At 65.8% G+C, this 112,616-nt stretch carries 100 protein-coding genes, 1 tRNA gene, 1 rRNA gene and 2 pseudogenes (1 of these 104 running past the window's edge); 59 read left to right on the top strand and 45 right to left on the bottom strand.

Annotated features, from left to right (window positions below; genetic code table 11):
• Positions 1-40 carry the end of a hypothetical protein gene (locus E5Z01_RS05610; RefSeq protein WP_135228462.1) on the top strand. It extends 506 nt beyond the left edge of the window, so 40 of the gene's 546 nt are visible here — the last part of the coding sequence; its start codon lies beyond the left edge, outside the window; its stop codon occupies positions 38-40.
• Between the two features lie 57 nt (positions 41-97).
• On the opposite strand, the gene E5Z01_RS05605 is transcribed toward E5Z01_RS05610, so the two are convergent.
• Positions 98-751 (bottom strand): MBL fold metallo-hydrolase, encoded by a 654-nt coding sequence (locus tag E5Z01_RS05605; RefSeq protein ID WP_119766470.1) that lies wholly within the window; start codon positions 749-751, stop codon positions 98-100.
• Positions 752-906: 155 nt separating this feature from the next.
• Here E5Z01_RS05605 and E5Z01_RS05600 point away from each other — a divergent pair, with 155 nt between their 5' ends.
• Positions 907-2,115, top strand: a complete 1,209-nt coding sequence (locus tag E5Z01_RS05600; protein ID WP_135228461.1) for an esterase-like activity of phytase family protein — start codon at positions 907-909, stop codon at positions 2,113-2,115.
• Between the two features lie 60 nt (positions 2,116-2,175).
• Positions 2,176-3,120 (top strand): hypothetical protein, encoded by a 945-nt coding sequence (locus E5Z01_RS05595; protein WP_135228460.1) that lies wholly within the window; start codon positions 2,176-2,178, stop codon positions 3,118-3,120.
• A gap of 43 nt (positions 3,121-3,163) precedes the next feature.
• Here the strand turns inward: E5Z01_RS05595 and E5Z01_RS05590 are convergent, their stop codons facing one another.
• The 4 genes from E5Z01_RS05590 to E5Z01_RS05575 form a co-directional block, all read right to left on the bottom strand.
• A complete protein-coding gene (locus E5Z01_RS05590) occupies positions 3,164-4,792 on the bottom strand; it encodes a protein kinase family protein (RefSeq protein WP_276321238.1) in 1,629 nt (542 codons plus the stop codon).
• Positions 4,793-4,826: 34 nt separating this feature from the next.
• A complete protein-coding gene (locus E5Z01_RS20180) occupies positions 4,827-5,363 on the bottom strand; it encodes a protein kinase domain-containing protein (protein WP_135228458.1) in 537 nt (178 codons plus the stop codon).
• A 46-nt stretch (positions 5,364-5,409) separates the two neighbouring features.
• Entirely contained in the window at positions 5,410-7,227 is a 1,818-nt protein-coding gene (locus tag E5Z01_RS05580) for an ABC transporter ATP-binding protein (RefSeq protein WP_135228457.1), read from the bottom strand.
• Positions 7,228-7,312: 85 nt separating this feature from the next.
• Entirely contained in the window at positions 7,313-9,076 is a 1,764-nt protein-coding gene (locus tag E5Z01_RS05575) for an ABC transporter ATP-binding protein (RefSeq protein ID WP_135228456.1), read from the bottom strand.
• Between the two features lie 106 nt (positions 9,077-9,182).
• Between E5Z01_RS05575 and E5Z01_RS05570 the strand changes: the two genes are divergently transcribed.
• Together E5Z01_RS05570 and E5Z01_RS05565 are read left to right on the top strand one after the other, a co-directional pair.
• Complete coding sequence (locus E5Z01_RS05570; RefSeq protein WP_135228455.1) at positions 9,183-9,932, top strand: DsbA family oxidoreductase; 750 nt, start codon at positions 9,183-9,185, stop codon at positions 9,930-9,932.
• 157 nt (positions 9,933-10,089) lie between these two features.
• A complete protein-coding gene (locus tag E5Z01_RS05565; RefSeq protein WP_135228454.1) occupies positions 10,090-11,628 on the top strand; it encodes a choice-of-anchor I family protein in 1,539 nt (512 codons plus the stop codon).
• 141 nt (positions 11,629-11,769) lie between these two features.
• On the opposite strand, the gene E5Z01_RS05560 is transcribed toward E5Z01_RS05565, so the two are convergent.
• From E5Z01_RS05560 to E5Z01_RS05550, 3 genes are read right to left on the bottom strand one after another with little or no spacing between them, the layout of a single operon-like run.
• The gene (locus E5Z01_RS05560) at positions 11,770-13,002 is read right to left on the bottom strand and encodes a M24 family metallopeptidase (RefSeq protein WP_135228453.1); all 1,233 of its coding nucleotides are present in this window, start codon (positions 13,000-13,002) and stop codon (positions 11,770-11,772) included.
• 34 nt (positions 13,003-13,036) lie between these two features.
• Positions 13,037-13,969 carry a hypothetical protein gene (locus E5Z01_RS05555; protein WP_205750467.1) on the bottom strand — a complete coding sequence of 311 codons (933 nt, stop codon included), beginning with the start codon at positions 13,967-13,969 and terminating at the stop codon, positions 13,037-13,039.
• Positions 13,966-14,799 (bottom strand): MerR family transcriptional regulator, encoded by an 834-nt coding sequence (locus E5Z01_RS05550; RefSeq protein ID WP_135228452.1) that lies wholly within the window; start codon positions 14,797-14,799, stop codon positions 13,966-13,968. Before E5Z01_RS05550 ends, E5Z01_RS05555 begins: the two co-directional genes overlap by 4 nt.
• Before the next feature lie 131 nt (positions 14,800-14,930).
• Between E5Z01_RS05550 and E5Z01_RS05545 the strand changes: the two genes are divergently transcribed.
• The 11 genes from E5Z01_RS05545 (at position 14,931) to E5Z01_RS05495 (ending at position 30,081) form a co-directional block, all read left to right on the top strand.
• On the top strand, positions 14,931-15,572 hold the full coding sequence (locus tag E5Z01_RS05545) for a histidine phosphatase family protein (protein ID WP_240738199.1): 642 nt from the start codon (positions 14,931-14,933) through the stop codon (positions 15,570-15,572).
• Between the two features lie 428 nt (positions 15,573-16,000).
• Positions 16,001-16,867: an ABC transporter substrate-binding protein gene (locus tag E5Z01_RS05540; RefSeq protein ID WP_135228451.1), complete on the top strand. Its 867-nt coding sequence runs from the start codon at positions 16,001-16,003 to the stop codon at positions 16,865-16,867.
• Between the two features lie 8 nt (positions 16,868-16,875).
• Positions 16,876-17,487, top strand: coding sequence for a cob(I)yrinic acid a,c-diamide adenosyltransferase (cobO, locus tag E5Z01_RS05535; protein WP_167757783.1), 612 nt, complete (start codon positions 16,876-16,878; stop codon positions 17,485-17,487).
• A gap of 105 nt (positions 17,488-17,592) precedes the next feature.
• The gene (locus E5Z01_RS05530; RefSeq protein WP_135228449.1) at positions 17,593-18,285 is read left to right on the top strand and encodes a HoxN/HupN/NixA family nickel/cobalt transporter; all 693 of its coding nucleotides are present in this window, start codon (positions 17,593-17,595) and stop codon (positions 18,283-18,285) included.
• Complete coding sequence (cobN, locus tag E5Z01_RS05525) at positions 18,282-22,619, top strand: cobaltochelatase subunit CobN (RefSeq protein WP_135228448.1); 4,338 nt, start codon at positions 18,282-18,284, stop codon at positions 22,617-22,619. Before E5Z01_RS05530 ends, cobN begins: the two co-directional genes overlap by 4 nt.
• Positions 22,616-23,404 carry a class I SAM-dependent methyltransferase gene (locus tag E5Z01_RS05520; RefSeq protein ID WP_135228447.1) on the top strand — a complete coding sequence of 263 codons (789 nt, stop codon included), beginning with the start codon at positions 22,616-22,618 and terminating at the stop codon, positions 23,402-23,404. Before cobN ends, E5Z01_RS05520 begins: the two co-directional genes overlap by 4 nt.
• 37 nt (positions 23,405-23,441) lie before the next feature.
• A complete protein-coding gene (locus E5Z01_RS05515) occupies positions 23,442-25,154 on the top strand; it encodes an SWIM zinc finger family protein (protein WP_135228446.1) in 1,713 nt (570 codons plus the stop codon).
• Positions 25,151-26,854, top strand: a complete 1,704-nt coding sequence (locus E5Z01_RS05510; RefSeq protein ID WP_135228445.1) for a VWA domain-containing protein — start codon at positions 25,151-25,153, stop codon at positions 26,852-26,854. The genes E5Z01_RS05515 and E5Z01_RS05510 overlap by 4 nt, the downstream gene beginning before the upstream one ends.
• On the top strand, positions 26,851-28,224 hold the full coding sequence (locus tag E5Z01_RS05505) for a cobyrinic acid a,c-diamide synthase CobB (RefSeq protein ID WP_135228444.1): 1,374 nt from the start codon (positions 26,851-26,853) through the stop codon (positions 28,222-28,224). The genes E5Z01_RS05510 and E5Z01_RS05505 overlap by 4 nt, the downstream gene beginning before the upstream one ends.
• 4 nt (positions 28,225-28,228) lie before the next feature.
• Entirely contained in the window at positions 28,229-29,203 is a 975-nt protein-coding gene (locus tag E5Z01_RS05500; protein ID WP_135228443.1) for a 1-aminocyclopropane-1-carboxylate deaminase/D-cysteine desulfhydrase, read from the top strand.
• A 14-nt stretch (positions 29,204-29,217) separates the two neighbouring features.
• Complete coding sequence (locus E5Z01_RS05495) at positions 29,218-30,081, top strand: CobD/CbiB family cobalamin biosynthesis protein (RefSeq protein WP_135228442.1); 864 nt, start codon at positions 29,218-29,220, stop codon at positions 30,079-30,081.
• A gap of 88 nt (positions 30,082-30,169) precedes the next feature.
• Here E5Z01_RS05495 and bioB read toward each other — a convergent pair whose 3' ends face one another.
• Positions 30,170-31,213 (bottom strand): biotin synthase BioB, encoded by a 1,044-nt coding sequence (gene bioB / locus E5Z01_RS05490; protein ID WP_170311951.1) that lies wholly within the window; start codon positions 31,211-31,213, stop codon positions 30,170-30,172.
• Positions 31,214-31,268: 55 nt separating this feature from the next.
• On the opposite strand from bioB, the gene E5Z01_RS05485 reads away from it, so the two are divergent.
• The 4 genes from E5Z01_RS05485 to cobT all read left to right on the top strand — a co-directional run bounded on the left by E5Z01_RS05485 (position 31,269) and on the right by cobT (position 35,414).
• Complete coding sequence (locus E5Z01_RS05485; RefSeq protein ID WP_240738198.1) at positions 31,269-32,264, top strand: pyridoxal phosphate-dependent aminotransferase; 996 nt, start codon at positions 31,269-31,271, stop codon at positions 32,262-32,264.
• Between the two features lie 161 nt (positions 32,265-32,425).
• Positions 32,426-33,817: a cobyric acid synthase gene (locus tag E5Z01_RS05480; protein ID WP_135228492.1), complete on the top strand. Its 1,392-nt coding sequence runs from the start codon at positions 32,426-32,428 to the stop codon at positions 33,815-33,817.
• Positions 33,817-34,350, top strand: coding sequence for a bifunctional adenosylcobinamide kinase/adenosylcobinamide-phosphate guanylyltransferase (gene cobU, locus E5Z01_RS05475; protein ID WP_135228439.1), 534 nt, complete (start codon positions 33,817-33,819; stop codon positions 34,348-34,350). The genes E5Z01_RS05480 and cobU overlap by 1 nt, the downstream gene beginning before the upstream one ends.
• The gene (gene cobT, locus E5Z01_RS05470) at positions 34,347-35,414 is read left to right on the top strand and encodes a nicotinate-nucleotide--dimethylbenzimidazole phosphoribosyltransferase (RefSeq protein WP_135228438.1); all 1,068 of its coding nucleotides are present in this window, start codon (positions 34,347-34,349) and stop codon (positions 35,412-35,414) included. The genes cobU and cobT overlap by 4 nt, the downstream gene beginning before the upstream one ends.
• Positions 35,415-35,573: 159 nt before the next feature.
• Here the strand turns inward: cobT and E5Z01_RS20350 are convergent.
• Positions 35,574-36,302 (bottom strand): annotated as a pseudogene (locus tag E5Z01_RS20350) (GNAT family N-acetyltransferase); the annotation flags it as partial.
• Entirely contained in the window at positions 36,299-37,561 is a 1,263-nt protein-coding gene (locus E5Z01_RS05460) for a phosphotransferase (protein WP_135228437.1), read from the bottom strand. The pseudogene E5Z01_RS20350 and the gene E5Z01_RS05460, both read right to left, overlap by 4 nt.
• 118 nt (positions 37,562-37,679) lie before the next feature.
• Here E5Z01_RS05460 and E5Z01_RS05455 point away from each other — a divergent pair, with 118 nt between their 5' ends.
• The gene (locus tag E5Z01_RS05455; protein ID WP_135228436.1) at positions 37,680-37,919 is read left to right on the top strand and encodes a hypothetical protein; all 240 of its coding nucleotides are present in this window, start codon (positions 37,680-37,682) and stop codon (positions 37,917-37,919) included.
• On the top strand, positions 37,912-38,553 hold the full coding sequence (locus tag E5Z01_RS05450) for a phosphoribosylanthranilate isomerase (RefSeq protein ID WP_135228435.1): 642 nt from the start codon (positions 37,912-37,914) through the stop codon (positions 38,551-38,553). Before E5Z01_RS05455 ends, E5Z01_RS05450 begins: the two co-directional genes overlap by 8 nt.
• Before the next feature lie 194 nt (positions 38,554-38,747).
• On the opposite strand, the gene E5Z01_RS05445 is transcribed toward E5Z01_RS05450, so the two are convergent.
• The gene (locus E5Z01_RS05445) at positions 38,748-39,593 is read right to left on the bottom strand and encodes a metalloenzyme domain protein (protein ID WP_135228434.1); all 846 of its coding nucleotides are present in this window, start codon (positions 39,591-39,593) and stop codon (positions 38,748-38,750) included.
• A gap of 92 nt (positions 39,594-39,685) precedes the next feature.
• Here E5Z01_RS05445 and E5Z01_RS05440 point away from each other — a divergent pair, with 92 nt between their 5' ends.
• Entirely contained in the window at positions 39,686-40,804 is a 1,119-nt protein-coding gene (locus E5Z01_RS05440) for a tetratricopeptide repeat protein (RefSeq protein ID WP_135228433.1), read from the top strand.
• Between the two features lie 123 nt (positions 40,805-40,927).
• A tRNA-Arg gene (locus E5Z01_RS05435) sits at positions 40,928-41,004 on the top strand.
• A gap of 46 nt (positions 41,005-41,050) precedes the next feature.
• Here E5Z01_RS05435 and E5Z01_RS05430 read toward each other — a convergent pair.
• Entirely contained in the window at positions 41,051-42,382 is a 1,332-nt protein-coding gene (locus E5Z01_RS05430) for a benzoate/H(+) symporter BenE family transporter (protein WP_135228432.1), read from the bottom strand.
• Positions 42,383-42,667: 285 nt separating this feature from the next.
• Here E5Z01_RS05430 and E5Z01_RS05425 point away from each other — a divergent pair, with 285 nt between their 5' ends.
• A complete protein-coding gene (locus E5Z01_RS05425; RefSeq protein ID WP_135228431.1) occupies positions 42,668-44,083 on the top strand; it encodes an aminotransferase-like domain-containing protein in 1,416 nt (471 codons plus the stop codon).
• Positions 44,084-44,417: 334 nt separating this feature from the next.
• Here the strand turns inward: E5Z01_RS05425 and E5Z01_RS19405 are convergent, their stop codons facing one another.
• Positions 44,418-44,702 (bottom strand): hypothetical protein, encoded by a 285-nt coding sequence (locus E5Z01_RS19405; RefSeq protein ID WP_167757777.1) that lies wholly within the window; start codon positions 44,700-44,702, stop codon positions 44,418-44,420.
• Between E5Z01_RS19405 and E5Z01_RS20345 the strand changes: the two genes are divergently transcribed.
• Positions 44,586-45,011 (top strand): helix-turn-helix transcriptional regulator, encoded by a 426-nt coding sequence (locus tag E5Z01_RS20345; RefSeq protein ID WP_420810831.1) that lies wholly within the window; start codon positions 44,586-44,588, stop codon positions 45,009-45,011. The genes E5Z01_RS19405 and E5Z01_RS20345 overlap by 117 nt on opposite strands.
• Positions 44,896-45,384: pseudogene (locus tag E5Z01_RS05415) on the top strand (dihydrofolate reductase family protein); the annotation flags it as partial. The gene E5Z01_RS20345 and the pseudogene E5Z01_RS05415, both read left to right, overlap by 116 nt.
• A 43-nt stretch (positions 45,385-45,427) precedes the next feature.
• Here the strand turns inward: E5Z01_RS05415 and E5Z01_RS05410 are convergent.
• Positions 45,428-46,762: a hypothetical protein gene (locus E5Z01_RS05410; RefSeq protein WP_338069132.1), complete on the bottom strand. Its 1,335-nt coding sequence runs from the start codon at positions 46,760-46,762 to the stop codon at positions 45,428-45,430.
• Positions 46,763-47,176: 414 nt separating this feature from the next.
• On the opposite strand from E5Z01_RS05410, the gene E5Z01_RS05405 reads away from it, so the two are divergent.
• Positions 47,177-47,578 carry a ketosteroid isomerase-related protein gene (locus E5Z01_RS05405; RefSeq protein ID WP_135228428.1) on the top strand — a complete coding sequence of 134 codons (402 nt, stop codon included), beginning with the start codon at positions 47,177-47,179 and terminating at the stop codon, positions 47,576-47,578.
• A gap of 19 nt (positions 47,579-47,597) precedes the next feature.
• Positions 47,598-48,176 carry a GNAT family N-acetyltransferase gene (locus E5Z01_RS05400; protein ID WP_240738197.1) on the top strand — a complete coding sequence of 193 codons (579 nt, stop codon included), beginning with the start codon at positions 47,598-47,600 and terminating at the stop codon, positions 48,174-48,176.
• A gap of 30 nt (positions 48,177-48,206) precedes the next feature.
• Here the strand turns inward: E5Z01_RS05400 and galE are convergent, their stop codons facing one another.
• The gene (galE, locus tag E5Z01_RS05395) at positions 48,207-49,199 is read right to left on the bottom strand and encodes a UDP-glucose 4-epimerase GalE (protein ID WP_135228427.1); all 993 of its coding nucleotides are present in this window, start codon (positions 49,197-49,199) and stop codon (positions 48,207-48,209) included.
• Between the two features lie 120 nt (positions 49,200-49,319).
• Positions 49,320-50,387 (bottom strand): LacI family DNA-binding transcriptional regulator, encoded by a 1,068-nt coding sequence (locus E5Z01_RS05390; protein WP_135228426.1) that lies wholly within the window; start codon positions 50,385-50,387, stop codon positions 49,320-49,322.
• Positions 50,388-50,731: 344 nt separating this feature from the next.
• On the opposite strand from E5Z01_RS05390, the gene E5Z01_RS05385 reads away from it, so the two are divergent.
• Positions 50,732-51,931, top strand: coding sequence for an MFS transporter (locus E5Z01_RS05385; protein ID WP_135228425.1), 1,200 nt, complete (start codon positions 50,732-50,734; stop codon positions 51,929-51,931).
• 444 nt (positions 51,932-52,375) lie between these two features.
• Here the strand turns inward: E5Z01_RS05385 and E5Z01_RS05380 are convergent, their stop codons facing one another.
• Positions 52,376-52,876 (bottom strand): hypothetical protein, encoded by a 501-nt coding sequence (locus E5Z01_RS05380; RefSeq protein ID WP_135228424.1) that lies wholly within the window; start codon positions 52,874-52,876, stop codon positions 52,376-52,378.
• Positions 52,877-53,038: 162 nt separating this feature from the next.
• Between E5Z01_RS05380 and E5Z01_RS05375 the strand changes: the two genes are divergently transcribed.
• Complete coding sequence (locus E5Z01_RS05375; RefSeq protein ID WP_135228423.1) at positions 53,039-53,803, top strand: CHAD domain-containing protein; 765 nt, start codon at positions 53,039-53,041, stop codon at positions 53,801-53,803.
• An 11-nt stretch (positions 53,804-53,814) separates the two neighbouring features.
• On the opposite strand, the gene E5Z01_RS05370 is transcribed toward E5Z01_RS05375, so the two are convergent.
• From E5Z01_RS05370 to rpoZ, 3 genes are all read right to left on the bottom strand, one after another.
• A complete protein-coding gene (locus tag E5Z01_RS05370; protein ID WP_240738196.1) occupies positions 53,815-55,581 on the bottom strand; it encodes an ABC transporter ATP-binding protein in 1,767 nt (588 codons plus the stop codon).
• A 54-nt stretch (positions 55,582-55,635) separates the two neighbouring features.
• Positions 55,636-56,973 (bottom strand): M17 family metallopeptidase, encoded by a 1,338-nt coding sequence (locus tag E5Z01_RS05365; RefSeq protein ID WP_135228422.1) that lies wholly within the window; start codon positions 56,971-56,973, stop codon positions 55,636-55,638.
• 103 nt (positions 56,974-57,076) lie between these two features.
• Positions 57,077-57,376 (bottom strand): DNA-directed RNA polymerase subunit omega, encoded by a 300-nt coding sequence (gene rpoZ / locus E5Z01_RS05360; protein ID WP_119764033.1) that lies wholly within the window; start codon positions 57,374-57,376, stop codon positions 57,077-57,079.
• Positions 57,377-57,512: 136 nt separating this feature from the next.
• Between rpoZ and hemC the strand changes: the two genes are divergently transcribed.
• Positions 57,513-58,442, top strand: coding sequence for a hydroxymethylbilane synthase (gene hemC / locus E5Z01_RS05355; protein WP_135228421.1), 930 nt, complete (start codon positions 57,513-57,515; stop codon positions 58,440-58,442).
• 75 nt (positions 58,443-58,517) lie between these two features.
• Here hemC and E5Z01_RS05350 read toward each other — a convergent pair whose 3' ends face one another.
• Positions 58,518-58,913 (bottom strand): excalibur calcium-binding domain-containing protein, encoded by a 396-nt coding sequence (locus tag E5Z01_RS05350; protein WP_135228420.1) that lies wholly within the window; start codon positions 58,911-58,913, stop codon positions 58,518-58,520.
• A gap of 70 nt (positions 58,914-58,983) precedes the next feature.
• Here E5Z01_RS05350 and E5Z01_RS05345 point away from each other — a divergent pair, with 70 nt between their 5' ends.
• The 4 genes from E5Z01_RS05345 (at position 58,984) to E5Z01_RS05330 (ending at position 61,669) form a co-directional block, all read left to right on the top strand.
• Positions 58,984-59,637 (top strand): MarC family protein, encoded by a 654-nt coding sequence (locus E5Z01_RS05345; protein WP_135228419.1) that lies wholly within the window; start codon positions 58,984-58,986, stop codon positions 59,635-59,637.
• Positions 59,638-59,790: 153 nt separating this feature from the next.
• The gene (locus E5Z01_RS05340; RefSeq protein WP_119764024.1) at positions 59,791-60,348 is read left to right on the top strand and encodes an HNH endonuclease; all 558 of its coding nucleotides are present in this window, start codon (positions 59,791-59,793) and stop codon (positions 60,346-60,348) included.
• A 158-nt stretch (positions 60,349-60,506) separates the two neighbouring features.
• Complete coding sequence (locus E5Z01_RS05335) at positions 60,507-61,058, top strand: HD domain-containing protein (RefSeq protein ID WP_167757781.1); 552 nt, start codon at positions 60,507-60,509, stop codon at positions 61,056-61,058.
• A 152-nt stretch (positions 61,059-61,210) separates the two neighbouring features.
• Positions 61,211-61,669, top strand: a complete 459-nt coding sequence (locus tag E5Z01_RS05330; protein WP_135228417.1) for a WGxxGxxG-CTERM domain-containing protein — start codon at positions 61,211-61,213, stop codon at positions 61,667-61,669.
• 199 nt (positions 61,670-61,868) lie between these two features.
• Here E5Z01_RS05330 and E5Z01_RS05325 read toward each other — a convergent pair whose 3' ends face one another.
• Both E5Z01_RS05325 and E5Z01_RS05320 read right to left on the bottom strand, forming a co-directional pair.
• Entirely contained in the window at positions 61,869-62,306 is a 438-nt protein-coding gene (locus tag E5Z01_RS05325; RefSeq protein WP_135228416.1) for a response regulator, read from the bottom strand.
• A gap of 333 nt (positions 62,307-62,639) precedes the next feature.
• On the bottom strand, positions 62,640-63,305 hold the full coding sequence (locus tag E5Z01_RS05320) for a response regulator transcription factor (RefSeq protein WP_119764016.1): 666 nt from the start codon (positions 63,303-63,305) through the stop codon (positions 62,640-62,642).
• 321 nt (positions 63,306-63,626) lie between these two features.
• Between E5Z01_RS05320 and E5Z01_RS05315 the strand changes: the two genes are divergently transcribed.
• The gene (locus E5Z01_RS05315) at positions 63,627-65,291 is read left to right on the top strand and encodes a ribonuclease J (protein ID WP_135228415.1); all 1,665 of its coding nucleotides are present in this window, start codon (positions 63,627-63,629) and stop codon (positions 65,289-65,291) included.
• Positions 65,292-65,448: 157 nt separating this feature from the next.
• Here E5Z01_RS05315 and E5Z01_RS05310 read toward each other — a convergent pair whose 3' ends face one another.
• The 6 genes from E5Z01_RS05310 to E5Z01_RS05285 all read right to left on the bottom strand — a co-directional run bounded on the left by E5Z01_RS05310 (position 65,449) and on the right by E5Z01_RS05285 (position 72,466).
• Entirely contained in the window at positions 65,449-67,227 is a 1,779-nt protein-coding gene (locus E5Z01_RS05310) for an ABC transporter substrate-binding protein (protein ID WP_135228414.1), read from the bottom strand.
• 15 nt (positions 67,228-67,242) lie between these two features.
• Positions 67,243-68,202 (bottom strand): PDZ domain-containing protein, encoded by a 960-nt coding sequence (locus E5Z01_RS05305; protein WP_240738204.1) that lies wholly within the window; start codon positions 68,200-68,202, stop codon positions 67,243-67,245.
• A 25-nt stretch (positions 68,203-68,227) separates the two neighbouring features.
• Complete coding sequence (locus tag E5Z01_RS05300; RefSeq protein WP_135228412.1) at positions 68,228-69,157, bottom strand: PDZ domain-containing protein; 930 nt, start codon at positions 69,155-69,157, stop codon at positions 68,228-68,230.
• 12 nt (positions 69,158-69,169) lie between these two features.
• Positions 69,170-70,069 (bottom strand): S41 family peptidase, encoded by a 900-nt coding sequence (locus E5Z01_RS05295; protein ID WP_135228411.1) that lies wholly within the window; start codon positions 70,067-70,069, stop codon positions 69,170-69,172.
• A 29-nt stretch (positions 70,070-70,098) separates the two neighbouring features.
• Entirely contained in the window at positions 70,099-71,022 is a 924-nt protein-coding gene (locus tag E5Z01_RS05290) for a PDZ domain-containing protein (protein ID WP_167757780.1), read from the bottom strand.
• Positions 71,023-71,323: 301 nt separating this feature from the next.
• Positions 71,324-72,466 (bottom strand): helix-turn-helix transcriptional regulator, encoded by a 1,143-nt coding sequence (locus E5Z01_RS05285; protein WP_167757779.1) that lies wholly within the window; start codon positions 72,464-72,466, stop codon positions 71,324-71,326.
• A 158-nt stretch (positions 72,467-72,624) separates the two neighbouring features.
• Here E5Z01_RS05285 and E5Z01_RS05280 point away from each other — a divergent pair, with 158 nt between their 5' ends.
• A complete protein-coding gene (locus E5Z01_RS05280; protein WP_135228408.1) occupies positions 72,625-73,728 on the top strand; it encodes an XdhC family protein in 1,104 nt (367 codons plus the stop codon).
• Between the two features lie 139 nt (positions 73,729-73,867).
• Positions 73,868-75,064, top strand: a complete 1,197-nt coding sequence (locus E5Z01_RS05275; RefSeq protein ID WP_135228407.1) for a transposase — start codon at positions 73,868-73,870, stop codon at positions 75,062-75,064.
• Between the two features lie 207 nt (positions 75,065-75,271).
• On the opposite strand, the gene E5Z01_RS05270 is transcribed toward E5Z01_RS05275, so the two are convergent.
• Positions 75,272-75,748, bottom strand: coding sequence for a YbaY family lipoprotein (locus E5Z01_RS05270; RefSeq protein ID WP_135228406.1), 477 nt, complete (start codon positions 75,746-75,748; stop codon positions 75,272-75,274).
• Positions 75,749-76,121: 373 nt separating this feature from the next.
• Between E5Z01_RS05270 and E5Z01_RS05265 the strand changes: the two genes are divergently transcribed.
• Positions 76,122-77,690 carry a S8 family peptidase gene (locus tag E5Z01_RS05265; RefSeq protein WP_135228405.1) on the top strand — a complete coding sequence of 523 codons (1,569 nt, stop codon included), beginning with the start codon at positions 76,122-76,124 and terminating at the stop codon, positions 77,688-77,690.
• A 198-nt stretch (positions 77,691-77,888) separates the two neighbouring features.
• Positions 77,889-78,509: a DNA-3-methyladenine glycosylase family protein gene (locus E5Z01_RS05260; RefSeq protein ID WP_135228404.1), complete on the top strand. Its 621-nt coding sequence runs from the start codon at positions 77,889-77,891 to the stop codon at positions 78,507-78,509.
• Positions 78,510-78,753: 244 nt separating this feature from the next.
• Here E5Z01_RS05260 and E5Z01_RS05255 read toward each other — a convergent pair whose 3' ends face one another.
• A complete protein-coding gene (locus E5Z01_RS05255) occupies positions 78,754-79,416 on the bottom strand; it encodes a flavin reductase family protein (RefSeq protein WP_420810830.1) in 663 nt (220 codons plus the stop codon).
• Between the two features lie 16 nt (positions 79,417-79,432).
• On the opposite strand from E5Z01_RS05255, the gene xseB reads away from it, so the two are divergent.
• Together xseB and E5Z01_RS05245 are read left to right on the top strand one after the other, a co-directional pair.
• Positions 79,433-79,690 carry an exodeoxyribonuclease VII small subunit gene (gene xseB, locus E5Z01_RS05250; RefSeq protein WP_135228403.1) on the top strand — a complete coding sequence of 86 codons (258 nt, stop codon included), beginning with the start codon at positions 79,433-79,435 and terminating at the stop codon, positions 79,688-79,690.
• Between the two features lie 33 nt (positions 79,691-79,723).
• Complete coding sequence (locus E5Z01_RS05245) at positions 79,724-80,365, top strand: lysophospholipid acyltransferase family protein (RefSeq protein WP_135228402.1); 642 nt, start codon at positions 79,724-79,726, stop codon at positions 80,363-80,365.
• A gap of 83 nt (positions 80,366-80,448) precedes the next feature.
• Here E5Z01_RS05245 and E5Z01_RS05240 read toward each other — a convergent pair whose 3' ends face one another.
• Positions 80,449-80,949 (bottom strand): HIT family protein, encoded by a 501-nt coding sequence (locus E5Z01_RS05240; RefSeq protein ID WP_135228401.1) that lies wholly within the window; start codon positions 80,947-80,949, stop codon positions 80,449-80,451.
• Positions 80,950-81,242: 293 nt separating this feature from the next.
• Here E5Z01_RS05240 and E5Z01_RS05235 point away from each other — a divergent pair, with 293 nt between their 5' ends.
• Genes E5Z01_RS05235 through E5Z01_RS05225 form a run of 3 tightly spaced genes read left to right on the top strand, consistent with a single transcriptional unit; the run spans position 81,243 to position 83,432 of the window.
• On the top strand, positions 81,243-82,238 hold the full coding sequence (locus E5Z01_RS05235) for a FecCD family ABC transporter permease (protein WP_240738195.1): 996 nt from the start codon (positions 81,243-81,245) through the stop codon (positions 82,236-82,238).
• Complete coding sequence (locus tag E5Z01_RS05230) at positions 82,235-83,074, top strand: ABC transporter ATP-binding protein (protein WP_119763984.1); 840 nt, start codon at positions 82,235-82,237, stop codon at positions 83,072-83,074. The genes E5Z01_RS05235 and E5Z01_RS05230 overlap by 4 nt, the downstream gene beginning before the upstream one ends.
• Before the next feature lie 4 nt (positions 83,075-83,078).
• Positions 83,079-83,432 carry a (2Fe-2S) ferredoxin domain-containing protein gene (locus E5Z01_RS05225; protein WP_135228400.1) on the top strand — a complete coding sequence of 118 codons (354 nt, stop codon included), beginning with the start codon at positions 83,079-83,081 and terminating at the stop codon, positions 83,430-83,432.
• A gap of 91 nt (positions 83,433-83,523) precedes the next feature.
• On the opposite strand, the gene E5Z01_RS05220 is transcribed toward E5Z01_RS05225, so the two are convergent.
• The 3 genes from E5Z01_RS05220 to E5Z01_RS05210 form a co-directional block, all read right to left on the bottom strand.
• Positions 83,524-84,204 carry a hypothetical protein gene (locus tag E5Z01_RS05220; protein WP_135228399.1) on the bottom strand — a complete coding sequence of 227 codons (681 nt, stop codon included), beginning with the start codon at positions 84,202-84,204 and terminating at the stop codon, positions 83,524-83,526.
• Between the two features lie 11 nt (positions 84,205-84,215).
• Positions 84,216-85,130, bottom strand: a complete 915-nt coding sequence (locus E5Z01_RS05215; RefSeq protein WP_135228398.1) for a threonine/serine dehydratase family protein — start codon at positions 85,128-85,130, stop codon at positions 84,216-84,218.
• An 88-nt stretch (positions 85,131-85,218) separates the two neighbouring features.
• Entirely contained in the window at positions 85,219-86,967 is a 1,749-nt protein-coding gene (locus E5Z01_RS05210; protein ID WP_135228397.1) for an HRDC domain-containing protein, read from the bottom strand.
• A 69-nt stretch (positions 86,968-87,036) separates the two neighbouring features.
• On the opposite strand from E5Z01_RS05210, the gene E5Z01_RS05205 reads away from it, so the two are divergent.
• Positions 87,037-88,128: a hypothetical protein gene (locus E5Z01_RS05205; RefSeq protein ID WP_135228396.1), complete on the top strand. Its 1,092-nt coding sequence runs from the start codon at positions 87,037-87,039 to the stop codon at positions 88,126-88,128.
• Positions 88,129-88,176: 48 nt separating this feature from the next.
• Here the strand turns inward: E5Z01_RS05205 and E5Z01_RS05200 are convergent, their stop codons facing one another.
• A complete protein-coding gene (locus tag E5Z01_RS05200; protein WP_135228395.1) occupies positions 88,177-89,007 on the bottom strand; it encodes an isoprenyl transferase in 831 nt (276 codons plus the stop codon).
• Positions 89,008-89,124: 117 nt separating this feature from the next.
• Positions 89,125-89,307, bottom strand: a complete 183-nt coding sequence (gene rpmF / locus E5Z01_RS05195; protein WP_119763970.1) for a 50S ribosomal protein L32 — start codon at positions 89,305-89,307, stop codon at positions 89,125-89,127.
• Positions 89,308-89,547: 240 nt separating this feature from the next.
• On the opposite strand from rpmF, the gene E5Z01_RS05190 reads away from it, so the two are divergent.
• Positions 89,548-90,207, top strand: a complete 660-nt coding sequence (locus E5Z01_RS05190) for a trimeric intracellular cation channel family protein (protein ID WP_240738194.1) — start codon at positions 89,548-89,550, stop codon at positions 90,205-90,207.
• Between the two features lie 189 nt (positions 90,208-90,396).
• On the opposite strand, the gene csaB is transcribed toward E5Z01_RS05190, so the two are convergent.
• The 6 genes from csaB to E5Z01_RS05160 form a co-directional block, all read right to left on the bottom strand.
• Positions 90,397-91,365, bottom strand: a complete 969-nt coding sequence (gene csaB, locus E5Z01_RS05185) for a polysaccharide pyruvyl transferase CsaB (RefSeq protein ID WP_135228394.1) — start codon at positions 91,363-91,365, stop codon at positions 90,397-90,399.
• Positions 91,362-93,266, bottom strand: coding sequence for a DUF5693 family protein (locus tag E5Z01_RS05180; protein WP_240738193.1), 1,905 nt, complete (start codon positions 93,264-93,266; stop codon positions 91,362-91,364). Before E5Z01_RS05180 ends, csaB begins: the two co-directional genes overlap by 4 nt.
• Before the next feature lie 135 nt (positions 93,267-93,401).
• Positions 93,402-94,016 carry a uridine kinase gene (gene udk, locus E5Z01_RS05175; RefSeq protein ID WP_135228393.1) on the bottom strand — a complete coding sequence of 205 codons (615 nt, stop codon included), beginning with the start codon at positions 94,014-94,016 and terminating at the stop codon, positions 93,402-93,404.
• A gap of 82 nt (positions 94,017-94,098) precedes the next feature.
• Positions 94,099-95,130 carry a Glu/Leu/Phe/Val dehydrogenase dimerization domain-containing protein gene (locus tag E5Z01_RS05170; RefSeq protein WP_135228392.1) on the bottom strand — a complete coding sequence of 344 codons (1,032 nt, stop codon included), beginning with the start codon at positions 95,128-95,130 and terminating at the stop codon, positions 94,099-94,101.
• A gap of 140 nt (positions 95,131-95,270) precedes the next feature.
• On the bottom strand, positions 95,271-96,098 hold the full coding sequence (locus tag E5Z01_RS05165) for a CAP domain-containing protein (protein ID WP_135228391.1): 828 nt from the start codon (positions 96,096-96,098) through the stop codon (positions 95,271-95,273).
• A 129-nt stretch (positions 96,099-96,227) separates the two neighbouring features.
• Entirely contained in the window at positions 96,228-97,187 is a 960-nt protein-coding gene (locus E5Z01_RS05160; RefSeq protein WP_135228390.1) for a biotin--[acetyl-CoA-carboxylase] ligase, read from the bottom strand.
• Between the two features lie 109 nt (positions 97,188-97,296).
• On the opposite strand from E5Z01_RS05160, the gene E5Z01_RS05155 reads away from it, so the two are divergent.
• From E5Z01_RS05155 to E5Z01_RS05120, 7 genes are all read left to right on the top strand, one after another.
• Positions 97,297-97,686: a Fur family transcriptional regulator gene (locus tag E5Z01_RS05155; protein ID WP_119763956.1), complete on the top strand. Its 390-nt coding sequence runs from the start codon at positions 97,297-97,299 to the stop codon at positions 97,684-97,686.
• A gap of 75 nt (positions 97,687-97,761) precedes the next feature.
• The gene (locus E5Z01_RS05145) at positions 97,762-100,608 is read left to right on the top strand and encodes a hypothetical protein (protein WP_167757778.1); all 2,847 of its coding nucleotides are present in this window, start codon (positions 97,762-97,764) and stop codon (positions 100,606-100,608) included.
• A 115-nt stretch (positions 100,609-100,723) separates the two neighbouring features.
• Positions 100,724-101,395, top strand: coding sequence for a hypothetical protein (locus E5Z01_RS05140; RefSeq protein ID WP_135228389.1), 672 nt, complete (start codon positions 100,724-100,726; stop codon positions 101,393-101,395).
• Positions 101,396-101,565: 170 nt separating this feature from the next.
• Positions 101,566-103,926, top strand: a complete 2,361-nt coding sequence (gene dnaX, locus E5Z01_RS05135) for a DNA polymerase III subunit gamma/tau (RefSeq protein WP_135228388.1) — start codon at positions 101,566-101,568, stop codon at positions 103,924-103,926.
• Positions 103,927-104,017: 91 nt separating this feature from the next.
• Positions 104,018-105,760, top strand: a complete 1,743-nt coding sequence (locus tag E5Z01_RS05130; protein WP_135228387.1) for a glycoside hydrolase family 10-like protein — start codon at positions 104,018-104,020, stop codon at positions 105,758-105,760.
• 33 nt (positions 105,761-105,793) lie between these two features.
• Positions 105,794-106,288: a flavin reductase family protein gene (locus E5Z01_RS05125; protein ID WP_135228386.1), complete on the top strand. Its 495-nt coding sequence runs from the start codon at positions 105,794-105,796 to the stop codon at positions 106,286-106,288.
• Between the two features lie 169 nt (positions 106,289-106,457).
• A complete protein-coding gene (locus E5Z01_RS05120; protein ID WP_135228385.1) occupies positions 106,458-106,727 on the top strand; it encodes a hypothetical protein in 270 nt (89 codons plus the stop codon).
• Between the two features lie 84 nt (positions 106,728-106,811).
• Here E5Z01_RS05120 and E5Z01_RS05115 read toward each other — a convergent pair whose 3' ends face one another.
• Positions 106,812-107,747 (bottom strand): endonuclease/exonuclease/phosphatase family protein, encoded by a 936-nt coding sequence (locus E5Z01_RS05115; protein ID WP_233554572.1) that lies wholly within the window; start codon positions 107,745-107,747, stop codon positions 106,812-106,814.
• A gap of 379 nt (positions 107,748-108,126) precedes the next feature.
• Between E5Z01_RS05115 and E5Z01_RS05110 the strand changes: the two genes are divergently transcribed.
• From E5Z01_RS05110 to E5Z01_RS05095, 4 genes are all read left to right on the top strand, one after another.
• Complete coding sequence (locus tag E5Z01_RS05110; RefSeq protein ID WP_135228384.1) at positions 108,127-109,197, top strand: branched-chain amino acid ABC transporter permease; 1,071 nt, start codon at positions 108,127-108,129, stop codon at positions 109,195-109,197.
• 43 nt (positions 109,198-109,240) lie between these two features.
• On the top strand, positions 109,241-111,070 hold the full coding sequence (locus E5Z01_RS05105) for a branched-chain amino acid ABC transporter ATP-binding protein/permease (protein WP_119763943.1): 1,830 nt from the start codon (positions 109,241-109,243) through the stop codon (positions 111,068-111,070).
• Positions 111,067-111,777, top strand: coding sequence for an ABC transporter ATP-binding protein (locus E5Z01_RS05100; RefSeq protein WP_135228383.1), 711 nt, complete (start codon positions 111,067-111,069; stop codon positions 111,775-111,777). The genes E5Z01_RS05105 and E5Z01_RS05100 overlap by 4 nt, the downstream gene beginning before the upstream one ends.
• 280 nt (positions 111,778-112,057) lie before the next feature.
• Positions 112,058-112,616, top strand: a 23S ribosomal RNA gene (locus E5Z01_RS05095); the annotation flags it as partial.

The raw sequence follows: 112,616 nt of genomic DNA, 5'->3' as shown, positions 1-112,616 counted from the left end.
CCCCGCAGGCAAGATCACCGGCTACGACATCTACCGCTGAAGATTTCCCATTCCCATTGAAGGCGGAAGGCATTGGGGCTTTCCGCTTTCGCTTCGTTTATTGCAGAAACGGGTTGCTGCGCTTCTCGCGCGCGATGGTCGTGTGACCGCCGTGGCCGGGGTACACGTAGGTCTCGCCGGGCAGGGTGAACAACTCCTGCTGAATCCCGTGGATGAGTTGCGGGTGGTTTCCGCCGGGCAAGTCGGTGCGCCCTATGCCTCCGGCGAACAGCGTGTCCCCGGCAATCACGAACCCGTCCCCGACGAACACCACGTGGCCCGGCGCGTGACCCGGAAGTTCGCGGGCGGTTAGTTTCAGGTCGCCCGCCGTGAATTCCTGCCCCTGGGCAATGGGATGTTCCGGGTCGCCCGGTTGCGTGAACGGCAACCCCCAGCGTCCGGCCGAAGCGGCTCCCATACGGTACAGGGGCAGGTCGCTGGGGTGCAGGTACACCGGGAGGTTGAGGGCCTCACGGATAGGCTGCACCGCGCCGATGTGGTCGAAGTGCGCGTGCGTCAGCAAAATGGCCTGTACGTTCACGCCCGTCGCCCTCACCAGGGCCAGAATCCGGCTGGCGTCGTCGCCAGGGTCGAACAGGAAGCCCTGGTTGTCCTTGCCCGCCACCAGTAGGGCGTTCTCCTGCAAGGGGCCAGTGGGCAGCGACCAGATCTTCACGTCTCCATGCGTGCGGGTGGGGGCCGGGGCAGTCATGACCGGCAGCATACCCCGGCCGTGTGTATTGGCTGCTGCGCACTCCGTTCGGGAGATATCGCTAGAAACAGAGCGATCTTTCCGCCGTTGATATGACTCCCGGCTGACCGTACCGACACATCCCCCTGACGGGCCGGCCTCACCTTCATGAGGTGATGAAAAAACTATTACTGACCCTGGCTTTAACCGTCACTCCCGCGACGGCGGCCACCCTCGTCGGTTTTGCCGAGTTGCCCGCCGACACCTTCGCCACCGGGCCGGACAGCGGCGCGTGGAACAACGGCGTGCGCGGCGAAACCCGTTTCAAAGGCCAGCCGGTGCAGGGGTTCAGCGGCGTGCAGTTCGGCAAGGACGGTTCCTTCTGGTTTCTGAGTGACAACGGGTTCGGGGCAAAGAACAACAGCGCCGATTACCTGCTGCGAATCTACAACCTGACCCCCACCCCCGGCCAGAAAGGTGCCCAGCGCGGCAACGTGAAAGTCGGTTCCTTCATTGGGCTGAGTGACCCGAACCGGAAGGTGCCGTGGCTGATCGTGAACGAGGCCAGCCGCGAACGCCTGCTGACGGGCGCGGACTTCGACGTGGAAGGATTCGCCTTCGCCCCGGACGGTACGCTGTGGGTCGGCGACGAATTCGGCCCCTACCTGCTGCACTTCAGCGCCGACGGAAAACTGCTGGAAGCACCCATGGTCACCCCGGACTTGAGCGCCCCCGCTGACAAACCCGCAGAAGTCCGTAGCCCCCAGAACCCTGCCTTCTCGCAGGGTGTGGCCAGCAGCGGCGCGAACCTGCCCGCCAGCGGTGGCTTCGAGGGCTTTACCCTCACCCCCGACGGCAAAACCGCCTTTGCCCTGCTGGAGAAAACCGTCACGGGCGACCCCACCGGGCAGATTCGCCTGCACGCCATCAACCTGGCCGATAAGAAATGGAGCCTGGCGGGCCGTTACGCGCTGGATCAGGGCGGCGAGGCCATCGGCGACCTCACGCCCGTGAACGACACCGAACTGCTGGTCATCGAACGCGACAACAAGCAGGGCACCGAGGCGAAAGTCAAACGCATCTACAAAATTAACGTGACCGAAAAGAACGCCGACGGGACGTTCAAGAAAGTGCTGGTCGCCGACCTGATGGACATCAAAGACCCGCAGGGCCTCGCGCCGGACAGCCAGAACGGCGTGCTGACCTTCCCTTACTTCACCATCGAGAACGTGATCGTGCTGGACAAAGACACCATCCTGGTCGCCAACGACAACAACTACCCTGCCACCGGCGGGCGCGGCAAGGACATGAAAGACCAGAACCAGTTCATCTGGCTGAAACTCGACCAGCCGCTGAACGTGGTCGCCGGCGTCGGACGGCCCTGAGGCTGCTCGACGCAAAACATCGGCCTGAAGCTGCCCATTCCTATCCTGACAGGAGACCCCATGAAAAAACTGTTCCTGACCGCCCTGTTTGCCCTGGCCGCTTCTGCTGCCGCCGCACCGTTCAAGTTCGTGGCGCTGGGCGACATGCCGTACAAACTTCCCGACGATTACGCCCGTTTCGAGGCGCTGATCGCTGACGTGAACAAACTGAATCCTGCCTTCACCATCCACGTGGGCGACATCAAGAGCGGCAGCACCCCCTGCTCCGACGAGAACTTCCAGAAAGTGAAAGACGAGTTCGGGCTGTTCCAGAACCCCCTGATCTACACGCCCGGCGACAATGAGTGGACGGACTGCCACCGCGAGAAGGCCGGGAAGTTCGACCCGCTGGAACGCCTGGGGAAAATCCGTGAGATGTTCTTCAAAGAGCAAGGGGACAGGAGCTTCGGGCAGAAGCCCATCACCCTGACGCGCCAGCCCAGCCTGATCGAGAACAGCCGCTGGGCGCAGGGCGGCGTGATCTTCAGCACCATTCACGTGGTCGGCAGCAACAACGGCATGGAACGCAACATCGCCAGCGTCGGCGAGTACTTCGCCCGCAACGCCGCCAACCTGGAGTGGATCAAGGCCACCTTCACCGAAGCGAAGGAAAAGAACGCCCCCGCCGTCGTCATCGCCTTCCAGGCCGACCTGTTCTACGGCTCGCCTGTCCTGCTGACCGACGTGGGTCTGCGCGACACCGTGACCACCCTCGCTACCGAGGCCAAAGCCTACGGCAAACCCGTCCTGCTGATCCAGGGCGACTCGCACACCCTGGTCATCGACCACCCGCTTACCGAGGCCGGCGCAAACACCTTCCTGGGGCAGACCGCCGCCAGCCCGGCGCTACGCAACGTCACCCGCCTGCAAGTCATGGGCGAAGCCGATGTGGGCGCAGTCGAAGTCACCGTGGACACCAGCACCCCCAGCGTGTTCAGCTTCAAACCCGTGTACACTGGCAAGTAAACTGGCGATGAGCCACTCAATTGGAAAACTTTAAATCTATCTCTTATATTTTCTCGGATTGAAGCCGCTTGAGTAATCCCTCCCGCTCACCCAATAACGCTTGGATGTCGGCTTCTGCCTGCTTGTAATTATTGATCCCTTCGGTAGTGGCGACCTGAAGAAGTTGTGGCCCGTCGGCCAACATGGCACGCAGGTTCCACAATTCGCGGGCGACTTCTGCGTGAAGTTGCTGACCTCCAGAAAATGGCTTGACGCTGGTCTGGGCCGACCGCTCGATACTGGATCGCCAGGCCATTAGATCGTTGATGATCTTTTCACCAATGCCGGAGATTCTTGCCAAAGGTTTTCTATCGAGGTCAAACGCGGTATGGATACCGTACTGATTGAGCGTTTTGATCCGCTGTACTCCAACTCCGGGAACAAGGCCCGGTTCCAGACGGTGACGCCGCAACTCGGCTTCAATCACCTGCTGGGTGTATTTCTGCCGAGCTGCTTGTTCACGCTCTGTCAGGAGTGCGGTGGGGTTGAGGAGCTGGGTTTTGATCTGTTCCAGTTCACGTATCTTGGCTTCAAAGCGCGTTAGTGGGCTTCCGCCTTCGTATGACATTTGCCTCGCCTTAAGTTGCTGGTCAATACCTTCAATCTGGGACAGGATTTTTTGGTCGCCTTTATCCAAAAAAGGGTAAAGTGCTCCACCTATCGCAAAGAAAACCCAAATGCCACTGAAGAGTCCAGAGCCAATCTGCGAGGCAGCCCACCCACCCCAACTCCAAAACAGACCATAAAGAGCTGCGCGGAGGAAAGTTCTATACGTGATTTTCTTTCTTGCTGGATTCAGAATAGATACTTTCAAAGTTAGGTGGTCAGGTTTTGGAACTTTGCAAATAGCCAACCAAAGCTGATTCACGTCTGCTACGTCCGGGAAGGCAACGAGAGGTGGAGAAGGCGTTGGTGTGGGTGGTAAAGGTGCAGGTTGGGGGTGGTGAGGTGTCCATATGGGTTGCCTAGGCTGAGCAGGAGAAGTTGGCTTTTTTGATGTTGACGACGGTATAGGTGACGCTATCGGCTTGGGCGGTTGCTGGCGCGGCTGGTTTCCCCAGGCATATCTGAAGGTAAGTTGGCCCTGAGCATTGATCCACTTTGTGCGAATCAACTCGGCTCGAACCTCTGGAGGAAGTTCACTCACCTGTATAGTGCCTTCTTCGAGTCTGTCCAGAAAAGTATCTGGGCTGATCCCCAAGTACTTTAGATAGTCCAGTAGTGGCTTCGGCCCTGCGAAACGCGGCTTAGACTGCTGTGCATCTGTAACTGAGGTGAGCATCCTTAGAAACTCATCCACTGTCTGCGGACGATCCTGCATTCTGATCTGCATGGCTGTTTCAATGCCTGTGATCAGACCGCCCGGTGTACCGGTTGGCAAGGGGGGGAGGGCCACACCATTGAAGAGGTCGGAGGCAGAAGGCGGCATTTGCCCACTGAGGGCGTGGTAAAGGGTTGCACCCAGGGCATACAGATCTGTCGGTGGCCCGACTCTGCCCGATGCAGCGTACTGTTCCAGCGGCGCGTAGCCAGGCGTAACCAACCGGGTCATGTGGGTGGTCTTTCCAGCCTGAAACTGGCGCGCAGAGCCGAAATCGATCAGCACCGCCCGTCCCCCTTTCTCCAGAATGATGTTGTCGGGCTTGATGTCGCGGTGCAGGTGGCCTCTATCGTGCAGCAGGCGCAGAGCCTGACCGGGTCAAGGTGAGCAGTTCCTCCGCCGAGATGATGTGCTCCCGCGTTAGGCGTTCCGCCAGCGATTCGCCCTGGAGGTACTCCATCACCAGATAAGCAGTGTTGTTTTCGCTGAACTGGTCGTAGACCTGCACGATGCTGGGGTCGCTGAAGCCCGCCAGCACTCTCCCTTCTTGAAGGAACTTATCCTTGATTTCCTGAAATTCACTGGCCGTGAGCTTAATGGGAGTTTGTACCATTTTCCCCTGGCGTTTCCAGTCACTTTGAAAAAGCTCCTTGATAGCTATGGTGCGTGCAAGAGCGAGATCAGTAGCAAGGTAAGTGATACCAAAGCCACCTTGCCCTAATTTCCGTTCTATGCGGAACTGACCATTTTTCAGAAGTGTGCCAATAGGAAGCGAATCATCCAGCGTATTTGTTAGTGTCAGCGTATTTGTTAGTGTCCAGCCACAGGCAGGACAAATAGTGCGTCCTTCTGGCACAACCAACTGACATATTGGGCAGTTCATGTCCGACCTCGGCTACTGACCCTATAACCCATACGTCGTCATGCTATTAAATCGGCAACCTGGTGTCAGGATACTCCTCCTCCTCGGCCCACAGCGCCCGCATTTCCGCGCTGGTTTCAAGGAGGTGTTCCAGCGCGCCTTCCGCGACCAGTTTTCCGTTTTCCATGACCAGGATGCGGTCGGCGCGGCTCAGGGCGGCGTGGCGGTGAGAGATGACGAGGCAGGTGGCGTCCAGTTCGGTGAAGAGGCCGTCCCAGAGTTGCGCCTCGGTGCGGGCGTCGAGCGCACTGGACACGTCGTCGAACACCAGCAGGTCGGCGTGCTGGGCCAGCATACGGGCCACCGCCGCGCGCTGGAGCTGCCCGCCGGAGAGTTTGACGCCCCTGGCACCGACCTCGGTCGAGAGGCCGTTGCCGAGCTGCTGGAGATCGGGTTCCAGCACCGCCAGCCGCACGGCGCGGCCCAGACGGGCCTCCTCGGCCCCGGTCAGGATGTTCTCCTGCAAGGAGTCGCTGAACAGGTTGGGGAGCTGCGCGGTGTAGGCGCAGTGGGGCGGCACCAGGAAGGTGGCGGGGTCTGTGACCTCCTGCCCGTTCCAGTAAATCTGGCCGCTCTGGCGCGGCATCAGGCCCAGCAGGGCGCGAACCAGGGTGGTCTTGCCACTGCCGATGCGCCCGGTGACCACCACGAACTCGCCGCGCCGGAGGGTGAAACTCACGTCCTGAATCCCGGCCCCGCCGGGGTGACGGGCGCTCAGGTGCTCGACCCGCAATTCCTGCAAGGGGTGCGCCTCCTGAACGTTCGCCACCACGGGCGCTTCGCTGTTCAGGTAGATGGGGTGGTGCTGCACGGTCTGGTCTTCTGGCGCATCCTGCAAGAGGCGGTTCATGCGGTCGTAGCTGACCCCGGTGCGGCGGTGGCGGGCGATGGCGTCCCCGAAGAAGGCCATGCTGCCAGTCAGGCGCGGCAGCAGGCCGATGAACAGCACGAAATCGCCCACGCTCATCTGCCCGCCGCGAATGCGGTCGGCGCCCAGCAACAGCACCAGGCCCACCGCGATGTTGACCATGTTGGTGTTCACGCCGCGAATCAACTCGGTGAGCAGCACGTCGCGCAGGGCGGCATGACGCCGCGTTTCCCCCAGCGACCGCAGGTGCCCCACCATCTGCTCCTCGCGGCCCGCCAGTTTCACGGCGCTGACCGCCCCGAAGGTTTCACCGATAAAGTCAGTCACGCGGGCGGTGGCCTCGCGCATGCGGCGGCGGTAGGCGCGAATGGTGGGGGTGAGGCGCTGTACGAAGAACACCATTAGCAGCAGCGGAGCACACACCAGCAGCGTGATGAGGGGATCGACGCGGGACATCAGGAACACCGCGATCAGGCTGAACAGCACGATGCCCAGGCCGTCCACCCAGATTTCCACGTACGCGGCCACGTCGTCCACGTCGTCCCGGAAACGGCTGACCACCTCGGCGGGCGTGTCGGGCAAAATCCGCGAGCCTCTGGCGGTCAGCAGGTAAGCTAGCAGGTTGCGGCGCACCAGGGCATTCAGGGTGTACCACAGCGTGATCCACGAGCGCAGCGCCCAGTAGAACAGGCCCCAGCGGAACATGCGGGCCAGCGCGAAGAACCCCACGGCCACCCACGCCGCCCCGATGGCCGGGGTCATGGGCTGCCCGCCCAGGTTCAGTTTGTCGGCCTCACCCAGGCGCGTGAACACCTGACTGACCGCCAGGGTCAGCAGCGCGGGCGAGGCGTGAAAAGTGCCCCACAGCAGCATGTTCCGGACGAACAGAGCCCGGTCGTACGTGAACAGCTTGCGCGAGAGGGGCAGCGTCAGGTCTTTGGCGGGTGCGGTGGTCATGCGGGGGCTCCAGTCGGGATCGGGTGGTCGGCGGGCAGTAGGGAAAAGACGGCTGGGACGAGGTTCTCCGTTGAGATAAGCTGCCTCACGCCAGCACCTCTTCCAGTTCTTCCTTCCCGGCACTGAGAAGCTGCGCGTAGTGGCTGCGGGGGTCGCGGGCCAGCGCTGCGCGTTCGCCGTCCTCCAGGATTTTTCCTGCGCCCAGCACCAGAATCCGGTCGGCGCGGGCTACCGTTTCCAGGCGGTGGGCGATGACGATGGCGGTGCGGCCTTGCAGCAGGCGTTGCATGGCCTGGGTGAGTTGCGCTTCGGTGGCCGGGTCGAGGCGGCTGCTGGGTTCGTCGAGGATGATGACACTGGGGTCTTGCAGCATCACGCGGGCGAAGGCCAGCAGTTGGGATTGCCCGGCGCTGAGGCTGCCGGCGGCCAGCGGGGTCTTCACGCCGTCCGGGAGCGAGTCGAGCCAGCCGCCCAGCCCGACTTCCAGCAGCGCCGCCTCGACGCGGTGGTCGGGGACGCTGTGATCGAAGAAGGTGAGGTTGTCGCGCACGGTCGCCTGGAACAGTTGCACGTCCTGGGTGACCACGGCGACGCGCTGACGCAGGCTTTTCAGGGTCACGTCGCGGGTGTCCACGCCGCCCAGGGTCACGCTGCCGGAGGTGGGGTCGTACAGCCGCGACACCAGCCGCGTGAGGGTGGTTTTGCCGCTCCCGGTGCGGCCCAGCAGACCCACCGTCTGCCTGGCGGGGAGGTGAAAGGTGATGTCCTGCAAGACGCCGCGTGCGTTCGGGTCTTCCGGTTCGTAGCTGAAGTTCACGTCCTGGAAGCGCAAGTCCAGGCCGCCCGCCGGGAGTTCGCGCGCGCCCTCCGGCAGCCCGGTTTTCAGGGCCAGCAGTTCGCCCACGCGCACCAGGCTGGCTCCGGCCTTCTGCAAGTCCTGAAGCTGCTGGGTGAGCTGGTCGATGGGTTCCTCGATCATGCTCATGTACTGGAACAGCAGAAAAGCCGTGCCCAACGTAATGGCTCCCGCCGCGTACAGGCCCACCGAGGCGCTGAGAATCCCCACGTACCCGGCCACGAAGAGGCCCATGCTGAACTGCCACACCAGGCTGCGTTTCTTCCACGATTCGATGCTGCGCCGGAAGAACTCGCGCTGCACGGTCAGGAAGCCGCGCAGGTGGTGCTGCCCGGCTCCCAGGGCGCGAACGTCGTCCAGTCCGGCCAGGCGTTCTTCCACGTACCCGAACAGGCGGGCGCTGGCCTCGCGTTCCAGGCGGGTGGGTTCCACGCCCGCTTCGCGCACCCGGTTCATCATGCTGAGCGTAATGACCACGAAGGCGGTAACGCCCAGGCCCACCCACACGTTGATCCGGTAGAACATGAACACAGCGCCCAGCAGCAGCAGCGCCGCCCCGAACACCCGCACCGCGAACTGCGAGAAGAAGTTGCTGAGGGCCGTCACGTCCCCGTCGATGCGTTCGATCATCTCGCCGGGGGTGCGTTCCTTGTGTTCGCGCATGTCCAGCGACAGCAGGTGCGCGGTCAGGTCGGCCCGCAGGCGGTTGGTGGCCGTCCAGCCGACCCTCGCGCCCACGTAGGTGGCGGCGGCCATCAGCAGTTGCACGCCCACCGCCAGCGCGATGTATAGAAAGGCCAGGCGCGACAGCAGCGCGATGTCCGCCCCCGCGCCCAGTTTGGCGTTGTCCACGAAACGGCCCAGAATCTGCGGCAGGTACAGGTTCAGGCCCGTGCCCGTGAGCAGCAGCAGGGCCAGCGTCAGCACCGCCCATTTGAGCGGCCCCAGGTAAGAACGCAGGACGAGCAGTGGGGAAGAGGAAGGGGCCGGCATCCTACCAGCGTATGAAAAACAGGGCCAATCCGCATACGCCAAGTGGCTCAGGAAAAGGTGCCCGCCTTCTCTTGATTTATTTTATAAAGTGCTTTATGATATTAAGATGACTACCTTCGCTTCCAGTCCTGAGAAAATCCGCGTGGACATCTGGTCGGACATCGCCTGCCCGTGGTGTTACATCGGCAAACGGCGCTTCGAGCAGGCGCTGGACAGCTTCGCCCAGCGCGACAACGTAGAAATCGTGTACCACAGCTTCGAGCTTGACCCAGGCGCGGCAAAGCACAACTCCCAATCTGTTGCCCAGCACCTCGCGCACAAATACGGCCGAACGCTGGCGCAGGCGCAGCAGATGGTGGACGGCGTGGCCCAGGCCGCCGCCGGCGAGGGACTCCAGTACGACTTCGGCGCCCTGCAGCAGGTGAACACCTTCCTGAGCCATCAACTGATTCACTTTGCCGCCGCACGGGGCCACGGGCCGCAGATGAAAGAACGCCTGCTCCACGCCCACTTCACGCAGGGCCTGAACCTCTCGGAAGTGGATGTCCTGGCAGAACTGGCCGCCGGCATCGGCCTGAACGCCGATGAAGCCCGCGCCGCGCTGGAGTCAGGTCAGTATGCCCAGGCGGTGCGCGCCGACGAGCAGCAGGCGCAGGCCTACGGCATCACGGGCGTGCCGTTCTTCGTGCTGGGCGGCAAGTACGGTGTCAGCGGCGCCCAGAACCCCGAGGTGTTCACGCAGGCGCTCACGCAGGTGTGGGCCGAAACCAACCCCAGTCCCCTGAGCATGCTGGGTGCAGACGACGCCGAGGGCTGCCAGGACGGAAGCTGCGCCGTTCCGGACAAGACCAGCTGAGCGTCAGCACACCAGCTTAGCGTCATCACGTTGAAACGCCGGAGAAGCTTCGGGGCCTCTGCGGCGTTTTTGCCTGTTCCCGGCCTGACCTTCCGTTGACGAAAGCGCCACACCGCCTTGACGTGATGACGGCACAGTGTCACGGATGAGAAAATGGATGCCTGCCGCACTCGTAATTTCCGCCGCTCTCGCTGCCTGTCAGCCCGCCCCTGCGCCCGAACTGCCGAAAGTCACGACGCTGGACTTCAAGGCGTTCGACGGCAAGGTGACCACCCGCCCCGGCAAGAGCAAGCAGTTCTCACTGGATGCCGAGCCGGAGTACATCACCGTCAGCAGTGACAGCAAGGCGGCCTACGTGACCTTGCAGGAAAGCAACGCCATCGCCACCATCGACCTGACGAAAGGCGAAATCACGGGCGTGAAGCCGCTGGGCCTGAAAGACCACAGCAGGGCCGGGAACGCCCTGGACGCCAGCGACAAGGACACGAAGATCAACATCCAGAACTGGCCCGTGTACGGCGCTTACATGCCCGACGCCATTGCCAGCATCGACATTGGCGGCAAAACGTACCTGCTGACCGCCAACGAGGGCGACAGCCGCGACTACGACGGCTTCAGTGACGAGGTGCGCGTGGCGAAACTGAAACTGGACGCCACGAAATTCCCCAACGCCGCTGACTTGCAGAAAGACACCGCTTTAGGCCGCCTGACCGTCAGCAGCGTAGACGCCGACACCGACGGCGACGGAGATGCCGACCAGCTGGTGGCGTTCGGCGCCCGCAGCCTCAGCGTGTGGGACGCCGGCGGTACCCTGGTGGCCGACACGGGCGACCTGATCGAGAAGAAAATGGCCGAACTGGCCCCCACCACCTTCAACAGCGAGGGAACCACCAGCACCTTCGACGGACGCAGCGACAACAAAGGCCCCGAGCCCGAAGGCGTGACCGTCGGCACCGTGAACGGCAAGACCCTAGCTTTTGTCGGCCTGGAGCGCATGGGCGGCATTATGGTCATGGATGTCAGCACACCCGACAAACCGGCCTTTGTCGATTACGCGCACCACATCACGCCCACTGCCGACGCCAAGAGCGGCAGCGCCGGCGACCTCGCGCCCGAAGGGGTGCTGTTCATTCCCGCCAGTGACAGCCCCAGCGGGAAGCCGCTGCTGGTCGCCAGCCATGAGGTCAGCGGCAGCGTCACCATCTACACCGTGCAGGACAGCGGTAAACTGGCCCTCACCGGGCGCTGGCAGGCCGAACCGTTCGCATTCGACAAGGGCATTGCCGAAATCAGCGCCTTCGACAAGACCAGCCGGCAACTGTTCACCGTGAATGGCAACACCGGCAGCCTCGACGTGCTGAACCTGGCGGACGTGACCAAACCTGTATTCGTGAAAAGTATTTCCCTTGCCGCCTACGGCAAAGCCGCCAACAGCGTCGCCGTGAAAAATGGCGTGGTCGCCGTAGCGGTGGAAGCCCCCGTGAAAACCGACCCCGGCAAGGTCGCCCTCCTGAACCCCGACGGCACCGAGAAAGCCCCCGCCATCACGGTGGGCGCCCTGCCCGACATGCTGACCTTCACGCCCGACGGCAAGTACCTGCTGGTGGCCAACGAAGGCGAACCGAGCGACGACTACAGCATCGACCCGGCCGGCAGCGTCAGCATCATCAACGTCAGCGAAGCCCTGAAGAAGTAAGCGTCAGAGACATCGCCGCGCCGTCATGTGGACGGGCGCGGCGATCTTTTTTGCAGTGCCATTGAAAGGGGCTGAAAAGTCAGGCGATCAGAATGCCGGGGGCCGGAGCATTCCTGAATCCTGACTTGCCGACACGAGGTGTCACTGCCCGTACCCCTTCGCCCGCACTTCGTCCCAGCTTTCGGGGCCGCCGAGGATGAAGGGTTCGCGTTGAATGTGCGGGGTGATGCGGGGGCCTTCTGCGGACAGGTACACGTCCACTTCGCTGCGAATCCCGAACCCCTTCTCGGCGGGGTAGGTGCCGGGTTCCACGGTGACGCACAGCCCTTCGGTCAGGACGCGGGTGTCGCGGGTTTCGTAATCGTCGAGGTTGGCGCCGGCACCGTGAATCCTGACGCCGAGGTCGTGTCCGGTGCGGTGCAGAAAGAACGTGGCCCACGGCTCGCCCATGCTGTCGCGCACTTTACGGTCGACTTCCCAGCCTTGCAGGTGGCCCCAGCCGTCGGCATCGAAACGGTCTTGCAGCAGCGTCAGGGCGGCGTCCCGTCCAGCGCGCACGGCCGTCCACGCCGACTGGTACTCGTCGCTGGGCGACCCGGCGTACCCGACCCAGGTCACGTCCGCGAAGGGGCGGCCCGGTTCCTGCGCCCACAGGTCGATCAGGACGCACTGGCCCGCCTCTAGCGTGGCGTTCCTGTCGCCGCCGGGTTCATAGTGGCTGTCGGCGGCATTCACGCCGAAACTGACGTTCACGGGGTGCCCGGCCTGCATGCCCGCCGCCTCGATCTGCCCCATGATGACCGCCTGCGCGTCCAGTTCCGTGACGGGCTGCCCGCTTTGCAGGCGTTCGTGAATGAGTTTGAAGGCGTCGTCCTTGGCCTGCATCAGCACCTTCACGGCCCGTTCGTGGGCGGCCAGGTCGTCAGGCGTCCACTTCAGGAAGCCTTGCAGCAGGTTGGCGCTGCTCACGATGTCTTTTGCCCCGGCGCGGCGCACTCGCTCCAGCGTGCCGGCGTCCACCCGGCTCACGTAAGGAACCGCGCCGTCGGGGCTGTACTCCATCGCCACGCGCTGTCCCCGCACCACGTCCCCCAGCGCCGCATCCAGTTCGGCGTGACTGCCGAAAGGCCGCAGCGCCGCGCCCCAGTCCGCCGTGATCGTGCGCCAGTTACCGCCCTCGATGTGGTTGTGCAGCACCACCGGCTGACCCTCACGCGGCACGTACACGAAAAAGCGCCGGGTCAGGAACACGCTCTCGGGGATGCCCAGTACCGTCCGGGCGTGCGGGTTCAGGCCCTGGAAGTCGTAGACGAGCCAGCCGTCCAGGTCAGTGTGCGCCAGGGCCTGTTGCATCTGCAAGGTGGGATTGGTCATGCGTACAGGGTAAAGCGTCCCCGGTCACCCCTGCTCACGAACGCAAAGCGGCAAGCTGGCGGGCCAGGTGGCCGTGCAGCTCGGCCAGTTCGCGCAGCCCCGCCGCGAGGGTCGAGGTGTCGCGCTGCACGGCGGGGTACTGCAAGCCTCCCAGGATGCGGGCCTGCGTTTGCAGCACCTTCGCGGTTTCCGTCTCGCCGATCAGGGCCAGGGCGGCGGCGGCGTCCGTTTTGCGCCTGGCTCCCACGCGAATGCTGAAATGGATGAACATGCCGCGCAGACCGTCGTTGAAGTCCTGCTCCACCATCTGGGCAAGGCGTTCCAGACCCGCCCGTCCGCCCAGTGTGCCGGGCGGCACGGGCAGGTCACGGCCCGCCGCCCACTTCGCCGCTTCCGGCAACAGCGCCCGCAGTGCGTCGGGCACCTTCACCTCGCGCACCCTGCGAAAATCGGTGCGCATGGCGTAGGGCTGACCATACCCGATCTGTTCGGCCTTCCAGGCCTCCAGAAAAACCTCTTCGGGAAGGGCGGCCCAGGGGTGACCCTGCGGGTCGTGCAGGTGAACCCGTCCGCCTTTCACGTCCAGCACAGCCACAAAGTGATCTGCGCCGCTGGCCCGGTCGCTTTCCGGCTGGTGCTTCAACAGGCCCATGTCCAGCGGCCCGACAAACACGGGAGAGGAGGCGCTGACCTGTTCTTTCAGGGCGTTCAGGGCGTCTTTTTCATTCTGAAAGGTGTGGGCCTGCCAGGTGTAGCCCAGCAGCGTCAGGGCCTGATCCAGCCCCAGGTCGGGGTCCCAGCCGTAAGCATCGAAAAGGGGCAACCCACCGAACAGCAGTTGAAACCCGAAGGCTGATCCGGTCAGCGTTTCCACCAGACCGGGCGTCAGGGCAGGGTCATCCAGCACCATCAGGAGTGAATTCGTGTAGCAGTAAGGCCCGGAGCCGATGTAGGGAAGCATCTTCACGCCCCTTTCGGCGTGTAAGGCCACGCGACCTCGCCCACGGGTTCGCCGGGCGCGGCGTTGTCCCAGTCGTAGGGGTAGACCTCGCGGCAGGGCAGCGGGCTGCCGGTGCCGTGGGCGCTGGCGTAGGCGCAGGTGGCGTCGTAGGCGCTCAGGATGGCCGGGAACTCGAACTGTTCGCGGGTCAGGGCCACGAAGGCTTCGGTATGCGCGGGTTCCACGCGCAGGGCCACGTCGCCAGATGGGGTGAGGATCCCGCTGTAGGGCCAGCACACCTCGATGGGGCCGTCGCTGTCGGCGTTCACCTCGCCGTGATAGATGACCAGGGGCGGCCCGGCAAAGGTGGCCCCCTGCTCCCGGATAAGGACGTGCAATTGCCGGAAGCTGTCCTGAATGGTGCGCGGCAGGTCCTGCACCAGGACGTGCCAGGTCAGCGTGGCGAGGTGCTGGGCCGGCACCTGGCGGGTCTGGAGTTCAAATTCGGGCATGGGGGCATCTCCTTGCAGCTTGTGCTGCACGTAACGGGCCAGGGCGTCGCGGCGGGCGTGCTCGGCTTTTGCTCTGGCCCAGTGTTCGCGCAGGCGTTCCGGGCGGCGGGGCGGCGGGGCATCCAGGACGTCCTGAATATCCTTCAGCGACAGGTCGAGTTGCCGCAGCAGGCCGATCAGTTGCGCCTGGGGCAGTTGCGCGGGCGAGTAGTAGCGGTAACCGTTGTGGCGGTCCACCTGTGCAGGCGGCAGCAGGCCCAGGTCGTCGTACAGGCGCAGGGCCTTGACGCTCAGGCGCGAGGCGTCGGCAAAGGCGCGGATGGTCAGGCGGGCGGGGTCGGTCATGGTGGGCGGCCTCCGGAGGCTTCTTCAGCTTGAAGGCTGCCCCAGGGGCCGGGTCAAGCAGAAGCCAGATCGAGCCGGTACTGGGTCAAAGAGGGACTGTGTCAAAGAAGGACTGGGTCGGCGGGGGATAGGTGAAGGGGAACCGAGCGGGTAGACTACCGGCACCTCACCCCATCTCACGCTGGAGCGCCGCCCTGACTGACCAGACCCTGACCCTTCACCTCGTGCGGCACGCGCCCAGTGCCCCGAACGCCGAGCGGCGCTACCCCCGCGCCGACGAGGACGCGCCCCTGACCCCCAGAGGGGAGGCGCTGGCCCGCACCCTGAAACTGCCCATGCACGCCCTGGCGTACACGTCCCCCAGCGTCCGGGCGCAGCGCACGGCGCAGCTCGCCGGCTTCATCTCGCCGGAACTGACGCCCGCACTGGCGGAAGCCAATTTCGGCGTGATGGCCGGGCGCACCTGGGCGGAGCTGGAGCGCGTCTACGCCAACCTCCCCTGGCACTGGACGCGGGCGCTGAGTGACCCCACCCTCGCCTTCGGCCCACCCCAGGGCGAAACCGGACGCGACTTCCACGCCCGCATCCAGGCCTGGCTGAGCCGCCTGCCCGGCACAGGCGAGGTCGTCGCCTTCACGCACGCCGGCCCCATTCACGCCGCCCTGCGCCTGACCGTCGGCATCAAGGCCGTCGAAACGCCCCCCTGCACCGTGGTGACCCTCAAATGCGGCAGCGGCGAGTGGTGGCTGGCGGGTATGAAAACACCGAACTGAGGCAGAGGAGAGAGGGGAGAAAAGGAAGAGTCGCGTCCTGTTCATGTTTTTTCCCTTCTTACCAACCACCTCTTCTTGCCTGCCTCTCTCTGCGCGCCACCAACCACGCGCCACTCACCCGTCATCTGGCCCGTCATCTGCTACCCTGCTTTCACCTGAGTTGGGGGAAGTCCGGTGACTGCTTTCAGGGCACATTCCGGCACTGTCGCGCAGCGGTAATCCAGGGTTTTGGTGAGTCCGAATGCCCCTCAGGGACGCGGTCTCCGTGCCTCCCGGCGCGGCCGCACCTCTCGCCGTTGGAGGGCCACCTGACCGAGTATTGCCCGCGTGTTCACGTCTGCAATCCTGCTCTGGCCCCGGCTGGAGCAGGGTTTTTCTCTGTGCGCCTGCTCCCGGCTGAACCGCAACCTGCACGCTGGAGCCGACCCATGCGCCGAACCATTCTTGCCGCTTTCCTGCTGGCCTCAAGTGCCGCCGCCACCAGGTACCCCCTGACCGTCACCGATGACCTGGGCCGCACGGTCACCCTCAGAAGCGAACCCAAACGCATCGTGGCCATGATGCCCAGCCACACCGAAATCCTCTTTGCCATCGGCGCGGGCGACAAACTGGTGGGCATAGACGAGTACAGTAACTATCCCAGGGCGGCCACCGACAAGCTCCCGAAAGTGGGCAGCGGCTACAAGCCCGACATCGAGGCGATTGTGGCCCTGAAGCCGGACCTGGTGCTGGCCGATGAATCCGCGAGCAGCCGCCTGACCGAGAAACTGGCGGCGGCGGGCCTCACGGTATATGGCGGCACGGCCCAGACCTACAACGAGACCTTCGAGAAGATCGCCGTGATGGGCAAGATCACCAACCGCGAAGTGAACGCCACGAAACTCGTCACGAAGATGCGCGGCGACCTGAACGCCCTGCAGCAGAACGTGCTGAAACTCCCGAAAGTCAGCACCTACTACGAGGTCGACCCCGCGCCCTACAGCGTCGGGCCTAACTCGTTCATCGGCGCCCTGATCAGCAAGGCCGGCGGGCAGACCATCGTTCCCGCGAAACTGGGCAACTTCCCGAAACTCGACCCGGAACTGATCGTGAAAGCCAACCCGAAAGTCATGATCGGCCTGACGCTCGACGACGCGAAAAAGCGCCCCGGCTGGCCGACCCTGCAGGCCGTGAAAGCGGGCCGCGTGTACCAGCCCAGCGCCGAGGAACGTGACGCCCTGGTGCGCCCTGGCCCGCGCCTGGCCGTGGCCCTCAGAACGCTGATCAAGCTCATTCACCCGGAAGCCGTGAAATAGGAGCCCCCATGGACGAAACGACGAAGCAGCGCCGCGAGGCCGCCATGCGCGAACTGACCGAGCAGCGCGACAACTACCGCAAGAAAGAGGGCATTTCCAAGGGTCGGCGCGGGCTGGTGATCGTGAACACCGGCAAGGGGAAAGGCAAGACCACCGCCGCGCTGGGCCTGATGATGCGGGCGCACGGGCGCGGGCTGAAGGTCAAGATGTTCCAGTTCCTGAAGCACGACACCGCCAAGTTCGGAGAGCACCGCACCCTGGACGCCCTGGAAGTCCCCTATCAGGGGCTGGGCGACGGGTGGACGTGGCGCTCGCGCGACCTGGAGAACAGCGCCGAGATGGCCGCGCACGGCTGGGAACTGGCGCGCGAGGCGATTCTGAGCGGCGAGTACGATCTGATCGTGCTGGACGAGTTCACCTACCCCCTCAAATACGGCTGGGTGGCCTGGGCGGGCGTCGAGGAAACCCTCCGGGCGCGCGATCCCAACCTGCACGTGGTCATTACCGGGCGAGGCGCCATTCCCGAACTGGTGGACTTCGCCGATACCGTCAGTGAAATCAGTCCGGTGAAGCACGCCTACAACCAGGGGATCGGCGGGCAGCAGGGCATCGAGTACTGACACGGCTGACGGCGAGGCGCTGAGCATGGCAGGAACAGTGATCGGCGCCCTGTTCCCCAGGCCACGAATGACGCGCGGCAGGCCTGCTTTCTGGAAGGAGAACGGATGGTATTGACTCTGGCAGTGGTGTTCGCGCTGGGCATGCGGCACGGGGTGGATGCGGATCACCTGGCCGCCATCGACGGATTCTCGCGCCTGCGGCCCAGCCGCTGGAACGGGGTGCTGTTCGGCCTGGGTCACGGGCTGGTGGTGAGCGTGCTGGCGGTGCTGGTGGGCCGCCTGGCCGGGGAGGTCGACCTGGGGTGGCTGTCGCCTTACCTGTTTCTGGGGGTGGCGGGCCTGAACCTGTGGCGGCTTCTGAAGCCTGGCCATTCCGTTTTACACGCGCACGCCGGAAGAAAGGCGGCCCTGGCGGCCAGTCCTTTCCTGATGGGGCTGCTGCTGGCGATGGGGATGGAAACCAGCACCCAGCTTTCGGCGCTGGCCCTGGCGCAGAGCGTTCCGCCGCTGCTGCTGGGCGTGGCCTTCACGCTGGGCATGATTCTCACCGACGGTATAGACGGCCTGTTTGCCGCCGCCCTGCAACGCGGCCAGCACGCCGACCCTGGCCGGGCGGCCCTGGCCAGCCGCGTCATGGGGTGGATGGTGGTGGCGCTCTCGGCGGGGTTTGCCGCTGCCGGGTTCCTGGATCTTGACACAGAACATGTGGCCGGGCCGCTGGGGGTGGGCACCTTCATTGCCCTGATCGCGCTGCGCCTGTGGAGCCGCATGGGCCGCGCTCCGGTGGCCCCAGCATGACCAGATCCACCTCACGTCAGCGCGTCACCCGCGCCGATGGCCGAACCATCAACGTCGTGCGCAAGCGCGGTCACCTGAGCTACTGCTTTCACGGGTGCTGCTGCGGCCGCACCGACCGGGGCTACGCGCCCGCGCCGGTGGACGCCTACAAGGAAGAGTGGACGCGCCGCAAAATGCGCAACCACGTGCACCTGACCAAGTCGGGGTGCCTGGGGCCGTGCGCCCTGAACAACGTGGCCCACCTGGTGTTCGACGGGCATGACGTGTGGTTCCATTCCGTCAACGACGCCTGGCTGGTGGTCGAGGTGTTCGACTACATCGAGGCGATGCTGGAGGCTGGCGGTTTTCTGCCGGTTCCGCCGGAACTCATCGAGTACACCTTCAACTACTACACCTGGGACGCCGCCACGGGCGCGGGTGCAGGTCAGCAGCAGGCAGCGGAGGTTGCCCTGCCGGACGCCCTGCACGGGTTCGCGCTGCTGAGTCATGCCGACACGGACCTGCTGAACCTGCGTGCCGCGCGTGAAACGCTGCCCGACGACTTCGGCCCGGTGACGGGCGCGCTGCTGGGCGGCATTCGCAGCGAGGCGCAGATGACCACGCTGCTGAACGGGGCCGTGGGCCGCGCCGAGGTGGTCATTGCCCGCATTCACGGCAACTTCAGCGCCGTGCCCGGCGGGGAGTTGCTGCGCGCCCACGCCCGCCAGGCCGGGCAGACCCTGCTGCTGCTCAGCGGCACCAACGAACCCGACACCGAACTGGCCCGCCTGAGCTTCGCGCCGCCGCACGCGCTCGACACCGCGCTGGCGTACCTGGCCGCCAGCGGCTGGCAGAACACCCGCGAACTGCTGCTCTCGCTGTCCGATACGCTGCGTATGAGCGGCTACGGGGCCGCGCCGCCGCTGGCCCTGCCTCAGCACGGCATTTATCACCCCGGCCTGCCCGAACACGCCACGCTGGCCGACTGGCAGCGCCTGAGCGACCCGCAGCGGCCCGCCGTGGGTGTCCTGTTCTACCGGGCGCACGCGCTGAGCGGCAACACCGCCTTCATCGATACCCTCATCGAAACGCTGGACGACGCTGGCGCGGACGCGCTGCCGGTGTTCACCACGTCGCTCAAGGACGTGGACGCGCAGGGGAACCCCAAGGCGTTTCAGTTCTTCACGGTGGCCGAAGGTGCCGCTGCCGCTCCCCGAATCTCGGCCCTGATCTCCACGCTGTCTTTTGCGATGGCGGACGTGAATGCCGGCGGCATCACGGCGGCGGGGGAAAACGTGTCGGCCCTGTCGCGGCTGGGCGTGCCGGTGGTGCAGGGAATCTCTCTGGGTGGGGCGCGCGGGCCGTGGGAGACGAGTGCGCGGGGCCTCAACCCGCTGGACACCGCCATGAACGTGGCCCTGCCGGAGTTCGATGGCCGGGTGATCGGCGTTCCGTTCGCCTTCAAGGAACAGGACGGTGAGGCGCGGCGGCTGACGGCCGACCCGGAGCGCACGGCCCGGCTGGCGGGCATCACCCTGCGGCTGGCGCGGCTGCGGCACAAACCGAACGCCGATAAACGGCTGGCCTTCGTGTTCACCAACTCGACCGGCAAGGCGTCACAGGTGGGCAACGCGGTGGGCCTGGATTCGGCCGCGTCCCTGCTGCACGTGCTGCGGGCCCTGCAGGCGGAAGGGTACGACGTGGGCGAATTGCCGTTTTCGTCCGATGAACTGATGCACGCGCTGATCGAGGGCAGCAATTACGACCAGACGGTCATGACGCCGGGGCAGCTGGCCCGCGCGGCGGTGCGGCTTCCGGCGGCGCAGTACGGCGCGTGGTTCGCGGAGTTGCCCGCCTCCCAGCAGCGCCGCATGCAGGAACAGTGGGGGCCGCCCCCCGGCGGGGCGTTCGTGCATGACGGGCAACTGTGCCTGGCCGGCATGACCTTCGGCAAGATGTTCGTGGCGTTGCAACCCCCGCGCGGGTACGGCATGGACGCCGACGCGATCTACCACACGCCCGACCTGCCGCCTACGCACCACTACTTCGCGCTGTACCGCTGGCTGCGCGAACCGCAGGTGCTGGGGGGCTTCGGCGCGGACGCCATGATTCACGTCGGCAAGCACGGCACGCTGGAGTGGCTGCCCGGCAAGGGCGTGGGCCTGAGCGCACAGTGTTTCCCCGACAGCCTGCTGGGTGACCTGCCGCTGCTCTACCCCTTCGTGATCAACGACCCCGGCGAGGGTACGCAGGCCAAACGCCGCGCCCACGCGACCATCCTCGATCACCTGTCGCCGCCGCTGACCCGCGCCGACACCTACGGCCCGCTGGCCGAACTGGCCGCGCTGGTCGACGAGTATTACCAGCTGGAACTCCTCGACCCGGGCAAACTGCCGCTGCTCCAGGGGCAAATCTGGGAACTGGTGCAAAAGGCCGACCTGGGCACGGATCTGGGCACCATGCTCCGGCGCGACCACGGCGACCACGTTCACGAGTGGGACGAAACCGAGACCGAGGACGGCGTGCCCACCACCATCGCCGAGATGAGCGGCCCGGACGTGGCGCACCTGCTCGAGGACATCGACGGTTACCTGTGCGAGCTGGGCGCGGCGCAGATCAGAGGTGGCCTGCACACGCTGGGCCAGGCCCCGCAGGGCGAGCAGTTGCCGGAAATGCTGCGGGCGCTGACCCGGCTGGCGAACGCCGACGTGCCGGGCCTGCACGCCGGGCTGGCGGACGTGCTGGGCCTGAACCTGCCCGCTTTGCTCGACAGGCCGGGGGAACGGTTGAAGGTGGAGGAAGCGCTGAACGACCTGGCGGGCCGCGCCCTTCAGACGAACGGGGACGCGCTGGAACTGCTCGACGAACTGGCGCTGCACCTCTACCAGCTGCTGCAAGACCGGGCCTTCGATCCGGCGACCCTTCCCGAGGTGCTGGCCCTGACGCTGGGGGTGCGTGACCAGTACGGTTCGCTGCCGCGCACGCTGGAGTACGCCTGCCGCGTGCTGAAACCCAACCTGGACGCCACGGAGGCCGAGATCGTGAACCTGCTCGCGGGCCTCTCCGGGCGCTACGTTCCCGCCGGGCCGAGCGGCGCGCCCTCACGCGGACAGGCGCACATCCTGCCCACCGGACGCAACTTCTACGCCGTCGACCCGCGCGCCGTGCCGTCGCAGGCGGCGTGGCAGGTCGGGCAGAACCTGGCGCGCGAAGTCCTCGCGCGTCACCAGAAGGAAACCGGAACGTACCCGGAGCACGTCGCCATCAGCGTGTGGGGCACCTCCAACATGCGCACGCAGGGCGACGACCTGGCGGAAATCTTCGCGCTGCTGGGCGTGAAGCCCGTGTGGCACCCGCAGAGCCGCCGGCTGGAAGGCATCGAAGTCGTGCCGCTGGCCGAACTGGGCCGCCCGCGCATCGACGTGACCGTGCGCATCAGCGGCTTTTTCCGGGACGCCTTCCCGCACCTGATCTCGGTGCTGGACGAGGCGTTCCAGACCGTCATGCACGCCGACGAAGACCCGGAACTGAACTTTCCGCGCAAGCATTACCTGGCCGAACTCGCGGGCCGCCTGAGCGACCTGCCGCCCGAGGAAGCCGAGGCCCGCGCCGCCTACCGCGTATTCGGCAGTGCGCCGGGCACGTATGGCGCGGGCATCCTCGACCTGATTCACGAGGGCAACTGGAAGGGTGACGCCGACTTCGCGCAGGTGTTCGTGAACTGGGGCGGGTACGCCTACACCGCCGCCGAGGCGGGCACCGACGCCCGCGACGACTTCCGCGCCCGGCTCTCGCAGACGCAACTGGTGCTGCACAACCAGGACAACCGCGAACACGACATCTTCGACAGTGACGATTACCTTCAGTTCTTCGGCGGCATGATGGCCAGCGTGCGCCACCTCAGCGGCACGCAGCCGCGCGGCTACTTCGGGGACAGCGCCAACCCCGAGCGGGCGCGGGTGCGCGACCTGAAGGAGGAGGCCCTGCGCGTGTACCGCTCGCGCGTGGTGAACCCCAAGTGGCTCGCGGGCATTCGCCAGCACGGCTACAAGGGCGGCCTGGAGCAGACCGCCACTGTGGACTACCTGTTCGGGTTCGACGCCACCGCCGACCTGGCCCACGACTTCATGTACGAGGGCGTGGCGCAGGCCTACGCGCTGGACGCCGAGAACCAGGCGTTCCTGAAGGGGAGCAACCCCTGGGCCCTGAACGCCATTGCCACGCGCTTGCTGGAAGCCGAGGGGCGCGGCCTGTGGGACGCCCAGCCTGGCACGCTGGCGGCCCTGCAAGGTCTGCTGGTGGAAAGCGAGGGTCTGCTGGAGGAACGCGGCGAGGCGGGCCGGGTGGGCGGATGACCACCTTCCCCCCGGACATCTTCGAGAGATGGCGCACCCTTGTGCTCTCGGCGCGCTCGGAGCGGTTCAGGGCCGAACGTGACCTGACCTTCTGGCAGGGCAAGGCCGCCGAGTACGACCAGTCCCAGCCCGCCCTGCCGAACACGCTGGATTGGCTGCACGGGCAGCTGAAGGGATCGCGCAGCCTGCTGGAAGTTGGTGCGGGCACGGGCCGCCTGCTGCTCTCGCTCGCGGCGGCCGTGCCACACGTGACCGCGCTGGATTACTCGCCGGACATGCTGGCGCAGCTCAGGGCCAAGAACCCGCCTGAGCATGTGCAGACCGTCTGCTGCGCCCTGGAACACGCCCTTAAGCACGCCCCGCCGCATGACACGGTGCTGGCGGCGTGGTCGCTGGCCTACCAGCCCGACCTGCACGCGGCGCTGCACACCCTGCACGCCCTCAGCCGCCGCGACCTGTACCTGCTCGAAGACGACGGTGTGGGCAGCCCACACGTCCAGCTCCGCCGTGCGCTGGCCGGAACCCCCAAACCGGCGCGGGCCAGCCTGCTGCGGGAAGCGGTGCAGGCGCTCGGGTGGACATTCGCTGCCCACACCATTACCGAGGAGCGCGAGCTGAGCTTCGCCTCCACCACTGAATTGCTGGCTTACTGCCGCCTGCCGCTGCCGGAACAGGAAGTCCTGGCACACCTCCAGCCTCATCTGACCCGCGCCGGGAACGGCTGGGGGTACCGCTGGACGTTCGACGTGCATGTCATCCAGGTCAGGCAACAGGGAAAGGCATGAAGGCCACCCCTGCACCGAAACGGAGAAGAATAACCGGATGAGCCACGTCCTTTCCGAACAGGCGGCCCGTGACTGGGTGGAGGCCCGCGAGTGGAAAAAAGGTGAGCCTTACGTGCGCGGCCTCACCCACCTGAGCGTGCGCCCCGCCGAAGCGGCGCAGGAATACCGCGCCCAGGCCCACGGCCAGGAGGCTTACCGCGTATCGGTGAGGGTCGGGCCTGGGAGGATCGGGCAGGCACAGGTGCAAAGCGCGTCCTGTTCCTGCCCGGTGGGCGCTGGGGGCGGGTGCAAGCACGTGGCGGCGCTGCTGAACAGGCTCAGCAACGACTCAGGGGCTTTCGTGAAATTGCCCGCGCTGGAGACCGTGCTGGACGACCTGGACGCGCCGGCCCTGCGGCGGTTGGTGGGCCGCATGCTGGCGAAAGCGCCGGAACTGGAAACGCTGCTTTACGCGCAGGTGGGCCAGACCCTGCCCGCCGACGATTTCGCCCCACGTATCGCGGCGGCCTTTCACTCCATGGCCGCCAGTTATGACCACACTGAGCAGTGGGATTCCGAGGACGGCCCGGACACCGAGGCCATCGAGGCCCTGCTGACTGAACTGGAGCGCCGCCGCGAGGGGCTGACCGACCTGAGTGAGGACGAGGCCGCCGCACTGACCCGCGCTTACCTGGCTGTGCTGGACGGGGTGGATTCCTTTTACGAGCAGAACGACATGGATTATGGCCTGGACGATGTGCAGGAAGAGGGGCTGCTGGGCCTGTACGACCTGTTCGTGAATGCCGACCTGGAGGGCGACCTGCGGGAGGACGCGCTGGAGGCCGTGCGTAACGAGATCGCCAGCCACCGCGCCGATTTTGGCCGGGATGAATTTTTCGACTTCTACTCGGTCTTGCACCAGGATGAACGCCGCAGCGTGTACGACCTGATCGAAACGCTGAGCCGTCAAAGCGCGAGCTACCGCCGCAGAACGTACCTGAACGTGCTGATCGAGCTGCGCGGCGGTGAACCCACCGAGGCGGACACCGAGGCCCTGCTGCGGGCCGACCACGACCCGACACCGCTCATCCTGTTCCTGCTGGAGCGTGGCCGGGTCGGTGAGGCGCTGCAGGCGCTTCCGAAGCGCCGCGTTCCCTTTGCCACCCTGCGGCCCGCCTTCGAGAAGGCTGCCGCCCTGGGCCAACTGGAGGAAGCGGCGCTCAGGGTGGAAAGCTGGGAGAAGCGTGACGCGCTGCTGTGGCTCCACGACCTGTACCGCGAGACGGGGCGCGGGGCGCAGGCGTACCGCATGGCGCAGGTTCAGTCCCAGCAAAACCCCCATGCCGAGTGGTTCTCCCGGCTGAAAAAACAAAGCCCCGACTGGGAGAAAGACCGGGCGGCGGTGATCAAAGCGCTGTGGAAAAGCGAAGCGCAGCGGGACGAACTGCTGAAGCTCGTGGTCGCCGAGCACCTGACCGAACAGGCCTTTGACCTGGTGAAAAACGAAAAACGTGATGCAGGCCGGCTGCTGCGGGTCGCCCGGATGCCTGAACTGGACGCGCAGCGGGCCGCCCTGCTGCTCATTCGCGCGGGGCAGCAGCTGATTGCCCCGCGCCAGCGTGACGCTTACGCCCAGGCCGCAGGCGTGCTGAAGGAATTGATTCCCAGGGTCGGCCAGGATGAAGCAAAAGCTCTGGTCGCCACGCATTTCCCGGAGCGCCAGAAACTGCCCGCCCTGCGCGACGAACTGGGCAAGGCGGGGCTGCTTTGACGCCTTCCCTCTACCCTCTTTCGGCCATTGCTCACCAGCCGCAACTGGTGCTGGCGCTCTCGCTGCTGGCGGTCTGCCCGGAGATCGGCGGGGTGCTGATTCGCGGCGACCGGGGCGCGGCGAAAAGTACGGCGGCGCGTGGCCTGGCGGCCCTGTTGCCACCGTTGCAGGATGGCCGGGCCGGGCCGTTCGTGAACCTGCCGCTGGGGGCCACGGAAGACCGCGTGGTGGGCACCCTCGACCTGGACTCGGCCCTGCGCGGCGAGGCGCGCCTGAAGCCAGGCCTGATGGCGCAGGCGGACGGCGGGCTGCTTTACATCGACGAGGTGAACCTGCTGCCCGATCACCTGGTGGACGTGCTGCTGGACGTGGCGGCCATGGGCGTGGTGCGCGTGCAGCGCGACAGCCTGAGTGCGGAGGCCGCGGCGCGGTTTGCGCTGGTGGGCAGCATGAACCCCGAGGAAGGCGGGCTGAGACCGCAGTTTCTGGATCGCTTCGGGCTGTGCGTGGATGTTGCCGCGCCGCTGGACGCGGTGAACCGGGCGGAAATTGTGCGCCGCCGCATGAGCTTCGAAGCCAACCCGCACGCATTCACGGCGAGGTGGCAGTCCGAGGAAGGGCGTCTGCAACAGCGTCTTCATGCCGCCCGTGAACGCTTCGCGGCCGTTCAGCTGCCGGATGAATTGCTGACCCGGATTGCCGAACTCACGTCGGGGGCGGGCGTGCGGAGCCTGCGGGCCGACCTGGTGTTGCACCGCGCCGCCCGTGCCTTCGCCGCGCTGGACGGCCGCGTCGGCGTTACCTGGAACGATGTGGAACACGTCGCGCCGCTGGTGCTCAACCACCGGCGTGACCCGCGCCAGCCGCAGCATTCGCCGCCGCCCCCACCCCCACCGCCCCCACAGCCGCCGGAGAAGCCGGCACCGCCAGAACACCCCAAAAACGGTGACGCGCCCGCGCCGGATGAGGAAGTCTTCGCGCCCAGCAGCGCCGCGCCCCTTGCACTTCAGAACGTGTCCGCCGGAAAAAGTCAGCCAGGAACGCAGACCGGCCGGGTGGTGCGCAGCGTGCCGGACGCGGATGCCGGGCGGCTGCACCTGCCCACCACCCTCCGCAGCGCCTTACAGAACGGGGCCCTGCAAAGGGGCGGGGAATTCCAGCTGACCCGCCACGACTTCCACGCCCCCGTTCACGAGGAAAGCGCGGGCCGCCGCGTGCTGTTCGTCGCGGATGCCAGCGGCAGCGTGGGTGTCTCGGGCCGCATGGGGGCCGTGAAAGGGGCCATGCTGGGTGTCCTGGCGGGCCAGACCGGGCGCGACCGGGCGGCCCTGATCACCTTCCGGGGCAGCGGCGCCGAGCTGCTGCTCGACTGGACGAACGACACCGGCGCCGTCGAGGAGGTTATCCGCGGCGCCCCGACGGGGGGGCGCACGCCGCTGGCCCACGCGCTGAACCTCGCGGTGGAAACCTTGCGCGCCACGCAGAATGCCGAACTGGTGCTGTTTACCGATGGCCGCGCCAACGTGCCCCTGTCGCCCGGCGCGGACGCCTGGACGGACGCCCTGAGCGCGGCCGCCACCCTGGCCCGCTGGCCCGTGACCGTCGTGGACACCGAGGGCGGGCACGTGAAACTGGGCCGCGCCGCACAGCTCGCGCAGGTCATGAACGCCCAGTTACACACCCTGGAGGTCAGGTCTTGAAGCGAATCGTTCTGGCGGCCGCGAGTTCCGGCAGTGGCAAAACCACCGTCGCCTCGCTGCTGTGCCTGGCCCTGCGAAAACGCGGGCTGGTGGTGCAGCCTTTCAAATTCGGCCCGGATTACCTCGACCCCACGCACCTGACGCGGGCAGCCGGTCGGGAAGCGCGGAACCTCGACACCTTTTTGCTCGCGCCGCAGCGAATGCGCGAGCTGTTTGCCCGCAGCGCCGCGCCGGCCGACATCAGCGTGATCGAGGGCGTCATGGGGCTGTTCGACGGCCGCGATCCCAGCAGTGACGAGCACAGCACCGCCGACCTGGCCCGGCTGCTGGGGGCGCCTGTGGTACTGGTCATTGACGCAGGCGGCATGGCCCGCACGGTGGCGGCGGTAGCCGCCGGCATGCGCGACTTCGGCGGTGCTCAGGGCGCTGGGGGCGTTCAGGTGGCCGGCGTGATCCTGAACAAAGTCGGCAGCGCCCGGCACGCCGAGCTGTGCGAAGTGGCCCTCAGGCAGGTCAATCTGCCGGTGCTGGGCTTCGTGACCAAAGACCAGCACATTCACCTGCCCTCCCGTCACCTGGGGCTGCTCAGCGCCGAACAGGCCAGCTGGGAGGACACGGCGGCCCTGAACGCCGCGCAACACCTGCGCCTGGACGACCTGCTGGCCGTGGCGGCGACGGCCCCGGCCTTACCCGTGCCGCCGCTTCCGCAGGCCACGCCGCCCTGCACACGCATCGGGGTCGCTTCCGACGAGGCGTTTCACTTCTACTACCCGGACGCGCTGGACGAACTGCGTTTGAGTGGCGCGGAACTGGTTGCCTTCAGCCCGCTGCGGGACGCGCAACTGCCAGGCGGGCTGGGCGGCGTGATGTTCGGCGGGGGGTATCCGGAAGCGCACGCGGCGGAACTCGCGGCGAACGTGTCCATGCGGGCCAGCATCCGCACGTTTGCCGCCTCGGGGCGCCCGGTTATTGGCGAGTGCGGCGGCCTGATGTACCTGGGCCAGACCCTCACCGACCTGGCGGGCGGCGTGCATGAGATGTGCGGCGTGATTCCGTACCACACGCGCATGAACCCCAGGGTCACGCTGGGATACCGCGAGGCCACCGCCCTTCAGCCTTCGCCGCTGTGCCCGGCCGGCACGGCCCTGCGCGGCCATGAGTTTCACTTCAGTTCCCTCACGCACGCGCCCACGCATCCCGCCTACCGCTGGACGGCCCAGGGCGGCCAGGAGGTCACCGAAGGGTACGCCCGGGGCAACGTCCTGGCCAGCTACCTGCACCTGCACTACGGCGGTTTTCCGGCGGTGGCGCGGCGCCTGGTGGAGCAGTGCGCCGGTAAATCCGCGGAAATACAGAAGGCCATACAGTGAAGGCATGACAGCGAGCCTCCCGGCTGAGACCCTGCCCGTTTTCCAGATGGGTGTCTATCCCACGCCGCTTCAGTCCATGTTCGTCAGAGACGCCAACCTTCCCGCGCTGAAGCTGCTGGTGAAGCGCGAAGACCTCTGCGGCGTGGGGTTCGGCGGGAACAAGGTTCGCAAACTGCGGCTGCTGGTCGCCGACGCTCTGGCGCGCGGCGCGACGGTGCTGCTCACCTGCGGCGGCCCGCAGTCGAACCACTGCGCCCTGACCGCCTGCGCGGCGGCCCTGGCCGGCCTGAAGTGCGAGCTGTTCTTCAACGCCCCGAACCCGCACACTGATACGGGAAACCAACGCATAGACCGCCGGATGGGGGCCACCCGCACTTTTCTGGGCGCGGTCACGGAACCGGAAGTCATGGCCGCCATGCACGCCCGCGCCGCTGAGTGGCGTCAGCAGGGTGAGACTCCCTACCTCATTCCGCTGGGCGGCTCGGATGTCCTGGGTGTGCTGGGGTACGTGCAGGCCATCCGGGAGTTGAAAGAGCAACTGGCCGGGCAGCCGGCGCCGCCGTTCATGGTGGTCACGTCCGGTTCGCTGGGAACCGTGGCGGGCCTCGTCCTGGGAACCTGGGTGCATGGCCTGGACACGCACGTGGACACCTTCTCGGTGCTGTGGCGGCAGGAGAAAGCCCAGGCGCGCCTGGCGGCCCTGCTCGAAGAGGTCCGGGCCGGCTTTTATCCGCACGTCACCCCACGCGCGAATTACACCCTCAGCGACGCGCAACTGGGCGGCGGGTACGGCGTAGCCACGGCAGCCGGGCAGGAGGCGGCGGAACTCGCAGCCCGGCAGTGCGGCCTGATGCTGGAGCAGACGTACACCGCCAAGACCTTCGCTGGAATGCTGGCGAACTGGCGTGCCGGGCGCTACCGGCCCGGTCAGCGCGTGCTGTACTGGCACACGGGCGGCGCGGGCGGGTACTTCGCTTGAGTTCCCGCCGCGCCATGCTTTTTGCCCTCGCGCTAGACGCGCTGGGCGAACCCCCGGTAAAAGTGCACCCAGTGGTGTGGATGGGCCATTACCTGAAGTGGGCGCGCAGCCACTGGCGCGCACAAACACCCCAGCAGCAACTGGCCGAAGGCGCGGCAGGGTGGGCCGCCGGGGCGGGGCTCGCGGCCGGGGCCGGTTGGGCGGCCGCGCGTGCGCCGTGGTATGTGCAGGGCGCCCTGCTCAAGCCGTTGCTGGCCCGCCGCGCCCTGTTCGCGGCCGTCGCGGAAGTCGGCGCGGCACTTCAACAGGAGAACCTGCCCGAGGCGCGGCGGCTCCTGGGCTGGCATCTGGTCAGCCGCGACACGTCCGCACTGAGTGCGGCGGAAGTGGCGGGCGCGGCCATCGAGAGCCTCGCGGAGAACCTGTCCGACAGCGTGGTGGCGCCGCTGCTGGCGTACCGCGTGGGCGGCTTGCCCCTGGCGGCCGCCTACCGCCTGACGAACACCGCCGACGCCCTGTGGGGCTACCGCACGCCCGAACTGGAATACGCCGGGAAAACCGCCGCCCGCATGGATGACCTGCTGAACCTGGCCCCGGCCCGCCTGACGGCCCTGTGCGCGCTCCTGGCTACGGGCGGGCGCGGCTGGCGCGTGTGGGCGCAAGACCGACAGAACACCACCAGCCCGAACGCCGGACACCCCATGAGCGTGTTCGCGGGCGCACTGGACATCAAACTCGATAAGCGTGGCGTGTATGTGCTGAACGCCTGCGGGCGTGAACCTGCCGCCGCCGACCTGAACCGCGCGTTGAGGCTGGCGCGGGTCACGACTGGGCTGGCGGTTCTCATTCTGCTGCTGCCCGGCCGGCGGCAGCGATAAGCCACCAAATGTGCTGGCTTGCACGCTCCCCGGCTGTGAAAAAGAGCAGGGGAAGCCAGGCTCTTTTTCACAGCCGTGTCCCCCGTCCTTAAACCCCGACAGGTTCAGCGACGGGAAGGGACTTGTGCGCGGCGCTCGGTGCGGGGCGCAGGCCCAGGTCGGCCAGCATCTGCCAGTCGGCACTGGCTTCCTGGCCGGCTTCCGTCAGGTAATTTCCCAGGAAAATGGAGTTGGCGACCAGCAGCGCCAGCGGTTGCAGGCTGCGCAGGTGAATTTCGCGCCCGGCGCTGGCCCGCAGTTCGGCGCGCGGGTTCAGCAGCCGGAAGAGGCTCAGGACGCGCAGGCAGAACCACGGCGTGAAGTGCGCGGTGGTCTGCTGGCCTTCCAGCGCCGCGCCGTCGATGGGAATCAGAAAATTCACGGGGATGCTGTCGGCCCGGCGTTCGCGCAGGGTCAAGGCCAGTTCCACGATGTGCCGCGGCGTTTCGCCCAGGCCGATAATCACGCCCGAGCAGGTGCTCATGCCCGCCTGGGCCGCGTGCGTCAGGGTTTCCACCCGGTCGGCGTAGCTGTGCGTGGTGCAGATGTCGGCGTAATGCTCCTCGTGGGTGTTCAGGTTGTGGTTGTAAGCGTCCACGCCCGCCTCGCGCAGGGCCTCGGCTTTCCGCTGACCTTCCTCGCCCAGCAGGAGGCCCATGCAGGCGCACACCTCAAGGTCCGTTTCCTGCTTGATCAGGCGCGTGGCCTGCGCGACGTGCCGCACTTCGCCCCAGGTGCCGCCCCGCCCCGACAGCACGATGCAGTAGCGCTGCGCTCCGGCGGCCTGCGCTTTTTTCGCCTCGTCCAGCATTTCAGCCGGTTCCAGCACGCGGTAACGCGCGATGCCCGTGTCGGCCCCTTTCGCCTGGGAGCAGTACGCGCAGTCCTCGGCGCAGAGGCCGCTTTTGGCGTTCAGCAGCACGTTCACTTTCACCTGGTCTCCGAACGCTTCCCGGCGCACCCGCCACGCCGCGTCGACGAGGCGCAGGGTGTCGGTGTCGGGCAGGTTCAGAATGTCCAGGCCCTCCTGCACGGTCAGGATTTCGCCTTGCAGCACACGGTCAGCCAGAGTGTTCATATTCAGTGAGGTCATTTCGTTCAGTAATGTACGACGGATACTGAACGGAGCAACGTGCAACACTGCGGGCGTGACCGTCCCGCCCCTGCTGCCCCGCTCCCCCCACGGCGGGCCCGGCGCCGCGCCCTTCAGCGGCCTCGACTTCAGCGTGAACAGCAACCCCTGCGGCCCCAACCGCCCGCTTCTTCAGGCCGTTCGGGACGCCGACCACGCCCACTACCCGGACCCCACGTACCACGCCACCCGCGCCCGCCTGGCCTGCTGGCACGGCGTGACGCCGGAAGAAGTGGCCCTCAGCGTCGGTGCCTCCGATCTGCTGCACCGCGCCGCCCGCGCTTTCCTGCCTGCGGGCACGGGCCTGCTGAGCCTGCACGCCCCGTTCGGGGAGCTGGGCCGCGCCGCCGCGCTGCAACGCGCCGAAATTCAGGTGGTGGACGCCCTTCCGGCGGTTCTTCCGGACCACACGCGACTCGTGTACGTGGGCCACCCCCACAACCCCACCGGGCAATTCCTGGCCCCGGACGAACTGCTGGCCCTCGCGCAGAAATGCGAGCAGGTGGGCGCCATCCTCATTCTGGACGAAGCCTATGCGCCTTTTCTGCCCGAACTGGAGAGCCCAAGGCACCCGAACCTGCTGCGGCTGCTCTCGCCCGGCAAAGTTCACGGCCTCGTGGGCGCGCGGCCCGCTTACGCCATCGCCGCGCCGCCCATCATCCGGCAGCTGGAGAACCTGGCCCCGGCCTGGCACGTTCCCGCCGGCACCGAAGCCCTGCTGGCTGCGCTGCCGGAGGCCCAGGACTTTCTGGCGCAGACACTTCCACTCGTGCGTCAGAACGCGCTGGAACTCGCTGCCGCGCTGCGCTCATTTGGCGAGATGCAGCACCACGGCACGCCCTACTTGATCCTGAATGTCGGGAATGCGGCCGCCGCCGCGCAGCGCCTGCTGAACCACGGCGTCAAAGTCCGCGACTGCGCCAGTTATGGCCTGCCTGCGTGGATCAGGGTCAGCACCCGCCTGGAGCAGGAGAACGCGGCCCTCCTTCAGGCTTGCCGGCAGGTGCTGTAACCGCGCGTCATGCGGGCCGGGCTTTGGTTCCTTTTTCGCGCCTGCCCCTGTCCCGGCATGTGGAATTCGTTCACTCCCGACCTCTTTCCACGCCGCCTACCTGCTAGAACAGTATTCGTGCCTGTCCTCCCGAGGTTTCTTTCTTGACTGCCCGCGCCATCATGCTTCAGGGGTGCACCAGCAACGCCGGAAAATCGTACCTGGCGTCGGCGCTGTGCCGCATCCTGGCGGACGAGGGGCTGCGGGTCGCGCCGTTCAAGGCGCAGAACATGAGCAACAACGCCGGGGTCACGCCCGCTGGCCTGGAGATGGGCCGCGCCCAGCTGGTTCAGGCCCGCGCCGCGCGGGTCGTGCCGGACGTGCGCATGAACCCGGTGCTGCTGAAACCCGAAGCCGACACCCGCAGCCAGGTGGTGCTGCTGGGTCAGGCGAACGCGGAACTGACGAACATGCCCTGGCGCGAACGCAAACCGCAAATGTGGCCGCACGTGCAGGGCGCCCTGCACAGCCTCATGGACGAGTTCGATGTGGTGGTGATCGAGGGCGCCGGCAGTCCCGCCGAGGTGAATTTAAGGGCGTCGGACATCGTGAACATGCGCGTGGCCCGTGAAGCGCAGGCCGCCGTGCTGCTGGCCGCCGACATCGACCGGGGCGGCGCGTTCGCGCACCTGCTCGGCACCTGGCACTGCCTGATTCCCGAGGAACGCGCGTTGCTTAAGGGCTTCATCCTCAACCGCTTCCGGGGGGACGCCTCGCTGCTCGCGCCGGCCCCGCAGTGGCTTCAGGAACAGACCGGTATTCCCACGGTGGGCGTCGTGCCGTGGCTGGACATTCCGCTTCCCGAGGAAGACGGCGTGGCGGTGGAAAGCGCAGCCGGCGCAAGCCAGAAAGCCGAAGGGTTCGTGGCGGTGGCCCGCCTGCCGCGCCTCTCTAACCTGGACGAGTTCGCGCCGCTGGGAGACCTGGTGCGCTGGGTCGCCCACCCGCATGAACTGGTGGGGGCACGGGCGGTCATTCTTCCGGGCAGCAAGAGCACGGCGGCTGACCTGGCGTGGTTGCGTTCCAGTGGACTGGCGGGCGGCATTGCCCGGTTGGCAGATCAGGGCGTTCCGGTGCTGGGGGTGTGCGGCGGCCTGCAGATGCTGGGAACGCGCATTACCGACCCGCACGGCGTGGAAGGCGGGGGAGAGGTCGCGGGCCTGGGCCTGCTGAACGTCGAAACGGAATTTGCCCCGGAGAAAACCACGCGGTTGACGCGCCTGAGCGACACCGAAACCGGGTTTGCCCTTGAAGGGTACGAGATTCACCACGGGCAGACGCGAACGGGCCTAGGGGTGCAGGAACTCGCGCCGGGCCTGTTGTGGCGACAGGGCAACGTACGCGGCACCTATCTGCACGGCCTGCTGGAGAACCCCGCTTACCTGGAACGTTTCCTGAAGTGGGCCGACCTGCCCGCCCCGGCGCACCTGGACTCGCTGGACGCCCGACTGGACGCCATTGCTGCCAGGGTCAAGGCCAGCCTGGACTGGGAGTACGTGCGGGGGTTGATCTGATGGGGCGCCTGATCTTCGTGACGGGGGGCGCCCGCAGCGGCAAAAGCGCCTACGCGGAGGGGCTGGCTGCACATTCGGTTGCGCAGTCCGGTGAATCCGTCACCTACCTGGCGACCGCCGTCGCTTTCGACGCCGAGATGCAGAACCGCATCGGGCGTCACCGCGCCGAGCGCCCCGCGCACTGGGTCACGCTGGAGGAACCCGTGAACGTCCCCACGGCGCTGCACAGCGCCGGCACGCCTGTGCTGCTGCTCGACTGCCTGAGCGTGTGGGTAAACAACCTGATGTACCACGACTTCACCGACGAGCAGATTCTGCAGGCCACCGCTGAACTGATACACGTGGCCCGCAACCGCGCCGGAACGGTCATTCTCGTGACCAACGAGGTGGGCTTCGGCATCGTGCCAGAGAACGCCCTCGCGCGCCGTTACAGGGATGTGCTCGGCTGGGTCAACCAGCGCTGCGCGGGGGCCAGTGACGAAGCGTACCTGCTCGTCAGCGGCCTGCCGCTTACCTTGAAAGGAAAACCATGAATCAGGAACTCTTTAACCTTATCCAGTCCATTCAGCCCGTCGATCAGGCCGCCATGCTGCGGGCGCGGGAACGTCAGGCACAACTTACGAAACCCGCCGGGGCACTCGGGGATCTGGAGGAGCTGTCCATTCGCCTGGCGGGCATTTTCGGTTCGGAGAAACCGCACCCGCAGGGCGTGGCGGTCATCGTGGCGGCGGGCGATCACGGCGTGGCGCAGGACGGCGTGAGCGCCTACCCGCCCGAGGTGACCCCCATGATGGTCATGAATTTCCTGTCCGACACGCCGGGCGGCGCAGGGGGCGCGGCGGTGAATGCCATCGCCCGCAGCGTGGGCGCCAGCGTGTACGTGATGGATGCGGGCGTGAACGCGGAACTGCCCGCCCACCCGCGCCTGCACCGTCACGCGCTGCGGCGCGGCACGCGCAACCTGCGCACCGAGGCGGCCATGACCCGCCAGGAAACCGAAGCGCTGATCCTGGCCGGCGCCGCGCTGGCCCGTCAGGCTATGCAAGACGGCGCCGACATCCTGATTCCCGGCGAGATGGGCATTGGCAACACCACGCCCGCCGCCGCCATGACCGCCCGCCTGCTTGCCCTTGACCCGGCCCGCGTGACCGGGCGCGGCACAGGCGTGGACGACGCGAAACTGGCGCACAAGGTGCAGGTCGTGCGCGAAGCCCTCGGGCGCACCCCGGCCACCGACCCGCTCGACGTCCTGGCCGAGTTCGGCGGGTACGAACTGGCCGCCATGCTGGGCGTGATGCTTCAGGCCGCCGCGTCCGGCAAGGCCATCATCCTCGACGGATTCGTGGAAGGCAGCGCCGCGCTGGTCGGGGTGGCCCTGAACCCCGCGCTGAAGGATTACCTGCTGCCCGCCGGCGAATGTGCCGAGATCGGGCACGCCGCGCAGCTTCAGGCGCTGGGCCTCAGGCCCATGTTCCATCTGGGCCTGCGCCTGGGCGAGGGCACCGGCGGCGTGCTGGCCGCGCCCCTCGTGCTGGCCGCTGCCGCCACCCTGCGCGAGATGCAGACCTTCGCGGAAGCCGGCGTGCCGGGCGCGTAAAAACAGGGGGTCGATGACCTCTACAGGTCGCAGGTCAGCGTCACCCACACGTCCGTCTGTTGAAAACCTGCTCTGGTCAGAAGGGGAGACAGGTGCGCGTAAGCCCCAGGGAGTCGCGTGCTGGTCAGCGGCAGATCGGCTTGCTGGGTGGCTGACCAGGGCTGTTCCCAGCCCCCTGCGCCGCCAGCCTGGGGAAACGCTGACCCACGACAGTTCGCCGTGCTGCGCGTTGTCCCACACGTGCAGGCATGCGCCACCGATGGTTTCCCCGCCTGGGGTTTGCGCCAGCCACAGCAGGTCGGGTCGGTAAAGGCCAAAGTTCAGCACATCATCTTTGAATGTCTGGGACGTGAAGGGCGGCAGGTTTCTTTCCTGGCGTGCGGTATTCAGGGCTGTTCGTAAGCTTTCCTGTCTTGCGGGATCGTGGCCCACAGGGAGGAGAACGACATGTCCGGGCGGCTGTGGCCGCGGCTGCTGGGTCGCTGTCCATTCACTGATGCTGTCCTGCACGTCAAATCCCCGCCGTTGCAGCCAGTCGGTGCGCGGATCATCCTGCCGGATGGTGAGAGACCACTGTGCCGCCCCCTGGGTTTTCGCCCATTGCCGCGCATAGTCCAGTAATTCCGGGCCGTACTCGTGCAAAGTTGTGGCGGGCGCAATGAGTTCCAGCAGAAAAGACCCGTCACCTTGCGGATACGTTTCCACCAGCGCCACTTCCTGACCGTCCAGCAGCACGAAACGAATCAGGGTAGGACGCTGTGGGTCGACGAACCCCCAGTTGCGCTCGATGCCTTCCGCTGTTACGGGCGCATCCGGGTATTGAATGGTGTTCAAGCGCGCCAGAGCCGCGAAATCCTGCGGGCTGGCCGTCCAGTCACGGTAGTTCATGTACCCTCCAGCATGTTCAGTATTTTTCGCAGGTGAAGGAGGTGCGCGCCGTGCCATTCGGTCTTGTCCTGCACGGCCCCGTAAATTCCGTCCATGTACCCCAGGGCGCGGAACAGCTCGCCGGTCAACTCGCCGTCTTTCAGGAGTTGTTCCAGTTCTTCAGCCGGCGCGTAAGCTGTCCAGGCTTGCAGGTAGGCAGTGCGGGCGGTGCTTAACTGCGCGTGGTCAGCGTCCGGGCTGTTCTGCCAGGGGTTCGGGATGAAGTAGGCGGGGTTCACGTCCATAAACGGATGTGTCTGGCACACATCCGACCAGTCCAGCAGCGTGAATTGACCGTCTTTCACCAGCACGTTGCCGCCGTGCAGGTCACCGTGACCCAGCGTGCGCGGCAGGGGGCTGCGACTCAGGCGTTTCAGGGCGGCCTCCAGGCGTGGGCGCGCAGTGCTCAGGCGCTGGGCCTCGTCGGGGGTAAAGCCGCTCTCTTGTCCGGTCAGCAGACTGGCCTCGGCAAGGAGCGTGTCCAGCCAGCTCAGCACGTATTCCGGCCCGCGGTCGCGCAGGTGCCAGTCCGGCAGCAGGGGAATGCTGTTCTGTTGCACCCGGGCCAGATGACGCAGCAGGGCCGGCCAGTTCACGTCCTGTTCGTCCACGGGTTCCCCAGCGTCGGCCATCAGCAGCAGGCCCCGGGCCAGATCGGCGGCCAGCACGGGGGGAGCCGCGCCGCTCAACTCCTGCGCCAGCCGGGGCGTCAGCTGGGCCTCGCGGCCAAAGAAGTCCGGCACGCCCTTCAGGAAGACGCGCCCGTGCGTGGTGGGCACTTCCCACAGCAGGCTGATCTGCCAGTGCTTTAGCGTTCTGGGCACCCCCACCCGCGTCCAGCCCTGCGCGGTCAGTTCGCCGTCCAGCCACGCCAGCGCCGCGCTGAACCAGCCTTCCTGGAACCACGGTGTGACGGTGGGGGTGCGGGCCGTTTCAATCCACTGGCGCTCCGAAGCTGTGAAATCCCTGCTCCAGTGCACTTCCGCGCCCTTCACGGCGTGCAGGTGCCACACGGCCTCCACGACATTCACACCGTCCTGCACGCCGTGGAATTTGAAATGAATGCGCCGCAAGGGCCTTCCCTCGATCCCGACCTGCCGGGCTGCCTCGGCAATGTTAGCGCCGTAGTACGTGGTCTTGTCTGTCTTCACGGTATGGATGGCGTTGCGCCCGTCCTCGCGCGTGAAGAGGAGGTGCAGTGTGGTGTCGCGCTTGGTCATGCCGTCAGGGTTTCACAGGCGTGGCCGCGTGCCATCCGCCAGGTGGCTCAGTAGGCAGGGGCTGAGCAGGCAGGGGCTGAGCAAGCAGGGGTTCGGCAGGCTGCTTTACAATGGGGGCATGACGGATCGAGAAGTCAATTTTGCCCGCGCCATCATCGGCGAAAGGAATTACCGGGACGTGCCGGCAGACGAGGTGCTGCGCGAGGCCGAACGTCTGCTGGGCGAATGGATGGCCGGCGAGCTTCGCATGGAACGCCCGAAACTCTACGACCATTACGCCCTGCTGCTGCTGGCCCTGCTCCAGAAAAACCGTGAGCTGGAGAGCCGCCTCGCCGCGCTGGAAGCGAACCATGTCTGATTCGGCCGGCCACGCGCCACAATTGACACGCCCGAAAGTGAAAATCTGTGGCACGACTTCCGTTCAGGATGCCGTCCTGTGCGCCCAGGCGGGCGCGGACGCGCTGGGGTTCATTTTCGCGCCGATCAGCAAGCGGCTGGTGTCGCCGGACGTGGCCCGCGAGGCGAGCCTCAGTGTGGGCCTGACTGTGGCGCGGGTGGGCGTGTTTCTGGGCCAGGGGCTGGATGAGGTGCTGCGCCTGGCCGAGGCGTCCCGCATGTCGGCAGTGCAGCTTCACGGGGCGCTGCCGGCAGAGTTCGTGGAGACGGCGGCGCAATTTTATCCCGTGCTGCGCGTGGTGAAAGCAGACGAGTTATCGCGCGAGGGGGAGCGCTGGGCGGCCGACCCGCGCGTGACCCTGATGGTGGACGCCCCGAACCCCGGCGGTGGCGTGCCCCTGGAATGGGAAGCTCTGCGTGCGGGCTGGCCGGCGGGCGCGTGGCTGGCGGGTGGACTGGGGCCGGAAAATGTGCGGGAAGCCATTCACCTTCTTCGTCCGTCAGGCGTGGACGCCGTGAGCCGCCTGGAAGCTTCACCGGGCGTAAAGAATCCACAGGCAGTAAAAGCTTTCATAGACGCGGTGCAAGGCTCATAAAGCAGAGTTATCCACAGAGTCTCGTTTCACTGTGGATAACTTTCGGGCCCTGGCTGAGTAGTCTCGGTCTCCCGATTCATTTCGGTTGAGACGCTAAAAAAGAGTGTTTCCAGAGCAGCCTGAAAAAAGTTTTCCACACCTTATCCACAGCACCTGTGGAAAACTCCTGTGGATAACTTGCCGGGCAAATGTCCCTAATTCAATCCCAGCAGGGTCGCCAGCTGTCTTCCACCCTCCACCACATTGGCCGGGTGCCCCAGGTTCACACCCGCGCCAGCGAACGGGACGCGCGCCAGCGTATGACTTTTCACCGTTAGATCTTCCATGTTCCCGTGATCACTGCTCAGGATGACCTGCGCCCCGCCGTCCAGCAGGCCTGTCAGCAGGGCGTCGACGCGGCGCAGGTAAGCAGAGGCCGCCTGCTGCACTTCCGGGCGGGGCTCGGGGGAACCCTGGTGGCCCAGCAGGTCACTGAACCACAAATCCATGACCAGCACATCCCATCCGTGCGCCGCCTGGGCGACCTCCTGCCCCAGTTGCCTCTGCTCCTGAACGGAAGTGAAAGGTGCCCACGGAGCCGCGTAGTCTAAGCCCAGCGAGGCCCGCACCAGCGGTAAATCTGGCGGGTTAAGCGGCAGGCCCGCCGCGTGGAATGAGAACGGGAAGCACCCCATGCGGTTGCGGCCGCCTCGCTGCTCGCCGAAGTAAGCGGGTGCATAGAAGTTGAGCAGGGCAGCCCGTCCACTGGCCGCCTTCAGCCGCGCCGGCAGGCTGAATTCGCTCAGCAGGCGTTGCAGGGTCGGCCCCGGCTGCGGCCCGAAATGCTCGCCCATCAGCGCCACCGCGTCTTGCCCCGTAAGCCAGCACGCCTGTCCGGTACCCGACTGCGGCAACCCCGGCACGCCCAGCGTAGTTTCCAGCGCCAGGCCTGCCTCGACCAGCGGCCTTAATGTGGGCAAGTCCTGCTCCCACGCGCTGCCGGGTGGGGCGTCCAGCGGGTGCCCGACACCGTCCAGCGCCACCCACACCAGACCAGTCATGCGGGCAGAGTACGCCATTTCTGACCCGGATTTTGAGCTGATCTTCACTTAAAACCCATGCGTCCCACGCAGTTTCCCTGAACACTGAACACATGAAACTCACGCCGATCCTGCTGACGGCTGCCCTGGTGACTGGTTCAGCCTTGGCCCAGACCGCTTCTCAGGGCGCCGCACAGGCTGCCGACAGCGCCCGTGACCTGGCCGCCAGGGCGCGCAACACCTACCCCGCCGGCAGCGCCAGCATCGACCAGAACCTCTGGAAACAGGCGGCCGCCGCCGCCGAGGCCGCCGTGCAGGCCGAACCGGGCAACGCCGACTACCTGAAACTCCGCGCCCAGATCTACACCGAAGTGGGCTTCTGGAAAAAAGCCGAGGAAGCCTGGAACGCCTACTTCAAAGTAGCGCCCGGGCAGGCGGGCACGGAAGCCGACCGCGCCGCCGCCTTCGCGCAGTACAACCTTGGTTACGCCGCTTACACGCGCGGCAACCCCAGTCAGGCCGCTGGCCTCTTCGCCAATTGCCTGAAGATCGACCCGCAGAACGTGCTGTGCAACTCCTGGGCAGCCCGCACCGCCCTGGAAGCGGGCGAGTACGCCCGCGCCCAGGGGTACTACGAGGCCGCGTTGAAACTCACGCCAGACAACAAGACCCTGCGCTACTTCAACGACCTGGCGAAAAAAGCCGGAACGTATGGCCCCGCCGCCACCACTGCCTTCAGCAAGGCCTACGACCTGCTGCAAAAAGGCGACCGCAACGCTGCACTCGCCAGATTTCAGGAAGCCGCGCAGGCCGCCCCAAACTTCATCGAGGCGTGGCGAGAATCAGGCCGCCTGGCACTGGAAGCCGGGAACGCCGACGCGGCCCTGACTGCCTATCAGGGCGCAACGAAGCTCCCCACTGCCAGCGCCGCCGACAAATACAACCTGGGCCTGGCGCAGGAAGGCCAGCAGTACGGCCTGAATACCGTGAAAACCTTCCGCGCCGCCTACGCCAGGTACGCCGCTGGCGACAAGACGGCAGCGCTCGGGGGCTTCCAGCAGGCCGCGCAGCAGAACCCCAGGTATGCCAAAGCCTGGGCCTGGGTGGGCCGCGTGCAGTACGAAGCCAGGAATTACCCCGCTGCCGCCGAGGCCTACGCCAAAGCTGTGGAACTCGACCCCAACGACAAGAGCAGCGCCCACTTCCTGAAGATGGCCCAGGCCGGCCGCTGATCAACAACAAATGGCCGAACCTATGAGTAGCTCAGGCGTCAGCAGGTTAGTGGCGGGCCAGCCGGGGTTGACGCTTTTCCCTGGCCGCGCTGCCCCTGCTATACTTCGTCCCGCCCTGAGCCTGCACCCGTAGCTCAGATGGATAGAGCGGCCCCCTCCTAAGGGGCAGGCCACTGGTTCGACTCCAGTCGGGTGCGCCACATGCAGGACGGTAATACCCCCGGATGACCTCCGGGGGGTTTTCGTTTACTCCAGCGTTGAGATCGGGGAAGCCAACGGGGGTGAGGGCTCTGCTGAACCGGCGTGCGGTCCTGCTTTTGCGGCGAGGTGTTCTGTAGAGTCCGCTTGTGGAGGGTGTCGCGTTATCTCGACTTGGCTTGCCGGCTTTTTCTTGACTTTCCAGCGTTCCACGGTATGCACGGCCAGCCCCGCCAGAATGCCCCAGAAAGCGGCCCCAATGCCAAAGGGCGTGATGCCGGAAAGCGTCACCAGGATGACGGTAGGTGCGGCGAGACTGCCGGGGTGAGTCTGGAGCGCCGTTTGCAGGCTTCCGCCGGTGGCGGCGAGCAGGGCCAGACCGGCCAGCGCAGCGAGGGCCTGAGCCGGAAGAATGCCCATCAGGTGCAGGAAAGTCCCCGCGAACAGGCCGAAGATGATGTTGATGATTCCGGCCCATACAGCAGCGGTGTAGCGTTTTCCGGCGTCCGGGTGGGCGTCGGGGCCACTGACGATATTGGCGAGCAGCGCCCCCAGCGTCAGGTTATGGCAGCCGACAAAGGCCGCGCCCAGGCTGGCGACCCCGCAGGTTTTCAGGATGGGGGCGGGGGCGGGTTCGTACCCGTTGACTTTCAGCACACCGAAACCGGGGACGAATTGCCCGGTGAACGCCAGCAGCGTGAGCGGCAGCGCGATGTTCAGGCTGGCCTGAAGGCTGAATTCCGGTCTCACAAACTGCGGCACGGTCAACGCGACCGGCACATGAACCGGGCGCCACAGCCCCAACGCCGCACTCGCGGCCACCCCGACGCCCAGTACGCCGGCCACCGCCCAGCGCGAATCGATCTGACGCACCACGAAGTAAGCCGCGACCATCAAGCCGACCAGCGCGGGTTGCTGGGTCAGGGCCGTCATGGTCTTGAAGCCGAACGGCAGCAGTATGGCGGCGTTCAGGGCGGCGGCCAGGTGCAGGGGAATGGCCTGCACCAGCCGGGTCAGGGGCGTGAACGTTCCCAGCAGGAACACCAGCACGGCGGACAGCACGAACGCCCCCACTACCTGCGAGAACGGCAGGCCCGGCATGGCCGTGACCAGCAAGGCGATGCCCGGTGTCGACCAGGTGGAAAGAATCGGCATCCTGGTGCGCAGACTCAGGTAAGTGCCCGCCAGCCCCGTGAAGATGGCGTGCGCCCACAACCACGACATGGCATGCGCGTCACTGAGGCCGCTGGCCTGCTGCACGCTGTAGATCAGCACATTCGGCCCCGCCCACCCGATGATGATGGCGATCAGGCCACTCAGAAAAGCATTTGGGTGTGAATCCCGCCAGAAGTTGGGGGTTTCAGTCGGCGTGGCGGTCATGGGAGAAAGTGTGAGGCAAGGGTGGACTGCCTGACAGAGGCAATTCAGGCCAGATTGGCCTGCTTAGAGCCGCTTATCCAGACATTGGACTGATAAAATGGGGCATGCTCCTTCCCCTCACCGTTTCAGCTCGATCAACCGCCTTACAAAACCTCAGAACCTTGAAACGTAGGGGGCGTTCTGCGGTCAGGGTGCCTATTCGTTGGAAGAGGGAACTGCGCGGTGACAAAAGAGTGAAGGGGAGAGTGACCAGCTTCCTCGTCCAGCCCTGGGCAGGGCGACCGCATGAGTGATCTCACGAAGTTTTCTGCGCTGCTGACCGATTGGCGCAGCGCAAAAGGGCCACTCTACCTGCGCCTCAGTGGGGCCTTTCAGGAAGCCATTCATGCGGGGAGGCTCGCGCCCACCGAGCAACTTCCCGCCGAGCGGGCGCTGGCGAACCTGCTGAGCCTGAGCCGCAGCACAGTGGTGGCAGCCTACGATGAACTGGCGGCAGGCGGCTGGGTCACGCGCAAACGCGGCAGTGGCACGCATGTTTCCGCGCAGGCCCCGCGTGCCTCGGCGGTCTTGACGCTGCGCACGCCCGTGCAGCGGCCCCTCGCCCCGCCGGATGAGCTGGACTTCACGATTGCCGTACCGCTCCTGGACGACATTCAGCGCCAGCAGATGCGCGAGGCGGCGCTGGACGCTTACCGTGAATCGGTGTATCACCCGCTGGGCCTGCCGGAGTTGCGGGCGCGGCTGGCGCAGGAGTACACGCGGGGGGGCCTGCCCACGGCGCCCGAGCAGGTCATCGTGACGAGCGGGGCGCAGCAGGCCATTTCCCTGATGGCTGGCGCGTTTTTGCGGCGAGGTGATGCGGTTCTGCTGGAGACCCCCACGTACTTCGGGGCCATCGACGTGTTCCGGGCGGCGGGGGCGCACCTGATCGGTGTTCCGGTGAAAGCCGACGGCGTGCCACTCCAGGAGTTCCGCACCCTGACGCTGGAGCATGCGCCCCGGCTGGCGTTCCTGACCCCCACCTACCAGAATCCGACCGGGGCCGTGATGCCCGCGCGCACCCGGCGCGAACTGGCGGAGTTCATCGCGCAGCAGCAACTGCCCACCATCGAGGACGACACCCTGTGCGAACTGGATTTCGGCCCGCTCCCACCGCCGCGCCTGTCCACCTTTGCGCCGCAGGCCCCCATCGTGAACGTGGGCAGCATGTCCAAACTGTTCTGGGCGGGCCTGCGCGTCGGCTGGCTGCGCGTGCCCACGTCCATGCGCCCCCTGCTGGAACAGGCCAAGACCCTGGCGGATTTCGGCGGGAGTCTTCCCGCGCAGCACATCACGCTGAAGCTGCTGCAAGACCTTCCGGCCCTGCGGGAACGCCGCCGTCAGCAGGTGCAGCCCGCCCGTGACCTGCTCGCCGGCTTGCTGAGGCAGCACCTGCCCGAATGGCAGTTTCAGGTGCCGGCCGGTGGGCAGTACCTGTGGGTGGAATTACCGACCCGGCAGGCCAGCAGTTTCACTCACCACGCTGCCCGCTATGGCCTGCGCCTCTTTCCCGGCGCCAGCATGGGCCTGGGCGACCTGCCCGACTCGTTCCTGCGCTTGCCCTTTACCCTGGCCCCCGCGCAACTCCCCGAAGCGGTTCGCCGCCTCAGCGCCGCCTGGCACGACTTCCAGACCCGGCAGGGTCAGGAAAGGCTGGCGTAAGGCGAGAAAGATGACCTTCGACTTCCGTTACCTCGTGCCGGATTCGCCACTGGTGCTGCCGTTCTGGGCCACGCGCAGCGGCACAGCGCGGGAGTTCGTGTCGAGAGCGGTCACGTCGTCGGAACTGGTCTTCACGCGTCAGGGTGGAGTGGTGCAGGTGGCGTTGGTTGGCCCTGTCACGCAGGCCGCGCCCGCGTCAGTGCCGCTGGAGGCGGAGTTTCTGGGGGTTCCTTTCGCGCCGGGAACGCTCCTGAGCAGTTTGCCGCCGGGTCAGGCGCTCAACGGTGGCCTCACGTTGCCCCTGGCGTCCAGCCGCGCGTTCTGGCTGAACGGTTCAGCCATTCCCATCCCCCGCGAGGATGAGCTGGACGCTTTCGTGGCCCTTCTTCTTGCCAGAGGTGAATTGCAGCACTCGGCTGTCGTGCCTCGTGTTCTGCTGGGCCTTTCGGTTGAAGACCAGTCCCTTCGCACAGTGCAGCGACAGTTTCAGCACGCCACGGGCCTGTCCTACCGTCAGTTCGAGCAGATCCGGCGGGCCAGCGAGGCTGCACGGCTCCTTCAGGCCGGGAACGCCATTGCGGACGTGGTGGTGCTGTGCGGGTACAGTGACCAGCCGCACCTGACCCGCGCCCTGCGGCGCTACTGGGGGGCAAACGCCGGCGCAACTCCGTGTCGTTTCCGTTCAAGACTTCTCGCTGGCCTCCAGTTAGGCTGGGGCCATGAGAAAAGTCGTGGCCATCGAATACGTGACCCTGAACAACGTGATGGAAGCTCCCGTATGGACTCAACCGTATTTCTCGCAGGACGTGGGTCAGTTTCAGGACGGGCACCTTCACGCGGCCAGTCAACTGCTGCTGGGCCGCGTCACTTACGAGGGCATGTCCGAGGCGTGGCCCCAGGCGCCTGCCGACGAGGGCGGGTTTGCTGAACGCATCAACACCATGCCGAAAGAAGTCGTGACCAGTCAGCGGGGTGAGCTGACGTGGAATTCCACCGCACTTCACCCGGATGAACTTGTGCAGCACGTCAAGGCCCTGCGCCAGCAGGACGGCGCGAACATCCTGATCTACGGCAGCGGTCAGGTGGTGCGGCCCCTCCTGCAAGCGGACCTGCTCGACGAGTTGCACCTGCTGCTGTGTCCCGTCAGCGTCGAGGAGGGCAAGAAACTGTTCGAGGGTAAGGAAGTAAAACTCAAGCCCGCCCGGCAACAGGGGTTCAGCGGCGGGATGACGTTGCTCTCCTTCGTGTCGGAATCGGCGGAGGTCGACCATGTACCTGGGGCTATGAACGGTGAGCCATGAGTAAAAAACCTCATGGCCCAGAGCGCATACCCCTTCTTATTTCTTAAGCGTAGACTTTGACGGGCTGCACAGGTGCGGCGTCGATCTGCACCGGAGGCACCGTGCGGCGGCGCACGCCGTGCGCGTACTCGGACAGGTCGCTGAGCAGGTGATCCACGTCGGTGCGCAGCAGGTACTGACCGGCAGGCAGCGGCGTCAGGGCCAGGAAGGGCGGGCGCGACAGGGTTTCCAGAATGGTGGTCAATTCGGCGGTGTTCACGCCGCTGCCCAGGCGTTCGGCCAGGCGCGGAACACTGACGATGGAGTTGGCGCCCTGCTGCGCCAGGCTCAGCAGCACGAAGGTGAAGGTGCCGCGCTGCGCCAGGTGGGCGCTGACCAGTTCGGTGATGCTGGCAGCACTCTCCAGGTCGATGCTGCCGGCCCGCCAGTACCCGCGCAGGTCGATGGGGCTCAGGGGCGCGAGGTGCGCGTGGTCGATCAGGACGCTCAGCGCCTCGCGGGTCAGGCGGGTCAGGCCTTCAGGCCGTTCGGCCTCGTGCGTCATCAGCAGCCGCGCTTCGTCTTTCGCTTCTTCCCAGGCGGGCTGGGTCATGGCGAGGGGATCGGCAGCCAGCAGCACACTGTACCCGTACTGTGTCCCCAGATCCGCCCGGAGGCGCATCAGGCCGGTGGCGGGGTACTCCAGGGTGTACCCGGTCAGGCGGGCAAATTCGGCCACCTGATCCTCGGCGCGGCGCGGAGCGCTGGGCACCGTCTTTTCGCGGGCGGGTGCGGCGGTGGGCTGGAGTGGGCTGGCCTGAGAAGAGGCCTGGGTTCGCGCAACTTGAGGCTGGGGCTGGGCCACCGGGGCTTGCCGGGGCTCTGCGGCAGGCAGGGCGGGTGTTTTGAAGAGAGCCGCCACTTCGCGTAGATGGTCGGCGGCTTGCTCGACGGGTTTGTCCGGGGCCACGTTTTTTTCTGCCGCGCGGGCCGGAGCAGCGGGTGCAGGGGCCGCCGGAGCCTGTTGCAGGCGCACTTCGCGCACATGCGGGGTGCTGCTGATCACCACGCGCCGGGTCTCGGGGGCCGGCGTGGGCAGCGGACGCGGCGCAGTCGTGACCGGATGGGGTTTGACGATCACGTCCACCTGATAGCGCCCCGGTGCGGCGGGGGCAATCAGCATCACGTCGTTCACGCCCAGGTTAAGACCGTGGTAGAAAGCCCGCAGGCCGGTGACGCGCATACGTTCACGGTCGATGTGCACGGTGTGCTCGGTGCCTTTTTCGTCCACGAATTGCGCGGGGCCACTCTGCGGGAAGTGGCCCTCGTTGTATTTCAGGAGACGCATGCTGCCGTCTTGCAGGCAGGAGCGGGTGATGATGTAACGAATTGAGGCCACGGTGTAGGTTCCTCCAGTTGGGCAACGAATCTACCCCCCTTTGGGGGTGTCCGCATTGATTCTGAGTTCACTCTGAACACTAGCAGAAGTGATTAAGAAAAACTGAACTTCTGCTGCACCCCAGTTTGACGCGAAATGCGGCAGGAATCAAATGCGTTTCAGTCATGTTAAATAGACCACAACGCCATTACGTTAAAACCGAAACAAGATACTGTTAAGTAGCTGGTGGGTGAAAAACAGGGTATGCCCTGTTCAAACCCCGACCGGAGGAAGAAGCCAAAAGTGGCTGGTGGGGGAAGTGGAGGGCATTCGGGCGCTTTCCCCGGAGGCCCGTAACTGTACCCGCCAGCCACTTATTTTCTACAGGGTGAACAAATTCTTTCAATTGCACAGGTCGCCACCTATGCTTAGTGCATGGACACCACCGAACTGCTCCAGCGTTACTACGCCGCCTTCAACGCTGGTAACTGGGAAGACATGCTTTCCTTCCTCACCGACGACGTGCAGCACGACATCAACGAGGGACAGACCCAGCGAGGCAAGGCCGCTTTCCGCACCTTCCTGGCAAAGATGGACGCCCACTACCGCGAACAGGCCACCGACCTCGTGGTGATGTCGACCCCCGACGGACGGCGCGGCGCGGCAGAGTTCGTGATTCACGGCGAGTACCTGCAAACCGACGAGGGCCTCCCCGAGGCGAACGGTCAGAAGTACGTCCTGCCCGTGGGCGCGTTCTTCGAAGTTCAGAACGGCAAAATTGCCCGCGTCACCAACTACTACAACCTCGCGGACTGGACACGGCAAGTTGGCGGCTGATCCGGCGGCGACCCCCTCCGTGACCGTTACGCCGCTGACGGGTCAGGAGTTGCAGGCCGTGATTCCCGACCTGGCGCGGCTGCGCATGGGCATCTTCCGGGATTTTCCTTACCTGTACGAGGGCAACCAGCAGTACGAGGAACAGTACCTGAGCACCTACGCGCAGGCTCCCGGCATGTTCGTGGCCGTGGCCCGCGACGCTGGCCGGGTGGTGGGGGCCAGCACCGCCATTCCACTTGTTCACGAAACGCCGGAAGTGCAGCGCCCCTTCCTGAACCACCCGGAATTTAATGTGCAGGACATCCTGTACCTCGGCGAAAGCCTGCTGCTGCCTCACTACCGGGGGCGTGGCCTCGGGCACCAGTTCTTCGACCTGCGCGAACGGCACGCCCGCACCCTGGGCCTGAACGTCACCACCTTCTGCGCCGTGAAGCGCCCCGAGAATCACCCCTCCCGTCCCGCCAGTTACCGCCCGCTGCACGCCTTCTGGCGCTCACGCGGGTACACCGAACGCCCCGACCTCACCACCGAAATGCACTGGCAGGACGTTGGGCAGAGCGTGGAAACGCCGCACGAGATGCGCTTCTGGGTGAAGTGAAACCGGTGACCAGCGACCAGCCGCCAGGCCCTACTTCCTGAATTCGTGCGGGTGGGTTCTGTGCCAGTTCCAGGCGGTCTGCACGATGTCTTGCAGGTTCGTGAACTGAGGGTCGAAGCCCAGTTCGTTCACGATCCTGCTGGCGTCCGCGACCAGGCGGGGGGGATCGCCGGCGCGGCGGTCAGCGATCTCGCGTGGCAGGGGCGTGCCCACGACCTCGTCCACCGCGTCCAGCACCTCCTTCACGGAGAAGCCGTGGCCCAGGCCGACGTTGTAGGTGGCCGCCGTCTGCTTCCCGGCGTGCAGGGCTTCCACCGCCAGCACGTGCGCGTCGGCCAGATCCTGCACGTGAACGTAATCGCGGATGCAGGTGCCGTCCGGCGTGGGGTAATCCTCGCCGAAGATCATCATCTTCTCGCGCTGGCCCAGGGCGGTCAGGCACGCCAGCTCGATCAGGTGCGTCTTGTTGGCGTGCGCCTCGCCGATGTCCCCTTCGGGCGCGGCCCCGCACACGTTGAAGTAGCGCAGGATCACGTAGGGTAGCCCGTGCGCCGCACCGAAAGCGTGGATCATACGTTCGGTCATCAGTTTCGTCTCGCCGTACACGCTCTCGGGTTGCATGGGGGCGTCCTCGGGGATGGGCACGGCGTCGGTGGTGCCGTACACGGCGGCGGTGCTGGAAAATACCAGCGGAATCTTGCGCGTCTCCACGATGCCTTGCAGCAGGTTCAGGCTGCCGACCACGTTGTTGCGGTAGTACCGGGCCGGGGCACGCATACTCTCGCCCACCTCGATCAGCGCCGCGAAGTGAATCACCGCGTCCGGCTGGTGCGCCGTCAGCGTGTCCCTGACGCTCTGGGCGTCCAGCAGGTCGCCGCGCACCAGCGTCACGTCACCCGGCAACGCTCCGGCGTGACCGCTCGAAAGGTTGTCGAACACCACCGCTTCGTGCCCCGCCCGGCGCAGCTGCCGCACCGTATGCGAACCGATATACCCGGCCCCACCCACCACCAGAATCTTCACCCTTCCAGCATGCCCAGCGAAGGTTACAGAAAGCAAATGGGGGCGCGGGACGCCTTGAGGAATTGGGGAAAAGTTGGCTGGGACATGATGATTGCGGTCAATGCTCGTCAGCCCCGACTTTTATGACCTGCCGCCTGTTTTCCCGGTGGTTCCACGCACCACCAGGCGCGTGGGCAGGGTCACCGTGCTGGGGGAGTCACCGGCCAGCTGCGCCAGCAGCGCCTCGCCGGCCTGGCGGCCCTTGTCGGCGGTGGGCTGCCAGACGCTGGTGAGGTTCAGCGGTTCGCTGCTGGGCAGGTCGTCGAACCCGATGATGCTCAGGTCTTGCGGAACCCGGCGGCCCAGGCTGCGGGCGGCGTTCAGCGCGCCGTGGGCCAGGACGTCACTCATGCACAGCAGGGCGGTAATCTGGGGGTAGCGCGTCAGGAGTTCGCGGGCGCGTTCCTCGCCTTCCTGGGGGGTGTTCTGCGCGGTTTCCAGAATATGGAAGTGGGCCTGTGGCGCACCCTGGCGGTATCCCTGGAAGCGGCGCGCGGTGGTCAGGGAGTTGGTGCCGGCCTCGCGCTGCGGCGTGACGGGATCCGGGCAGTAGTCCTTGGTGATTTCCAGCGGCAGAATCCCGATGTGGGTGTGACCCAGTTCGGCCAGGTGCCGGGCAGCCTCCTGGGCCCCTTGCAGGTCGTCGATGCCCACCTGCGAGGTACCGGGACGTGGGCGCTGCTCTACCAGAACCGTGGGCAGGGCGCGCGCCAGAACCGTACCCAGCAGTTCGCTCTGTTCGGCGGAGCAGTACACGATGAAGCCGTCCACACTGGCCGCCCGCACAGGTTCGGTGCTGTCCGGGCAGGCCAGCAGCAGCAGGTTCAGGCCCTGGGTCTGGATGGTGGCGGCCAGGGTACCCAGGAACAGTGAGGCGGCGGGGTCGGCGAAAGCGTAGTTCAACGGGGCGTCGTACACCAGGGCGATGACACCGGTCTTGCCGCGCCGCAGGCTGCGGGCCAGCGGGTTGGGGCCGGGGTAGCCCATGTCGCGCGCGGCCGTCAGGATTCTGTCGCGCAGTTCGCCGGAAAGCTGGTCGGGCCGGTTGTAGGCGTTGCTGACGGTGGCGACGCTGACCTGGAGGGCCCGGGCCACATCGCGCAGGGTAGGCCTGGAGTGGCCCCGTGAACGCGGCTGGGCGGGCGTCATGACCGGATGATAGCTGATACTACTTGCGGAAATATCGCTTGTTTTGTGGCGATATTTCCCGAACCGAAGTGAGCAGCAAAAATACGCGCTGCGGGAGATGGCAGACGATGGCGGCGCTTTCCCGTCATCCTCTGCAATTAGACGCCGTGCGTATTATGCCTTTCCGATGACTCCAGCATGTTGCTGAAGTCGGGTGGGTGAAGGCGGGCCAGCCAGGCGCGGCGCAACTCCGTGCTCCCCGGAATCAGCGGGATGTCGTATCCTTTAGAGAAAGCTGTATCGATTCAGATCATATCTGTGCAGCAGCGCTGTACCCGCGCACCATTTCAGGAGAAAACCAACGTATGCCCAGCGCCTTACCCAACCAACCCGGCCTTCCTCTGAGCGCCACGCCCGGTCAGGCGGAGCGCGCCCGCCACAGCATCAGCCTGATTTTTCTGCTGAACGGTCTGCTGTTTGCCACCTGGGCAGTGAATATTCCGGGCGTGCGCGACCACCTGCACCTCAGCGCCGCGCAGATCGGTCTGGCGCTGCTGGCCGTCGGGATCGGCAGCCTGCTGACCATGCCGCTGACCGGCCACTGGATCGCCCGCTGGGGCAGTGATCGCGTCACCCGCCTGCTGGTGGTGCTGACCCTGCTGAGCCTGGCCCTGCCCTTCCTGATGCTCGACCTGTCCACCCTTATCGCTGCGCTGGCGCTGCTGGGGGCCCTGAACGGCAGCCTGGACGTTGCCATGAACGCGCAGGGCGTGACAGTCGAAAAGACCCTGCGCCGGCCCGTCATGAGTCGCCTGCACGCCTACTTCAGCCTGGGTGGGGTGGTGGGGGCGCTGCTGGGGACGCTGCTGGTGGGCCGGGTGGCCATGCTGACCCACGTGTCGGCAGTCGTGGGGATCGGCGCCCTGCTGGCGCTGTGGGCCGGCCGCGCCCTGATTCCTGACCTGGCCGCTTCGGAGGCTTCCGGGCCGCAGGAAACGACCGGGCGACTCAACCCGCTGGTGCTGCTGCTGGGCCTGCTGTGCGCCCTGGGCATGCTGTCGGAGGGGGCCAATTACGACTGGGCTTCACTGTACTTCCGTGATGTTCTGCACCTGCCCGGTGGCCCAGCGGGTATAGGTTATGCGGCGTTCGTGGCGGCCATGACCACGGGACGCTGGTTCGGGGATCGCCTGCGCACCCAGTTGGGCGACCAGCAGATCGTGCGCGTCGGCTCCGCCGTGACCGCTGCCGGGATGGCGCTGGTGCTGCTGGTGCCGCACCCTGTGCCGGCCACGCTGGGCTTCGCGCTTTCGGGACTGGGTCTCAGCAACGTGGTGCCGGTGATGTACGGTACGGCAGGTCACGCGCTGCACGGCAAGGGCATCGCGCAGGTGGCGACCCTGGGCTACGGCGGGTTTCTGCTCGGCCCGCCCGCCATCGGTTTCGTGGCGGACGCTTTCGGGTTGCGGGCGGCGCTGGGCATCGCCCTGCTGGGCGCAGTGCTGGTGGCCCTGCTCAGTGGCGCCGCTTTCCGGATGGTGCGGCCCACTTCGCAGCCCGGCTAGGCGTCCCCCTTCGGAGGGATCGCTGGGGGTGGGCACAGCCTGTCGCTTGTGCTATCCGGCGCCCTAATGCACTAAGCGTAGGCGACCTCAAGCGGGATGAGGCGTACTGCTCAGTGTTTTTCCGAAGGCGAACAGTTCATAGATAGGACAGCGCTTCTCCGTCAGAAGCCTGTCATTTTTGCCATGAAAAACTTCTCATCCAGACAGCTGAACGATTTATTAAACTTTCCCTCATCTTAAATCAGATTGGCGTCAGTTTTCTGTCGGCTTCGCTCTATGGAGGGCTTCATGCAACGTTTCCTGCGATGGTTACGGATCACCCCCAAACCTGCCCCACCCCGCGCGGCGCGCCCGGTTGACATGCTCGACGTTCTGCGGGCCCTCGGTTGCGACGAGTAAACCACTTGCGCGTGGGTAAACGCGGGTCAGGCAGTGTTGTCCCGCTCAGCGTCCGTGAGGGGTGGCATCCAGCCAGGCTTCCAGGGCTGTCCCCACCTCGGCCGCCGTGGTCACCACCACCGGCACGTCCAGTGAGGTCACGGCGCTGGCCGCCGCGCACTCCCCGCCTCTGGCGCGGCTTTTCTTGCCCTGCGGCGCCCAACCCGTCCACTCCGGAAAGCTCCCGCCCTCGCTGTAAGAGCCGCCCGCTTCCGTCGTGACCTGCCGGGCCGCCAGCGTCACGGCGGGGCCCGCCGGCAGGGCCCTGGGGGCCACGATCAGCACGCCGCGCGGCTGAACTTCCCGCAACCGGCCCAGCAGCGGCGTCAGGCCGTCGTGCACCAGCAGTTCAACGCTGCCCTTGGCGTCCACGCCCTCCAGCGCCGCCGGCACCGCGTGGGCCAGTTCGGGCGGCGCCGCCACCAGCCAGGTGTGCCCGCCGGGGCGGCCCTCGAAACTGGCGCAGGCACTGCCGTAAACGTCCGTCCACGTCCTGGTGTGTTTCATGGCCTCATCATCCGCTGAAAGGCCTGCCCGCACCAAGTCCGTCACGGTCACAGTTCCGCATAGCCGATCAGTCGTGTGGTTCACGAGAGGCCGGCCCTCTCGCCTGAGTCACCTTCGTCTGCGTCACCCCTGCCCGCGCCATTACCGCTATAACGTGAAGACGTGAAAGCTAACGAATTCAGACCCCTGCGCGAAGCCCTGGAGCGCGGCGAACCGCAGGCCGTGCACGAGACCCGCAAGCTGTCCCGGCAGATCGGGGCGGAATTGAGCCTGGACGGCGCCCCCCGCAAGGCCAGGCGGGCCTGGCGTGACCTGCGCCGCGCCGTGGCTCCCCTGCGTGACCACGACGTGACCGGCGAGCACATCACCAGTGCCCTGAAGCGCCTGAAAGCCCCGTTGCCGGAAATTGCGCAGTTCGAGCAGGCCTGGGCCGAGAAACGCCAGGGCCTGCTGGCCGACCTGCACCTTCCGGAACTGCCGCGCGTGCCCGAGCGCCCCGGCAACTTCAAGAAAAAAGCCCGCAGCGCCTTGCTCAAACAGTCACAACGCCTTCAGGAGGACGCCGCCACCGTCCTGAAAGCCAGCGATTCGGTCGTCTGGCACGAGTGGCGCAAGGCCTTGAAGCAGTACCGTTACACGCACGAGGTCCTGGCGCCTGCCCCCAAAATCCTGAAGGACACGCTGGACGCCCTGGGCCGCATGCAGGACGCCGAAGTGGTGCTGGACGCGGTGGCGCACGACTGGCCACACGGTCACCAGGAGGCCCTGATCAAGCAGGAAAGCGGGGCCAGAAACCGTGCCCGCCGCACAGTGCAGAAACTCTGGCCGGAACTGAACGCGCACTTTCAGGAGGTGCAAAGCCGCCAGGGCAAACTCGGGAAAGGCAAGCCCGGAAAAAGTAAGGAACCCAAACCCGAGCAGCCCTGAGCGGGCGCCATTCAGGCCACGGGACTGGGTTGTGCGGCTTCAAGGTGCTGGGCCGCGCGTTCCAGGGCTGCGAAGGCGCCGTTGCGGCTCCGCAGCAGCTCCGGTGAACCGTCTTCCACGATCTGCCCGTTCGCGACCACCAGCACGCGGTCTGCGCCTCGCGACAGACTGAGGCGGTGCGTCACGATCAGGGTGGTGCGCCCGTGCATGATCGCCTGCAAGGCCTGGGTCACCTGCTGTTCGCTCTCGGCGTCCACGGCGCTGGTCGGTTCGTCCAGCAGCAGCACGGCCGGGTCGGCCAGCAGGATGCGGGCGATGCCCAGACGCTGACGCTGCCCCCCCGACAGTTTCACGCCCCGCTCGCCCACCATGGTATCCAGCCCTTCCGGCAACGCTTCCACGAAGGCCAGCGCGTGCGCCGCCCGCAGGGCTGCCCGGATCTGCTGGAGGTCAGCGTCCGGGCAGGCGTAGGTCACGTTGGCGCGAACCGTGTCGTGAAACAGGAAGGTGTCCTGCGGCATGGTCACGGCATTCGTGCGCAGGCTGCTCAGGGTCAGGTCGCGCACGTCCAAGCCGTCCAGCCGCACCGCGCCCGTCTGCGGGTCGTGCAGGCGCGTGACCAGGCCCAGCAGCGTGCTCTTGCCCGCGCCGGACTCGCCCAGGATCGCCACGCGCTGCCCGGCCGGCACGCGGAAACTCACGCCGTCCAGCACGGGCCGCGCCGCGTCATACCCGAAGCTCACGCCCACGAACTCCAGCTCACCGCGCACCGGCTGGGGCAGCACTCGGGCGTCCGGACGTTCCTGAATGGTCACGGGCGCGTCCAGCACCTCGAAGACCCGCCGGCCACTGGCCTCGGCCCGTTGCAGCAGGTCGGCAATGCCCACCAGATCGTCCAGCGGGCCGTAAAAGTAACGCCCGTACCCCCGGTAAGCCAGCAGGCCCCCGACCGTGAACTGCCCGGCCATGATCAACCACGCGCCGCCGCCCAGCATGATCACGTTGCCCAGGTTGCCGACAAACCGCGCCAGCGGAAACGAGCGGTTGCGCAGCGTCACCGCCTGCACCTGCACGCCGTACAGCTCGCGGGCCAGGCCCTCTACCCGCGCCGTTTCGGCGTGTTCGCGGGCATGTGTCTGCACCACCCGCATGCCCGACAGGCGATCCGTGATCAGGGCCGTGAGGTCGCCCAGGCGGGTGCGGGCCGCCCGGTACGCCGGCCGCACCGTTCCCGTGTAGCGCCACAGCAGCAGGCCCACCCCCAGCATGGGCAGCGTGGTCAGCACCCCCAGCACCGGGTTCAGGGCAATGAAGATCCCCACCACCCCGACCAGTCGCAGGGCGTTGGCCAGCACCGAGTCGGTGCCGCGCACCAGCACGTCCTGAATGGCGTCCACGTCCCCGGTCACGCGGGCAATCAGGTCACCCGTGCGCTGCGACTCGAAGTACTCGGCCGACTGCCCCTGCAATTTGCGGTACACCGCCAGCCGCAGATCCAGCGTGAGCTGCTGCCCCGCCCGCTCCAGCAGCACGCCGCGCCAGGCGCTCAGGAGTTGCTGCACGCCAAACACCAGAACCAGCAGCACCAGTTGCCGGGCAATGAAGGGCCAGTCGCGCTGCGCGATGCCGTGATCCACCACCCGGATCCATACCAGCGGCGGGTACAGTTCGGCCACCACGCTACCGACCAGCAGCAGAAGCCCCAGGCCCACCACGCGGCAGTAAGGCGTCAGGAGGCCGTACAGGCGGCGCGTCACGCCGGGCGAAGAATCGGGCACCGCGCCAGCATAACGGCCCAGCCGCCAGCAAACGTGGTGACTGGAGGGATTGGGTTACCTGTTCAGCACGTACTCGGTCAGGGTGCCCACGCCCCAGCCGGTCGCTACGTCCTCCTTGGCGGCGTTGCCGGCAATGTCCAGGTGCGCCCAGGGCCGCGTGACGAACTGCGACAGGAACAGCGCCGCCTTGATGCTGCCGCCCGCAGGGTTGCCGTCACTGTTCTTCAGGTCGGCAATGGTGTTCTTCTGGTAGGCCTTCAGGTACGGCTGGTGCAGTGGGAGTTCCCAGATGGACTCTCCAGCCGCGTCGGCGGCGCGCTGCAGGCGGGTCACCAGATCGCGGTCGTTGCTGAACACGGCGGCCATGTCCGAGCCCAGGGCGGTGATTTTTGCGCCGGTCAGGGTAGCCACGTCCACCAGTTCGGTGGCGCCCTCGTCACAGGCCACGGCCAGGGCGTCGGCCAGCACCAGGCGGCCCTCGGCGTCGGTGTTGGTGACCTCCACGGTCTTGCCGTTCGCAGCGCGGTAGATGTCGCCGGGGCGCATGGCGTCCGGGCCGACCATGTTCTCGGCGGCGGCCACGTAAGCGCGGATCTCCACCCCGTCAGGGATGGACGCGCGCAGGTCGGCCAGCGCCCGCATGGTGCCCAGCACCGTGGCGGCCCCGCCCATGTCGTTTTTCATGCCGTACATGCCCTGCGCAGTTTTCAGCGAGTATCCGCCGGTGTCGAAGGTGATGCCCTTGCCGACCAGCGCCACCACCTTCTGGCACTCGCCGCGTGCTGGGAGGGTCACGCGGATCAGGCGCGGGCCGTCCTTGCTGCCCGCCGCCACCGCCGCCAGCAGGTTCATGCCGCGCGCTTTCACTTCCTCCGTGTCCAGCACGTCCACATCCAGGCCGCAGCGCTCCAGCGTGCGGGCTTCTCTGGCCAGCGTGGCGGGGCTCAGGTGGTTGGCCGGCGCACTCACCAGCTCACGCGTGAAGGTCATGCCGGCCAGTACCGCCTGCACCCGCGCCTGCTCGGCGTCCCCCAGGCCCTCCAGGTGCAGCTGGGGCGTTTCAGCCGCCGTAAAGGCCACCCCTCTGAAGCGCGTGTCCTTCCAGTGCGCGGCCGAAGCCGCCCCGGCCAGCGCCGCCGCGTACTCGTTGGCGGCCACGTGCAGGTTCTTCGCGCCCACGGTGCCGGCCAGGTTCGCCAGCGCCACGCCGATCTCGCGCGCCTCGCCGGCGTCCTGGGGCGCAAGGGCCACCGCCTCGTCATGCCCGTCCAGCCGGGCGGTCAGGCGCACCTGGCCGGGTTGCAGGTCACGCAGCGTCCGTGCCTGCGTGGCGTCGGCATTCACGAAAGACAGCTTCAGGTCGGCCCTCTCCAAGCTTTTCACGATTTGCATGGCCCTCAGTAAGCACCTCAGCGGACTTGAAGGTCAAGCCGCAAAGAAAAACCAAAAACTCGCCCCGAAAGGCGAGTCAGGTTCTTGATGTATGGGCCGAGTGTCAGTCGCGTTCGCGTTCGCGCTCGGCGTTCAGCTGGGCTTGCAACTGGGCCTGGCGCTGGCGCACGTAATCCTGGTGAAAGCGCTGCTCGTCCAGCAGGTTGGTGCCCAGGGTCAGCTTACCGGTGGCCAGTTCACGCATGGCCTGCGTGACCAGGTTGCGGGTACGCACGCGCTGCTCGACGGGCAGGACGCTGGGGGCGCCGCTGCGCAGTTGCAGGGCGCGTTTGGCAGTGACGACGGACAGGCGGTACTTGCTGTCGGTCATGGAAAGCAGCTTATCGATGTCTTTTTCGGCCATGATGGGGGTTCTCCTTGGGGGTCGCCCGGGAAGGCGGGCAGGGGGCGCGGGGACGCGTTCAGCCTGACAGTCTAACGGGTTGCTGAACGAAGAAGCAAATCAGCCGGGCCGGGTTTGTGGGTATACTGCTTCGGTTATGCGTACTGTCACCGTTGGAACGCGGGGAAGCACCCTGGCGCTCGCTCAGACCCGGTGGGTCATTGCCCGCCTGAAGGAGGAATGGCCGGAAACGGAATTCCGCTTACAGACCATCAGCACCCAGGGCGACCGCAACCGCGAGAGCCTGGGTCAACTCGCGCAGAAGGGCGACAAGGGCTTCTGGGTCAAGGAAATCGAGGAGGCCCTGCTGCAAAGCAGAATCGACATTGCCGTTCACAGCCTCAAAGACCTGCCCACCGCGCAACCGGAGGGCCTGGAAGTCGCCAGCATTCCCAAGCGTGTGGACGCCCGCGACGTGCTGGTGGGCCGCGAAGGCATGAAGAAACTGGCCGAGTTGCCGCAGGGCGCGCGGGTGGGCACCAGCAGCATTCGCCGCAAAGCGTTCCTGAAGTCCTACCGGCCCGACCTGCAAGTGATCGACCTGCGCGGCAACATAGATACGCGCCTGGCGGCCCTGGGCACCGGGGATTACGACGCGATCATCCTGGCTGCCGCGGGCCTGATTCGCACCGAGTTGCGCCACCGCATCGACGAGTTCATCGAGCCGGACATCCTGCTGCCGGCCCCCGGTCAGGGTGCGCTGGCGCTGGAAACCCGCGCCGACGACGACCTGAGCATCGAGGTGGCCTACGCCATTCACGACCACCTGACCGACGACCGCATCACCGCCGAGCGCGAATTTCTGGCGGGTCTGGGGGCAGGCTGCATGGCCCCGGTGGGAGCGCACGCCACCGTGAAGGGCGGTACTCTGACGTTGGAAGGCTGGGTGGCCGCCGTGGACGGCACTCATGTCATTCGCGCCACATCCAGCGGCGACGCCGGCGAGTGTGCCGACATCGGCGCTGAGCTGGCCAATGACCTCCTGAAACAGGGTGCGGACAGGTTCATCGAAATGGCGCGCGCGTAATAAAGAAGGCTGGGCCAGGAGTGGCGAGGGTGTTCCCCTTGGCTCCTGGCCCAGCGCTGTTGTGCCTTTGAGTCTTTATCGCTGGCGGTCGTACCGGCAGGCCCAGCCATCCCCATCCCGGTCCAGGGCGGTGCGGTAACCGGGCTTGCCGACGCGGATGGGCGCAGCTCCTGCCGCACGCATCTGGGCGCAGGTGACGTATAAGGTCACGCCTCGCCCGGCCAGTGGAGCGCTGCGCGTCACCTGGCGCACGAACCTGCGCGCCACGTACCCGCCCCGGCCGGCGTAGCTGGTGCGGCACCAGTCCGCCGCGCACGAAACCGTCAGTAAGGTTTGATCCGGAATGACCCGCAAGACCGCGCCGTTCGGGGTGCGGCGCAGGTGAACGTCACTGGTGGTCACGGCGGTGGCGGCCTGTGCGCTGCCCAACAGGGTCAGGGCCAGGGCCGCACTTCTTAAAAATGAGTGCATTGTGGCAGCGTGACACCCCCGAATGATGGCCGGATGAGAGTGGTCGCCATACAGGTGCTACGGTGTGCAGGTGGACTGGGCCGACATACTCACAACTGCCAACCGAACCTTTTTAACCATGCTGGTCGTGATGGATCCGGTTGGGCTGGCCCCCATGTTCATTGCGCTGGCCGGCAATCGCCCTGCCTTCGAGCGCCGGCGGATGGCCCTGAAGGCCACCCTGGTGGCGGGCATCATCATCCTGATCTTCGGGCTCTTTGGGCAGGCGCTGCTGCGCCACCTGGGCATCAGCCTGAGTGCATTTCGGGTGGCGGGCGGCATCCTGCTGTTCATGATCGCGCTGGACATGGTGTTCGCGCGGCCCAGCGGCAGCAAGGAGAATCCCGACGAGGAACGCGAGGCGAAGGAACGCGAGGACATCAGCGTGTTTCCGCTGGCCATTCCGCTGATTGCCGGGCCGGGCACCCTGGCCAGCGTCATGATTCAGACCAACACCGCCCACGGCGACCCCGGCCTCCTGGGCGTGGTGTTTCTGGTGACGGGCGGGGTGCTGCTGCTGTGTTACCTGGCCCTGCGCATGAGTGGTCAACTGGCCCGCGTGATCGGCCTGACCGGCATTCACGTGGTTACGCGCGTGCTGGGCGTGCTGCTGGGCGCCCTGGCGGTGCAGTACGTCGCCGACGGCGCCCTGCAACTTCTGCGCGGCGGCCTGCGCACCGGCTAGGGGTTGCCGGGCTTGTGCGCCCAGGCTATTTCACAGCTTGCGGGTGCTCTGCCTGCCCCGCTGAGCTGTTCATGCGAATACGGTAAATGATTCACCTGACACTAGGCCAACCGGCGCAACCATTTCCTGACAACAAACTTTATATATTTAGGCATGAATACGCTTGCCGGAACTGGAGGGGAAACCGAACGAATACGTCACGCCGCAGCGGACTTGAATGCTCCGCGCGTGCTGGTGCTGAACGTGTCTTACGAACCGCTGCACGTCACGAGTGCCAAGCGGGCCATCACGCTGGTGCAGTACGGCGTGGCGGAAGTCGTGCAGGAAAGTGACGACATCGTGCGTTCTCCCAGCACCGTCATCGCGGTGCCCAGCGTCATCCGTCTGCGGCGTTATATTCGCCGTCCCCGCGTGCATCCGGTGCCTTTCAATCGCCGCAACGTGCTGCGCCGCGACACCTTCACCTGTCAGTACTGCGGCAGCCACGACGACCTGACGCTGGATCATGTCATGCCGCGCTCGCGGGGTGGGCGCCACAACTGGGACAACGTGATCACCGCCTGCCGCGTGTGCAACCAGCGCAAGGGCAACCGCACGCCCGACGAAGCCGGAATGCCGCTGCTGTCGCGTCCGCACGCGCCGACCTTCGGTGTGTATGCTCATGGTCAGTTCGCGCACTGGCAACCGGCCTGGGCCGCGTACATCCGTTAATTCCAGCCTCAGTCAACTCAGGCTGCCCACGCTCTCAACGTCCTGACTCCCTTCAAATGGGTCAGGACGTTTCGCTTTGCTGGCTCTGGATGGGCCTCTGGTGGGCCTGCATTGTCAGGCGGGGCAGGAGTGTGGCCGCTGGGATTAGACTTTGCGGCATGAATCGTGATCAGGCTTATGCGCTGATGGTGGAACACACGCCCAGCGCGTCGTTGCAGCGGCATATGTTGAACGTGGAGGCGGCCCTGCGGGCTTACGCGCGGCACTGGGGCGAGGACGAGGAACTGTACGCCGTGACCGGCCTCCTGCACGACTTCGATTACGAATTACACCCGGAGGAGCACCCGAGCTGGGGCGTGAATTACCTGCGGGCGCACACCGACACGCCGGAAGTGGTGCTGGACGCCATTATGGGGCACGCAGCCTACACCGGCGTGGCGCGGACGACGAAACTGGCGCAGTCCCTCTTCGCGGTGGACGAGTTGACCGGGCTGGTGCAGGCGGCCGCGCTGATCCGCCCGGATAAGGACGTGCGGCAGGTGGAACTCTCCAGTCTGAAAAAGCGCTTCAAGAACAGGGCGTTTGCGGCGGGCGTCAACCGCGAGGAGGTCACGCAGGCCACGGCCGAGCTGGGGGTAGATATGGAAGAGCACATGAGGCGCGTGCTGAGCGCCATGCAGGCCATACCTGCCAGCGAGGAACGAATCTGACCCTTATCTGATTAAACATTGAGGTCAGCCCAGCAAGGATTAAAGGTCAGCCCCGCAGGCTTCTCAGCGTGCCTCCTGCAAAAAGGGACACAATTCAAGCGTTTAATCCTGTCCCGCTGTTCAAGTGGGGTATTCAAAGGAGCGTAAAGACCATGAATAAGACCCTGCTGACCCTGACCCTGCTGTTTGCCACCCCCGTCGCCTACGCCACCGCCCCCAGCGCCGGTTACGTGCAGGTGCAGGACACCAACAACAACGACACCAGCACCGACGACGCCACCTCCGGTGACACCAACACCGATTCCACCGACGGAGCTGCCGAGAGCGTCGGCGAAAACATTGACGAAGCCGGCGCGGCCGTCGGTGAAGCGGCCGAGAACGCCGGTGAAGCCGTGGATCAGGCCGCCACGGAGGCGGCTGACGCTGTGAATAATACGGTTGACCCCAACGGCGACGGCGTGGTTGACAGCAATAACGACGGTGTGGCCGACACCCGTCAGTTCCCCTGGGGCCTGCTGGGTCTGCTGGGTCTGTTCGGCCTGATGGGCCGCAGCCGCCCCACCGTGGCCAGCACCACCGTGGGCACCGCCACGACCACCAACCGCCACTGAGCAAAACTTTGCCCTGAGTGAGCATGAAATAGCCCCCGCGTTGATGCGGGGGTTTTTCACATGGGCAGCTTGGATGTCAGCTGCAACTTGCAGGGGCCACTGACCTCTACTTGCTCGGGTGCCTCTTCATCGGCTTTGGGGCTTTACTGAGGCCTCTGAGCAATGGGTTCATTAGAAAGACCGCCCGACCCTGACCACCCTACAGCCGTGGGGGAAAGCGCACGAAAGTCAACCAGAAGCGCTCGAAGGCGCGAATGGCATCCAGAAAATTCTCGAATCCCACCGGCTTCACCACGTACCCGTTGGCATGACGGGCGTAGGCGCTGCGCACGTCCTCCTCGGCCTGGCTGGTGGTGAGCATCAGCACGGGAATGCTGGCCAGTTCCGGGTCGGCCTTGATTTCCTGCAACACTTCCAGGCCGTTCTTGCGCGGCATGTTGATATCCAGCAGAATCACGTCCGGGCGCGGAACCGCCTGGTACTTGCCTTTTTTCTTCAGGAAATGCAGGGCTTCCTCGCCGTCACGGGTGATGTGCAGGCGGTTTTTGACACTGGCGTCCTCGAAAGCTTCCTGGGTGAGCAGGATATCTGGTTCGCTGTCCTCGACCAGCAGGATTTCAACTGTGGAGTTGGTCATTCGGTTCCTCGGCTGTGGGCCACGTGACGCTGCACATCTGCCCGGTACCGACCTCCAGTCTTGGGGTGGAGGGTCTGACTATCATAAACAACAATGAACGACCGGCTGCTTGATGAACCGGTGTCTTGTTAAAATGTATTCCCGCCCACACACGCCTAAACGAGCGTGGAATCTTTGCACCCCTGCCCGAGTTCGCCGCAGTGCAGACCCAGCCCCACATCAGCGCCTGTCTGAAAAGCCAGGCAGCAAAAACAGGGGACTTCGGGCTTGCCCCGTCAACGACGCGCGGGGAAGGGGCAAGGAGCCTGCGAGCCGTGAGCGGCGCTGACTGGTTCAGCCGCGCAGGGCGTAGCCCACGCCACGCACCGTGCGTAGCAGGCCATACCCATCGAGGTCACGCAGTTTGGCCCGCAGGTTGGCCATATGGACATCCACGACGTTGCTGCCGTCCGGCAGGCGACCCTGCCAGATTTCCTGTCCGATCTCGTGGCGGGAGTACACGCGCCCCGGCTGGCGGATCAGCAGGGCCAGAATGTCGAATTCTTTCGGCGACAGGCGCAGTTCCTCGCCTTTGTACGTGACCAGACGCTTTTGTGGGTCGAGGGTCAGGTCACCCATGCTGAGGCTCTCGGAGGTGCGCTGGCGCAGCTGCACCTTGATACGGGCCAGCAACTCGTCGGGGTGAAAGGGTTTGATGAGGTAATCGTCGGCCCCCAGGCCCAGCAACCTGACCTTCTCGTCCACGGTGTCGCGGGCCGTCAGCACGATGATGGGCACGGCGCTGTTCTTGCGCAGGCGCTGCACCACGTCACCGCCGTCGAAGTCCGGCAGACCCAGGTCGAGCAGGATCAGGTCCGGGTGCTCCTCGCGGGCTTTGATCAGGCCATTCATGGCGGAGTCGGCGTGGTCGACCTCGTATCCCGCGTCGTTTAAATCCATTCGCAGGACATTGGCAATGTCGAGGTCGTCCTCGATCACGAGAATGCGGTGTTCGTTCACACCTTAATGATACTGCTTTCATGAAGAATTGCCTCATCAGGTGCGCAAACAGGGTGGTGACGGATCCGTTGCAGGGCAAGCGCATTTTTTGTCGCCATTGGTTTGCGCACTACGGGGCGTGTTTAACCGCTTCTTTTTACAGCTCACGTTCGCGGGCCGCGAGACTGTGCTAGGGTAAACGTATCACGCTCAGGCAGGCGGCCATGTGCCCCACAAGGCTATGCCCCTCGCCCAGGCGACACAACCTCATTTTTCCGTCTCATTCGCAACGCCCCGGCGCGTTCCTGCTCAGGCAAAACGTGCTCTTTACCCGGAGTTTCTATGACCAATCCAGACACGGCGGATTCCGCCACCCCCACCCTGCAAGTGATCCCGCTGGGCGGCATGGGGGAAATCGGCAAGAATATCTTCGCTTACCGCTACGGCGATGAGATCATGGTCGTCGACGGCGGCCTGGCCTTTCCCAAGGCGCACCAGATGGGCATCGACCTGATCGTACCTCGTATCGATTACCTGCTGGAGAACCAGCACCTCATCAAAGGCTGGGTACTGACGCACGGCCATGAGGATCACATCGGCGGCCTGCCTTACATCTTGCCGCGCCTGCCGCGCGTTCCGGTGTACAGCGCGGGCCTGACGCTGGGTCTGGTGCGCGAAAAACTTACCGAATTCGGCATCAAGGACGGCGAGGTCGACCTGCGCGAAGTGCAGCCCGGCGACAAGGTGCGTATCGGGCAGCACTTCCACGTGGAGTTCGTGCGCATGACCCACTCCATTCCCGACAACATGGGGTACATCCTGACCACACCGGTGGGAAGGGTGGTTCATACCGGGGACTTCAAACTGGACGAGGAACCCGCAGACGGCAAGACCAGCGACCTGGCGCGGCTGGAACAGGCCGGCAAGGAAGGCGTGCTGCTGCTGATCAGCGACAGCACCAATGCCGAGCGCCCCGGCCACACGCCCAGCGAGGCCGAGATTGCCCGCAATCTGGAAGGGGTGATTGCCGGGTGCCGGGGCCGGGTGTTCCTGACCACCTTCGCCAGCAACGTTCACCGCATTCAGAACGTGCTGCACATCGCGCACCGCCAGGGCCGACGCGTGGTTATGGAAGGCCGCAGCATGCTCAAGTATGCCCAGGTGGCCCAGGGGCTCGGGTACATGGAAGCGCCGGACCCCTTCCTGACCAGCGACGACGTGGGCGAACTGCAAGATCAGCAGATCCTGTTCGTCTGCACCGGCTCACAGGGGCAACCCATGGCCGTGCTGGGCCGACTGGCCTTCGGCACGCACGCCAAGATTGCGCTGCGCCGGGGCGACACCGTAATTCTGAGCAGCAACCCCATTCCCGGCAACGAGGACGCCGTGAACCTGATCGTCAACCGCCTGTACGAGATCGGGGTGGACGTCATTTACCCGCCCAACCCGCGCATTCACGCTTCCGGTCACGCCAGTCAGGAGGAACTGGCGACTGTACTGAACCTGACGCGGCCCAAGTTCTTCCTGCCGTGGCACGGCGAACCCCGCCACCAGATCAACCACGCCAAGCTCGCGCAGACCCTTCCACGCCCGCCCAAACGCACCCTGATCGCCAAGAACGGCGACGTGGTGACCCTGGGAGGAGACGAATTCCGCGTCAGCGGCACGGTGCCGGCGGGCGGCGTGTACGTGGACGGCCTGGGTGTCGGCGATGTCGGCGACGAGGTGCTGCTCGACCGGGTGAACCTCAGCCAGGAAGGACTGATCATCATGAACGCCGTGCTGCACCCCACCCCGCACGTCGAGATCGTGACACGTGGTTTCGTCAGGCCCAACCGTGAACTGGACTTTCAGATCAAGCGCGTCGCGCTGGAAGTGGTAGAGCAGGGGGTGCGTGAGAAAAAACGCCTGGAAGACGTCCGAGACGACATGTACGGCGCCGTCAGAAGGTTCGTGCGCAAGGCCACGGGCAGGAATCCTATCCTGATCCCCATGATCGTGGACTGAGGTTCGAGAATTCTTTCCAGCGCAAAACCCCTCTTCAAATGGAGAGGGGCTTTTCACTGTGCTGCATTGTTGTTTCTTCCCTGTCGCCAGAAAAGAACGGGATTTGGTGAAGTGGCCCCGAACTTTCCCCCCGGAAGATGGGGCTACCGTGGATGTGCTAACGAATGAAGGTCAGCGGGTACAGCGTGCTGCGAGTGGGCGCGGTGAGGTACTGTGGCGGCAGCACCCCGCCGATCCGCTCGTTGTACGCCACGCCGAAGGTGTAAGCCACGATGGGAATGAAGTACTGCTGTTCGGCCAGCAGGCGGTGCAACTGCTGCCCGATTACAGTGCGTTTCTGCAGGTCTGGTTCCCGTTCGCCCTCCATGGCCAGGGCCGCGATTTTCGTTTCCTCGTCGGTCAGACACTTCCCGGTGCGGTTGAACTGGTGATCAACGCCGTCGCACCGCGCTGAGCTGGCCGTGAACGGCCAGAGGCTGGGGGGGCCGGACGCATTATAGAAAGCCGCATCGAAGGGGCGCTTCTCCAGGGTGTCCGGGGTGGCGTCCAGCACCTTGAACAGTTCGCGGCCATCGATGGGGCGGTACGTGACCTTGACCCCGGCTGCCCGGGCATCCTCGATGATGATGTCCATGTGCTTCTTGGTGTAGTCCGAGGCATAACTGAGAATCTCAAACTCGGCGCGTTTGCCTTCCTTGACCAGGTACCCTTCGGCATCCTTCTGCGTGAACCCCAGGTCGGCCAGCAGCTTCGCGGCGGCTGCGGGATCGTATCCGTAGGTAGGCAGGTCGGCGGGAATATAGGCGGTGTGCTGGGCGGGAATGATACTACCGGTGGGCGCGCCCATGCCGCCCAGGATCTCGTCCACCATCTTCTGCCGGTTGATCAGGTGACTGACCGCCCGCCTGAAGCGCACGTCCCGGTACAGGGCCTGCTTGAAAGGATCGTCGGCCTTGTTCCAGTTGAACACCAGGTAGGTGCCGACATTCAGTTTCCCCACGTTGTTCAGCACGTTTGCCTTAAGCGTTCCGGCTTTCACGGCGTCATTGATCGTCTTGGCGTCTGCGGCGGAGGTGAAGCCCGCCAGGTCAGCCTGACCCGCCAGGAAGCGCGGCAAGGTGGGTTGGCCGGCTTTGAGCATGTACACGCTCAGGCCATCCAGGTAAGGAAGGGAGCGGCCCTGAGAATCTTTGTTCCATTCTCCCCAGTAGCGGTTCTTCACGAAGGTCACGGTGCCCTCGGGCCGGTTGTCGGCCTGCCCCAGCGTGAGCATTCCGGCGCTTACCACCTCGCCCGCTTTGGCCTGCGGCCCCCACAGTTCCGCCACTGCCTTTGCACCGCCCTTCTGGTAAGCGGCACCGAAAATATGATCGGGCCATGGGGCGAAGGCCAGAGTGTTCAGCGCTGTGGCCGGTGGGGATGGGAAAGTCACCCGCAGCGTATAAGGGTCAAGTGCCTCGAACGTCACCGGCTGTTCCCCCATGAAAAAGCGGCTGCGCAGCGGCGACTTGAGTTCCTTATCGGCATGGAGTTTCCAGGTGGTCACGAAATCCCTGGCCGTGATCTCCGTCCCGTCACTGAACTTCAGGCCTTCCCGCAGTTTGATGGTGTACACTTTGCCGTCTTCCGAAATGATCGGCTGGGCCGCCGCCATGTGAGGCACCGGCTGGTTGTCACGCGGGTCGGGCATGAACAGGTTGGCCCCAGTTTCCAGGTACATGAAGGGGCCGGGGTTATCCGTGTTGGTAAACGGATTGTACGAACTGAAGCTGGTAAAGCCATAAGCGTTCAGCATTCCGCCGTACTTCGCCTCGCCGGGCTGGGCGGTGCTCCACGCGGCAGGCCACACGAAAGCCTGCGCGTTACGCGGCCCGAGCATGGTGCAGGACGACAGCAGCAGGGCGGAAAAGGCAGCCGTCAATTTCAGGTGTTTCATGGCCTCTCCTTGAGGTCAGTGCTCTTCGTTGACGGGTGCGCCTACCCCGGTCAGCGGCAGTGTCAGGGTCTGGTCGCCACGTTTCACGGTGACCTGCACGGTGGTGCCAGGCGGGCGGCTGAGGTTTTCCAGAAGCAGGGAACTGCTGTTGCGCGAGACGTCCCGACCATCCAGCGCCACGATGATGTCGTCCACCTTGAACCCGGCCCGTTCGGCCGCGCCGCCCGGCGTAATGGCCGTAATGAGTCCGCCCACGCGGCTGCCGGACTGAATGCGCTGGAACTCGAAATCCAGCTTGGTGCGCAGCAGCGCCAGGGTGTAATTCAGTGGCGTGGGCAGGTCGCCCGCCGTGACTTTCACCGGCCACACCCCCGTGGCTGCGTCCTGCACGCCATACGTTTCCGTGAGCCACGACCAGCCGGCACTCAGGTCGGCATTCCAGTCGGCACTCAGGGCGTTGCTTTTATTGGACGATGTGAAGGTTCCGGTCACCTTGACTGCGGCGGGCGCAAATGCCAGGTAAGTCCGGGTCAGGCCTGCTGCCGGGTCGGCGTACGGGGCCGAGGCCAGTTTCACATTCCTCAGTTGCTCGCTGCCCACGAAAGCCTGAAGGTCGAACAGATTCAGGCGCGCAGCGGGGGCCAGCGCCAGTTCGTTCGTACACCACTTGACGCCGTCCCAGGCGTGGCAGGCCGTGACCACGTTCCACTTTTCCGCAGAAGCAGGCAGCACTTTCTCCAGCACCGCCGCGTCCGGCAGGGACAGGCTGAACTGCCCTTTCTCGTCCACAGCAGCGGTGGCCACCACCGTTCCGGCACCGAACATGTTCACGCGCGGCACCAGGCGGATTTCCCCGGTTTTCCCGGCCGGCCAGTCGGTGATCTTGCCCTGAATGGTGTTGTCCTTGATGGGCGCGGCCAGGGCTGAAGCGAACAGCAGGGCGGACAGCATAGAACTGAAGTTCACGGGTTTCATCACGCGTCTCCTTCTGAAAAGAGTGTTACTGCCGGACAGGAATGAAGCGCCGAACCACCTTGATCTCCAGCGTTGTACCCGCGCGCTTGATGGTCAGGGTGACGGTCGTGCCCGGTTCGCCGCGCACCATGGTGCCCGTTCCCTGAGCCGCAATGTTCTGGACATTCCGGCCATCGATCGCCACGATGGTGTCGCCCACTTGCACACCTGCCTGCTCGGCCGCGCCACCTGCCATCACCGAACGCACAGTTATGCCCTGGGCGCCGTCTTCCAGGGACATTCCCACCCCGCCGTACCCTTCGGTCAGGTACATGAAAGCGGTCTCCGGCAGTTTGTCGGCAGTAACGGTAACGGGCCACAGCCCCGTATCCTTGTTCAGCACGTCAGACCGCGCCGAAACCCAGTTCCATCCGGCCGAGAGCGGAGCCTGCCAGGTGAACTGCCCCCCGCTGTCCCCACCCGTGAAGTACTCGCCCGTGATCTTGCTGTCCGCGCTGGAGTACACCAGGGTTCCTTCCGTCCAGTCCTTGGCGAAAAAGCGCTGAACCGTATTGCGGTAAAAGACTTTCCCCAGGGCTGTTTCACCTTCGAAAGCCATCAGCTCAAAGACATTCCAGCGTGTGGCCGGAGCAGCCACGAGCGCCCTGGCGCAGCCCAGATGGCTATCTGTGCAGGGCTCCCTCAGACTCACGGTTTCGGACGCTTCCGGCAAGACCTTCGCCAGGGCCGCCGCGTCCGGTAGGTTGAGCGTGAACTGTCCTTTCTCGTCCACGGTGGCCTTACCCACCACCGGCGCGTTATCCCAGCCGAACTGACCGGGCCTGACCGTCAGCCGCAGCTCCCCGGTTTTTCCGGCCGGCCAGTCTTTGATCTGACCTTTGAGGGGCGAAGTGACGGGAGCGGCCAGAGAGGCCGAAGCGGCGCACAGCAGGCATAAAGTCAGCAGTTTTTTCATAGCTGTTCTCCTTCAGGGCACCCGTACCAGCGCCCGCGTGATTTCAAACGTCATTTCCTGGCCGTCACGCTTGACCACCAGCACGACTTTCGTGTTCGGTTCACCACGAATGGCTTGCAGGGCTTCTTCCATGACCGTGACTTTCTGTCCGTCCACGCTCAGCAGTTCATCCCCGGCTTGCACGCCGGCCAGAGCAGCAGGGCCACCTTCACGAACAAAATCCACCATCAAGGTGTCTTTTTTCAGATTCATGCCCACGCCGCCGAACTCACTGAAAAGCCGCCACTGCATGCCCGTGAGTGGCGCAGCAGCGTTGTAACTGGCGCGAATTTGGGTGGTTTTCGGATCTTGCACCACCTCCTGACGCACCTGACTCCATCCGGCAGGGTACGTACCCTGAAATTCGGCATTGGAGTACGGCGTCGGGCAGGTGATTTTGCCTTCCAACTTGACGGGCTGGGTGAAAAACAGCAGGGCCGACCAGGCGTCTCCTTTCTTCGGAAACTGGTTGGCGCTCCTGTTCAGCGTGATGTCGCCGTAATCCTTGCCATCCACGTTAAGGATCAACTGAAATTCACGGTACTTTCCGTTCGCTGGTTCAGCCTTGCCCGTACCGACGCAACCCACGCCGTAATTGGACTTCTCGGTAAGCAATTCCGAGATTGCGGAGAGGTTATCCTGCTTGTCCTTAAGTTCTGGCAGCTGCAGAGTGAAATTCCCCTGCGCGTTCACCGTACCGGTGGCGTACACGGCGTCGGTTTCCCAGTCCATCAAACGCACCTCACCGCCTTTCAGATCGGCAGGCCAGTCCACGATCTTGCCGCTGAGGTTTGCGCTGATGGGAACAGCGGATGACATGGCAGGCAGGGCCAGCAGCGTAAAAACGAGAATTAATTTCAGTCTTCTCTTCATGGTCTTTCTCGCTTTGTTGGAAGGACTGCTCAGTTGGTTCGCCGGAATTCGCGCGTGCCAGTCAGGGTGAGCTCCTTGCCGTCTCGCAGCACTTTCAGCGTGATGGTCGTGTCGGGTTCGCCGCGCACCCGTTCGGCCACCTGCGTGGAAGTCAGGCCTTTCATGGAGACCCCGTCTATTTCCAGCACGATGTCGCCGTTTTGCAGTCCGGCCCTGGCGGCAGCACCATCAGCGGCCATGCCCACCACCCGGACCTGACCGTGCTCAGTGTTCTCGACCGACATGGTCAGCCCGCCCCGCCCGATGAACTGAAACCACCCGGAAGTCGCCGGAAGGTCACCGGTGTTCACCACGGCCGTCAGCGAGCCTTCCTTTCGGTCACCGATCTTCACGTTCAGGACATTCCAGCCCGGTTGTAAAGCGGCGTCCCAGTTCCAGCGGGGGGCGTCGGTGGCGCGTTTCCCGGTCGCGTTCTCCTGACACAGGGTGTTGCCCGTCAGTTTCGTGGCCCGGGCGGCGTACACCAGCAGGTTCAGCATGTCGCCCGGTTTCAGCCACTCCAGGCGCGTGTTGCCCAGGCGCAGGGTCGTGATCCTGAGTCCGAAGGAATCGTACCCCGCCAGGTCGAAGAAATTCAGCGCGGCGGCCGGTTCGACCTTCAGGTTACCCTCGCACGGAACATTCAGTTTGAATTCACTGGCGGCAGGTAGCAGCGCCGGGGCGACCGCGGCCGCGTCCGGCAGCGTCAGGGTGAATTGCCCTTTCGTGTCCACTTTCGCCGCGCCTAGCGATTTAGAGTAATCGAGATTGTTTGGTGCCAGATTGCCCACGTACAGTTGCACCTCGCCCGTCGCACCGGATGTCCAGTCCCTGACCGGGCCGCCGATGGTGGTGATGGGCGCGGCCTGGCTTGAGGTAGAGATCAGCAGAGCAATGGGCACAGGAATTGACATCCAGTTTCGCTTCATTTTTCCTCCTGTGAGGGGTTGTCTCGTGACGGGCGTTTGATGTCTTGGCGCGTGGTGTCTTCAGGCGTGGAGGTCAGCTGGCCTTCCGGGGCGTCGAATGGCTGTTAAAAAAGGGAACGGGGGACGCAATGGCCACCGGGAAAGGGACACTTTTATGGTGCAAAGAGTGTGCCCAGGTGTCATGTCCCATTTGGGCTATGACACTGCGTGGCGGAGCCTGAATTCAGCCGTACCATCCCGGCGCCCGGTTCAGCAGGCGCTGACGTACGGGTTAAAGAGACGGGCTTCAGGACAGGTTCATGATCAGGCGAATCAGGTCACCTTGCCTGCGTGCGCCCGTCTTGGCGAACACCTGTTTTAACTGGTTGCGAACGGTGGCGGTGGCGGTGCCCAGGTGCGCCCCGATCTCGTCGAGGGTCAGGCCGTCGGTCAGCAGCGTGGCCACGCGGGCCTCGGCGGGCGTCAGGCCGTACAGGTGTTGCAACAGCACCAGGGGCGGGGTGCGCCGCGCCGCCGGGTCTTTCAGCAGCAGCGTGAACCCCCGCTCGGGCCAGCGTTTCGTCACCGGGAGCAGCAGGCCGCTCAGGGGCGGTTGCCCGTCACGCGAGAAGGTCAGGTGGTTGTCCGGCCTTCCCTGAACATCGCGGCCCAGCAGCGAGGCGCGGTGCAGGGCCTGCATAAGGGCCTGGTGTTCGCCTGGCTGGGTGGCCTGTAGGGTGCCGTAATGCAGGCGCAGCACGGTTCCCGCGTGCAGCAGGGCTTCGGCGGCGGCATTGGCGTACAGTAATTTTCCCCGGACGTTCAGGCCCAGCACAGGCGCGGCGCAGTGATCCAGCGCGGCGGCCTGAAGACCCTGAACCAATTGCATGGCACGCAGTTGCTGCCCGATCTGCTGAGCGCGTGACAGGTGCGGCAGCAGGGAGTGCAGCAGTTGCGCGTCGGCATTGCTGAAATGGCCATAGCGTCTGGGGCGATTCATGGAAAGGATGAACAGCGACTGCCGATCGCTGGACAGGCTACTGACGCCCAGCATGTGGTAGAAGTCGTTTGGCAAGGCGCACTCGTGACAGAACTCCGAGTTGCCGAAGTCGAACTGCGGTGAGGTCTGCTCGGGCGTGGCGACGGCGCGCTGGTCTTTGAGGGTGAGGTTGATGAGGTCGTATGTCAGGGGGATGCGGTACGCCCAGTCGGCCATCAGCGACGCTTCTCCCTCGCGGGACAGGCCGTGCACCGAGGATTGCAGAGGAATCCAGCTCAGTTTGCCGGGCACGGGTAGGTCATTGAGTTGTAACTCGACAAAATTCAGCACATTCGTCTGACTGAACCGGGGGAGTTGTTCCAGTACGGTCTGCCAGCTTTCAGGGTGCAGGGCTGCGTCGTAAATGATCCCGAGCAACTGGCTGAAGTTCTGGTCATTGACTGACAACATGAGGCGACTCCTCTGGCCAGGCGTCCTTGCCATTCGTCTGCGAGTCGTGCTGGCCCGGCGGTGGACTGGTCTAAATGGATCTTAAGGCCTGAGGCGTTTCACGAGTGTTTTAGGGCCGCTCGGGTGTTCACAGTCGGTAACAACAGTAAACTCTGGGAATGAATGCGGCGGAAACCCGTCTTTTCCTGGCGGCCCTGAGAGCAGCGTTGTCGCGGGGGCAGGAGACGGCCATCGCCACCGTGGTGGGCGTCCGGGGCAGTGCCTACCGCCGTGAGGGCACGCGCATGCTGGTGCTGGACGACGCTTCGCAGGTGTGCATGCTGTCGGGCGGCTGCCTGGAAGCCGAGGTGGTGGAGGTGGCGCTGGAGGTCATTCGCACCGGCACGCCTTCCCTGACGCACTACGACCTCTCGGAAGACGCCACCTGGGGGCTGGGCATCGGCTGCGGCGGCAGTGTGGACGTGCGCGTGGAGCGCGTGGACATGAACGACCCGGTGATGGGTGCGTGGCTGGACGTGCTGGGTGGGGGAGGGGCCGCCGTGCTGGCCGTGCCGCTGCAAGGCGCGGGAAAAATCCTGGTGCGCTCGGACGGCGCGGTGCTGGGTCAGCTGGGGCCTGGGCTGCATGACTTTGCGGTAACGGCCGCTCTGGAGCGCCTGGGCCTGCGGGAACCCCGCGCCGTGACCTTGCACGCCCCGGACGGTCAGGCGGTGTTTCTGGACGTGAACACGCCCCCGCCGCCCCTGGTGATTTACGGCGCTGGACACGACGCCATGCCCCTGTCCGCGCAGGCGCACGCCCTGGGGTACGACGTTCACGTCATTGACCCGCGTGAAGCGTACCTGACCCCGGCCCGCTTTCCCGGCGCGGTTCTGCATTCACTTGCGCCCGAAGAGTTAGCTGAATTCAGCATGCCGGCGCGGGCGCAGGTCATTGTCATGAACCACCACCTGGATCGTGATCGCCTTTGCCTCCACCACGCCCTGAAGTCCGGGGCGGAGTACGTGGGCGTGCTGGGGCCGCGCAGCCGCGCGCAGGACTTGCTGGACGCCCTGAGGGCTGAAGGCGTGACCTTCACCGAAGTGGAAATGAGCCGCCTGCGTTCCCCGATTGGGCTGCGCATCGGCGCGGAAGCGCCCGAGGAAGTGGCCCTGAGCGTCCTTGCCGAACTGATGGCCTGGCGGCGCGGGTACGACGGCGGCTTCCTGAATGGTCACGCCGGACGCATTCACGATGCCCTTACGCACGTCAACGAAACCTGACACTGGAAAATTGGCCAGGTCGGCCCTTCATGAGCCTGGATGCCAGCCAGAGGGCACCTTGCATTTCTGAGTGCTTAAATATCTGGCGGCCTGACAAACTTTATGAGAGAATGTCCCCGATAGGGGACAATTTCTGTTTGTGACGACAAAAATAGTCTTCGGGGACGTCCCCCGACTCTACCAGAATGTCCGACCCTTCCTCAGCGCCCTTGCCTGGAACGATGTCCGCAATGCGGACACCTGTGCCTGGCTCGTCGCAGGGTGCTTGGAAAGCCGAATCTGCTCCATCCCCGCGTGGGTGAGCGGGCGAATCTCGAAAGCGCAGTTCGCGCAAAGCCGAGAGATTCAGGGCCGCAGGTTTCTGGAGAACCCGAAGGTTGATCCCTTCGAGATCTATGCTCCGCTGGTCTTCCAAGCCCTTCGTCACTGGGGCGAGCACCGCCTGGTGCTCGCTCTGGACACCAGTATGCTCTTTGGGAAGTTCTGCCTGATCCGCTTTGCTGTCACGTTCAGGGGACGATCCCTTCCACTGCATCAGGAAGTCATCCAGCACGAAAGCGCCCAGGTTTCGACCCGACAACTTCTCCCTGTGCTCGCCCGTGTCAAAGGCATCCTCGATGCGTTGGGCATCCATGACGTTCGGCTCCTTGCTGATCGAGGTTTTTGTGACACCGAACTCATGGATTGGCTCTGGGCCTGTGGGTGGAATTACCGCATCCGTATCAAGTCGAACCTGATCCTCGCTGACCTTGCAGGTCAGCGCCTGTGCAAGCTCGACGAAATTCGACTCCGCCCCAGGGAAACACGCTGTTTCCACAACGTCGCCATCACTGGGCAGGCGTTTGGCCCAGTCCACGTCGCGGTCGCCAGACCGACCGACGCTCAAGAGCAGTGGCAGGTCGTGAGCAGCGAGCCGACGAGCCTGGAAACGTTCGCTGAGTACGGCGAACGCTTCCAAATCGAAGAGGGCTTCCTGGACGATAAAAGTGGTCTCCACGGGCTGGAATCCTCGAAGCTCCGTGATGTCACGAGCCTGAATAGGCTCGTCATGGTTCTGGCGCTGGCCACCCTCTTCCTGATCACCAAGGGCGTGCAAATCGTTGCGGAGGGTAGACGGCGGATGATTGACCCGCATTGGCAACGTGGGCTGAGTTATCTCAAGATTGGGGAACGGGCCATGCGCTGGGCACTCAGTCGCGGCCTCGAAGTGTTTACCCACCTGGCACTGCCAGGTGGGCCAGATCCAGAACCTCTGGGCAAACGGAAGAAGAAATGCCCTGACCCCATCACGTTGCTGGAAGTCGGCTGGACGCTGGTTTTACGTCCTCTCTCATAAAGTTTGTCAGGCCGCCAGGTGCTTAAATATTCACTTATACATGCAAACTTGAGTAGGAGAAACGACGGCGCGAGATAAGCCAACGGACTCACCTGTCAAAGTCTCAGCACTTCTGCGGCCACACGCATTACGCGGTTGCCCGACACGAGAAAGGCAATGTCTTTAACCTCGCCAGCTCACCGGGCACCTGAGGCCGCCAGCCGATTTTCAGCGCACGGTCAGGTCGATGACCGAGCTGCTCCTGGAGGGCAACTTCACGGCGCTGCTCTGGTACAGGGTCTTCCCGCTGGCATCGGTGATGACAGATCGCACCGTATATATAGAGCGGCTGTTCAGCCGTCCGGGGCTTAAGATCAACTGGTAAGGCGTGCTGAGGCGGCGAGTTTTGAACTGAACGCGCACGACGGTGGCCGGGGAGGTCTGGTTTTCCAGCACAACGGTCACTGTGCTGCCGACCGGAAGCGTGACGGGCGCACCGGCGCTGATACGGCCCCTGACTTCAACCCATCCGGCCGGGACACTGGCCATTGATGTGCTCGCCGCATTCTGACTGGCTGGGCGGTTCTGTGGTTGGGTGGGCGTGGTGGCTTTGGTCAGGGTAACGGTGCCGATCCTGGTCTGCGCCCCGGCTGTGGTCAGGCTGGTCAGCATCAGGGCAGAGAACAGGGCAAAAATCAATCGCATGTCTTTATGCTGCGCGCTGCCCCAAGTCAGATCAAGAAGATGAGCTTGAACTTAAATTTATGCGCTGCCTTTTACGGCAAAGAGGGGAGAACTCATTAGCTTGATGATAAATATGAAACCGTTCTGGACGAGTGCCATTTTCCCGCGCCTATGGCGACTAAATGACTATTTTTGTCACCATCTTCAAACCGTAGTGTGAAATTTTTCATTCTTAATGAAAGTGAAGTGTGTATATTCTGTGCGAAGCCAACAACCCAGACAACCGTGCAGCACGTCCTTCAGCGTGTTCGGAACTTTCTTCTACCCTTACGATCCCGAGCGCTGGACTTGCCACGGCCCCCTGCGGTCAGACGGCCAACCCTGGAGGTTTTACATGAACGGACGCGTTACCCTCGGCCTGCTTTCCCTCACCCTGCTTCTCGCCTCGTGCGGTCAACAGGCCAGCACTGCCCCGGACCTCACCGGTGGTAACGGTAACCCTGCCGCCCGCGCCCAGCCTGGCAACGCTCCCCTGCTCGGCACCCAGAACCCCAACGCCATCCCCGGCCAGTACATCGTGGTGTTCAGCGACGGTGCCGCCCAGAGCAGCAACCTCAGCGCCCAGAGCGCCGGCGGCCTGATCCAGAGCCTGGGCCTCGACCCCCAGGGCGTCGTCATCCGCAACATCTACACCCAGGCCCTGAAAGGCTTCGCCGGCAAACTCAGCGCCCAGAACATTGCCACCCTGCGCGCCGACCCCCGCGTCAAGTACATCGAGCAAGACCAGACCATGTACGCCGACGCCACCCAGAGCAACCCCACCTGGGGCCTCGACCGCATCGACCAGCGCAGCCTGCCCCTGGACAGCAGCTACACCTACGGCAGCGCCAGCAACGTCAAGGCCTATATCCTCGACACCGGCATCAACACCGCGCACACCGCCTTCGGCGGGCGCGCCGTGTGGGGCGCGAACTTCACCGGCGACGGCAACAACACCGACTGCCAGGGCCACGGCACGCACGTGGCCGGCACCGTGGGCAGCAGCACCTGGGGCGTCGCCAAGGACGTGCGCCTGGTCGCCGTGAAGGTTCTGAACTGCCAGGGCTCCGGCAGCAACGCCGGCATCATTCAGGGCATGGACTGGGTCATCGCCAACAAGACCGGCCCCAGCGTCGTGAACATGAGCCTCGGGCCGTCCTCCCGCGCCACCAGCCAGGCGCTTGATGACGCCATCGCCCGCCTCGCCAACGCCAACGTGATCCCGGTCGTCGCCGCCGGCAACAGCAACGACGACTCCAACTACTACAGCCCCGCCCGCGCGCCCCTGGCCATCACGGTGGGCAGCACCACCAACACCGACGCCCGCAGCAGCTTCAGCAACTACGGCACCGCGCTGGACATCTTCGCGCCCGGCAGCAACATCACCAGCACCTGGATCGGCAGCACCACCGCCACCAACACCATCAGCGGCACCAGCATGGCGACCCCCCACGTGGCCGGCGCGGTCGCCCTGATCCTGGGCGCCAACCCCAGCTACACCACGGCGCAGGCCACCAGCGCTCTGCTGAGCAAAGCCACCACTGGCAAGGTCACCAGCGCCGGCACCGGCAGCGTCAACCGCCTGCTGTACACCGGCACGGGCAGCACCACCACGCCCCCCACCGGCACCACCACCACCTACAGCGGCTACGTCAGCAGCCGGACAAGCAGCTACAAGCCCGGCAGCACCGGCTTCAGCTACGCGGGCGGCACCCTGAAGGGCAACCTGAGCGGCCCCAGCGGCACCGACTTCGACCTGTACCTCCAGAAGCGCAGCAGCACCGGCACCTGGACCGACGTCGCCAGCAGTGAAGGCGGCACCAGCAGCGAAGCCATCAGCTACACCGCCACCAGCGGCACCTATCGCTGGGAGGTCTACAGCTACTCCGGCAGGGGCTCCTACACCCTCACCGAAACCAAGTAAGACCACTCTGAAAAATAGAATGGATTATCCGTTCTCTTTTTCCGAACAACGTGATTAAGAGAAAATGCCGTTCTGGATGTCATGGAGCAAATTCGGGCGCTGCTCTCGAATTTGCGGAATAGAGTTCAGAACGGTATAAGCCCCAAAGTCTCTGAAGACTCCCTTTCTGGGGGTCTTTTTTCATTCACAATGGCGGGCATGACTTTCACTCCGCCCCTCACGCACCACGCGGACGCCACCGCCCACCTGTCGCGCGATCCGGTCATGCGGGAGGTCATCGCCCAAGTGGGTGAACTGGCCGTTCTGACCCCCACCCCCGACCCTTTCGGCACGCTGGTGCGCAGCGTCACCGGACAGCAACTCAGCGTGAAAGCGGCCGCCAGCATCCACGCCCGCCTGGTCGAGCGCCTGGGTGAAGTCACCCCCGAAACCCTGCTGGAAGCCGATGGCGACGACCTGCGCGGCGTGGGCCTTTCCTGGGCCAAGGTTCGCACCCTCAGGGCCGTCGGCGAGGCTGCCGCCACCGGACATATCGACTTCGACCACCTCGCCATGCTGCCCGACGAGGAAATCATCGCTGAATTGACGCCTCTGCCTGGCATTGGCCGCTGGACCGTCGAGATGTTCCTGATGTTCGCTCTGGCCCGCCCGGACGTGTTCAGTTTCGGAGACCTGGCCCTGCGTCAGGGCGTGGCCCGCTTGCACCCTAACTTGCAAAACCATGAAGTCATGGCCCTGTGGGAACCCTACCGCACCCTCGCGGCCCGCTACATCTGGGCCGACAATGCCCGAATCAAGAAGGGTGGAATGCCGATTTAATCAGGCTGGGGGAAATTCAGGCAGTGTAGAGGCAGGCCCAGACAATTTCGGCCTAAGCGACACTTTTTCGCAAGCTGCTCAAGTTCAGCTGCGGTCAACCAGAGGCCGTCTGCCTCCGTGTAGCGGCCAGGAGTCCCCGTTGGCAACTCGTAAGTGAGTTGACCACGAGCATCCTGATCAAGTCGCAGGCGGGAAATATCGGTGTCGGACATGCTCCTGACGTGTTGGGGCTATTTTGTCCACTTCATGACTCGTTCTCCTGTTGCCACTCCGCAAAGGGAATGCGCCTGATCTCGAAAGTATCCCGCGTCGTGGCGTACCCGCCGCGCCCACCCATGCGCCCGATCAGGTCGAGGGCGGCCGTGTCTACATAATGTTTTTCGGCGTTCTGAATGGCGTCGGCGCAAATACTGATGCCCAGCACCTCACCCAGCACGATGCGCGTCCGGCCAATCAGGAGGGTCTGCACTTCACGGCACTCCAGTACGGCGGGACTGAGCGCCACACGGGGTGTCCGAACCTTCAGACCCGCGACCAGTTCAATGCCAAGCGTGTCCGGCTCACTGTACTGCGATGGAAATTCCGTGGCGGTGGCGTTCATGACCTCTGCCAGTGCCCGGCTGACCAGATTCACCGTGAAGTCCGCCCCACCTGAAATGTTCCGGGCAGTGTCTTTGGGGGTGCCGTCCGGGTGGTTTCCCGGCGCGAACGTCACCACCGGCGGGTCGCTGCCCATCAGGCCGAAGAAACTGAACGGGGCGAGATTCACGCGGCCCTCTTCGTTCAGCGTACACACCCAGGCCACCGGGCGCGGCACCACGCAGGCGGTCAGGAGTTTGTAACGCTCCGCCGGCGGCAGGGCCGTCAGGTCAAAATGGGTGTGGGCCGGCTGATCCGTCATGGACATGCTCTAGCATAGGGGCGTGAGTTCCGGCGACCCCACCACCTACCGCGAGGCTTACGCCACCCTGTCCCGCATTGCCGCCGAGCTGGAGAACGGCGACGCCGACCTGGACGAGGTGCTGCCCCTGCTGGAAGTTGCCCGTGAGGCTTACGCCCACTGCCGCCAGCGCATCGAGGCCGTGCGCAGCGTGCTGCAAGGCGACTGGGACGATCCCGAAGACCCTGGCAGTGATCTCGATGGGGAAGACGGGGAAGAGGACGCCGCCGATATCGAGTAATCGAGCGGGCGTTCACAGGGTATCTTTGCAGCCATGACCGACGCCGCCCGTCCCCAACCGGAAAGCGACAGGAAGGTGCCGAAACACGCCGAGGAACGCACGCCCGTCGTGAACCCCCTGATGTACCGCCTGGTGATCACCGCCACCTACCTCCCCGTCATTTTCAGTGACATGCACCTCGAAATTCACGGGCGCGAGAACGTCCCCCCGCCCGGCACGCCCCTCGTGGTGGCGGCCAACCACGTGTCCGCGCTCGACCCCTTTCTGGTCGCCAAAGCCCTCCCGCCGGGACGTTACCTGCAATTCATGGCGAAAAAAGAACTGTTCAAACCCGTGATCGGGTGGATCATTCGCACGGGCGGCAGCTTTCCGGTCGACCGCGAGGGCAACGACGTGGGGGCCGTGCGTACCGCCGTGCGCATCCTGAAAGACAACGGCACCGTCGGTATTTTCCCCCAGGGGCACCGGGGCGGCACAGAAATGCAGGGCGGCGTGGCTCTCATCGCCGCCAAAGGCCGCTCACCCATCCTGCCCGCCGGCATCAGCCGGGACGAGAAGCGCTGGATCGTGCGTTTCGGCCAGCCCATCGAGGCACGCGGCGGCATCAAGGCCACCACCGAGGAACTTGACCGCGTGCTCAAGACCCTGGCGCAACCCGTCGGCATGAAGCTGTAAGGTCAGCGTTTCGGGTTCTTCCTGGCCGGGCAGCGGTTCTTTCAATCGCGCGTTCAGACGTGACACCTGAGCATCAACGAAAATCAATTTCGAATTTGTAGCAAGGGCAATTCCCGAAGAACAGCGTCCAGGTAAGGTTTGAGTTGCGCCGCCTGATGTGCCTGGACTTCATTTGCTGGCTGGGTACGCTGCTGGTGATACAGGTTGTCACCCGCCCAGCGTGGGAACACATGCAGGTGGTCATGCCACACGTCCTGATTCCCGGCGGGTTCATTGTGTTGCCGGGTGCTGGTGCCTTCACAGCCCAGATGTTTGAAGGCGAGCGACACACGCCGCGCCAGCGCCTGAATGCGGGCCGCGATCTCGTCCGGCAGCACATAGATGTTTTCGAAGTGTCGCGCCGGAATGATGAGCACGTGACCGGGGTAACCGGGGCGCGTGCTGAACTGCCCGGCGGCCATGAACGCCACCACCTGAGCATCCCGGTAAATAACTTCGCTGGCCCGGTTGAGGAGGGGCGGCCCGAATTTCCCCGCGGCCAGCAGGCAGAAAGGACAGGTGTAGGCGGGAGGAGCGTGGCTCATGGCTCTGAGCGTATACTGCCCTTGACGACGGCTGGGAAAGCCAGTGACAACCTTTTCGGGGTTCATTCTGGCACTGTCGCGCAACGGTAACGCTTCCGCCGGAGGTGAAGTCCGAACACCAGCGCCGTCCACCGGGGTCACTGTCATTCGTGGCTGGCCCTGCGTGCCACATCACCTCTCGCGTTAAGGGGAAAGTGGGCCGCGCCGGAAGACTTTGAGAGCCGCGGACGCTTCTTTTCCTTTTTCGCCCGGTCAAAGGGCGTTTTTTTATGATGGATACAGCCAGGAGAAGTATGTCGGCATCTCGCTCCATTTCCCTGCTTCCCAAAGCGACACTCTTGCTGGTGCTGCTGCTGGGGGCAGTGGTCCTGGGGACGGGGCTGGGTAGCGTGAATATTCCCCCCGCCGAGGTGCTCGCGGCCCTGTGGCGCGGCGTGAGCGGCCAGGAACTGGCGCCTAACGACGTGATCGTGTGGCAGGTGCGCCTGCCCCGCGTGGTGATGGCAGTGCTGGTGGGCGCGTCCCTGAGCGTATGCGGCGGGGCGTTTCAAGGTGTGTTTCGCAACCCGCTGTCCGACCCTTACCTGCTGGGTGTGGCGAGTGGCAGTGCGCTGGGGGCCACGCTGGCGATCACGGCAGGCTGGCCTCACGCGTTGATTCCACTGGTGGCCATGGTCGCGGCGGTGGCCGCCGTGCTGATTACGCTGTCCCTGGCCCGTGAAGGAAGGCGTTTTCCGCCCACACGCCTGATCCTGGCAGGCGTGGTGGTGGGCAGCGTGTGCAGCGCGGCCACCACGGCCCTGATCCTGCGCGGTGAAGACCGGGCGCGGCAAGTGCTGTCGTACACCCTGGGTAACCTGAGTTTCAGCGGCTGGAAGGACGTGCTGACCGTTCTGCCTTACGTGGGCCTGGGGTGCGGCGTGCTGCTGCTGCTGGCCCGCGCGCTGGACACCCTGCAACTGGGCGACCTGACCGCCCGCAGCCTGGGCATTCCGGTGGATCGTCTGCGCCTCATTGTGGTGGTGGCCGCCAGCCTCGCCACGGCGGGCGCGGTGGCTTACGTGGGCATCATCGGGTTCGTGGGCCTCATCGTGCCGCACATCGTCCGGCTGGCGTTCGGCGCGAGTCATAAAGTGCTGCTGCCGCTGTCCGCGCTGCTGGGCGGGGCGCTGCTGGTGCTGGCGGATCTGCTGGCCCGCACCACACCCCTCTCGCAGGTGGGCATCGTTACCACCCTGCTCGGTGGGCCGTTCTTCCTGTACCTGCTGCGCAAAGGCGTGAAGGAATGACGGCCCAACGGTCGGCCCAGCTAACGGATCAGCGGACGGATCAGCCACCAGCCAGCCGCGATCAGCTTTCCGCCATCGACGTTCATGTGCAGGCGGGCAGTTTCCCGGCGGTAAGGGGCGTCAGTGCCTCGTTTCAGGCGGGGCGGTTCTCCGCGATCATCGGGCCGAACGGCGCGGGCAAAAGCACGCTGCTGCGCGCCCTGCTGGGCCTCAGTCCCGTGAAATCCGGGCGGGTGGAGCTGCTGGGCCGCCCGCTGGCGGCGTGGGGCCGTTCGGAACGTTCACGCCTGCTGGCTTACCTGGCGCAAACCGAAGCCCTGCCGCCCGAAACCCGCGTGCGGGACGTGGTGGCGCTGGGGCGCGGCGCAGGCGGCTGGAAGTGGGGCCTGATTCCCACACACCCCTGGACGCCCGCCGACGAGCAGGGGGTGCAGGACGCCCTGCACAAAACCGACACGCTGAGGTTCGCGGACAGGCGCGTCACGGAACTGTCCGGCGGCGAGAAACAGCGGGTGGCCCTGGCGCGCGCGCTGGCGGCCGGGCCGCGCTTCCTGCTGCTGGACGAACCCACCAATCACCTCGACCTGGGGTACGCGCTGGAGGTCATCCGTTACCTTCAGTGCGAGGTGGCGGGCGGCCTGGGCGTGGTGGCGGTGCTGCACGACCTGAACCTCGCGGCCCGCGCCGATCACGTGCTGCTGCTGCACGAGGGGCGCGTGCTGGCCGGGGGCACGCCGGAGCAGGTGCTCACGCCGGAGCACCTGCATGCCGCGTACCAGGTGCGCGTCAAGGTGCTGCGCGACGAGGGCCGCCTCATCATCATCCCGGAGAATTGAAGCCATGTCTGCCAAGTTCTTTCCCACCAACGGTCACCTGCTGGTCTGCCAGAACGGCACCTGTCAGCGCCTCGGCTCGCCGCTGCTGTTTCAGGCCCTGTGGAAGTACCTGGAACGTGAGAACCTCGCCTATTACAAGAAGGGCGGCACGCTGCGCCTGACCCAGAGCGGTTGCCTCGGCGCGTGCGGGTACGGCCCCACCCTGTGCGTGTACCGCCAGCGCGGCGGGCAACTGGAGGAAGCCTGGTACGGCGCGGTGGACTTCCCGCTGGCCGCTCAGATTGCGCAGGCTGTGCACAGCGAAGCCGATTTGCCCACCGAACGCAAGTACGGCCCGACTCCTCCCAACCTGGACTGAATCGTGGATAAAACGTTCAAGCCGAGCGAAACGAGAAGGAGAAAAACGGGTTCCGTTTGTTCCATTCCCAATTCCCAAAACGGAATCCGTATCAGGAGTAAAGAAAACGAAGCACCTCCGCCGGCAGCGGGTGTTTCGCCTGTGCATTCACCCACAGGTGCAGGCCGCGCAGCTCGGCAGGATCGCTCACCAGCCACACCGCCCCTAACCGGGGCCGCCCACGCTGAAAGTCCCGGCCAGCCTCGGGCGGCAGGGGTGAGGCCGCCGCGTTGTTCAGCACTTTGAACGCGGCGGCCAGCAGCGCGTCTGCCGCGCCTTCCAGTGGGCCGTCGTCCGGCGGCAGGCTGACCACCAGCAGGTTCGCGCTGCCTGGAGCCAGCTGGCCCACCTTGTCGCTCAGGACTCGCGCCAGCTTGATGTCCAGCGCACTTCCCCCGGCGCGCAGGCGCGTGACCTCCACCTGCAAGGGTGTATGCGTTTTGAAGGTCACCCCGAAATCCGCGCTACGCCCGCCCTCGGCCCGGCGTGGCTCGTACTGCACCGTGAAACGCCGGTCTGCCAGGAAGTGCCGCGCCACGGCCCACTCGGCCAGCAGGTCAAGCTGGGCGGCCGGATCACCCACCTGCCGGACTTTGCGGCGAAACTTGCTCTCGTTGCTCTCCACGAAGGCCAGAAACGCGCCCGAAGTCAGGCCCCAGTGGTGCAGGCTGGGGGCCAGCGGGTGTCCTGGGCCGCACACGCGCTCGATCAGGCGCTCACTTCGCGTGGACATTCAGGGGATATTCAGGGCAGCCAGTTGCCGCCGCAGATGAACACGCCCAGCCGCTCCGGCAGGTTCTTTCCTTCCAGCAGTGTGGCAATGGGCAGGGCGGCGGTGGGTTCCACCACCTGCTTGAGGTGCTGCATCATCAGCCGGTGCGCGGCGCGAATGGAGTCCTCGGAGGCGGTGACGATCTCGTCCACACGGCCCTGCATCACCGGGAAGGTCAAGGCCCCGACCGAGAGGGAACGGACACCGTCGGCGACGGTCTGGGGCGGTGCGGGCAGGCTCACGCGCTTCCCTGCCGCGAGGCTCTGGCGGGCGTCGTCGGCCACAGCCGGTTCCACCCCGATGACGCGGGTGTGCGGCCACACGGCTTTGATGACTGTGGCGATGCCGCTGACCATGCCGCCCCCGCCCACCGCGACCAGCACGGCGTCCGGCGCATCCTTGACCTGCTGCGTGAATTCCAGCCCCTGCGTTCCCTGCCCCGCCATGACGTGCCGGTCATCGTAGGGGTGAATGAAATGAAAGCCATGCTGGGCCGCGTACTCCCGGGCGTGAATGTCACCTTCGGCCCGCGGGGAATCCATGACGGCCGCGCCATAGGCCCGCACTGCCCCCCGCTTCAGGTCGGTGCTGTCGTCGTACATGAAAATCGTGGCGGGAACGCCCAGCACGCGGGCCGCGAACGCCACGCCCTGCGCGTGGTTGCCGCTGGAGAGGGCCACCAGCCCCGGCGTACCGGCCGGCAGTTGCAGGGCGGCGTTCAGCGCCCCGCGCACCTTGAAGCTCCCGGTTTTCTGAAGGTGGTCGGCCTTGAACAGCAACTCGCGCCCCAGCGCGGCGTTCAGCGTGCGCGAAGTCAGCACGGGTGTCCGGTGGACATGCGGCTCCAGGCGAGTCGCGGCGGCCTGCACGTCACTCAGTTCGATCATGCCAGCAGTCTACGCGGGGCCGTCGGCCACACAGGAAGATGACTGCGACCTGATTCTCGCAGTCATCTTCTTTGAGTTGAGGTGGGCTTTAGTTGCGGACGACCGCCAGAATTTTCTCGCCGTACTTCTCCAGTCGGGCTTTGCCCATGCCGCGCACGGCGGCCAGGTCGTCCAGCGTGTACGGAACGCGGCGGGCAATTTCGGCCAGGCTGGCGTTGCTGGCAATAATGAAGCGGCTGATTTCCTGGCGTTTCGCTTCGGCATTGCGCCACTCGCGCAGGCGGGCGTAGATGGCAGCCTGTTCGTCGGTGAGGTTCGCGGCGGGGTCTTCCTTCGCGGGAGTGTCCGTGCTGGTATTCGGGCCGACGGCGGGTGCGGCGGGCAAATCCGGCTCGGGATTGGGCGTGTGTTCCTCCACCATGTGCGCGGCCTGCACGGTGGCGGCACTGGGCTGCACGGTGGGCGCGGCGTCTCCGGCGTCCGCCAGGTCGGCGGCGGGCCGCGCCGCCCCTGGCCCCAGGACATCCGGGACGCCACTGCGCTGATCGGCCGCATCCGGGCCGTTGCTGACGGTGTGGGTCAGGGGCGGAGTGCTGTGCTCCAGGTCACTGAACACGATTTCCGGCTCCCACACCTCCTCGTTGCCGGTCTGGGTTTCCTGGGGCCGGGGATCGGTGGGACGCGGGTCGGCGTCAAAGTCGGTGTTCGGGGCGGCCTCGAAGGTGAAGCGTTGCAGTTCGTCCGGCTGGGCACGGTCTGGGCGGTTTTGCCGGTCGGGCATGCTGGGCCGGTCGGCCTGGGGCCGCTCCCCCCGGTTCTGGTCGCGCCCGCCTTCCCGTGGGCTGTTATCCCGGGCGCTGCTGTCCCGTTGACTGCCCTCCCGCTGGCCACCTTCGCGCGGGTTGCTGTCCCGTGGGCTGCGGCGCTCGAAACGGCGCGGCATTTCCCGCTTTTCCTCGCGGCGCTCGTCTCGTCTGTCCTCCCGGCGTTCCTGTTGCGGGCGCTCGGCGGGACGTTGCGGTTGTTCCAGTTCACGGGGTTCGCGTTCCTGTTCCTGTGGGCCGCGCAGCAGGGCCAGCACCGTGTCGGTGTCCTGAAGCCCCGGCGTCAGCAGAAGTCCGTCCGGCACGTGCCTGGCCGCCGCCAGCACGCCGCCCAGCGGGGTCAGGGTGTCGGGCGCGGCGTCGTGCATCAGCAGCAGGGCCGTGGGGCCGGCTTCACGGGCCGCTCCGCCCAGGCGCTCGGCGACGTTGCTGACGGTGCGGGCACTGCGCGCCAGGCGCAGGGGCAGGGTGGCCACGTCGCGCAGGGCCAGCGCCGCGCTCAGGGCGTCCGGGGCCGGCGCGGCGGGTTCCGGGGCGCGGCCCAGGCCAAACAGCGCGGCCAGTTGCACGTCCGTATGCCCGCTGACCGTCGCGGCGTTGCGGTACACCACGTAATCCGCCCCGCGTTCCGGCCAGCCGCCGCCGGGGGCCAGCGTGGCGTCCACGATCACCTTGACGCCTGCCCGCGCGGCGCGTTCCAGCGTGCGGGCATCCGGCTCGAACAGCCACACGGCCCGCGCCCCGCCCAGGTCGCCGTGCAGGTCGGCCACCGCCAGGCCCGCTTCGGCAAAGGCGCCGCGGCTGAGATTCAGGCGCCCGTCCACGCGCAGCGTCCCCGGCCCCAGCAGGGACACCAGCTGCCGGGCCAGCGCCGCCTCGCCGGAAAACAGCAGGCCCCAGTCGGCCTCTTCCAGCGCCGCCAGGGCCTGCGCCAGCAGCCGCAGCGGGTCACCACGTTCGGCGTGGAGTTGCACGAGCCGCGCGTCGGGCCGGAGGGAACGTGATTCAGTCATGACCTTAATATGCCGCAGATACGCGCAAACTGGGGAACCCTGGCCCGCCGGCCTGCGTACAGTGAAGTGATGAAAAAGATTCTGTTTCTGTCCCTGACGCTGTTGCCTGTGGCCCACGCCCAGGGGACCAATGCTATTCCCGCTACCCCTGCGCCTATCACCCAGCCGTCTGTTTCGCAATCACCTGTTTTGCAGCCGCCCGTCTCCCCGGCCCCAGTGGCGCCCTCAACCGCCCCGGCACGGCTGAAGCTCAGCGCGCCGGTGGGCACCAACGTGGAACTGCGCAGCGTGACCACCTCACGCCTGACGGTGGCGAACGTGCAGGTCAGCGCCCGCCCCGGCGGCCAGGTCACGCCCGTTCAGCTCGAGGAAGTCAGGCGCAGCCTGCAGCAGGGGATCAGCGCCATGAACAGCGCCGGCACCACCACCGTGAACGGCAAGGTCTTTTTCAAGGTGGCCAGCCGCGACGCCGCCGGTAACACCACGCTGGTCAGCAGTGTCGTGCAGGCCCTGCCCGCCATTCCCGGCAGCCCCTCCTTCAGCAAAGCCCAGAACCTCACCCTGCGCGTCACGCAGGGCGTGGCCCCCGACGGGCAGCTCACTGGACTGAAGATAGACAGTGACCAGCCGCAGATGAACGCCATGCTCAAAACCCTGACGCCAGCTAAATTGCAGCAACTCTCGAAGGACCTGAGCGGCAACAGCGCAACCCTCTACAGCGTGCCCCTGCAGGTCGGACAACCCCACAGCGTCACCCTGTCGCTGGACATGCAGGACCTGATGAAAAGCCTGGTGGGCGCCTTCGCCGGTCAGGAAGCCGGGCAGCTGTTTCAGAATTTCAAATCCAGTCCGCTGACCGTGACGACCACCACCACCTACCAGGGCCTGAATGCCGCCGGCCAGCACGTGTTCGACACCAGCAGCCAGTATGCCGCCTGGCAATTCAGCCTCACCAGTCAGGACGCCCGCATGCCCATGACCATCCGCGCCGAACTGCTGAAGGTTCAATCTGGCGGCACCAGCGCCTACACGCCCGCCGGCTTGCCGGTCACCCTGTCCCAGAAAACGAACATGTCCATGAAAATGACCATGGACATCGAGGACGTGCGGGTGAACCTGACCATGAACATCGAGCAGGGCCAGAGCATGCAGCCGCGCTGAACCCATGAATAAGGAGGCTCGGGGCAGTCGGTTCTGAGCCTCCTTTCTTTACTTCCCGAACCTTCTGTCCCGGCCCTGGAAGTCGCGCAAGGCACGTAAAAAATCGACGCGCCGGAAGCCCGGCCAGTACACGTCACAGAAGTAATACTCGCTGTACACGCTTTGCCACAGCATGAAGCCCGAAAGGCGAATTTCGCCGCTGGTGCGGATGATGAAGTCGGGATCCGGGATGTCGGCGGCGTACAGGTGACGGCTGATGTCCTCGGGTTGCAGCCCCTCGATGACCTCCGCCAGCGTTTTGCCTTCCTGCTGCTGCTGAAGCAGGTGGGCTTTGACAGCGTCCACGATTTCCTCGCGCCCGCCGTACCCCACCGCGATATTCAGGCGCATGCCGGTGTAGTGTGCCGTCTTGCGCTCCAGTTCCGACAGGGCTTCCAGCACGTTCGGCGGGAAGTTCTCGTGCTGCCCGATCGCCCGGACGCGCACGCCGTTGGCGTGAATGCGCGGGTCGCGGGCCAGGTTGCGGGCCTCGCGGTCGAACAGCTGCATCAGGTGCGCAACTTCTTCCGGGTCGCGCCGCACGTTGTCGGTCGACAGCACCCAGATGGTCGCGGCGGGAATCCCCAGTTCCAGGCACCACTGCAACACCTCGTGGGCCTTGTCGATCCCGAACTCGTAGCCCACTTCGCGCTGTACCCCGGCGGCCCGGGCGAAGCGGCGGTTGCCGTCCAGAATCAGGCCCAGGTGCCGGGGCAGCCGCCCGTGGGTCTTCACTTCGCGGCTCAGGCGTTGCTCGTAGCCCCACAGCAGTGCGCCGCGTGCCGCCGTGCGGGTCTTCTGCGCGGTACGAAGGGCGTTCTTCAGGGGCTTGGCGGGCATATACGGCGCAGTTTAGCGCGAGCACGCGCACTGGCACGAGAGCCAAAAGGTGGAGGGCGGCCGCGCGGCAAAGAAAAATCCCCCGCGTGAACGGGGGAAAAGCCTCGGGGGAGGGGATTAGACCGCGAGCACCTGACGCCCGTCGTAGTAGCCACAACTGGGGCAGATGTGATGCGACAGCTTCTTGGCCTGGCAGTGGGGGCAGGCGGTCAGGCTGGGGGCCGTGAGGGCGTGGTGGCTGCGGCGCATGTCGCGCTTGCTCTTGCTGGTCTTCTTCTTGGGAACGGGGTGCTTGGCCATGATTTTTCTCCTCGTGGAGCCGCTCGGCGCTGTCCTGAAGGTGCTGCCGGGGCAACTGCTCAACCAGGCCCAGGGAGGACTCCGGCGAGACAACAGCGGAAAGTATAACACAAGACCCGCCCGCGTGAAGCCCGTCAAAGAGGAGTGTAACGCAGGGAGAAAGGGGCAGTGGAGATGTGGATGGGTGGCCCCCGGACCGGCTCCGCAACCGGCCGCCCCCAACCCCTTTAAAGTAGTGGGGTGGAACTGGTCGAACTGTCCCCCGTGACGTGGCAGGCGGGCCTGCACTGGGTGGACCTGCTGGGCATCCTGGCCTTTGCCATGTCGGGGGCACTGCTGGCCGTGCGCAAGAAATTCGACCTGTTCGGCGTGGTGGTGCTGGGCTGCGTGACCGCCGTGGGGGGCGGGGCCATCCGGGACGCCATGACCGGGCAGACCCCGCCCCTCTTTCTGCGCGACGAAACCTACCTGTGGGCAGCCCTGACGGGGTCGCTGCTGGGGTTCGGCTTCGGCGAGCGGCTGGCACGGTTCGAGCGCACCATGCGCTTTTTCGACACGGCGGGCCTGGCCCTCTTCGCGGCTTCCGGGGCGCTGGGGGCCATCAAGATCGGGCTGGGGCCGCTGGGCGTCATTTTTGCCGGAACGATCAGTGGGGTGGGCGGCGGCATCGTGCGCGACCTGATAGCCAACGAGGTGCCGGAAGTCATGTACCGCCGCGAGCAGCTGTACGCCACGGCCGCAGCAGCGGGTGCGTGGGTCACCCTGCTGCTGTACTCGCGCGTGCCGCTGTGGCAGGCGCAACTCGGCGGGGCGCTGGTGGTGGTGCTGCTGCGCTGGATGTCGCGGCGCGGCTGGGTTCGTTTGCCGGTGCGCCGCCTGCCCTCGGAACGGCCAAAATAAAAAACCCGCCTTCTCTGGCGGTGATAATAAAAAGATAGCCCGTTATTCAGGAAAAGTCAAATCTATGCGTCTCCGCCAAATTTTGCTGTCTGTAACGGTCTTTTTTGCAAGCCTCAGATGGGGTTATACGAAAAGGAACAGCATCTCTTGATTGCTGTTCCTCCTGCTCGACTCCTCATTGCCGCCGGCTCAGCGGGTGATACTTGCAAAACTCTGGAGGGCGCGGAACTTCATGTCCTCGACGGCCGACCAGTCGGGCGTGGTGCGCTGGTAGACCTGCCGGGTGAGCGTGGGGACATCCGGGGCGGTGTTGTGAACAGGCGCTCCGGCGTCCTCGCAAAAGCCCCAGACTTTGGGGTCGTAACTGATTCCGGCGAACGGTACCCCCGCCGCCGCCGCCAGAATCACCGCATGCAGGCGCACCCCCACCACGAACCCGCTGCTGGCAATGATGTCCAGCGCCGCCTGCGGATCCTGGGTGCTGACCAGCTGATCGGCGTCCAGGGCGCGGGCCGCCGCGTCGTCCTGTTCGGGCATCAGGCTCAGGGCAATGATGTGCCGGCCATGCTCGCGCAGGTGCGCCGCCATCTGCCGCAGCGGCTCCTGCGCCTCGGTCACGTCGCCGCGCGGCGCGATGACCACCGCGTGCGGGTTGCGTACCAGTTCCGGCGAAGGCTCCAGCAGCAGGGCCGGGTCGCCGCCCAGGTCGGCCTTCACGCCCATGCGGCGCAGGGTGTCCAGGCTGCCCCGGTCGCGCACGATGACTTTCAGGCCCTGCAAGGCGGCGGCTACCTTTTTCTCGCCAGCGGGGCTCAGTGGCCCGATGCTCTGGTTGAAGATGATCACGCGTTTACGCAGCAGCCTGGCAGTGCGGATGATGCCCAGGTAATAGGCCAGCGTGCGGCTGCTGGTTTTGTCCTGGAGCAGCCCCCCGCCGCCCGAGAGCAGCACGTCCGCGCCCGCGACGGCTTTCAGCAGTTCGGCCGGCTTCATGCGTGGGGCCGCCGATACCCCGTACTGCGCGGCGCTTTCCTCGGGGGTGTTCGACAGCAGCACGGGCGTGTGGCCCTGCTTTTTCAGTTCGCGCGTGATGGCCAGGGCAATGGCTTCGTCCCCGGTGTTGCCGAAACCGTAATAGCCGCTGATGACGACTTTCATGCGTTCACCTGTGCGCCCCGGGCCGGGGTCTGGCCGTAACTGACCCAGAGCTTCATCCCGACCTCGACGGCCTTGACCAGAAGCAGACCCAGCACCAGCCCCAGGCCCAGCCCGATAAAGCAGCGCGCCGCACTGATCAGAAACGGCGTGTGAAAGTGAGAGAAGGTGTTCAGGATGCTGGCCTGACCCATCACGCCCGCCAGCAGCATCAGGGTGCTGAAGTACCCCGGCAGGCGGCGGCTCAGGCCCAGGATGGCCAGCGGATGCGCGCCCACCTCCTTGAAGCGCGGGCGCACGATGCTGTCCTGCACTTCCCGGCGCAGCGAGGCCTCGAAATCGCTGACGCTGCCGCCGGTGGCGTTGCCGCGCCGCTCGAACACGGTCATCAAGAGCAGCAGGCCCAGGCCCATCACGGCAATTTCTCCCAGGCGAATGGGCGAGGCGTACAGGTCACCCAGCGTTTTACGAATGTCCTGCCGGGGCAGGAAACTGGCGGCCACCAGCGCCAGCGGCAGCAGCAGTGTCAGGCCCACGCCCCGGAACGGCTCCAGGCCCAGGGTGCTGGAGGTGCTGGCCCCCAGCGCCGACACGAATACGACGCCCAGCAGGCTTAGCCCGGTGGCCAGGAACCAGTCGGTGACCCGGCTGCGCCGCAGCACCAGCCCCAGCGCCGGAAACGTGACGGCGGCCACCAGCGCCCCGCCCTCGAAGGGATGAAAGCTGTTCAGGCCAAAGCACAGCAGCAGCGTCAGGCCCGCGGCGATCAGGCCCAGGCGGCGCAGCGGGAAATTCAGGCCCAGCATCAGCAGTGCGGCCAGTGGCCCCAGCACGCTCAGCAGGCGCAGCGTCCCGCTGGGCCGGTAGGCCTGCACGACGGGCGACGTGACCTGCACCCCGGATTTTTTCAGCAGGCCTGCCGTGCGGGTCAGCATGGCCTCGGTCTCGTTGATGGTCGGGTAAGGCCGCAGGTACAGCAGCCGCTGACCGCGTTCACGCGCCGCCAGGTTGAACTTGCTGGCCACGTCCAGCGGGTTCAGGGTGTTCTGCCAGCTCGGCGACAGCGCAAAGAGGCGTACCCCGCCGTGGCTCACCACCAGCTCCTCCAGACCCTTCTGGATGTTCCCCTCGATGATTGCGGGCTTGCGCTGGCCCATGGCCTTATCCACCTGCGCCAGCAGTTCCGGGGTGCGCGCCCCGATCACTTCATCCCCGGTAAAGGCGATGTAAGGCACGTCCGGCCAGTCGCTGCCCACCTTGTTGACCGGCACCGCCTCGTCGTTGTAGGGGCGGTACACCAGTACCAGGCCCTGCTTTTTCAGGTCGCCCACCAGCGCCTTGTTCGGCCCGGCGGGCAGGTAACGCGGGTCACTGGGCCACTCGGTCCACTTCTCTCCGCCAATCGTGACTTCCCTGGTCGGGATGGTGTAGCGCCCCGTCAGGGCCTGTGCCACCGCCGGATCGCTGGTGCGCATGTATACCGCGTTGGTCTTGACGTTCTGACGCGGGAAATCGGCGGCCAGGTCGGCACCGTTTTTCAGGTAGAGGTCGCCGCGCTGTTCCAGGCTGGCAATGGTGTCCTCGTACAGCGCCACGCCATTGACGCCCAGCGCCCGGTACCTGTTCAGCAGCGCCTGCGGCTCCAGGCCGTAGCGCCGGGCCTGCGTGACCAGGGCCGGGTAATCCATGACCAGCGCCGTTGTTTTCTGCGCCTGTTCGTACGCCACCCGCTGCAGGGTCAGGATCAGCGCCGGAAGAAACGACAGCAGCACCAGCCCCAGCAGCGGCAAGGTCAACGGATGATGGGTTTTTGCTTCGGTTACGCCGGGAAACACCGGAGGCCCAGCGGTGTTCAGAGGCGGGGCAGGTCGGGAGGACGGGTCGGCATTTGTCACGCCCCACATCCTAAAGCCATTACTTAAGAACAGTAAGGAACGCCACAGCAGTCAGGTACTCAGCCGCCCCAGGGCCTCACCGCCTGCTGGTTTGGCCGCCGGGACAGGGCTGGTGACGGCCTGAGCTGCAACGGTGAAGCCCGTTTACACCGCTGTGTGGATGCGGGCGGCCAGCATGTCCAGCGCGGGTTCGTTCATGCCGCCGTGGGGAATGATGACGTCCGCGTAGCGCTTGGTCGGCTCCACGAAACTGAGGTGCATAGGGCGCACGAACTCCAGGTACTGCTCTATCACGCTTTCCAGGGTGCGCCCGCGTTCCTGCGTGTCGCGCAGCAGGCGGCGGATAAAGCGCACGTCCGAGTCGGCGTCCACGAACACCTTGAGGTTCATGCGCCCCCGCAGTTCCTCGTCGTACAGCGCGAAAAAGCCTTCCAGCACCACCACCCGCCCCGGCAGCACCCGCGTCGTGGTGCTGGAGCGCGTGTGCTGCGCGAAGTCGTACTCCGGCATTTCAATCGGCACGCCCGCCAGCAGCGCGTCCAACTGCTCGCGGAGCAGCGTCCAGTCGAAGGCTGCCGGGTGATCGTAATTCGTCCCCAGCCGCGTCGCGAAGGGAATGTCCGACTGATCGCGGTAGTAATTGTCCTGATTCAGCACCGCCACGCGGTCTTGCCCCACCGTTTCCATCACCCGGCGCGTCACGGTGGTCTTGCCGCTGCCCGAGCCGCCCGCCACCCCGATTACGAAGGGGGCAGTCATGCGCTGAACCTGCCTGCGGCGTGGGAGGTTGGGTTGACGGAGGGTGGTTCCATAAACCCCAAATTATGCACGACAGACCTCTTCATGCCCGCCCCAGGCTGCCGATCAGCCCGATGCGGCGGGCGGCCATCTTACGGGCGACGACGTGCGGAGGTTTGTGGGACTGCTCGGCGAACGCCATGATGCGTCCGACGGTCTGGTACACCTTCTCGGCGGCCTGATCCGCCGGGATCTCGGTGGCCGAGGCGATCAGGCCCGCCGCGTTGATGGCGTAATCGGGAATATAGGTGATGCCCGCTTCCTTCACGGCTTCCTCACCGTGCAGCGTCAGGGGGTGGTGCTCGCCCCCGGCGATCATGCGGCATTGCAGGCGGGGCACGTCCCCACTGTGAATGCTGTGCCCGAACCCGCACGGAGCCAGGATGTCGCAGGGCGTGTCGAGCGCCTCCTGGCACGGCACCACGCTCGACCCTTCCAGTTCGTGGGCCAGGGCCTGCGCTTTGTCCAGCCGGAAATCCGACAGGATCAGTTTCGCGCCCTCGCGGTGCAGGTGTCCGGCCAGTGCCCGGCCCACCACGCCCACACCCATGATCACGACCTTCACGCCGCGCATGCTCTCGGTGCCCAGCACGTACTTTGCCGCTGCTTTCATGCCCCGGTACACGCCGTAAGCCGTGATGGTGCCGGTATCGGTGTTTTTTCCCAGCGTGGCCGGGGTTTCCTGCCCCACGAACTCGATGTCGGCCGGGGTCACGCCCAGGTCCTCGGTCAGCACCACCCGCGAGGCCAGCGGGGCCACCTGCCGCCCCAGCGCCCGGAACAGCGCCTCGCGGGCGTGCGGGTCGTCTACCCCGGCTTCCGGCATCATCAGCACGCACGCGCCGCCGCCCAGGTTCAGGCCGGCCAGCGCCGACTTCAGCGTCAGGCTCTCGGAAAGGGCCAGGGCGCTGCGCACCGCCAGTTCCTCGGTCTGTTCGCGCAGGCGCACGCCCGCGATGGCCGGGCCCAGCACCGTCGAATGCACCGCCAGCGCCGCCTTCAGGCCGCTCGGCGCGTGGTGCAGGAGAGTCAGATTCTCGTGCCCCCGCGCCTCCATTTCCTCCATGATCAGCATGTTTGCGTCCTCCAGTCGGGCCCGTTCGGGGCCGGCTCCTTAATGACGGCAGGGTAGCACCCACTCCGGCGCCGCAACCTTCTTCTGTTCATTTCATCGCACGAGAACGACGCTTATGTGCTGGCCCCTCACGGTTCAGTTCAAGGCGCTCCGAACACCTGCGCCCAGTAGGTCGGAAAGAGGGTAGACGCCGTGCCGTTCGCCACCGACGCCCCGAACAGCTTCCAGCGGCTGTCCATCAGGTTCTCGCAGTGGGCAGGGCTGCGTAGCAGTTCGCTCACGGCGTCCTGCGGGGTCAGCATGCCGTAGGCGAGGTTCTCGCCGACCCCGCCCCGGAAGCCGGCGGCCTGGGCGCGTTGCCACGGTTCGCTGCCGGTCTGCGGGTTCACGTGGCCCCGGAAGTTCAGGCGAATCATGTCCTGCACGTGCCCCTGCGCCGCCACTTCCAGGCGCGAGTCCCAGCGCAGCGGCCCGGCGGCGTTCAGGCGCCTGTCGCCGCACGTCCTGGCCTGCGCCCGCGCGCGGTTGGTCAGGGTCAGGAATTCGGCCAGCCAGCGGGCCTTGTGTGTCAGGTCGACGCTGGCCTCCTGGGCCACGATGACCACCAGTTTCTGGCCGTCGGTGGACAGGCCGTACTGCCGCATGTCCCCCAGCTTGCTGCACTGCCCGGCCAGGGTGTTGGCTGCCCAGGTCGTGTTGCCGTGAAAGGTCAACTCCCACTCCTCGGCCCTGAACACCGCGAACTGCTGCGCTTTGATGGCCGGCTGCAACTCCTTGCCCAGCAGCACGTCGCGCGCCGCGCGGCTCAGGGCGTCATTCAGCGCCAGGGTGCGCCCACACTTCTTGAAAGCGCCCTGCACCACCGGCACCAGCGCATCGGCGTTCACAGCCTGGGCCGGTGCCGCCGGGCCGCCCAGGCTGAAGCCCAGCAGCAGGAGAAACGGCGTGAGAGAAAAGCGAAAAGACATCCAGGCCAGCGTAGTGCACCGCCTCTGACCGACGCCTGACCGAACTCACCATTGCCTGATAAGGGCCTGGGAACGGCCTGGCACATGCACCAGTCGAAAGGACACGGTGCTCGACGTCTCGACCTGCGCTCAGGCGGGTGAGGCTGCCCACTGGCCGACCAGCTGCACGTCTCCGGCGTGAATGGTGCTCTGTTCACCTGTTTCGTTCTGCACGATCAGGCCGCCCCCCGCGTCCAGGTCGAGGGCCGTGAAGAGCTGCGTTCCCTGCGGCGTGGTGACCTGCACGCGCTGACCCAGCGTGACGTTCCGGCTTCGCCAGGCATCCAGCACCTCACCAGGCGGGGCCACCAGCCAGCGTTCCAGCGCGGCCAGCACGTCCGACAGCACCCGGGCGCGGGACAGGCCCGGATTCCACTCGTTCAGGGCCGACGCGCCGGGCGGGGCGGTGGTCACGTTCACGCCGATGCCCAGCACGGCCCGCCGCACCTCCTCGCCGCGCAGATCGGCGTCCAGCAGAATGCCCGCCATCTTGCGGCCATCCGGCGAGAGCAGGTCGTTGGGCCACTTCAGGCCCCCCACGCCGCCGCTGGCCTCGTGCAGCGCCACGCCCGCCGCCAGCGGCATCAGCGCCAGTTCGGACAGCGAGAGTTCGGGCAGCGACGGTTCAGGGAGGCCCTGCCCCGCCGCTCCGCGCAGCAGCAGGCTGAAGGCCAGCGCGCCCTGCGCGGTATCCCAGGCCCGCCCGCGCCGGCCCCGCCCACCGGTCTGACGCTCGGCCACGTACACCGCCCCGTGCGGCGCGGGGTCTTGCGAGTCGTCGGCCCAGCGGCGAATCTCGTCCTGCGTGCTGCCCACCGTGCCCGCGTAGCGCCGCGCCCGCCCGAACTGTCCCCGGATCTCCAGCAGTTGCGGCGCGGGCGTTCCCGGCAGCAGTGCGTACCCGCCGCGCGAGATGAGGAGCGGCACACCGTCCTCGATCAGTTTGCGCGCCAGGGTGTTCACGGTCACGCGCCCCACGCCCAGCGCGGCCCCCAGGGCGTCTCCCGATTGCGGTTCCGAAGTCAGCAGTGGCAGCAGGCGTTGCGGCATAACAGCTTCAAGTCTGCGGCCTGGCGGTGCTTCCTGTCACCATTCCGTCAGATGCAGCCTTTAAAATCCGGGAAGCAGTGCTAGGCTGCCAGGGGTTAGGGAGAACGCAATGACGATGGTCAGGCAGACAAAACAGCGTGCAGCGGTCATCGAGGTGCTTCAGGCCTCGCGGGCGCACCCGGACGCCGCGCAGGTTCACGCTCAGGTCAGGGAAAAACTGCCCAGCGTCAGCCTCGGCACGGTGTACCGCGCGCTGGACGCCCTGGTGCGCGACGGCATGGTGACACCCATCGAGCGCGTCGGGCAGGCCACCCGCTACGACTACCGCCGCGAGGGCGACGACCACCACCACGCCGTGTGCCGCACCTGCGGCGCCATTTTCGACGTTCCGGTGAGTTCGGTGCCGCCCATTCCGCACGCGCACCTGCCTGCCGGGTTTCAGGTCACCGACGTGCGCCTGGAATTTATGGGCGTCTGCCCCAGCTGCGCCAGAAACTGACGCGGCCGACGCCTCCGGTTTGAACCGCGCCTGCAAATGGGCGCGGTTTTTGCGGGCGGCAGGGTACGCTGAGGCATGTCGGCCCTGTTCATACTGCTGGCTCTGGTGCTGGCTGTGGTGGCATTTGTGCGTTCCCAAACAGCGCAGGCGCGGGCACAGGACGCCGAGCGCAAGGCGAACCTGCTGCGCGAGGAGTTGCTGGAACTGCGGGCCACGCTCAACCTGCCGCCTTCCGTGCGGCTGGGCGAGGAAGCGCGCCCCGCCGCGTCGGTGCCACCGCCGCAGGCCGCGCCCGGTGCGGGGCAGGAAAGGCCCACCCCTTCCCCCGATGTCCCGGCTGCGCCGTCCTCGCCTCAAGCAGCTCCCGTGTTCCAGCCGCGTTCCCCGTGGCCGGAAGACCAGCCCGGCGCGGTGTTCCAGGCTGCGGCTCCCGGCGCTGCTGCATCCTTACCTGCTGCTGCCTCCCCCAGGGCGCCGATGCTGACCACGCCGGCGGCCCACGTGCCAGCTCAGTCGTCACTGTGGGGGCCGGAATATAGCCGCGCCCGCATCAGCGTGTTCGGCGGGGCGCTGGTGCTGGGCGGGCTGGCCTTTACCCTGCGGGCGCTGGGGTGGCCCGCCTGGACGCTTCTGCTGGCGGTCTTCGCCTTCGGGGCGGTGCTGTACGGCACAGCCCGGCTGGTGCCGTGGCCTGTTTCGGGCGCGCTGCGCGGCCTGGGCTACGGCGTCAGTGCGCTGGGGCTGGGCAGCCTGGCGCAGAAATTCCCGCAGGAGGGGGGGCCGGCGATCATCCTGCTGGGCCTGCTGCTGCTGAGTGCCGCCCTTACCTGGGACGGTCTGCGGCGGCGCGAACCGCTGCTGGGCGTCATGGCGCTGGGAGGGGCCAGCCTCAGTGTGTGGATGCTGGCCGACGACCTGAACCGCCTGTCCATTCCGGCGGCCGGCGCCGTCTTTGTGCTCTCGGCCGCGGCGCTGCTGGGCGCACGGCCTTCCCTGAAAGACAGCGCCGCTGCCAACGCTTCCCAGGAAGATGATCTGGAAGGGCCGGACAACCCGCAGGCCTGGCGGGCGGCGCTGACCCTGACGCTGACCCTGACCGGGCTGCTGCCGCTGGGCTGGCTGGTGGCGGCCGTCAGCCACGTCCTGCCGCGGCTGGATCTGTCCACGCTGGACGCTGGCGATCTGTTCAGCCGCGCCGTGCTGACCCGCGCCCTGCACCTGAACACTGAACCTGTGCTGGGGATGGCCCTGTGGGTAGGGTTCTCATTGCTGGCACTTCTGCCGGTGCTGACCCTGCTGCGCTCCACCGCCGGGGTGCCCGACGCGGACGACGTTCAGGACAGTGCGGTGCGCCTGGCGGCCGTGTGGGCCAGCGTGACCCCGCAGGCGCTGGTGGGCCTGGCGCTGGGACTTGCACTCAGCCGGCATCCTGGGTTTCAGACCGTTCTGGCGCCGGGCGTCTTTAACCTGCTGGTGCTGGCCGGGGCGGCCTGGTGGGGCTGGCGGCACCACCGCCACACCCCGCGCGACCCGGAAGACACGCTGGCCGGCACCCTGGCCAGCAGCCTGACCGCCGGAGCGACGGGCCTGGCCGCGGCCCTCCTGGTTGCCCTGCTGGGCGCCCGCACCGAACCCGCCGCCCTGGCCGGACTGGCCCTGACGGTGCTGGTCATCGGCCTGCACGGCCACAGCCGGCTGTGGGTGTGGCTGGGCGCCCTGGCCCTGGCCGGCACCGCCCTGTGGGGGCTGGGCACACCGGGCCTGGCGCCACCGTGGGCCCCATTTCTACAGGCCCTCCCGGCGCTGATCGCAGTGGTCGGCGCGCTGCGGGCCGCTTTCTGGCAGGCGCGTCACCGCCAGACGCCTGATCTGGCATGGCTGGCCGGTCTCGGCGGGGGGGCCGCACTGCTGGGGCTGTCCAGCGGCCCGGTCTGGCCCGTGCTGGGCGCCGTTCTGGGGCTGGCCGCCCTGCTGTGGCTCACGCAGCGCACCGCGCACCTGTTCAGGCCCGTGCAGAACACCCTCTACTGGGCCGCGCTGCCGGGCCTGCTGGTGGGCAGCGTGTCGCTGCTAGGTGCCGTGGACACCCGCCCGGAGCGCCTGGCCCTGCTGCTGGGCGCCGTGCTGGCCGCTTTAGTGGCCCTGCTGACCGCCCATAACGCTCGGACGGGGCAGGCGCTTGTGGAGGGGGTGGCGTTGGCCCTCCTGACCTTCGCGCTGGCGCTGCTGCCCGATGGCAACGCGCCGCACCTTGCCCTGGCCTGCGCCCTGGTGGCCCTGCTGGCGGCCGGGCTGCCCCTGAAACTCGCTGGTCAGCGCGTGCCCGCCTTGCTGGTTCTAGGCGCAGTCGCCGCCATCCTCAGCCACGTCGCCTGGATCTTCCCGCAAGGTGTTCCGCGCGTCATCGAGTGGCTGGGCACCTGGGCCCTCCTGCTGGTGGGCTGGCTCACGCTGGACAGCACCGGCCGCGACTGGCTCGCTTCCCGGCTTCCCGCCTCCTCGGCCACCGCCCTGCGCCAGCTTCCAGGGCTCACTTCCGCGCAGCAGACCTGGTGGTTCGGCTTTTTCCTGGCCCTGGCCGTCAGCGCGGGGCTGTTCGTGTGGCCGGCCATGCACGAGTGGTGGCTGCTGGCGGGCAGCACCGCCGCCATGCTGATGGGCATCAGCGCCTGTGTCCGGGCGGCCCGTCTGGATGGTGATCTGGACGCCCGCGCCCACTGGACAGCCGGGCTGTGGCTGGTCAGCCTCGCCGGCCTGAAAGGCGCCACCCTGGACGCCCTGAACTTCAGTAATCCCCGCGCCGTCGCTGGCCTCGCCGTCCTTGTCACCGGCCTCAGCCTGCTGCTGCTGGCCGTCCTGGCCCCCCGCCCCAACATGAGGAACAAAGGGGCCGACGAGTCGCCAGAAACCAGCGCCACCTGAGCCTGGAGTCGAACGGTCGAGAGCGAGCCTGACTGGACAGTTCGATTTGCCGGCCGCTGTTCCTCCCGGCCGCTGGCGGCATCCGTCCCGCTGACCAGGCGGTAAGCTGCGGGGCGTGTCTGGTTCTTCGCCGTCTGTGGATAACGTGCCCGCTTTTGAAACGAAACATTTCCTGCCGGGGCTGCTGGCGGGCTGGGCTGTGGGAGCGGCGCTGGTGCTGCTGGTGCGCCTGCTGGGGGGCGCAGCTTTAACCGATCCGTGCCGGGGGCATACGCTGCTGGCCCTGCTGATGCCGCTGCTGCTGGGGCCGGGCGGGCTGGCGTTCGCGGCCATCAACTGGCGCAGGCCGCGCGTGTCGGCGCTGGGGCTGGGCTTCATGGTGGCCTCGCTGTTTCCGGCCCTGTACCTGGGCGTGCAGGATATCGGGAAGTTGCGGCATAACGGGTGCGCGGGCGGATACGTGGTGATCGCGGAGCCGGGCGGCAAGTCCATTTCCACCCTGACGGTGGGCGGCGGCGAGACGAAGGAATTGACCGGGCGTCTGGGCGGGTACACGCCCCAGAGCCACCCCGGCACCTTCACCCTGAGCGCGCAGAGCACCACGCCGGACGTGACCGTCACCCTGCCGAAAACGCGGGTGCTGGTGGGCGAGGAATTCCCCATCCGCGTCACCGCGAAAAAAGGCACACCCATCAACACGTACACCGGCGGGATCAACGCTGCAGGCCAGAAGAACGGCAAGGAAGTCACTGCCAGCGGCACCTTCGGTATCAAGGTCAATCCGTAAGGTGGCGGCGTGAGGCGGGTCACTGCCTGACCGGAGCGCGGGGGCTACACTGAACGGGTGAACGGGTCAGGGGTCGGCGGGAAGCGGTGGATGGAGAAAAAGCCTTGGCTGAGGGGTCTTTTTCTCCATCCCACCCCCCATAACCCACAGCCCACGCCAGGGGGGCGCCCATGAGCGCCATTTATCAGCGTGCGCGTCCGATTCGCTGGGAGGACATCGTCGGTCAGGAGCACGTGAAGGATGTGCTGCGGGCGGCCCTCTCGCAGGGGCGGGTGGGCCACGCCTACCTGTTCTCCGGGCCACGCGGGGTGGGGAAGACCACCACCGCCCGCCTGATCGCCATGACGGCCAACTGCCTGTCGGACGGCCCCAAACCGTGTGGCGAGTGCGAGAGTTGCCTGGCCGTGCGGGCAGGCAGCCACCCGGACGTCCTGGAGATCGACGCGGCCAGCAACAACAGCGTCGACGATGTGCGCGACCTGCGCGAGAAAGTGGGCCTGGCGGCCATGCGCGGCGGAAAAAAAATCTACATTCTGGACGAAGCCCACATGATGTCCCGCGCAGCCTTCAACGCCCTCCTCAAGACGCTGGAGGAACCGCCCGGTCACGTGATCTTCATTCTGGCGACGACCGAGCCGGAGAAGATCATCCCCACCATCCTCTCACGCTGCCAGCACTACCGCTTTCGCCGCCTGACCCCCGAGGAAATCGCGGGGAAACTGGCGGGCCTGGCCGACAAAGAGGGCGTGACCGCCGACGCCGACGCCCTGAACCTGATCGGCCGCCTGGCCGACGGGGCCATGCGTGACGGCGAGAGCCTGCTGGAACGCATGCTGGCCGCCGGCACCGCTATTACCCGCGCCAGCGTCGAGGAAGCGCTGGGCCTGCCGCCCGGCGAGCGTGTGCGTGGCATCGCGGGCGCCCTGGTGGTGGGTGACGCGGGCGCGGCCCTGTCCGGGGCGGCGGGCCTGTACCGCGACGGGTTCGCGGCCCGCACGGTGGTGGAAGGCCTGGTGGCCGCCTTTGGCGCGGCCCTGCACGCTGAACTGGGCCTGGGAGAAGAGGGCCGCCTGGAAGGCGCGGACGTTCCCCGCCTGCTGAAACTGCAGGCGGCGCTGGACGAGCAGGAGAGCCGTTTTGCCCGCAGCGCCGACCAGCAGAGCCTGGAGTTGAGCCTGACCCATGCCCTGCTGGCCGCCGACGCCGTGAGCAGCAGTGGACATCACGCGCCGACGTCGGCAGGCGCGGCCGTTCCCGCCGATCTGCTTCAGCGCCTGAACCGCCTGGAAAAAGAACTGGCCACACTCCGTCAGGGGGGCAGACCCGCACCGGCTGGCCCCGCCGTGGCCGACTTCGACCCCGCCGGGCGGCGCAGCGGTGGCGCCAGTGGCCCTGGCCCCACGCCGGTGCGTGAAGCGGTAGCGCAGGCGACCGAGGGCATGGTTCCGGCGGCGCCCCTGCAGGGCAGCTGGGCAGATGTGGTGCGGCAGGCCAGCATGCAGGTCAAGGCGTACCTGAAGCCCGCCCGTCAGCACGCCGAACCCGGTTACGTGAGCCTCACCTACGATGACCGCAACAAATTCCACGCCAGGCAACTGGCCGGAAAGTTCGACGACGTGGCGAAACTGGTGCTCAAGGTGTTCGGCCCAGTCACCTTCGAGCTGGTGGCCCCCGACAACCTGGGGCGCCGGCAAAACCTGGGCGGCCCAGGAGGCGCGGGGGGAGGGGGCGGCACCCCTGCCCCCGCACCGACACCCGCCCCTCCACCTGCTCCAGTCGCTGCCCGGCGACCGGTCGAGGCCGCAGCGCCCGTGGGGGAGGCCGTGCCGGACTTCGACCCGGCCCCCCGCCGCGCCGCTTCTCCCCGGCCCGCACCCGCCAGTTCGGTGCCAGTCGGCCACACTCCAAACCTTGACGCTGCCGCGCCGGCTCCAGCCGGTCTGCCGCCCAAACGGCCCGCGGTTGCCACGCTGGAACGGCCCAGCGCCGGCACACCCGACTTCCCGGAACTGGATTTGCCTTTCGGCGACGCCCCGGAGCAGCGCGTGCCGCCCCACAGCCCGGACGACGTGGCCCCCGCGCCGCTGCCGGATCTTCCGCCCGCCCCGTGGGACGCGGAAACACCTGCCGACCCGCCCCCGGCTCCGGCAGACGCGCAGGGTGGAGACCGCATCGCGCCTCCCACCACGACCCGCGAACTGTACGTGGTGGAAGCCATCACCGAGGAACCCGACTGGGGGGACATCGGCGGAGGCCTTCAGGAGGCCGGGCCACCCTCGCTGGACGACGCGCCCTTCGCGGAGTACAGCGCCCCCCGCCCCCCGCCCCAGACCCGCCCGGCTTCCGCCCCCCAGCATGCGCCCGCCGCGCCGTCCAGACCCGGCGACATTCGCGCCCACCCGCTCTACGACGAAGTGAAAAGCCGCTTCTCTGGGCGCGTCCGCGAAATCGGAAAGAACCGCAACTACCAGCCCCCCGAAACCGACGACGCCAGCTCAGAAGAGGCTGAGGGCACAGAGGCTGAAGCCTGAACGGTAATGGACTGTGACGAGTAGGCAAGCCAGTCGCGCCAGGTTTTTCATTTGTTTGTGAATCAGGTGGGTTAGTCTGCCGCCTGACCCTATGACCCGTGTTTCCTTGCGCCGCGCTTTCATTTTGACGTTGCTTCTCGCCGTGAACCCCGGCGCTGCGGCGCAGGATTCCACGAAACCGGAAACGCTGCCCGCCCCACCGCCACTGAATCTGCCCGCTGTTCCGGTGCCCGCAGGTTCGGGGTTCACACCCGCTGCCCCGCTTCCTGCCACGCCTGCGCCTGCTGCACCTGCGCTGCCGCCTGTTCCTCAGGCGCCGGCCCCCCAGTTGGCGCCGGGGGTGCCGCCCGTGGCGGTGCGCGGCCTGTGGGTGGACGCCTTCGGCGCGGGGTTAAAGAACCGCGTGCAGGTCAGGCAGGTGGTGGAAGACGCCACCCGGATGGGCGTGAACGTGCTGTTCGTGCAGGCCATTCGGCGCGGGGACTGCCTGTGCCTGAAAAGCGGCCTGCCAGCCATTACCGACGCGGATTTCGAGAGAAATTTCGACCCGCTGGCGCTGGTGACGCGCCTGGCCCACGAGAAAGGCATTCGCGTGATCGCCTGGGCGAGTGTCACCGGCATCGCCAATGTGGCTTCGCCCAGCACCAACCCGAAACACGTGATGCGTACCAACGGCCCGAACTCCAGGGACTCCTGGCTGGCCCGCCGCAGTGACGGCAGCTGGCAGGAAGGCAGTGACGGCTGGCTGGACGCGGGTATTCCCGCCGCCGCCGAGTACGCCGCCACCGCCGTGGCAAACCTGGTGAAAAACTACGATGTGGACGGCGTGCAACTTGACCGCATCCGTTACCCGGACGGCGGCGACTGGGGGTACGACCCCAAAACAGTGGCCCGCTTCAACGCCGAAACGGGCACGAAAGGCCGCCCGCTGCCGGCTGACCCGCAGTGGCAGCAGTGGAAACGCGAGCAGGTCACGGCCCTGGTGCGCCGCATCGCGCTGGAGGTCAAGAGCGTGCGCCCCAGCGCCTGGATGACGGCCGCCACCATCACCTACGGGAACGCGCCCCGGCCCCTCGAACCGGGCAGCTTCCGCCTCTCGCGTCCGTACACCGACGTGATGCAGGACTGGCCCACCTGGATTTACCAGGGCCTGATCGACCTGAACGTGCCCATGAACTACAAGCGCGACACCGTGGCCGATCAGGGCGTGTGGTTCAACAACTGGAATTCCTTTGCCAGCAGCGTGCGCACCCGCGCCGATGGGCAGGTCACGCCGCTGGCGGTGGGCACGGCGCTGTACCTGAACAGCCCCGAGGTCACCGCCTCGCAGGCCAACCGCAGTGTGGCGGCGGGCCTGGGGTGGGTGGGGTATTCGTACCGCGTGCCGACCCTGGCCACCTACAACAACACGCAGTCCCAGCCGCAGGGCCTGACCTCGGTCATGAAGCTGCTGACGGCTCCGGGCGGTGTGCTGAGCGGCACCACCCGCTGGCAGGAGGCACCCCCGCTGGCCCGTGGCCTGATGGGGCGCGTGGTGGGTGTTCCCTGGCCGGGCGGGCGCAGCGTGGAAGTGTGGCAGAACGGCCAGGTGGTCGCGCAGGGCCTCACGGACGGCAACGGCTACTACGGCTTCCTGACCCTGCCGGCCGGCAGAACCGAGGTGCGCATAGGTGACCGCCGCTGGACTGACACGGTGCCGGAAAGTGGCCTGAGGCGCCTGCCCAACCTGCTTCTGCGCGACACACAGCCCGCCGCAACCTCGGGTCGGCCTAGCGCCCCAGGATCGGCCAGCCCGGCGCAGACTCCCAACGTGCCGACCCCGCCCCGCCGGTGATGCGGCCGGTAACGCTGCCGCTACACTGCGGGCATGAGCCCCCCCTCCCTTCCCCATGACGCCATTACCCGGGACGAACTGTGGCAGACCCTGGGCCGCCTGAGCAGCGGGGTGTGCATCCTGACCGCCACGCACGATGGTGGGCACCGCGGCATGACGGCCAGCGCCGTGATTGGCCTCAGTCACGAGCCGCCCACGCTGGGGGTCGCTGTCAGGCACGACCGGAAAATGCACGCGCTGCTCTCCCGGCCCGAGGTCACCCATTTCGGCCTGAACGTCCTGAGCAGCACGCAAAAAAAGCTCAGTGAACACTTTGCCGGAAAACCTGATCCGGCCCTGCCCCTGGCCTGGTTCGAGCATGAGGGCCTGCCGCTGCTGGGCGGCACCATCGCGCAGATCGTGTGCCGCAAGGATCAGGCCCTGACCTTCAGCGACCACACCCTGTTTACCGGCTTGATCGAGTACACGCGCTTCACCGACGACGACCCGCTTGTGTACTTCCGGGGTCAGTACCACGAACTCGGTTAGAACATTTGACAAAAGAACGCCATGATTTTTGTCCGAGCAGCGCGAGTGAATTAAGACGAGCAGAACGAAGAATGGGGCGCTCTGGGGGGCCCTTCCTAGAGCGCATAATTCGGAGAACTGCTCTGAAGACTGCGGGCAGGTGGTGGGCCGCGCTTGGCATAATGCCCGCATGTCCAGTGACGCCGTGCAACTGCTGATCGCCTTTCTGCTGGCGGGTCTGACGTTGCTGGTGGGCTTCCCGATGCAGGTTGCGCCGGGCCGCGCAGTGGACGCGCTGGACGCCTTTTTGCTGGTCATGTCGCTGGTCAACCTGCGCCTGGCCTGGAATGCCGCAAACAGCCTCAACGGTGGCAAAGCCCCGGCGTGGTTCGTGGGGGCGGGTTTGCTGCTGGCGGCCCTGATCGCCTACGGCATGATTCAGGCCCTGACGCTCCGTTGAAGAGGCAGAATCTTGTGCCCTTTCCCCGGCGAAGGTGAGAACAGCAGAACAGAATGGCTTCCTATTCTCTTCTTTTAAGCCGGGTTACCTGTACTCGACCAGCAGCGGCAGGTGGTCGCTGCCCACACCTGGCAACACCGTTGCCCGCACCGGTTGCAAGTCGCGCGTGAACTGGTGGTCGATGCGTAATTTCAGGCTGGGGAATGTCCAGCCCGGCCCGCGCCCCGCCGCGTCGTGCGCGTCACGCCCGAAAATGTCCCGCAAGCGCCGGTAGATCACGCCCCGGGGCGGCGTGTTGAGGTCGCCTCCCAGCAGCACCGCGCCGTCCACCTGTAGGGCGATAGAGCGCAGCACCCCCACCTGCTCCGTGCGGGCGTCGCGGGTTCGCCGCACGCGCTGAAGGTCTCCCTGCAACACCGGCGAGAGCATGACCGTACCCAGGTGCGCGTTCACGATGGTCAGCGGTTTGTCCTGCCATTTCAGGTGGGTCACCAACACTTCACGCCGGTTTTGCGGCAGGTCGAAGGTCTGGGTCTTTATTACTGGCAAGCGCGTCAGGGTACTGACTTCCGCGGCGCTCGACAGGCTGTATTCCGGCAGGTCGGCGGCCAGCCTGGTCACGAAATTCGGGTCGTAAAAATTGGCTTCCTGAAGCAGGATGATGTCGGCCCCGATCTGGCGCAGCGCCAGCGCCAGGGTGTCCGGGTTGGTCCTCGTGCCGCGGGCCACGTTGTAAGTCAGAACCTTCAAATTTCCAGCCGACTGCGCCCGCCAGTGAAACAAGCCGGCACCCCAGGCGGCCAGCAGCGTCGCCAGCAGCGCCCACCCCACCTTGCGGCGGCGCACCAGCACCCACAGCCACACCAGCGGGGCGGGCAGCAGCCACAACAGCGGTGGGGCGTAGGCCAGCAGCAGGGTCGGCACGGTTCGCTCGCCCACGAACTCGCCCAGCACCCACACCAGCAGCACGAAAGCCAGGTAAGCCAGCGCGAGGTTCGAGGGCAGGCGACGCAGCGGCACGCCCCGTAGCATTCCACATTTCAGCGCAGCCGGTGCGGCGAAACGAATAGCCGTCGCTCACCTTTGCTGCGCCCCTGCGCCTATCGGGGTAGTGGAGTGGGCATCTTTGCAGGGTCGGCTTTGGCCTGTCGGGGCAGGCGGCCTCAAACGACGGCTGGCGGCGGGGAGGCGCCTTTATAGCAGGTCTTTTTTCACGTTATCCTGTTCCTTATAAACGAACAGACAGGCCTCAAGTGCGGCACAGACCCAGGCGCTATAAACGTGACCATACACACCAAACGAACGTTTGTTCCAAAAAAAGGAGACCGCCCATGCAGCCAGTGAACCGGTTGGCCGGATTCAGGAAGGCCCTGACCACCCCGCGCCCTAAGGAGAGGAAATGCAGTTCCTGAACGACCTGAAACAGATTTTTGATCCGTCCATCTTCCCGGTGCTGGCGGCCGACGGCCTGACGAACGGCGCGGTATACGCGCTGCTGGCGCTGGCGCTGGTGCTGGTCTTCAGTGTTACGCGCGTCATTTTCATTCCCATCGGGGAGTTCGTGGTGTTCGGCACGCTGACGCTGGCCGCCCTGCAAGCCGCCAAAACCCCCGGCACCCTGAACCTGGTGCTGTTCCTGCTGGCGCTGGCCGCCGTGATGCAGGCCTTTAGCCTCATCCGCTCCGGACGCAGCACCCAGGCCCTGACCACGCTGGGCAGCGCCGCTCTGGCCGGCGGAGCGCTGTGGTTCCTGATCCGCGCCGTGGCCCCCCTGAACCTGCCGCTGTGGATGGACACGCTGCTGACCATGCTGCTTATTGCTCCGCTGGGGCCGCTGCTGTACCGCGTGGTGTACCAGCCGCTTCAGAACGCCACGGTGCTGGTGCTGCTGATCGCCTCGGTTGCGCTGCACATGGTGCTCACGGGGCTGGCACTGGCCTTCTTCGGCCCGGAAGGTTCGCGTACCCCGCCCTTCCTGCCCGGCGACCTGAAACTGGGGCAGGTCACGCTGACGCAGCAGAGCCTGCTGGTCATCCTGGCGTCCGCCCTGCTGATGCTGGGCCTCGCGGCCTTCTTCGAGCGCACCATGGCCGGAAAAGCCCTGCGGGCCACCGCCGTGAATCGCCTGGGCGCCCGCATCGTCGGTATCAGCCCCACCGCCGCTGGCTCCCTGACCTTCCTGCTGGCCGCCATCATCGCCGGGATGGGCGGCATGCTGATCGGGCCAAGCGTGGCCCTGGGGTACGACAGCGGCTTCCTGATCGGCCTGAAAGGCTTCATCGGCGCCATCATCGGCGGACTGGTCAGCTTTCCGCTGGCCGCCGGCGGCGCGATCCTGGTGGGACTCATCGAGAGTTTCGCCAGTTTCAGTTATTCCGCCTGGAAGGAAGTGATCGTGTTCACGCTGATCCTGCCTGTGCTGCTGTGGCGTTCCCTGATGACCAAGCACATCCCGGAGGATGAAGAATGAAAAAAATCCCGATGGATGCGAGTGGAAAGGAAGGCGGGGCCGCATGATCAGCCGCGCTGTTTCCTCCAACCCGCCGCGGTTTACCCCGCGCGTCATGCTGGGCGCCGGCCTGTTCGTCCTGGCACTGGTGCTGCCGCTGATCCTGCCTCTTTTCAAAGTCACGGTGATGACCAACATCATGATCTTCGCCATAGTCGCCATCGGGTTGGTGCTGCTCACCGGCGTGATCGGCCTGACCTCGTTCGGGCACGCGGCCTTCATGGGTGTGGGCGCTTACGCCACCGCGCTGATCAGCACCAAATACGGCCTGAGCCCCTGGATCGGTCTGCCGGTGGGGCTGCTCGCCACGGCGCTCGTCGCCTGGACGCTGGGCCTCGTCACCCTGCGCATGTCGGGGCATTACCTGCCGCTCGCCACGATTGCCTGGGGCATGAGTCTCTTTTACATTTTCGGGAACACGCCCGCGCTGGGCGGATTTACCGGGATCACGGACATCCCGCCCATCTCCATTTTCGGGACTCCGCTCACGTCGCCGCGCCAGTACGCTTACCTGACCCTGTTTTTCCTGGCCATCGTGATGACCCTGACCGCCTTCCTGTTGCAAAGCCGGGTGGGCCGCGCCATGCGGGCCCTGCGCGGCGGCCCCGTCGTCGCTGAAGCGTTCGGCGTGAACAACTTCCGTATGAAAGTCGAGGTGTTCGTGGTATCGGCCGTGTTCGCCTCGCTGGCCGGGTGGTTGTACGCGCACAGTCAGCGTTTCGTGAACCCCACGCCCTTCAGCGTGTCCGAGGGCATCAATTACCTGTTCATGGCGGTGGTGGGCGGCATCAACTACATTCTGGGCGGCATCTTCGGCGCAACCCTCATCACGCAGCTCCGCGAGTGGTTGCAGGACTGGCTGCCGAAACTGCTGAAGGCGCAGGGGAACTTCGAGACCATCGTCTTCGGCATCCTCGTGATCCTGACCCTGCAATTTGCGCGTCGTGGGCTGTGGCCGCTGATCGAGCGGTTTCTGCCGCAAGACCGCATTCGTATTCTTCCGCAGGACTCGCACCTGCCCGAACGCCCCAAACCCGCGCCCGGCACGCCTTTGCTCAGCGTCCGCAACGCTCTGAAGCAGTTCGGTGGCCTGAAGGCGGTGAACGACGTGTCCTTCGATCTGCACGCCGGAGAAATCCTGGGCCTGATCGGGCCGAACGGTGCGGGCAAGAGCACCATGTTCAACCTGGTAACCGGCGTGAACCCCGCCACTTCCGGGCAAATTACCTTTGGCGGCAAGGAGATCGGGCAGGCCGATGCCGGCACCATTCACCGCCTGGGGATGGCCCGCACCTTCCAGCACGTTCACCTGCTGCCGGATCTGACCCTGCTGGAAAACACCATGATGGGCGGCTACGCCCGCGCCAAAGCCGGGTTGTTCCAGAGCATGCTGCACCTGGAACGGGCTGAGGAAGCGGCCCTACAACACGAGGCCCTGAAGCAACTGGAGCGTGTGGGGCTGGGCGATCAGGCGTTCGAACTGGCTGGGAACCTGGCGCTGGGTCAGCAGCGCATTCTGGAGGTGGCCCGCGCCCTGGTCGCTGACCCCACGCTGCTGCTGCTGGATGAACCCGCCGCCGGCCTGCGCTACGGCGAGAAGCAGGAACTGTCCGCCCTGCTGAAACGTTTGCGGGACGAGGGCGTGACCATATTGATCGTCGAACACGACATGGATCTGGTCATGAACCTCGTGGATCGCCTGGTCGTGATGAATTACGGCCAGAAACTCGCGGAAGGCACCCCTGCCGAAATTCGCCAGAACAAGGACGTGCGCGAAGCGTACCTGGGGGTCGACATGACCGAGGACAGTGCTGTTGCAGGGGGCGCCGCATGACCCCCAACCTGCTTGAAGTCGTTGACCTGCACACCCGTTACGGGCGGGTGGAAGCCCTCAGCGGCGTCAGCATCACCGTACCGCAGGGCCACATCGTCAGCGTGATCGGCGCGAATGGCGCGGGCAAAACCACCCTCATGAACTCGATCATGGGCGTGCTGCCTTCGCAGGGGCAGCTCCGGTATGGCGGCCACGACATCCAGAACATGAGCCTGGAAACCCGCGTGCAACAGGGTATCTGCCTGGTGCCGGAACGCCGCGACCTGTTCGCCAGCATGACGGTGGCCGACAACCTGATGCTCGGCGCCTACAGCCGCCGCAGCAAACCCTGGAAAGCGGATCTGGCGGATGTCTACCGCCGCTTTCCGCGCCTGCTGGAACGCCGTGCGCAACTTGCGGGTACGCTCTCGGGCGGGGAGCAGCAGATGCTCGCTATCGGCCGCGCCCTGATGGCTAAACCCAAGCTGCTGCTGCTGGACGAACCCAGTCTGGGGCTTGCTCCGCTGATCGTGCGCGACATTCTCTTGATGGTCAAGCACCTGCGCGACGAGGGGCTCACGGTACTTCTGGTCGAGCAGAACGCCCGCGCCAGCCTGGCCATCAGCGACGAGGCCTACGTATTGGAAACCGGGCAGGTCAAGATGAGCGGCCCCGCCGCCGAACTTGCCCGCAACGAGGAACTTTCCGCCAGTTATCTCGGCGGGTAATCCACCAAAAGGATAGGGCGGTGAAGTTGCATGACTTCACCGCCCTATCCTTTTGCCTCATCTGAAACACTGAAAACCACGTCAACGACAGCTTAAACCTAATGGTGGTCAATATCTCAAAAGGTCATCAAGAGGAAGCGCTTGACAGATCTCGAAGCAGGGCATATAGTTTCTGAGCCTCGAACGAGGCGAGACGCATGACAACCGAGAAGCGAAAGAGCAAGAAGAGCGAACCACACGGCGACTAAGCAAAGTTGTTGCCGTGATGAAATCGAAAGAAGGTCAAGATACTAAGGATCCACGGTGGATGCCCTGGCACTGGAACCGACGAAGGACGCGATTACCTGCGAAAAGCCCTGACGAGCTGGAGATACGCATTGACTCAGGGATGTCCGAATGGGGAAACCCACCCGTTTACGGGTACTCGAAAGAGAGGGAACGCGGAGAACTGAAACATCTAAGTACCCGCAGGAACAGAAAGAGAAATCGATTCCGTCAGTAGCGGCGAGCGAACCCGGATGAGCCCAAACCAGGGAGCTTGCTCCCTGGGGTTGTAGGACTCCAACAGAATGATTCATCCACTCCAGTCGAAGCCGCTGGAAAGCGGCACCACAGAGGGTGACAGTCCCGTAGATAAACGACTGGATGACGTTCGGAGCACCTGAGTAGGTCGTTGTTCGTGAAACGATGACTGAATCCACGCGGACCACCGCGTAAGGCTAAATATTCCCAGTGACCGATAGCGAATAGTACCGTGAGGGAACGGTGAAAAGAACCCCGGAAGGGGAGTGAAAGAGAACCTGAAACCGTGGATTTACAAGCAATCACCGCCCCATACG

This window comes from Deinococcus fonticola, from assembly GCF_004634215.1.
Classification (GTDB): Bacteria; Deinococcota; Deinococci; order Deinococcales; family Deinococcaceae; genus Deinococcus; species Deinococcus fonticola.
Note: the sequence above shows the minus strand (reverse complement) of the source record. Positions and strands in the feature narration are given on the sequence as shown.

Excerpts from the sequence above, each read along its gene's own strand:
- E5Z01_RS05580 (WP_135228457.1), bottom strand. The coding sequence starts at position 7,227 with ATGACCACCGCACCCGCCAAAGACCTGACGCTGCCCCTCTCGCGCAAG.
- cobU (WP_135228439.1), top strand. The coding sequence starts at position 33,817 with ATGGGGCGCCTGATCTTCGTGACGGGGGGCGCCCGCAGCGGCAAAAGC.
- udk (WP_135228393.1), bottom strand. The coding sequence starts at position 94,016 with ATGACTGCCCCCTTCGTAATCGGGGTGGCGGGCGGCTCGGGCAGCGGC.
- E5Z01_RS05285 (WP_167757779.1), bottom strand. The coding sequence starts at position 72,466 with ATGTTGTCAGTCAATGACCAGAACTTCAGCCAGTTGCTCGGGATCATT.
- E5Z01_RS05480 (WP_135228492.1), top strand. The coding sequence starts at position 32,426 with ATGCTTCAGGGGTGCACCAGCAACGCCGGAAAATCGTACCTGGCGTCG.
- E5Z01_RS05160 (WP_135228390.1), bottom strand. The coding sequence starts at position 97,187 with ATGCCGCAACGCCTGCTGCCACTGCTGACTTCGGAACCGCAATCGGGA.
- E5Z01_RS05255 (WP_420810830.1), bottom strand. The coding sequence starts at position 79,416 with ATGTCCATGACGGATCAGCCGGCCCACACCCATTTTGACCTGACGGCC.
- E5Z01_RS05565 (WP_135228454.1), top strand. The coding sequence starts at position 10,090 with ATGCCTGCCGCACTCGTAATTTCCGCCGCTCTCGCTGCCTGTCAGCCC.
- E5Z01_RS05570 (WP_135228455.1), top strand. The coding sequence starts at position 9,183 with ATGACTACCTTCGCTTCCAGTCCTGAGAAAATCCGCGTGGACATCTGG.
- E5Z01_RS05265 (WP_135228405.1), top strand. The coding sequence starts at position 76,122 with ATGAACGGACGCGTTACCCTCGGCCTGCTTTCCCTCACCCTGCTTCTC.
- E5Z01_RS05455 (WP_135228436.1), top strand. The coding sequence starts at position 37,680 with ATGACGGATCGAGAAGTCAATTTTGCCCGCGCCATCATCGGCGAAAGG.
- E5Z01_RS05315 (WP_135228415.1), top strand. The coding sequence starts at position 63,627 with ATGACCAATCCAGACACGGCGGATTCCGCCACCCCCACCCTGCAAGTG.
- E5Z01_RS05280 (WP_135228408.1), top strand. The coding sequence starts at position 72,625 with ATGAATGCGGCGGAAACCCGTCTTTTCCTGGCGGCCCTGAGAGCAGCG.
- E5Z01_RS05295 (WP_135228411.1), bottom strand. The coding sequence starts at position 70,069 with ATGAAGAGAAGACTGAAATTAATTCTCGTTTTTACGCTGCTGGCCCTG.
- E5Z01_RS05125 (WP_135228386.1), top strand. The coding sequence starts at position 105,794 with ATGAGCCCCCCCTCCCTTCCCCATGACGCCATTACCCGGGACGAACTG.
- E5Z01_RS05405 (WP_135228428.1), top strand. The coding sequence starts at position 47,177 with ATGGACACCACCGAACTGCTCCAGCGTTACTACGCCGCCTTCAACGCT.
- E5Z01_RS05560 (WP_135228453.1), bottom strand. The coding sequence starts at position 13,002 with ATGACCAATCCCACCTTGCAGATGCAACAGGCCCTGGCGCACACTGAC.
- rpoZ (WP_119764033.1), bottom strand. The coding sequence starts at position 57,376 with ATGGCCGAAAAAGACATCGATAAGCTGCTTTCCATGACCGACAGCAAG.
- E5Z01_RS05365 (WP_135228422.1), bottom strand. The coding sequence starts at position 56,973 with ATGCAAATCGTGAAAAGCTTGGAGAGGGCCGACCTGAAGCTGTCTTTC.
- E5Z01_RS05290 (WP_167757780.1), bottom strand. The coding sequence starts at position 71,022 with ATGTCAATTCCTGTGCCCATTGCTCTGCTGATCTCTACCTCAAGCCAG.
- E5Z01_RS05270 (WP_135228406.1), bottom strand. The coding sequence starts at position 75,748 with ATGCGATTGATTTTTGCCCTGTTCTCTGCCCTGATGCTGACCAGCCTG.
- E5Z01_RS05495 (WP_135228442.1), top strand. The coding sequence starts at position 29,218 with ATGCTTTTTGCCCTCGCGCTAGACGCGCTGGGCGAACCCCCGGTAAAA.
- E5Z01_RS05430 (WP_135228432.1), bottom strand. The coding sequence starts at position 42,382 with ATGACCGCCACGCCGACTGAAACCCCCAACTTCTGGCGGGATTCACAC.
- E5Z01_RS05300 (WP_135228412.1), bottom strand. The coding sequence starts at position 69,157 with ATGAAAAAACTGCTGACTTTATGCCTGCTGTGCGCCGCTTCGGCCTCT.
- cobT (WP_135228438.1), top strand. The coding sequence starts at position 34,347 with ATGAATCAGGAACTCTTTAACCTTATCCAGTCCATTCAGCCCGTCGAT.
- E5Z01_RS20180 (WP_135228458.1), bottom strand. The coding sequence starts at position 5,363 with ATGAACTGCCCAATATGTCAGTTGGTTGTGCCAGAAGGACGCACTATT.
- E5Z01_RS05170 (WP_135228392.1), bottom strand. The coding sequence starts at position 95,130 with ATGCTGATCATGGAGGAAATGGAGGCGCGGGGGCACGAGAATCTGACT.
- E5Z01_RS05245 (WP_135228402.1), top strand. The coding sequence starts at position 79,724 with ATGACCGACGCCGCCCGTCCCCAACCGGAAAGCGACAGGAAGGTGCCG.
- E5Z01_RS05450 (WP_135228435.1), top strand. The coding sequence starts at position 37,912 with ATGTCTGATTCGGCCGGCCACGCGCCACAATTGACACGCCCGAAAGTG.
- E5Z01_RS05235 (WP_240738195.1), top strand. The coding sequence starts at position 81,243 with ATGTCGGCATCTCGCTCCATTTCCCTGCTTCCCAAAGCGACACTCTTG.
- E5Z01_RS05460 (WP_135228437.1), bottom strand. The coding sequence starts at position 37,561 with ATGACCAAGCGCGACACCACACTGCACCTCCTCTTCACGCGCGAGGAC.
- E5Z01_RS05210 (WP_135228397.1), bottom strand. The coding sequence starts at position 86,967 with ATGACTGAATCACGTTCCCTCCGGCCCGACGCGCGGCTCGTGCAACTC.
- E5Z01_RS05330 (WP_135228417.1), top strand. The coding sequence starts at position 61,211 with ATGAATAAGACCCTGCTGACCCTGACCCTGCTGTTTGCCACCCCCGTC.
- hemC (WP_135228421.1), top strand. The coding sequence starts at position 57,513 with ATGCGTACTGTCACCGTTGGAACGCGGGGAAGCACCCTGGCGCTCGCT.
- E5Z01_RS05305 (WP_240738204.1), bottom strand. The coding sequence starts at position 68,202 with ATGAAACCCGTGAACTTCAGTTCTATGCTGTCCGCCCTGCTGTTCGCT.
- E5Z01_RS05310 (WP_135228414.1), bottom strand. The coding sequence starts at position 67,227 with ATGAAACACCTGAAATTGACGGCTGCCTTTTCCGCCCTGCTGCTGTCG.
- E5Z01_RS05445 (WP_135228434.1), bottom strand. The coding sequence starts at position 39,593 with ATGACTGGTCTGGTGTGGGTGGCGCTGGACGGTGTCGGGCACCCGCTG.
- E5Z01_RS05605 (WP_119766470.1), bottom strand. The coding sequence starts at position 751 with ATGACTGCCCCGGCCCCCACCCGCACGCATGGAGACGTGAAGATCTGG.
- E5Z01_RS05130 (WP_135228387.1), top strand. The coding sequence starts at position 104,018 with ATGACCCGTGTTTCCTTGCGCCGCGCTTTCATTTTGACGTTGCTTCTC.
- E5Z01_RS05165 (WP_135228391.1), bottom strand. The coding sequence starts at position 96,098 with ATGTCTTTTCGCTTTTCTCTCACGCCGTTTCTCCTGCTGCTGGGCTTC.
- E5Z01_RS05380 (WP_135228424.1), bottom strand. The coding sequence starts at position 52,876 with ATGAAACACACCAGGACGTGGACGGACGTTTACGGCAGTGCCTGCGCC.
- E5Z01_RS05325 (WP_135228416.1), bottom strand. The coding sequence starts at position 62,306 with ATGACCAACTCCACAGTTGAAATCCTGCTGGTCGAGGACAGCGAACCA.
- E5Z01_RS05260 (WP_135228404.1), top strand. The coding sequence starts at position 77,889 with ATGACTTTCACTCCGCCCCTCACGCACCACGCGGACGCCACCGCCCAC.
- E5Z01_RS05240 (WP_135228401.1), bottom strand. The coding sequence starts at position 80,949 with ATGAGCCACGCTCCTCCCGCCTACACCTGTCCTTTCTGCCTGCTGGCC.
- E5Z01_RS05550 (WP_135228452.1), bottom strand. The coding sequence starts at position 14,799 with ATGACCGACCCCGCCCGCCTGACCATCCGCGCCTTTGCCGACGCCTCG.
- E5Z01_RS05205 (WP_135228396.1), top strand. The coding sequence starts at position 87,037 with ATGAAAAAGATTCTGTTTCTGTCCCTGACGCTGTTGCCTGTGGCCCAC.
- E5Z01_RS05230 (WP_119763984.1), top strand. The coding sequence starts at position 82,235 with ATGACGGCCCAACGGTCGGCCCAGCTAACGGATCAGCGGACGGATCAG.
- E5Z01_RS05110 (WP_135228384.1), top strand. The coding sequence starts at position 108,127 with ATGCAGTTCCTGAACGACCTGAAACAGATTTTTGATCCGTCCATCTTC.
- E5Z01_RS05340 (WP_119764024.1), top strand. The coding sequence starts at position 59,791 with ATGAATACGCTTGCCGGAACTGGAGGGGAAACCGAACGAATACGTCAC.
- E5Z01_RS05225 (WP_135228400.1), top strand. The coding sequence starts at position 83,079 with ATGTCTGCCAAGTTCTTTCCCACCAACGGTCACCTGCTGGTCTGCCAG.
- dnaX (WP_135228388.1), top strand. The coding sequence starts at position 101,566 with ATGAGCGCCATTTATCAGCGTGCGCGTCCGATTCGCTGGGAGGACATC.
- E5Z01_RS05120 (WP_135228385.1), top strand. The coding sequence starts at position 106,458 with ATGTCCAGTGACGCCGTGCAACTGCTGATCGCCTTTCTGCTGGCGGGT.
- E5Z01_RS05155 (WP_119763956.1), top strand. The coding sequence starts at position 97,297 with ATGACGATGGTCAGGCAGACAAAACAGCGTGCAGCGGTCATCGAGGTG.
- E5Z01_RS05335 (WP_167757781.1), top strand. The coding sequence starts at position 60,507 with ATGAATCGTGATCAGGCTTATGCGCTGATGGTGGAACACACGCCCAGC.
- E5Z01_RS05390 (WP_135228426.1), bottom strand. The coding sequence starts at position 50,387 with ATGACGCCCGCCCAGCCGCGTTCACGGGGCCACTCCAGGCCTACCCTG.
- bioB (WP_170311951.1), bottom strand. The coding sequence starts at position 31,213 with ATGACCTCACTGAATATGAACACTCTGGCTGACCGTGTGCTGCAAGGC.
- E5Z01_RS05575 (WP_135228456.1), bottom strand. The coding sequence starts at position 9,076 with ATGCCGGCCCCTTCCTCTTCCCCACTGCTCGTCCTGCGTTCTTACCTG.
- E5Z01_RS05425 (WP_135228431.1), top strand. The coding sequence starts at position 42,668 with ATGAGTGATCTCACGAAGTTTTCTGCGCTGCTGACCGATTGGCGCAGC.
- E5Z01_RS05180 (WP_240738193.1), bottom strand. The coding sequence starts at position 93,266 with ATGTGGGGCGTGACAAATGCCGACCCGTCCTCCCGACCTGCCCCGCCT.
- E5Z01_RS05385 (WP_135228425.1), top strand. The coding sequence starts at position 50,732 with ATGCCCAGCGCCTTACCCAACCAACCCGGCCTTCCTCTGAGCGCCACG.
- E5Z01_RS05440 (WP_135228433.1), top strand. The coding sequence starts at position 39,686 with ATGAAACTCACGCCGATCCTGCTGACGGCTGCCCTGGTGACTGGTTCA.
- E5Z01_RS05200 (WP_135228395.1), bottom strand. The coding sequence starts at position 89,007 with ATGCCCGCCAAGCCCCTGAAGAACGCCCTTCGTACCGCGCAGAAGACC.
- E5Z01_RS05220 (WP_135228399.1), bottom strand. The coding sequence starts at position 84,204 with ATGTCCACGCGAAGTGAGCGCCTGATCGAGCGCGTGTGCGGCCCAGGA.
- E5Z01_RS05595 (WP_135228460.1), top strand. The coding sequence starts at position 2,176 with ATGAAAAAACTGTTCCTGACCGCCCTGTTTGCCCTGGCCGCTTCTGCT.
- E5Z01_RS05100 (WP_135228383.1), top strand. The coding sequence starts at position 111,067 with ATGACCCCCAACCTGCTTGAAGTCGTTGACCTGCACACCCGTTACGGG.
- E5Z01_RS05215 (WP_135228398.1), bottom strand. The coding sequence starts at position 85,130 with ATGATCGAACTGAGTGACGTGCAGGCCGCCGCGACTCGCCTGGAGCCG.
- E5Z01_RS05540 (WP_135228451.1), top strand. The coding sequence starts at position 16,001 with ATGCGCCGAACCATTCTTGCCGCTTTCCTGCTGGCCTCAAGTGCCGCC.
- E5Z01_RS05600 (WP_135228461.1), top strand. The coding sequence starts at position 907 with ATGAAAAAACTATTACTGACCCTGGCTTTAACCGTCACTCCCGCGACG.
- E5Z01_RS05515 (WP_135228446.1), top strand. The coding sequence starts at position 23,442 with ATGAGCCACGTCCTTTCCGAACAGGCGGCCCGTGACTGGGTGGAGGCC.
- E5Z01_RS05145 (WP_167757778.1), top strand. The coding sequence starts at position 97,762 with ATGTCGGCCCTGTTCATACTGCTGGCTCTGGTGCTGGCTGTGGTGGCA.
- E5Z01_RS05105 (WP_119763943.1), top strand. The coding sequence starts at position 109,241 with ATGATCAGCCGCGCTGTTTCCTCCAACCCGCCGCGGTTTACCCCGCGC.
- E5Z01_RS05520 (WP_135228447.1), top strand. The coding sequence starts at position 22,616 with ATGACCACCTTCCCCCCGGACATCTTCGAGAGATGGCGCACCCTTGTG.
- rpmF (WP_119763970.1), bottom strand. The coding sequence starts at position 89,307 with ATGGCCAAGCACCCCGTTCCCAAGAAGAAGACCAGCAAGAGCAAGCGC.
- csaB (WP_135228394.1), bottom strand. The coding sequence starts at position 91,365 with ATGAAAGTCGTCATCAGCGGCTATTACGGTTTCGGCAACACCGGGGAC.
- E5Z01_RS05350 (WP_135228420.1), bottom strand. The coding sequence starts at position 58,913 with ATGCACTCATTTTTAAGAAGTGCGGCCCTGGCCCTGACCCTGTTGGGC.
- E5Z01_RS05530 (WP_135228449.1), top strand. The coding sequence starts at position 17,593 with ATGGTATTGACTCTGGCAGTGGTGTTCGCGCTGGGCATGCGGCACGGG.
- E5Z01_RS05500 (WP_135228443.1), top strand. The coding sequence starts at position 28,229 with ATGACAGCGAGCCTCCCGGCTGAGACCCTGCCCGTTTTCCAGATGGGT.
- cobN (WP_135228448.1), top strand. The coding sequence starts at position 18,282 with ATGACCAGATCCACCTCACGTCAGCGCGTCACCCGCGCCGATGGCCGA.
- cobO (WP_167757783.1), top strand. The coding sequence starts at position 16,876 with ATGGACGAAACGACGAAGCAGCGCCGCGAGGCCGCCATGCGCGAACTG.